This window comes from Paenibacillus sp. FSL H8-0079 (assembly GCF_037991315.1).
Classification (GTDB): Bacteria; Bacillota; Bacilli; order Paenibacillales; family Paenibacillaceae; genus Paenibacillus.
Window position 1 is genome coordinate 6,573,304 of sequence record NZ_CP150300.1, and the last position, 115,343, is coordinate 6,688,646.

General features: G+C 44.6%; 96 protein-coding genes and 3 pseudogenes (2 of these 99 only partly in view). 20 read left to right on the forward strand and 79 right to left on the reverse strand.

Translation table 11 applies throughout. The features are described 5' to 3' along the window. Positions 1–956, reverse strand: the 5' portion of a protein-coding gene (locus MHI06_RS29220; RefSeq protein ID WP_340399965.1) for a response regulator. Its footprint begins 181 nt before the window's first position; 956 of the gene's 1,137 nt are visible here — the first part of the coding sequence; it begins with the start codon at positions 954–956; its stop codon lies beyond the left edge, outside the window. A gap of 136 nt (positions 957–1,092) precedes the next feature. Between MHI06_RS29220 and MHI06_RS29225 the strand changes: the two genes are divergently transcribed. After that, positions 1,093–4,230: an ATP-binding protein gene (locus MHI06_RS29225; protein WP_340399966.1), complete on the forward strand. Its 3,138-nt coding sequence runs from the start codon at positions 1,093–1,095 to the stop codon at positions 4,228–4,230. Between the two features lie 231 nt (positions 4,231–4,461). Here the strand turns inward: MHI06_RS29225 and MHI06_RS29230 are convergent, their stop codons facing one another. The 14 genes from MHI06_RS29230 to MHI06_RS29295 form a co-directional block, all read right to left on the reverse strand. After that, positions 4,462–5,967, reverse strand: coding sequence for a malate:quinone oxidoreductase (locus MHI06_RS29230; protein WP_340399967.1), 1,506 nt, complete (start codon positions 5,965–5,967; stop codon positions 4,462–4,464). Between the two features lie 378 nt (positions 5,968–6,345). Continuing rightward, positions 6,346–7,314 carry a dipeptide/oligopeptide/nickel ABC transporter ATP-binding protein gene (locus MHI06_RS29235; RefSeq protein WP_340399968.1) on the reverse strand — a complete coding sequence of 323 codons (969 nt, stop codon included), beginning with the start codon at positions 7,312–7,314 and terminating at the stop codon, positions 6,346–6,348. Next, positions 7,311–8,111 (reverse strand): ABC transporter ATP-binding protein, encoded by an 801-nt coding sequence (locus MHI06_RS29240; RefSeq protein ID WP_340399969.1) that lies wholly within the window; start codon positions 8,109–8,111, stop codon positions 7,311–7,313. The genes MHI06_RS29235 and MHI06_RS29240 overlap by 4 nt, the downstream gene beginning before the upstream one ends. Continuing rightward, a complete protein-coding gene (gene nikC / locus MHI06_RS29245) occupies positions 8,108–8,962 on the reverse strand; it encodes a nickel transporter permease (protein WP_076217106.1) in 855 nt (284 codons plus the stop codon). Before nikC ends, MHI06_RS29240 begins: the two co-directional genes overlap by 4 nt. Then, a complete protein-coding gene (nikB, locus tag MHI06_RS29250) occupies positions 8,959–9,906 on the reverse strand; it encodes a nickel ABC transporter permease (protein WP_062836581.1) in 948 nt (315 codons plus the stop codon). The genes nikC and nikB overlap by 4 nt, the downstream gene beginning before the upstream one ends. Beyond that, the gene (gene nikA, locus MHI06_RS29255; protein ID WP_340399970.1) at positions 9,906–11,456 is read right to left on the reverse strand and encodes a nickel ABC transporter substrate-binding protein; all 1,551 of its coding nucleotides are present in this window, start codon (positions 11,454–11,456) and stop codon (positions 9,906–9,908) included. Before nikA ends, nikB begins: the two co-directional genes overlap by 1 nt. 236 nt (positions 11,457–11,692) lie before the next feature. Beyond that, complete coding sequence (locus MHI06_RS29260; protein WP_340399971.1) at positions 11,693–12,214, reverse strand: SUKH-4 family immunity protein; 522 nt, start codon at positions 12,212–12,214, stop codon at positions 11,693–11,695. Between the two features lie 60 nt (positions 12,215–12,274). Continuing rightward, positions 12,275–12,772 (reverse strand): hypothetical protein, encoded by a 498-nt coding sequence (locus MHI06_RS29265; RefSeq protein ID WP_340399972.1) that lies wholly within the window; start codon positions 12,770–12,772, stop codon positions 12,275–12,277. Between the two features lie 427 nt (positions 12,773–13,199). After that, on the reverse strand, positions 13,200–13,676 hold the full coding sequence (locus MHI06_RS29270) for a hypothetical protein (RefSeq protein ID WP_340399973.1): 477 nt from the start codon (positions 13,674–13,676) through the stop codon (positions 13,200–13,202). Positions 13,677–13,794: 118 nt separating this feature from the next. Continuing rightward, a complete protein-coding gene (locus tag MHI06_RS29275) occupies positions 13,795–14,199 on the reverse strand; it encodes a hypothetical protein (protein WP_282319817.1) in 405 nt (134 codons plus the stop codon). Between the two features lie 83 nt (positions 14,200–14,282). Then, on the reverse strand, positions 14,283–14,693 hold the full coding sequence (locus MHI06_RS29280) for a hypothetical protein (RefSeq protein WP_282319816.1): 411 nt from the start codon (positions 14,691–14,693) through the stop codon (positions 14,283–14,285). 65 nt (positions 14,694–14,758) lie between these two features. Continuing rightward, positions 14,759–15,058, reverse strand: a complete 300-nt coding sequence (locus MHI06_RS29285) for a hypothetical protein (protein WP_047840987.1) — start codon at positions 15,056–15,058, stop codon at positions 14,759–14,761. A gap of 16 nt (positions 15,059–15,074) precedes the next feature. Next, positions 15,075–16,292, reverse strand: a complete 1,218-nt coding sequence (locus tag MHI06_RS29290; RefSeq protein WP_340399974.1) for a WXG100 family type VII secretion target — start codon at positions 16,290–16,292, stop codon at positions 15,075–15,077. Positions 16,293–16,477: 185 nt separating this feature from the next. After that, positions 16,478–17,281 carry a DNA-binding protein gene (locus tag MHI06_RS29295; protein ID WP_340399975.1) on the reverse strand — a complete coding sequence of 268 codons (804 nt, stop codon included), beginning with the start codon at positions 17,279–17,281 and terminating at the stop codon, positions 16,478–16,480. 171 nt (positions 17,282–17,452) lie between these two features. Between MHI06_RS29295 and MHI06_RS29300 the strand changes: the two genes are divergently transcribed. Continuing rightward, positions 17,453–17,788: a helix-turn-helix transcriptional regulator gene (locus MHI06_RS29300; RefSeq protein ID WP_340399976.1), complete on the forward strand. Its 336-nt coding sequence runs from the start codon at positions 17,453–17,455 to the stop codon at positions 17,786–17,788. 40 nt (positions 17,789–17,828) lie between these two features. On the opposite strand, the gene MHI06_RS29305 is transcribed toward MHI06_RS29300, so the two are convergent. From MHI06_RS29305 to MHI06_RS29345, 9 genes and pseudogenes are all read right to left on the reverse strand, one after another. Further along, positions 17,829–18,623, reverse strand: a complete 795-nt coding sequence (locus tag MHI06_RS29305) for a toll/interleukin-1 receptor domain-containing protein (RefSeq protein ID WP_340399977.1) — start codon at positions 18,621–18,623, stop codon at positions 17,829–17,831. Between the two features lie 11 nt (positions 18,624–18,634). After that, positions 18,635–19,231: a hypothetical protein gene (locus MHI06_RS29310; protein WP_340399978.1), complete on the reverse strand. Its 597-nt coding sequence runs from the start codon at positions 19,229–19,231 to the stop codon at positions 18,635–18,637. A 13-nt stretch (positions 19,232–19,244) separates the two neighbouring features. Then, positions 19,245–20,411, reverse strand: coding sequence for a hypothetical protein (locus MHI06_RS29315; RefSeq protein ID WP_340399979.1), 1,167 nt, complete (start codon positions 20,409–20,411; stop codon positions 19,245–19,247). Between the two features lie 206 nt (positions 20,412–20,617). Next, on the reverse strand, positions 20,618–22,312 hold the full coding sequence (locus tag MHI06_RS29320; protein ID WP_340399980.1) for a diguanylate cyclase: 1,695 nt from the start codon (positions 22,310–22,312) through the stop codon (positions 20,618–20,620). A gap of 538 nt (positions 22,313–22,850) precedes the next feature. After that, positions 22,851–23,603: pseudogene (locus tag MHI06_RS29325) on the reverse strand (AAC(3) family N-acetyltransferase); the annotation flags it as partial. A gap of 182 nt (positions 23,604–23,785) precedes the next feature. Continuing rightward, the gene (gene ltrA, locus MHI06_RS29330; RefSeq protein ID WP_340399554.1) at positions 23,786–25,078 is read right to left on the reverse strand and encodes a group II intron reverse transcriptase/maturase; all 1,293 of its coding nucleotides are present in this window, start codon (positions 25,076–25,078) and stop codon (positions 23,786–23,788) included. A 614-nt stretch (positions 25,079–25,692) separates the two neighbouring features. Then, on the reverse strand, positions 25,693–27,117 hold the full coding sequence (gene araA / locus MHI06_RS29335; protein WP_340399981.1) for an L-arabinose isomerase: 1,425 nt from the start codon (positions 27,115–27,117) through the stop codon (positions 25,693–25,695). Positions 27,118–27,392: 275 nt separating this feature from the next. Further along, complete coding sequence (locus MHI06_RS29340) at positions 27,393–28,088, reverse strand: L-ribulose-5-phosphate 4-epimerase (RefSeq protein ID WP_340399982.1); 696 nt, start codon at positions 28,086–28,088, stop codon at positions 27,393–27,395. 213 nt (positions 28,089–28,301) lie between these two features. Beyond that, positions 28,302–29,927: an FGGY-family carbohydrate kinase gene (locus MHI06_RS29345; RefSeq protein WP_340399983.1), complete on the reverse strand. Its 1,626-nt coding sequence runs from the start codon at positions 29,925–29,927 to the stop codon at positions 28,302–28,304. A 434-nt stretch (positions 29,928–30,361) separates the two neighbouring features. Between MHI06_RS29345 and MHI06_RS29350 the strand changes: the two genes are divergently transcribed. Next, entirely contained in the window at positions 30,362–31,453 is a 1,092-nt protein-coding gene (locus MHI06_RS29350; RefSeq protein ID WP_340402203.1) for a GntR family transcriptional regulator, read from the forward strand. Between the two features lie 158 nt (positions 31,454–31,611). Here MHI06_RS29350 and MHI06_RS29355 read toward each other — a convergent pair whose 3' ends face one another. After that, the gene (locus MHI06_RS29355; RefSeq protein ID WP_340399984.1) at positions 31,612–32,373 is read right to left on the reverse strand and encodes a leucine-rich repeat domain-containing protein; all 762 of its coding nucleotides are present in this window, start codon (positions 32,371–32,373) and stop codon (positions 31,612–31,614) included. 358 nt (positions 32,374–32,731) lie between these two features. Between MHI06_RS29355 and MHI06_RS29360 the strand changes: the two genes are divergently transcribed. The 4 genes from MHI06_RS29360 to MHI06_RS29375 are packed head-to-tail and all read left to right on the forward strand — an operon-like array spanning position 32,732 to position 36,675. After that, positions 32,732–33,814, forward strand: coding sequence for an iron-siderophore ABC transporter substrate-binding protein (locus tag MHI06_RS29360; protein WP_340399985.1), 1,083 nt, complete (start codon positions 32,732–32,734; stop codon positions 33,812–33,814). Beyond that, positions 33,807–34,847 carry an iron chelate uptake ABC transporter family permease subunit gene (locus tag MHI06_RS29365; RefSeq protein ID WP_169482587.1) on the forward strand — a complete coding sequence of 347 codons (1,041 nt, stop codon included), beginning with the start codon at positions 33,807–33,809 and terminating at the stop codon, positions 34,845–34,847. The genes MHI06_RS29360 and MHI06_RS29365 overlap by 8 nt, the downstream gene beginning before the upstream one ends. Further along, positions 34,844–35,875 carry an iron chelate uptake ABC transporter family permease subunit gene (locus tag MHI06_RS29370; protein WP_169482588.1) on the forward strand — a complete coding sequence of 344 codons (1,032 nt, stop codon included), beginning with the start codon at positions 34,844–34,846 and terminating at the stop codon, positions 35,873–35,875. The genes MHI06_RS29365 and MHI06_RS29370 overlap by 4 nt, the downstream gene beginning before the upstream one ends. Further along, complete coding sequence (locus MHI06_RS29375; protein ID WP_062836569.1) at positions 35,875–36,675, forward strand: ABC transporter ATP-binding protein; 801 nt, start codon at positions 35,875–35,877, stop codon at positions 36,673–36,675. The genes MHI06_RS29370 and MHI06_RS29375 overlap by 1 nt, the downstream gene beginning before the upstream one ends. A 61-nt stretch (positions 36,676–36,736) precedes the next feature. On the opposite strand, the gene MHI06_RS29380 is transcribed toward MHI06_RS29375, so the two are convergent. The 5 genes from MHI06_RS29380 to MHI06_RS29400 all read right to left on the reverse strand — a co-directional run bounded on the left by MHI06_RS29380 (position 36,737) and on the right by MHI06_RS29400 (position 44,932). After that, entirely contained in the window at positions 36,737–37,951 is a 1,215-nt protein-coding gene (locus tag MHI06_RS29380) for a HAMP domain-containing sensor histidine kinase (protein WP_340399986.1), read from the reverse strand. Positions 37,952–38,219: 268 nt separating this feature from the next. Beyond that, positions 38,220–39,359 carry a 5-methyltetrahydropteroyltriglutamate--homocysteine S-methyltransferase gene (locus MHI06_RS29385; protein WP_340399987.1) on the reverse strand — a complete coding sequence of 380 codons (1,140 nt, stop codon included), beginning with the start codon at positions 39,357–39,359 and terminating at the stop codon, positions 38,220–38,222. Between the two features lie 322 nt (positions 39,360–39,681). Next, the gene (locus MHI06_RS29390; protein ID WP_340399988.1) at positions 39,682–41,535 is read right to left on the reverse strand and encodes a hypothetical protein; all 1,854 of its coding nucleotides are present in this window, start codon (positions 41,533–41,535) and stop codon (positions 39,682–39,684) included. Positions 41,536–41,546: 11 nt separating this feature from the next. Beyond that, positions 41,547–43,838: a glycosyltransferase family 2 protein gene (locus tag MHI06_RS29395; protein ID WP_340399989.1), complete on the reverse strand. Its 2,292-nt coding sequence runs from the start codon at positions 43,836–43,838 to the stop codon at positions 41,547–41,549. Further along, a complete protein-coding gene (locus MHI06_RS29400; RefSeq protein ID WP_340399990.1) occupies positions 43,838–44,932 on the reverse strand; it encodes a bifunctional glycosyltransferase family 2/GtrA family protein in 1,095 nt (364 codons plus the stop codon). Before MHI06_RS29400 ends, MHI06_RS29395 begins: the two co-directional genes overlap by 1 nt. Before the next feature lie 480 nt (positions 44,933–45,412). Between MHI06_RS29400 and MHI06_RS29405 the strand changes: the two genes are divergently transcribed. Next, on the forward strand, positions 45,413–46,135 hold the full coding sequence (locus MHI06_RS29405) for a YheC/YheD family protein (RefSeq protein ID WP_340399991.1): 723 nt from the start codon (positions 45,413–45,415) through the stop codon (positions 46,133–46,135). Positions 46,136–46,219: 84 nt separating this feature from the next. Here the strand turns inward: MHI06_RS29405 and MHI06_RS29410 are convergent, their stop codons facing one another. The 4 genes from MHI06_RS29410 to MHI06_RS29425 form a co-directional block, all read right to left on the reverse strand. Further along, positions 46,220–46,561 carry a hypothetical protein gene (locus MHI06_RS29410; RefSeq protein WP_169482598.1) on the reverse strand — a complete coding sequence of 114 codons (342 nt, stop codon included), beginning with the start codon at positions 46,559–46,561 and terminating at the stop codon, positions 46,220–46,222. Between the two features lie 279 nt (positions 46,562–46,840). Continuing rightward, a complete protein-coding gene (locus MHI06_RS29415; RefSeq protein WP_340399992.1) occupies positions 46,841–47,401 on the reverse strand; it encodes a DUF4303 domain-containing protein in 561 nt (186 codons plus the stop codon). Positions 47,402–47,429: 28 nt separating this feature from the next. After that, on the reverse strand, positions 47,430–47,708 hold the full coding sequence (locus MHI06_RS29420) for a hypothetical protein (RefSeq protein WP_340399993.1): 279 nt from the start codon (positions 47,706–47,708) through the stop codon (positions 47,430–47,432). Positions 47,709–47,720: 12 nt separating this feature from the next. Continuing rightward, entirely contained in the window at positions 47,721–48,170 is a 450-nt protein-coding gene (locus MHI06_RS29425) for a hypothetical protein (RefSeq protein ID WP_340399994.1), read from the reverse strand. Between the two features lie 669 nt (positions 48,171–48,839). Here MHI06_RS29425 and MHI06_RS29430 point away from each other — a divergent pair. Then, on the forward strand, positions 48,840–49,466 hold the full coding sequence (locus MHI06_RS29430) for a hypothetical protein (protein WP_169482604.1): 627 nt from the start codon (positions 48,840–48,842) through the stop codon (positions 49,464–49,466). 162 nt (positions 49,467–49,628) lie between these two features. Here the strand turns inward: MHI06_RS29430 and MHI06_RS29435 are convergent, their stop codons facing one another. The 6 genes from MHI06_RS29435 to MHI06_RS29460 form a co-directional block, all read right to left on the reverse strand. Continuing rightward, positions 49,629–50,744: a response regulator gene (locus MHI06_RS29435; protein ID WP_340399995.1), complete on the reverse strand. Its 1,116-nt coding sequence runs from the start codon at positions 50,742–50,744 to the stop codon at positions 49,629–49,631. Beyond that, a complete protein-coding gene (locus MHI06_RS29440; RefSeq protein ID WP_169482608.1) occupies positions 50,741–52,471 on the reverse strand; it encodes an ATP-binding protein in 1,731 nt (576 codons plus the stop codon). The genes MHI06_RS29435 and MHI06_RS29440 overlap by 4 nt, the downstream gene beginning before the upstream one ends. Positions 52,472–52,634: 163 nt before the next feature. Next, positions 52,635–55,010 (reverse strand): S-layer homology domain-containing protein, encoded by a 2,376-nt coding sequence (locus tag MHI06_RS29445; RefSeq protein WP_340402204.1) that lies wholly within the window; start codon positions 55,008–55,010, stop codon positions 52,635–52,637. 429 nt (positions 55,011–55,439) lie between these two features. Beyond that, positions 55,440–57,872: an S-layer homology domain-containing protein gene (locus MHI06_RS29450; protein ID WP_340402205.1), complete on the reverse strand. Its 2,433-nt coding sequence runs from the start codon at positions 57,870–57,872 to the stop codon at positions 55,440–55,442. 397 nt (positions 57,873–58,269) lie between these two features. Beyond that, positions 58,270–60,393, reverse strand: a complete 2,124-nt coding sequence (locus MHI06_RS29455; RefSeq protein WP_340399996.1) for a 5'-nucleotidase C-terminal domain-containing protein — start codon at positions 60,391–60,393, stop codon at positions 58,270–58,272. 539 nt (positions 60,394–60,932) lie between these two features. Further along, the gene (locus tag MHI06_RS29460) at positions 60,933–61,601 is read right to left on the reverse strand and encodes a DNA alkylation repair protein (protein WP_340399997.1); all 669 of its coding nucleotides are present in this window, start codon (positions 61,599–61,601) and stop codon (positions 60,933–60,935) included. A 217-nt stretch (positions 61,602–61,818) separates the two neighbouring features. Between MHI06_RS29460 and MHI06_RS29465 the strand changes: the two genes are divergently transcribed. Together MHI06_RS29465 and MHI06_RS29470 are read left to right on the forward strand one after the other, a co-directional pair. Further along, positions 61,819–62,793: a YndJ family transporter gene (locus tag MHI06_RS29465; RefSeq protein WP_340399998.1), complete on the forward strand. Its 975-nt coding sequence runs from the start codon at positions 61,819–61,821 to the stop codon at positions 62,791–62,793. Positions 62,794–62,884: 91 nt separating this feature from the next. Then, positions 62,885–63,337: a HEAT repeat domain-containing protein gene (locus tag MHI06_RS29470; protein WP_340399999.1), complete on the forward strand. Its 453-nt coding sequence runs from the start codon at positions 62,885–62,887 to the stop codon at positions 63,335–63,337. Between the two features lie 251 nt (positions 63,338–63,588). Here MHI06_RS29470 and MHI06_RS29475 read toward each other — a convergent pair whose 3' ends face one another. Next, positions 63,589–65,079: an aldehyde dehydrogenase family protein gene (locus tag MHI06_RS29475; RefSeq protein ID WP_340400000.1), complete on the reverse strand. Its 1,491-nt coding sequence runs from the start codon at positions 65,077–65,079 to the stop codon at positions 63,589–63,591. Between the two features lie 28 nt (positions 65,080–65,107). Further along, positions 65,108–66,193 carry a 5-methyltetrahydropteroyltriglutamate--homocysteine S-methyltransferase gene (locus MHI06_RS29480; protein WP_340400002.1) on the reverse strand — a complete coding sequence of 362 codons (1,086 nt, stop codon included), beginning with the start codon at positions 66,191–66,193 and terminating at the stop codon, positions 65,108–65,110. 419 nt (positions 66,194–66,612) lie between these two features. Between MHI06_RS29480 and MHI06_RS29485 the strand changes: the two genes are divergently transcribed. Both MHI06_RS29485 and MHI06_RS29490 read left to right on the forward strand, forming a co-directional pair. Next, entirely contained in the window at positions 66,613–67,647 is a 1,035-nt protein-coding gene (locus MHI06_RS29485; RefSeq protein WP_340400003.1) for a hypothetical protein, read from the forward strand. 21 nt (positions 67,648–67,668) lie between these two features. After that, positions 67,669–68,325 carry an NADAR family protein gene (locus MHI06_RS29490; RefSeq protein ID WP_340400004.1) on the forward strand — a complete coding sequence of 219 codons (657 nt, stop codon included), beginning with the start codon at positions 67,669–67,671 and terminating at the stop codon, positions 68,323–68,325. 174 nt (positions 68,326–68,499) lie between these two features. Here MHI06_RS29490 and MHI06_RS29495 read toward each other — a convergent pair whose 3' ends face one another. Together MHI06_RS29495 and MHI06_RS29500 are read right to left on the reverse strand one after the other, a co-directional pair. Further along, positions 68,500–69,684, reverse strand: coding sequence for an XRE family transcriptional regulator (locus MHI06_RS29495; protein WP_340400005.1), 1,185 nt, complete (start codon positions 69,682–69,684; stop codon positions 68,500–68,502). Positions 69,685–69,713: 29 nt separating this feature from the next. Further along, positions 69,714–70,475 (reverse strand): DUF5986 family protein, encoded by a 762-nt coding sequence (locus MHI06_RS29500; protein WP_340400006.1) that lies wholly within the window; start codon positions 70,473–70,475, stop codon positions 69,714–69,716. Between the two features lie 336 nt (positions 70,476–70,811). On the opposite strand from MHI06_RS29500, the gene MHI06_RS29505 reads away from it, so the two are divergent. The 4 genes from MHI06_RS29505 (at position 70,812) to MHI06_RS29520 (ending at position 72,852) form a co-directional block, all read left to right on the forward strand. Next, positions 70,812–71,006 carry a hypothetical protein gene (locus MHI06_RS29505; protein WP_340400007.1) on the forward strand — a complete coding sequence of 65 codons (195 nt, stop codon included), beginning with the start codon at positions 70,812–70,814 and terminating at the stop codon, positions 71,004–71,006. Further along, positions 71,003–71,281, forward strand: a complete 279-nt coding sequence (locus MHI06_RS29510) for a hypothetical protein (RefSeq protein ID WP_340400008.1) — start codon at positions 71,003–71,005, stop codon at positions 71,279–71,281. The genes MHI06_RS29505 and MHI06_RS29510 overlap by 4 nt, the downstream gene beginning before the upstream one ends. Positions 71,282–71,725: 444 nt before the next feature. Next, positions 71,726–72,211: a hypothetical protein gene (locus MHI06_RS29515; RefSeq protein ID WP_340400010.1), complete on the forward strand. Its 486-nt coding sequence runs from the start codon at positions 71,726–71,728 to the stop codon at positions 72,209–72,211. A gap of 92 nt (positions 72,212–72,303) precedes the next feature. Further along, positions 72,304–72,852: a hypothetical protein gene (locus MHI06_RS29520; protein WP_340400011.1), complete on the forward strand. Its 549-nt coding sequence runs from the start codon at positions 72,304–72,306 to the stop codon at positions 72,850–72,852. Positions 72,853–73,598: 746 nt separating this feature from the next. Here MHI06_RS29520 and MHI06_RS29525 read toward each other — a convergent pair. From MHI06_RS29525 to MHI06_RS29545, 5 genes are all read right to left on the reverse strand, one after another. After that, on the reverse strand, positions 73,599–74,063 hold the full coding sequence (locus MHI06_RS29525) for a hypothetical protein (protein WP_340400012.1): 465 nt from the start codon (positions 74,061–74,063) through the stop codon (positions 73,599–73,601). 1,309 nt (positions 74,064–75,372) lie between these two features. Next, positions 75,373–75,852, reverse strand: a complete 480-nt coding sequence (gene rlmH, locus MHI06_RS29530; RefSeq protein ID WP_339298685.1) for a 23S rRNA (pseudouridine(1915)-N(3))-methyltransferase RlmH — start codon at positions 75,850–75,852, stop codon at positions 75,373–75,375. 469 nt (positions 75,853–76,321) lie between these two features. Then, positions 76,322–76,489 carry a CxxH/CxxC protein gene (locus MHI06_RS29535; RefSeq protein ID WP_017691462.1) on the reverse strand — a complete coding sequence of 56 codons (168 nt, stop codon included), beginning with the start codon at positions 76,487–76,489 and terminating at the stop codon, positions 76,322–76,324. Between the two features lie 235 nt (positions 76,490–76,724). Further along, entirely contained in the window at positions 76,725–77,249 is a 525-nt protein-coding gene (locus MHI06_RS29540) for a hypothetical protein (RefSeq protein WP_340400013.1), read from the reverse strand. Positions 77,250–77,565: 316 nt separating this feature from the next. After that, positions 77,566–78,843, reverse strand: a complete 1,278-nt coding sequence (locus MHI06_RS29545; protein WP_340400014.1) for a trypsin-like peptidase domain-containing protein — start codon at positions 78,841–78,843, stop codon at positions 77,566–77,568. A gap of 718 nt (positions 78,844–79,561) precedes the next feature. On the opposite strand from MHI06_RS29545, the gene MHI06_RS29550 reads away from it, so the two are divergent. Further along, positions 79,562–79,774: a hypothetical protein gene (locus MHI06_RS29550; protein WP_017691458.1), complete on the forward strand. Its 213-nt coding sequence runs from the start codon at positions 79,562–79,564 to the stop codon at positions 79,772–79,774. Here MHI06_RS29550 and MHI06_RS29555 read toward each other — a convergent pair. From MHI06_RS29555 to MHI06_RS29640, 18 genes and pseudogenes are all read right to left on the reverse strand, one after another. Then, positions 79,743–80,549, reverse strand: a complete 807-nt coding sequence (locus tag MHI06_RS29555; RefSeq protein WP_169482647.1) for an MBL fold metallo-hydrolase — start codon at positions 80,547–80,549, stop codon at positions 79,743–79,745. The two genes, MHI06_RS29550 and MHI06_RS29555, sit on opposite strands and share 32 nt — an antisense overlap. Before the next feature lie 6 nt (positions 80,550–80,555). Beyond that, entirely contained in the window at positions 80,556–81,299 is a 744-nt protein-coding gene (gene yycI / locus MHI06_RS29560; protein WP_340400015.1) for a two-component system regulatory protein YycI, read from the reverse strand. 115 nt (positions 81,300–81,414) lie between these two features. Continuing rightward, positions 81,415–82,695, reverse strand: a complete 1,281-nt coding sequence (gene yycH / locus MHI06_RS29565) for a two-component system activity regulator YycH (protein WP_340400017.1) — start codon at positions 82,693–82,695, stop codon at positions 81,415–81,417. Then, the gene (gene walK, locus MHI06_RS29570) at positions 82,679–84,529 is read right to left on the reverse strand and encodes a cell wall metabolism sensor histidine kinase WalK (protein WP_340400018.1); all 1,851 of its coding nucleotides are present in this window, start codon (positions 84,527–84,529) and stop codon (positions 82,679–82,681) included. Before walK ends, yycH begins: the two co-directional genes overlap by 17 nt. Then, positions 84,529–85,251, reverse strand: a complete 723-nt coding sequence (yycF, locus tag MHI06_RS29575) for a response regulator YycF (RefSeq protein WP_017691453.1) — start codon at positions 85,249–85,251, stop codon at positions 84,529–84,531. The genes walK and yycF overlap by 1 nt, the downstream gene beginning before the upstream one ends. 247 nt (positions 85,252–85,498) lie before the next feature. Next, entirely contained in the window at positions 85,499–87,031 is a 1,533-nt protein-coding gene (locus MHI06_RS29580) for a peptidoglycan DD-metalloendopeptidase family protein (protein ID WP_340400019.1), read from the reverse strand. Positions 87,032–87,505: 474 nt separating this feature from the next. Further along, positions 87,506–88,273, reverse strand: a complete 768-nt coding sequence (locus tag MHI06_RS29585; RefSeq protein ID WP_340400020.1) for a hypothetical protein — start codon at positions 88,271–88,273, stop codon at positions 87,506–87,508. A gap of 222 nt (positions 88,274–88,495) precedes the next feature. Continuing rightward, on the reverse strand, positions 88,496–89,782 hold the full coding sequence (locus tag MHI06_RS29590; RefSeq protein ID WP_036671866.1) for an adenylosuccinate synthase: 1,287 nt from the start codon (positions 89,780–89,782) through the stop codon (positions 88,496–88,498). 444 nt (positions 89,783–90,226) lie between these two features. Then, on the reverse strand, positions 90,227–91,588 hold the full coding sequence (gene dnaB / locus MHI06_RS29595) for a replicative DNA helicase (protein WP_340400021.1): 1,362 nt from the start codon (positions 91,586–91,588) through the stop codon (positions 90,227–90,229). Position 91,589: 1 nt separating this feature from the next. After that, on the reverse strand, positions 91,590–92,033 hold the full coding sequence (rplI, locus tag MHI06_RS29600) for a 50S ribosomal protein L9 (protein ID WP_169482660.1): 444 nt from the start codon (positions 92,031–92,033) through the stop codon (positions 91,590–91,592). Next, positions 92,030–94,021 carry a DHH family phosphoesterase gene (locus MHI06_RS29605; RefSeq protein WP_340400022.1) on the reverse strand — a complete coding sequence of 664 codons (1,992 nt, stop codon included), beginning with the start codon at positions 94,019–94,021 and terminating at the stop codon, positions 92,030–92,032. Before MHI06_RS29605 ends, rplI begins: the two co-directional genes overlap by 4 nt. 11 nt (positions 94,022–94,032) lie before the next feature. Next, complete coding sequence (locus tag MHI06_RS29610) at positions 94,033–94,944, reverse strand: DUF2232 domain-containing protein (RefSeq protein ID WP_062837070.1); 912 nt, start codon at positions 94,942–94,944, stop codon at positions 94,033–94,035. Positions 94,945–94,949: 5 nt separating this feature from the next. Then, the gene (locus MHI06_RS29615) at positions 94,950–95,252 is read right to left on the reverse strand and encodes a MazG-like family protein (protein ID WP_017691445.1); all 303 of its coding nucleotides are present in this window, start codon (positions 95,250–95,252) and stop codon (positions 94,950–94,952) included. Between the two features lie 264 nt (positions 95,253–95,516). Further along, positions 95,517–95,942, reverse strand: coding sequence for a CBS domain-containing protein (locus MHI06_RS29620; RefSeq protein WP_062836539.1), 426 nt, complete (start codon positions 95,940–95,942; stop codon positions 95,517–95,519). Between the two features lie 183 nt (positions 95,943–96,125). After that, positions 96,126–97,160: an LCP family protein gene (locus MHI06_RS29625; protein WP_340400024.1), complete on the reverse strand. Its 1,035-nt coding sequence runs from the start codon at positions 97,158–97,160 to the stop codon at positions 96,126–96,128. Between the two features lie 167 nt (positions 97,161–97,327). Further along, a pseudogene (locus MHI06_RS29630) lies at positions 97,328–98,113 on the reverse strand (IS30 family transposase). A gap of 9 nt (positions 98,114–98,122) precedes the next feature. After that, a complete protein-coding gene (locus MHI06_RS29635) occupies positions 98,123–98,314 on the reverse strand; it encodes a hypothetical protein (RefSeq protein WP_340400026.1) in 192 nt (63 codons plus the stop codon). Between the two features lie 447 nt (positions 98,315–98,761). Next, complete coding sequence (locus tag MHI06_RS29640; RefSeq protein ID WP_340400027.1) at positions 98,762–99,196, reverse strand: hypothetical protein; 435 nt, start codon at positions 99,194–99,196, stop codon at positions 98,762–98,764. Between the two features lie 514 nt (positions 99,197–99,710). Between MHI06_RS29640 and MHI06_RS29645 the strand changes: the two are divergent. Further along, positions 99,711–101,062: pseudogene (locus tag MHI06_RS29645) on the forward strand (transposase). Between the two features lie 49 nt (positions 101,063–101,111). Here MHI06_RS29645 and MHI06_RS29650 read toward each other — a convergent pair. The 12 genes from MHI06_RS29650 to rpsF all read right to left on the reverse strand — a co-directional run bounded on the left by MHI06_RS29650 (position 101,112) and on the right by rpsF (position 114,993). Further along, on the reverse strand, positions 101,112–102,698 hold the full coding sequence (locus MHI06_RS29650; RefSeq protein ID WP_340400028.1) for an MFS transporter: 1,587 nt from the start codon (positions 102,696–102,698) through the stop codon (positions 101,112–101,114). A 229-nt stretch (positions 102,699–102,927) separates the two neighbouring features. Next, positions 102,928–105,345 (reverse strand): alpha/beta fold hydrolase, encoded by a 2,418-nt coding sequence (locus MHI06_RS29655; RefSeq protein ID WP_340400029.1) that lies wholly within the window; start codon positions 105,343–105,345, stop codon positions 102,928–102,930. Between the two features lie 121 nt (positions 105,346–105,466). After that, positions 105,467–106,357, reverse strand: coding sequence for a D-alanyl-D-alanine carboxypeptidase family protein (locus MHI06_RS29660; RefSeq protein ID WP_340400030.1), 891 nt, complete (start codon positions 106,355–106,357; stop codon positions 105,467–105,469). A gap of 252 nt (positions 106,358–106,609) precedes the next feature. Beyond that, positions 106,610–108,436: an oligopeptide ABC transporter substrate-binding protein gene (locus MHI06_RS29665; RefSeq protein ID WP_340400031.1), complete on the reverse strand. Its 1,827-nt coding sequence runs from the start codon at positions 108,434–108,436 to the stop codon at positions 106,610–106,612. A 19-nt stretch (positions 108,437–108,455) separates the two neighbouring features. Then, positions 108,456–109,361, reverse strand: a complete 906-nt coding sequence (locus tag MHI06_RS29670; RefSeq protein ID WP_169482675.1) for an ABC transporter permease — start codon at positions 109,359–109,361, stop codon at positions 108,456–108,458. Between the two features lie 29 nt (positions 109,362–109,390). Continuing rightward, positions 109,391–110,353 (reverse strand): oligopeptide ABC transporter permease, encoded by a 963-nt coding sequence (opp4B, locus tag MHI06_RS29675; RefSeq protein WP_169482677.1) that lies wholly within the window; start codon positions 110,351–110,353, stop codon positions 109,391–109,393. A gap of 7 nt (positions 110,354–110,360) precedes the next feature. Next, positions 110,361–111,293, reverse strand: coding sequence for an ATP-binding cassette domain-containing protein (locus MHI06_RS29680; protein ID WP_211175779.1), 933 nt, complete (start codon positions 111,291–111,293; stop codon positions 110,361–110,363). Between the two features lie 4 nt (positions 111,294–111,297). After that, a complete protein-coding gene (locus MHI06_RS29685) occupies positions 111,298–112,296 on the reverse strand; it encodes an ABC transporter ATP-binding protein (protein ID WP_169482679.1) in 999 nt (332 codons plus the stop codon). 727 nt (positions 112,297–113,023) lie between these two features. Continuing rightward, positions 113,024–113,617, reverse strand: a complete 594-nt coding sequence (locus tag MHI06_RS29690) for a M15 family metallopeptidase (RefSeq protein ID WP_169482681.1) — start codon at positions 113,615–113,617, stop codon at positions 113,024–113,026. Between the two features lie 217 nt (positions 113,618–113,834). Then, the gene (rpsR, locus tag MHI06_RS29695; protein ID WP_056697535.1) at positions 113,835–114,107 is read right to left on the reverse strand and encodes a 30S ribosomal protein S18; all 273 of its coding nucleotides are present in this window, start codon (positions 114,105–114,107) and stop codon (positions 113,835–113,837) included. A gap of 58 nt (positions 114,108–114,165) precedes the next feature. Next, the gene (ssb, locus tag MHI06_RS29700) at positions 114,166–114,651 is read right to left on the reverse strand and encodes a single-stranded DNA-binding protein (RefSeq protein WP_017691432.1); all 486 of its coding nucleotides are present in this window, start codon (positions 114,649–114,651) and stop codon (positions 114,166–114,168) included. Positions 114,652–114,699: 48 nt separating this feature from the next. After that, the gene (gene rpsF / locus MHI06_RS29705) at positions 114,700–114,993 is read right to left on the reverse strand and encodes a 30S ribosomal protein S6 (protein ID WP_036611944.1); all 294 of its coding nucleotides are present in this window, start codon (positions 114,991–114,993) and stop codon (positions 114,700–114,702) included. Between the two features lie 202 nt (positions 114,994–115,195). Between rpsF and MHI06_RS29710 the strand changes: the two genes are divergently transcribed. After that, on the forward strand, positions 115,196–115,343 hold the 5' portion of the coding sequence (locus MHI06_RS29710) for a YjzC family protein (protein ID WP_105406420.1). 47 nt of this gene lie beyond the right edge of the window; only the first 148 of its 195 coding nucleotides appear in the window; its start codon is at positions 115,196–115,198; the stop codon falls past the right edge of the window.

The window sequence follows — 115,343 nt, forward strand, 5'->3', positions numbered from 1 at the left end:
AATTGCTGTACCCGATGATATAATGTGAGTGCTTCCGTGTGCTGTCCCAGTTCAATATAGTATTGTGCAAGCTGCATGGCGTGGTTACGCCAAAGGGCATGCAAGCGCTGACGCTCCAGCTCAGCCCATACGTAATCATCCTCACCATAATATTTACCTTCATATTGATCTGAAGTCTGCCGATGTTCAACTATTGTAGACGAGGATAACAGAGACAATTGGTTAAGACGACTTTCCCATTCTTCCACATCAACCCTGAATTCTCCTGTTTCCAATAGATAACCAAACTGTTGATAACGAATGACCATCTTGTCCTCGCCCATGAATTCGTTCATCATGCTGCGTAAGCGATGGATCCCACTGTGCAGATTGGATATACCTCTCCGCTCATCCAACTCTGGCCACAACAGTTCAAGTAGCGTATCCCGCTTAATCGGTTTGTTCCGATGGTGGAGCAAATAGGCGAATAACTCTCTAATCTTGGTTGTTCTGAACTTCATATGTTTTGGCGGCTCATTTGGGTGCACTTGGACTTGGAGCATCCCCAGACAACGAATCAACATGGATGGCCCTTCTGCTATATTCAGACTTGCTGACACCGTTCGGCGTTGATACATCTTCATCGTTTTTTCCAAACGGTCACGTGTTACAGGCTTCATGATATAGTCGAGCACTTCAAGCCCATAGGCCGTCAGTGCATGTTCGTTATATGCGGTTGTGAAAATAACTTCTGTCCCAGGAGAAACCTCATGGATACGTTCGGTCGCCTCGATCCCGTTCATCCCCGGCATTTGAACGTCCATGAAGACGATTTCCGGCAGATGAATTTCGATCTGATCTATGGCTTCCTGTGCCGTCAGAAAAGAGCCGATAACTACGCAATCCTCTCTCTCTAGCAACAGTTTGTTCAACCTGCTCAGAGCGAGATATTCATCATCTACCAAAATCACTCTCATATGCACAACTCCTCTGGCTCACTGATCACTCTTTAATCTATAATTTTACCATAAATCCTGACGTGGGACCGCTATCATTTGAATATAGAATCTATGTTCCGGTATTCAAAAAAAATGTTCATCATTAGCGGAGGGCATGCAGGAATTAGGATTAAACTGTCGAAAACTAAAGTCTGCCATGAAACCAATAACCTATAAAAAGATACCCCGATATGTAGTGCTGTCGATTTTATTCCTGACTATTTTACTTGGCTTTCGCTGGATATGGTCCGAGTCCTTCACTATACCCGCACATCCTGAACCCGCTAAAGGCGTGTTGGACCTTCGAGGCTGGGACCTCGCCAACACTTCACCCATATCCCTGGATGGAGAATGGGAGTTTTATCCCCAGGCGTTAATCTCTAATCGTGACGCAAAAAAAGTGGGCAACCCCTCCACACGGATTCAAGTTCCCGGTGACTGGCGGAATGCGTTACCACAATCCTCATCGTCATTCGGATATGGAACGTATCATCTTCGCATACTTTTAGATCCATCCGTGAAGGAAGTCTCTCTCTGGGGTCAGAAAATTCAGACATCATCGATCATCGAGATGAACGGGACCATTGTTGCTGAGTTCGGCCAACCAGCCACCCATGCCGAAGCCTATCGACCAGAAAGGACTGCATTTACGACTTCCTATACACTTGGCGGCGCCAATGAACTTACACTTCTGGTGCAGACAGCCAATTTTGACGATCCATATAGCGGTGGGATCACGCGCTCTCTCTATTTTGGTTCTCCAGAAGCCATTGGAAGTGAACGAGGACTATCCATCGATTTGCAAAAGATTACGTTCGCCATACTGCTCCTGCACAGCCTATACGCTTTTGTCATGTTTCTGTTTATCCGGAAGGAACGAGCTCTGCTGACGTTCTCCATGTTGACGCTGGTAGCTGCCCTAACAGTCGCCTCCGACCATGACAGTCTGTTATTGAGTTGGATTCCACTCAACTTCACTTGGATCGTTAAGGCCAAAGCGTTGTCCTATCCGTTGTTCGCATTCTTTCTTTTACAGATGGCTAGAAGCTTCTCCCATAGTCTACAAGGACGTAAACTGTTCCGTATCTATGCCAGCGTGCTTGGCATCTACTGTGTCTTTTTGCTCGTCGCACCCGTGACCCTGATCTACCATGCACTTGAGATTGGGATTTCTGATTTCCTTTATCTGTTTGCCATCGGCTGGTCTGTGTACCTGTTCTTCCGAATGGCAGCCGAGAAACGAAGTGACGCAAGCTTTTTGCTCTTTGCGGCAACTAGCAGCTTGTCCAGCGTATTGTGGGGAATTGTGAACTCACTTAATGAAATCACTAACGTGTATTATCCGATCGATGTGATCGCGGCCATGTTCGGCTTCTCCGCCTATTGGTTCAGGAAATACTTCCGCAATTCAAGTGAAATCGAGAAGTTATACGAACAGCTCAAAGAGGAGGATCGCCAGAAGGATCAGTTTCTTGTGAATACAGCTCATGAATTGCGTACACCGCTGCACGGGATCATCAATATCGCCGAGAGCATCGCGGTCCGTGAACGGCGTAAATCAGGTGGGCAGCAGGCAGAAGACATGAAGCTGTTAGTTACCATCGGCAGGCGCATGTCTCAACTGGTTGACGACCTACTTGATGTGATTCGCCTGAAGGAGAAACGAATTAAGCTTCAGAAGAAACCTTTATCTCTTGCATCCGTTATTCCAGGGGTGATCGGTATGTTCCGATTCATGGCAGAGGGCAAGCCTATCCATATACAGGTGGATATTCCAGAATCACTGCCGTTGATTCAGGCCGATGAGAGAAGACTTGTTCAGGTACTCTACAACCTGTTGCATAATGCGCTCAAATTTACCGACGAGGGTACCATTACCGTGTCTGTTCGGGAACATGGAGAGCACGTCTTGATTCAAGTTTCAGATACAGGCGTTGGCATGAGTGAGGAGATACAACAGCGAATATTCGAAGCGTATGAACAGGGGACCCCAGAGGCTCGTTTAAGTGGAGGAATCGGCCTCGGTCTCAATATCAGCAGGCAACTCACCGAACTCCATGGCGGCCAACTCACCGTGCAATCTGTACCTGGGCAAGGATCTACCTTCCAGATCTCGCTTCCACGGGAAGATACCGCATCACTATCGGATCAGACGGAGCAGCGATGGGACGCTCACAGCTTTGATGAAATTGCGGTTGCAGAGCCGCAACAGCAGACCCTATCTCAATCTCATGATAAGACTGCCGCACGTATTCTTGCCGTCGATGATGATCCTGTAAACCTGCGAGTACTGATCTCCATGCTTGCAAATGAACCGTACCATATTCAACCTGCGACCTCGGCACTTGAAGCACTCGAATTGCTGGATAAGGAGCCTTGGGACTTACTGATTGCCGATGTCATGATGCCTCATATGTCCGGTTATGAACTGACTGAGAACGTACGCAAGCGTTATTCGGTATCAGAGCTTCCCATCCTGTTGTTGACGGCTCGTAACGAACCAGCTGATGTGTACGCCGGATTCATGGCCGGAGCTACGGACTATGTCACCAAACCCGTTGATGCCGTTGAGTTGAGGCATCGCATCGGATCATTAATTGTGCTGAAACAATCCATCGATGAGCGACTGCGCATGGAGGCTGCTTACTTACAAGCACAGATTCAGCCCCATTTTCTTTTTAATACGCTCAATTCAATCATGGTTCTTAGTGAGATGGACACAGAGCGAATGCAGAAATTGGGCGATGCTTTTATCGAGTATCTTCAGACCAGCTTTCATTTCGTCAATTCCGAGAAAATGGTGGAGGTCTCTCATGAGTTGGATCTCTCACGAGCCTATCTCTACATTGAGAAAGAACGATTCATGCATCGGTTGAACGTCATCTGGGATATCCCCGATGATCTGGATCTATCCTTGCCACCACTCACCATTCAACCGCTCATTGAGAATGCCGTTCGACATGGTATTCTCAGCAAAGTTGAGGGTGGAACCGTGCATATCCGGATCATTAACCAAACAATGAGTACCTTGATCGAGATCGAGGATAACGGTGTAGGAATGCAGCCTGAGCAGATTGAACGAGCGCTGGCATGGCCTAAGAAAGGACCAGAAGGAACTGGAGGTATTGGATTAACCAATACGCATCGCCGGTTGACTCAGATGTACGGACAGGGCTTACGCATCGTCAGTTCACCGGGCCAAGGTACGAAAGTATCCTTTATCATCCCTATGGACCGCAACACAGAAGTCTGAGCGATACGAACGTTCTATAACTCTACACCTGGCATTCCGTACAGTCCGTGTCCGTATGCTTTGTGTAAGGTCTAAGGTGAACGCGATGGTACAGGCCGGGCAGGTTCAATTCCAAGCTCAAGCTCAAGTTCTGACATACGAAATAAACCAAAAGAGAGCTAAGCACGGGTTTCATCCCGGCTTAGCTCTCTTTTGGGTCTTAATCATTATTAACACGGATTAGATTAATCGTTATACGTGCAGGACATGTTTTTCATCCGATAATCCCAGCGCCTTGGCTGTTGAAGAATGAACCTCTTTGAGAAGATCCAAGTTCTCCACAAGGGATATGCCGTAGGAAGGAATCATTTCCTTAATCTTCGGCTCCCATGCCTCCATATGCTGCGGGAAGCACCGCTGAAGAATCTCAAGCATGACCTGAACCGCGGTGGATGCACCCGGTGATGCACCAAGCAGAGCCGCAATCGTTCCATCTGCAGACGTAACCACTTCTGTACCAAATTGGAGCGTACCCTTGCCACCTTGAACGGTATCCTTGATTACCTGCACACGCTGCCCCGCCAGAACCATATCCCAATCCTCACTCTTCGCACCCGGAACAAAGTCACGCAATTCAGCCATGCGTTGTTCTTTGGATAACATCAGTTGTTGGATCAGATATTTGGTCAAAGAGATTTCTTTGACACCTGCTGCGAGCATCGTAAGCAGATTATGCATCTTAACTGACGTGATTAAGTCGGCATTGGAACCCGTCTTCAGGAACTTCGGCGAGAACCCGGCAAATGGTCCGAATAGCAGCGACTTCTTATTGTCGATAAATCGGGTATCCAGATGCGGAACGGACATCGGCGGAGCTCCTACAGAAGCTTTGCCATATACTTTGGCGTGATGCTGTTCCACGACTTTTTGATTTTTGCACACCATAAAGATCCCACTGACCGGGAATCCGCCGATATGTTTACCTTCCGGAATGCCCGTCTTCTGGAGCAAATGCAGGCTTCCGCCGCCCGCGCCGATGAAGACGAATTTCGCCTTATGGCGTTCGACTGCACCACTCTTCAGGTTTTTCACGGATAATTCCCATTGTCCATCGCTGGTACGTTTCATATTCTTCACGCTATGTTGGTAGTGGACGCCCACGTGTTGTTCCTTCAAATGTTTGATCAGCATACGCGTTAAAGCACCAAAGTTAACGTCCGTACCGGAGTCAATCTTGGTTGCTGCAACAGGTTCATTACTTGTACGATCTTTCATCATCAGCGGCATCCATTTCGCCAGCTCTTTCTTGTCATCCGAGAATTCCATGCCTGCAAACAGCGGGTGATTCGATAAGGAGTCATAACGTCTTTTCAAAAACTGGACATTGCTCTCACCGTGCACATAACTCAAATGAGGAATCGGCATAATGAAATCCCGCGGATTACGAATCAGACGACTATTGACGAGATAGGACCAAAATTGCTTTGAGATCTGAAATTGTTCATTCACTTTAATCGCTTTGCTAATATCTACGGTTCCGTCTGGTCGTTCAACGGTATAGTTAAGTTCGCACAATGCAGCATGCCCGGTTCCGGCATTATTCCATTCGTTGGAGCTTTCCTCTCCTGCAGTGGCTAGCTTTTCGAAAACCTTAATATTCCAGTCTGGTGCCAATTCTTTTAGCAAAGTTCCCAAAGTTGCACTCATAATTCCGGCACCAATCAAGATAACATCTGTACTCGTTTGTCCCTGGCTCATGTCTACCGTCCTTATATCCTATATTTGCCAAAAGGATGTAAGCGTTATCGATTTGGCATTTGCAGCAAGCCCATTCTTGAACGGGATCGCACCTTCTCTGAATGATTATAACCTTGATCTAGTGTATCAATAATATAGAGCAATTTAAATATGCAATTTCAAGATATTTGCTATTCCATCAGTATACGCTAGTTTACATCGGAACGTTAGCCCGGTTATAGGCCTGAAAGATATATTTGTTCAAAGCAAAGAAAGGAGCCCGGTTTTAGTGGGACTTGGGTAATCAAATGGATGCACTAAAAGCCGCTCTCGAATCTCTTCGTAAGGCGGCTTTTTATATAAAGTAACGATTACCACGCCCGGCCTCTCCGGGAGTACTCAGAAAATTGAAATCAGTTCCTTCGTGTACGGATGGCGTTCTTCAGCGAACAACGCATCTGCACCAAAACGGTCAACGATCTGACCTTCCCGCATAACGATGATACGCTGACTCATGCGATGTACCGCAGCCAGATCATGGGAGATGAACAAGTATGAAAGACCCAGCGATGTCCGCAGATCGGTGAGCAACTGCAAAACTGCTCCTTGCGAGATCACGTCCAGGCTGGCCGTCGGTTCATCCAGAACGACAACGTCCGGCTCAATGCCAATAGCACGCGCGATCGTGACCCGCTGGCGCTGTCCACCACTTAGCTCATGGGGGTATCGTCCAGCCAAATCGCTTGGAAGCTCGACTGCTTCAAGCAGCTTTTGGACGTACGCATCCTTCGATGTGTAGGTAAAGTGGGACAGCTCGGCGTTCCGTCCAAGTTGTTCGTACGGATCAATCAGCGAATCAGCAATCTTGAGCTTTGGATTCAGTGCTGCCATTGGATTCTGGAAAACAATCTGAATCTTCCGGCGATGAGGTCGCAAACGTCGGCCGCTCAGCCGCGCGATATCCTGTCCGCTTAATGTAATCGAGCCCTTATCCGCATCTTCGATCCGTAGCAGACAGCGGGCGAGCGTACTCTTGCCGCAGCCGCTCTCGCCAACCAGGCCAAGACACTCGCCACGGTTCAGGGCGAACGAAATATCGTTCACAGCCGGTCGGTCTGCACCTGCATACGTTCGGCTCAGATGTTCCACGTGAAGCACAGGGTCGCCGGAAATGCTGAACGATGAAGCATTGCCTGTACCCGTGGTATCAATATCTGCATCTGTATCCGCATGGTCTGTATCTGTAGTAGTTATGACTGTATTGTCTATGTCTGTTTGGTTTATGTCGTTAGCAAAGTCGTGACTTCGCACACCGGATTCTTCGGACTTCACGAGTCCAGAGCGTTCATCATTTTCGGTCATCTTCATTCCATTCCTGCCTCCTTCAACCCCGACTTCAGCGAGCGACTCAGGACGGGAGCCGCATCAATCAACTGGCGAGTATATTCATGCTGGGGATGGTCAAGAATGCGATGTTTCCCGCCAGATTCGACGATCTGTCCTTCCTTCATGACAGCCAAACGGTTGGCATAGCGACGAACATGGCGCCAGTCGTGTGTAATAAACAGAATCGCACAGCCTGTCTCCGCTTGCTTGCTTGCCAGCAACTCCAATACGCGATGTCCGGATACACTATCGAGTGCCGTCGTTGCCTCATCTGCAATCAGTAGACGAGGAGACAGCATCAGCGATGTGGCAATCGAGGCCCGCTGAAGCTGTCCACCGCTCAATTGGAACGGATAGCGGCGTAGCAATTCAGCGCCAAGGCCAACCGATTCCAGCGCTTCCTCCGCTCGTTTCTTGCGGATGGCAGAAGACTTTTCCCCGTGTACCTTCTGGTATTCATCAAAGTGCCCACCAATGCTGCGAAAGGGCGTAAACGCTCCCTGATAGTCTTGAAAAATATATGAGATGCGGCTTCCCCGCAGGGCGCGCATCTCCTTTGGCTTCCGTTCGAGCAGGTTGCTGCCCTCGAACATGACTCGCCCCGACGCATGCAGGTTGGGCGGCAGCAGACGACCAATGGCTTGCGAGAGCAAGCTTTTGCCACTACCGCTCTGTCCAACCAATGCCATGAACTCACCTTCACGAACAGCCAGCGAGACTTGATCTACAATCGTACGATCCCGACTGGAGATGCTCAATTCCTCAATGGAGAGAATCATGGCTGCACCTCCTTCTTCACGTCAAACCGGTCTCGCAGATAGTCGCCCAGCATGTTGGCAAGCAGCACTACAGAGACAATGGCGAGACCAGGGTAGATCATCAGCTCTGGCCGAGACTGGAAGTAAGGCCGTGAGTCATTCAGCATCGCACCCCATTCAGGTGTTGGCGGCTGTGCGCCAAGGCCGATGTAGGACAACGAAGAGATGAGCAGGATGATTTTGCCCAGATCAAGACTGGCCAGCACGAGCACATGGCCTGCGATATGTGGGAGCAGATGTTTTCTCATGATACGACCGTCCGAAAGTCCGTTGGTACGGGCAATCCGAATATAATCCTTTTGTGACTCCGATAAAACCGTACTCCGAACGAGACGAGCATAGCTGACCCACTTCACGATCACAATCGCCAATACCAAATTACCGATTCCCGCGCCGAGCAGGCCACTGAGCACAATCGCCACGATGGTATCAGGGAAAGCGAGAAAAGCATCAGCGATGCGCATGAACAGTTTATCGACCCAGCCACGTTTGTAACCCGCAATCAAGCCAAACGGAATACCAATCAGCAATGCAGCACCAAGTGCTAGCAAGCTATAACCCAGCGTTTGGCCGCCGCCAAGCAGCAAACGTGTCAATACATCGCGGCCCAGATGGTCGGTGCCGAACGGATGGAGAGCACTTGCACCCTGCAATCGTCCGCGCAGATCGGTTAAGGTATGATCATGTTTCAGAACTAAAAAGGCATATACGGAGGCCGCGATGACCAGCAGTGCAAATAGCAAACCAACGATCGCCTGCCAGTTATGTTTTTTAGATTTTGTAGGTGGAATGGGCAGGGGTATGGTTTTCATCGGTGGGCCTCCTTTTCCTTGAGTTTCATTTCGGGATTCAAATAACGGTACGACAGATCAACCGCCGTATTCACGAGGAATACCACGATAGCCATGATCAGGATGTAACCCTGGATCAGTGGATAATCACGCTGGCGGATGGCATCAACGACAAGCTTGCCAATACCCGGATACGCGAACAACACTTCAATCACGACAACTCCGCCAATCAGGCTGCCGAGGCTTACGCCAAATACCGTAATGACAGGCGGCAGACTGTGCCGAAACGCGTGAAGCATGAAAATCCGGCCTTCGGATAACCCTCTTGCCCGGGCGGATCGAACGAACTCCTGACTTAGTGAATCTAGCAAGCTGGAACGCAAAAGACGCACATAGACGCTGGAGATGGCAAGTCCCAGCGTCAGAGATGGCAGAATAAGTGATGTGAATCCATCCCGGCCCATGGTCGGCAGATTGCCGAAGCGTACGCCGAACATGTCGATTAGGATCAGACCCAGCCAGAAGCTCGGCACCGCCGCACCCACAATGGAGAGCATCCGGCTGCCCCGGTCAATCCAACTGCCACGATGGAGTGCTGACAGCGAGCCGAGCGGGATCGCTATGACGAGCATAACCAGCAGTGCGCCAATCGTCAGTTCAGCCGTAGCTGGCAGCGCACGCATCAAGGTCTGCATGACGGGCTGGCCTGTTGAATACGATACGCCGAAGTCGAGCCGAACAAAATCGAGCAACCAGTTGCCAAACTGGACAGGAAGAGAATCGTTGAAACCCATCTCCTCGCGTACAGCTTCGACCTGCTCCTGACTAACAGACAGTTCGTCCACATTCAGGATCGTCAGCACGGGATCACCGGGAGCCAGACGAATGAACAGAAAGCTCACAAACATAATGAACAACAGAAAGATAAATACCTCAAGGAACTTCCGAAGCAAAATGCGAAACATTACATCACATCCAGCTTATTGGTAATCATGTAATATTCACTGCGGGTGGTAACCCAGTTCTTGATCTTCTTGCCGTTATAGGCAACGATCGTACCTGGGTGCAGCACGAATGAATTCAGTACGTTGTCATGCACGTAGTTGGCTGCCTTCTCGGCAAGCTCTGCGCGCTTCTCCGGTTCAACCGTGAGATTCAGCTCGTCGATGATCTTGGTCAGCTCTGGATCTTCCGATCCACTGAAGTTAAGAGCACCTTTCGGATGGTATGTTGCATTCAAGTAATAACCAGCATCCCCACGAGGAGCCGTCAAATTACTGTACGTTGCAATATCCCAGTCGCGGTTGGATGCCATATAATCTTCTGGCGTGTCAATCTGGCGGATCTGCACGTCGATACCGATCTTCTTCGCATCAGATTGGAACACTTGAGCAATTAGTGGCAGATCAGCACGGGCTGAATATGTCAGCAGCGTCAGCTGCAATGGTTTGCCGTCCTTGGTAATCACGCCGTTTTGCTGCGTGTACCCTGCTTCGTTGAGATATTTTACAGCGACATCAGCTCCGGATTCCGTTGCTGTATCCGTATAGGTTGGTGCGAATGGTAGCGATGGCAGGAACGGTCCGATAGCAGCTTCACCGTAGCCGAGCAGGATCGTGTCCACGATACCCTGACGGTCAATCAGCGCGTCCAACGCACGACGGACATTGAGGTCCTTCATACTCTCCCGCTGCATGTTCATCGTTAGCTGATGCACGCGGAATGTCGATGTGGACTCAACCGTCATGCCGTCCATTGCTTTGAGCGATTCGAGGCTTTCAACTTCCGGACGGTATACGATATCTACCTGCCCAGATTTGAGCGCTAGTGTGCGGGCATTGGCATCTTCATTGAATGAGAACGTGATGGAATCCAGAGGCGATGCTCCGTCCCAATATTCATCATAGCGATCCAGTTGCAGCTTGCTGCCTGGGGTAAAAGAGGTCAGCTTGAACGGGCCCGTACCAATCGGCTTGTTCACAATGTCCGGCTCACTCACGTCGATAATCGCCGTGTTCGGATTCACCAGCTCTGAAGCAAATTCCGGGAAAGGCTGAGTTGTAGTGATCTCGAGCTTGTCGCCTTCGGCTTCGATGGTATCGATCTTCAGCGCGTTCTGAATCGCTACATTCTCTTCCAGTGCCCGCTCAAGGGATGCCTTAACGGATTCACCCGTCATTGGCTTGCCGTTCTGGAAGGTCACATCATCTCGCAGGTCGATCGTCCAATGCTGACCATCTTCGCTCTCCCAGCTCTCGGCGAGCCATGGAGCAACCGTCAGGTTCTCTTCATCGAGACGAACCAGCGTTTCCGTAATGCCCGCGCGCAGCGGCACATAGCTAGAATCCACATGCGGATCTAGCGAACTGGTGGAGAAGTTATATAGGAAGTGAACATTTTTATTATCGGTGGATGGTTGCGCAGCGGGACTGGACTCAGATGATCCGCAGGCGCTCAACAGTCCAGCGCTCAAGGCCAAGGAGACCAGCGCTAGCAGTGGCGTCTTTTTATTCAAGGTAATGCCCCTCTCTCTTAATCGTAATCATTATGATCTAAACAATGAGTATTATCATATCGTAATGATTACGTTTTGACAAGAGTTATATTGGTGTTAGAACGAGAAAAAATCCGACTCTCGGATGAGAGCGGATTCTTCATGTTTTTTGTTACATATGAGGGCTTTATTATGGTTTATTTCCTTTGCGATCCGGGATTGTTTACAGGTAGAACCATGCAAGATTCCTCGAAAAGTTACAATCCAGTTTCGTAGTCTTCCAGCATATGTGACCAGTAACCTTCGACATTCTTCATTGCTATCGGATCAATCTTCTCAAAATAACCACGAAGTGCTCTAGCATACTCATCTGAGGTATATGTACCTTCCAGTCTCATTTTAGTTGCCCGTTCACTTCTAATTAGATGAAACAAAAAGAAGGTTCCCAAATTCTTATTGAGCATATATACGTTGGACTTATCCAATGATGATGTTGTGAAAAACATATCGCTCCCTTGTTTTAGATAGAGACCATACGAGTCACGCATACCATAAATTGCAAAGTGACCAATCTGAACATATTCCTCTCCTTCAATAACTTTCACTTGGAAAGCTTCAGATTCATAAAAGGAAAAATCATCATACTGTTCTGGGACTCCTATGTCGATTAAAAAATGAGCATTCTCTTCAGTTACTCCCCAAGCTTTTAGTTTAGTATAGTCATGATTTATTATTTCCGATTCATAGTAGTCCTTTATCTCTACGATATCAAAATCCATGCTCTCACTCCTTTAACTTTTAAAATGCTTGAGCTAGAGCCATACGACTGATCTAAAAAATCACTGGTGCGTCCAGGCTTCCAGTCCCTCATCACTTATATCAATTGGTGCCTGCTTAGACATGTATTCCGCATGCGCTAGAGGAAAAGCATAGCCACCTGTAATAATCTCACCATGCTGTCTTCTAATGGTTCCTCCTCTTTCGATTAAAAGAATTAAAGGTTCATACAAATCATGAAACTCCGACGCAATTTCATTTCCGGAATCAAATAATAACAACCATTCCAAATATGCTTCACACGTTCCTTTTAGGAAACTGTTTTTCAATTCCTTTAATTGAGGACATTTTTCAGTTATATCCAGATCAACGTCATATCCGAACGCACGAGAAGCGTTGAAAAAGGGATACGATGTTTTCAAACTGTATGTAGTGGTCAATATTGCTGCTCTTCTAATATACTCCTGTAATAATGCCATGTTTGAGGGCTCATTTGTTCTACCGGAAGTACTCCAATTGATGCTGTTTATTCTTTCTATACCTTTACATAATTGATTCATTAATACCTCCTCCTCTAGAGTCAACTATTCAATTCTAATAACTTCCCACATAAAGCTACTAACTTCAGAATATATACAGAATTGTAGTTTCACTAATAAATGCACTAGGTAATATATCTTGTATATTTTCAATTCTACCCGTCATATAATCTAACTCACTCCCGTTTAAATGTTCCTTTGCCCACTCACTTAATCGTGCTAACTCAACTACAGCAGCTTCTAATTGGTGAGAATATATTTTAGATTCATCCCGAATCAGGACTATTCCTAATTCATGTATTGCTGCCTCCCAGTACTCATCTTAAAATTCCTGAGTAGCAATATTCTCACTGAGTGTAAGTTCACAATTCCGATCTTCTATATCCCCGTTATATCTATATAGACCTACGGACATTAGTATCCCCCCAGTTTGATCAACATGATCCTATTAGATGTCGCTAATATCTTGTACTGAAATATTTAAATGTCTCCAATAATTAAGAGGATAAGCTGAACTACCTACAACTATTTCGCCTTGTCTTATGGTAAAACTCTCGCCTCGTTCAAAGAGTTTTATCATTGGTTCGTAGAGGTCGATGTATTGAATTGCTTCACCCACTCCTTGATCTGCTAATTCGGAAACTTCTAAATAACCGTAGCAAATTACCTTCACATAAGGATTTCCTAGCGTGTCCAGTTTTGAACAAGCTCGATATACTTTTTCATCTATAGCTTTTCCAAGAATTTTAGCAAAACTAAATAGGGGATATTGATCTATTGAAGCATCAATCTCGTTTAATAATTGATTAACGCGTCTAAGATATTCTTTAATCAGAATATGAGAAGATTCTAGTGAACTATTTTCGGTACCCTCAAATGAAATAAACGATAAACGTTCAATAGCTTTGGTTAGTAGCTGCCCCATGTGTTGCTCTCCTCTCGATTAACTATTAAACCTATTTAGCGTTACGTACAAGGTAACGACTAAATAACGCAGCCCTGGCAACTGCGTTATCGTTTGAAATTATGTTCCTTGATCGCAATCAGTCGAATTCAATATACACGCTACAACCGTTCGTTTTGGCTAATTCTAAAAATGTTGATATCTGATGTGCTACTTCTGGGAGAGTAGGGACAATGTTCTTAACATTCTCTCTTTGCCCACCAGTTACTTTACTCACATTGAAGGACTTAAATAAATGAATAGCTGAATCAAGGTCCTGTACTTCCCATGGACTTTCCTCATACCAACCTTCATGGGCATAGTATTCTTGTAGAATACCATTGTCAGTAGACTCATACTGGCACATAAGATCCAATACTGTCTCAAAATATCCATTCCACATCTTTAGGATATTTTTCTCCGCAGAGTCTCCAAATACAATTAATATTTCCGGTTGCCCCTCGTAACCAACATAATAAACGTCATTAACTTTATCTTCTTTCATAGTTCATCAACTCTCCAACGTTCATAAAGAGCATTACCCTCGCTCTAATGAACTTAGGTACTCGCTTATTATACTCATTTCACCTATTTTAACCCCTTAAGAAATTCCTCTAATATTTTTCGGCTAGCAGTTCCTGCTCCTGAAATTGCATTATGCACACGATCTAATATTATAGGATGATTTATAATTCGTTGCTTATGTTCAGTAGATGTGTAACTTCTTAATGTATCTATACTTATTTCAAATAACTCGCTGTCTTCAACAGAAAGTAGCGAAAGTAGGATTTCAAATTCTTGTGTGTGCTGTGTACTATCTAGACAGTAAGCCAGCTTTTTCTTCCAGTACAGTGGCTTATTTAACACCTCAATGGTTAATTGATCCCAATCACTTTGTCCGAATTCCTCCAATGATTCTGCTGCTATAATACAACCGTCATCATACCAGGAATCAACTGTCGTCACAGCTGATAAAAGATTATCTAATTGTTTGTACATATTAAACATTAACCTCTATCTTAGTCATCTCCCAGTTTGATCCTACTTTCTGTATACCGGTAAGATTAATCCATGTAAGAAATGGCCGTCTTGATAATATTCGTTAATTTTAATTCAGGATATTTTTTATCACATTCCTTGAGGGTGTTGATATATTCTGTACTTTGGAGATTATAAGCTATTTCTTCAAACACCTCACTAACCCAAATAAGTTCGTCCTTACTACAGTTCTTGAGGAATTGAATCGTCTCATCTTCATTTTGGCTTAGTATATTAATTAGTTCATCTCTGTATTGCTCGATTACTGGATCGTTCATATGAAGAGCCGCTCTTTTTCGTATTACTTCTCTTGCCTCTTGAATCATTTATAATGACCTCCCATTATGGTTGTTGTGTAGCATCAGGAAAGATTGTTCCAATCTCTCCATTGGTTTTAATAACCCCAACTCTAACCCCATTGTATTCTCCATAGACAACTACACCATCAGGTTTAGAAGCATTTTGTGGTTTATTCACAACACTCTCTCCTGCTTTTGTGATATCTGAATCTGACCAGCTTTTAGGAAACCAAGCTTGATTACTTCCTTCTCGTTTTGCTGGGGTTTTATGCTCAGGGATATTACCTACTCTTACACCATTTGAATACGTTTTTTCAATATTATATTCAAATCCGTTGGCCTTAAGAAAATCAATATTGGACTGTCCATGTCCTCCGCCTTTCATCTTAGAAACCTTCCCATTCTTAGGGTTAATAGTGAAATCACCTTTGGAGGAATGTTCCAATGCTTTGGGGCTCAACGATAGACCTTTAACACTTCCATCTAGGAATTTACTATTTCCTTTCTCCTTCGCCTTAGCAGCCTCAATATGCTGCTTAATCTTCGCCACAGCAGGATTAGAAGCTGGCAATCGATGAGGCCCTTTACTACCCGGCATACTCCCACGAACCATCTGAATGGCCATGAATATCTGACTAAACTTCAGAGAGGTCACCATCATCTGAGCATACTTATCTGACACAGGTTCTCCTGTCGTAGGATGAATGCCCATCTCAAACGCCTTGATCTGTAACGCAAAAATATCTTCCCCAGGCGGTTCAACGTTCACAGCTTGCATGCGATTAAAGTCCAGATTTCCCTGATCCCTCTGATAAGCCTGAAGAGCAGCCTGATCCGCAACACCATTCTCGTTGACAGGCATCCATACCCACTTACCGAACATATTGATTTGTGCCATCCGATAGCCCTTGTCACCCAAACTTGAACCACCTGCTGATTTGGTCATCATGGCTGCGGCACCAACTGCTCCAAACGCACCACCCAGACTTCCCTTCTGAGCATCTGCATCTTGGAAACGCGTGGCGATATCCTTCAATTCCTTCGATGTGTTCACCATACTCTCTAGCGCTTTATCCAGTATAGGTCGTGACTGCTCGAACTCATAGTAAAATCGCTCCTGCGTCGCACCCATCCACATCATCTGAACAAACATGATCTGTCTCGTCAGATCACTTCGTATACTCTCCAACTGTTGTCTGGCTTGATCCACCTGATTCGATACGTGATGTAGTTGTTCAGGGGTAACTTTGATTGTACTCATACGTTTCTCCGCTCATTCGAAATAGGATTATCCTATGTTAGCAGAAGTGTAATATGTAAACTATCCGGCTAACATCCTGATTTCACCATGGTAAAAACACAAGCTGTGCTCCTCATCGGTGCTATGGTCCTATATGCATATACCCACTTCAAGGCATATCCTACCATTTTCAGTAAATACCTTTCCTACTTCATTTCCTCCAGCATCACCCGATACCGCCCAATCTGCTCTGCTGTTGCCTCTTCCCGCAATGATTCCAACAATGTCGTACACCTTATAAAATAACGATCCATCCCTAGCTTATCCCCTAACCTGATCGCCTGCAAAATGAACTCCACGGCCTCCTGCGGTCTTCCCATCCACTGTTCATACAAAGCCCGCTGATAACAGTAATGGTACATATAATCGTTGTTTGAAGAATCTTTTTCTCTGCCATCGCCCTGTATCTGATCCTCGAACACATGTATAACTCGATCGATCTGCCATCTATGCCGCACTGCTGCTTCCATAATCACTTTCAGACCTGCCAACCATTCCTCCGGATGCTCAAGCAAAAAGTTCACAAACTCCTCCAGCAGTTCCACCTGCCCGGCTTCAATCTCAAGAGCATACCGATTCACTTGTGCCTTATGCCTGAACTCCTGCACCACCTGCATACCTACCTCATCCAGATCCTCCATCCATCCCAGTTCTGCATATTGAACGATACATGCTCGCGCCTGATCTACCTGTCCCATCTTCTGGTGAGCCATACCCCGCATCAAATGACTGAACCCGTAATAGTAAACCAGTGGGCGCTCGGTATGTATATCTGGTGCAGGCACTCCCTTTGACCGATACTCCTGCCGCTCATCATGGATGGACTGCACACATTGATATAACATGTCCCCCCTCTCCATCACCTTGTTCCAATTTTCAAAAGCCACAGCCATGTCCAACATTTCAACAATGATGTCCGGTTTGAGTGATTTTAGGATAGATTTTCGCAAAGAAGCTCCTCCTTTAATAGTATAGGAGAATAAATTTTCTAATTACTCCTGTGAAGTAATGATATTAGCTTATTATACTACTTAAAATACGTAAATAACACCATTATTGCTATATATTTTAACCTGACTTTTATGTCTCATCTTATCTAAGCTTATTATGAGGTGATTCAAATGTCAGAGTTACGCCAATTAATAGGTACACGAATTAGAGCAATGCGAAATGCCAAAGGACTTACTCAACAAAAGCTGGCTGATATTGCTGGTTTAGATTATAGATATATCGGAGCATTAGAAAGAGGCGAAAGAAACTTTTCCATTGATACGTTGGAGAAGGTTCTGCTCGCCTTAGATGTTAGCATTAATGAATTAACCATAGTTACAGGTGACGATCAAGATAGTGTGAGACAAAGTGCTATTGATGAATTCATTTTAAATACCAGTAAGTTAAACAACGAACATATGAAAGTTATTCAAAAGATTAATAGTGAGATATTTCGATTAATTTAGATGTTTTTTTGATACATTACATTTTTTTGATGAGCAGTTTTCAGCTCTTCCTTATGGCATTGCCTAATTTTATTGGTAATGCTCTAATAATTTCTCGAAATGCTTCTAGATCATTAGATGGACTCTTCCATATCGCTCTTTTCAGCAATTCCGGTACTATGCCCATATTCCCATTCTCGTCTTGGAACTGTAGAGTTATAATAGAGAAATCATCGCCTTTTTCTTTTTTCTCGTGTCTCGCATTCTCTATCTCATCACTCAAAAATCTCTCATCAACAAATTCAGAAGTTATAAAAAAGACACAAGCGCATGAATCCTTGAACCCCTGGATTATACTTCTATCAGCGTTAACTCCCGCAACCATTGCGTCTTCATCCAACCAAGGTTCGAAACCAAGTTCTTTGAGGAGGTTGAAATAATTTCTAACCATAGGTTTATTACTGCTCTTGTGGCTCAAAAAGATCTTTTTAGGAGAATTTAATTCAATTTCTTCTTTAGATTTATAAAAACTCACAATTGGGTTTCCATTACTTATATCTGTATCAATTTCAGGCAAAATAATAATATTACCTTTCATCCAGTCACAGAAAGAAAACAATGATAAGTATGATTGCTTTAATCCATCTAAATTAAAGATAAAATTTACCCCTTCTAAAGAGATCCAAGGGATACTCGCTGTGATTTGTTTAACTATATATATGTACTCTTTTTCAGGTAAGTTATTTTTCGATAAAAAAAAGTCTATAGATATGCCCTCAACTTCCCCTACTTCATGATCAGTTGTACATATAGTATGTTCATTGGTTTCTGAAATTGTAATGGAAATTTTCTTCATAATGAATCCCCCTATATTCTATTAAAGATTAATGACAATTCAACAATATTCTTTCTAATCTCAGAGTAATCACTATAAAAACTGAATTCGATTAGATTTTCCTTATAAAAGGTAATTGTAGAGTTACTATGTTGAGGCTGTAATTTGTAACTGGTAATTTCAATGTCCTCTTTACGAATTATAGATTCAAACTCAGAAGAATAATTCAGTTGACTACCATAATAAATATCATTTGGTAGCACCTCGTAGAAATCATCTCTATCGATAGAAATTTCAAGCAAATTATCACTATAATTTTCCTCAAAAAGTTTACCTATTGTATCTTTACTTGTCACCAAATATTTTGTGATCTCAGTGTCAAATGTATGCTCAAAACAATTAATTACTTTGTTATCACAAAATACCCAAAGTAAACTTCTCCCAAAGATGAAGATATTCATATCGCTAATTTCAATATATGATTTTTCTCGTTGATTAAAATATCCGAAATTATCAATTATATCTACAGAACAGAATTTTTTTTTAACAATTTTTTCAATGAGAAAATTTAAGTTCTTCTCTTCTGTATTACTAATGTTGTACACAAAAGCAAACTTGGTGAAAATCAACTAAATCACCACACTATCTCAAACCTAATATTTTTTTAAGATTTTCCTCATTTCTTAATTCATGCGCAGAAAAGTGTTCGATGAAAACGTTATTTAGTTCCTGATATGCTTTATTTACTACACGTTTAAGCGCTAAGTCACTATTATTCATATAAATACGGAGATACTCCTTATTATGATTTTCTATTCCTGCCAAAATAGTATGTTTTTTAAATAGTCCATTTGATTGAGTCTCATTGTAAACTATTTTAAAATTTATTTTGTAGATTATCCTTCCCTCTAAAATTAATTTATTGACAGCAGGAGTCCCTAGTAGATCTCCTCCACCAAATGCTTGAGTGTCTATTTTAGCTTTTGTGTTATTTTTTTCTGAATCTTCATGATCCAAAGTAATGTCCACACATTCAAACTCACTAAATTTCGAAGCATGATTGTTAATCTCTAAGAATAAGTCCAATAGCTTAATAGTGTTTGAATTGATATCTCCGTAATTAGTAGCTGAAAGTCCATCTTTTGTAAGGGTGAAACTCAATTGTTGTGTCATCCTAGGAGGAAACAACTTTAATTTATCAATATTTGTTACCACACTCAAGAAATCCTGGACAACAGTTCTTATATTTCTAAACTTGGCCAGATTGGAGGTTTGAAAATAGACAATTTTTTTTGAAAAGTTAATTTCAACAAGAACTTTTTGCTCTTCAGAAAATTTTGTGCTAAACATACTTGATCTATCATATGCAAATTTCTCTTGTTTTCTAGTAAACAATAATTTACCAGATTGATTACTAAAATTCAGTAGCTTTATCTCCGCTTTATAATTATCCTGATTTTCATTTAAAGCTTCATTAGCTTCTAGTATAAGCCTCTCCAAATACTCTTGATTCAATTTACGTAGCTGATATGAAAAAGCTAGATAGAATCCATCAGAAACATTTAGCTCAGGATTAAAGGCTCGTTCCCTTAAAGCAATATACACCTGCTCAGGCAAAATTCTATTTTGAAACGCTTTACTTAATACTTTTTCTAAATCACGTTTCTTTCTGATACTTTCGCTGATGTTAAACTTATTTTGTTGAAGGACCTCTAGAATTTCTGAGTAATTTAACATTCTTAGTGAATGTTCTAGCGTTATTACTTCCTTCTCAGAAGGGTTGCTTGGAGTAATTAACTGTTTCGCCAAAAGAGTACCTCCTATAGTTGAATTACATCTTCATATAGACTCCTCCTTATAACCTATCATACGATTTCAATTATTCCAATATTTCCAAGAGCTACTATAACAAAAACACAAAAAGAGAACCTACGTTCTCTTTTTTAGTCTCAGAATATCACATTAATACATTCTTTTTCAAGTCAAGTTTTCCTTTGTTTTAATAATTACTTTTCTCAAACAATTCCCCGCTCAAACACCCCAAACTCCACTCTGTTACGCCCATTCTGCTTCGCTTGATACAAGGCCTTATCCACCGCAGCGAACAGTTGAGTCAAGTACCCCTCCGGATTCTCCGGCACATGCTCCACTTCAAAGTCCTCAAAGGAAAGAATGCCAATGCTAATCGTAATGGATACCTGCATAATCTCATGATCCACCATGATGTGGTTGGACTCCACAGCTGTTCTTACGCGCTCCGCGATCTGGTTCGCCAGATCATGCTCCGTATGCGGAAGGTATATCATGAACTCTTCCCCGCCATAACGCGTCAGGATATCCGTACTGCGAATCGATTGTTTGACCGCCTCCGCCGTGCGGACGAGCACTTCATCCCCGATGACATGTCCATAGCGATCATTGATTGCTTTGAAGTAGTCGATATCGAGCAGCAGGAGTGAGAATGGTGTTTTGTATTGAATATTGGTAATGACCTCATGATTCAGATGTTGGGTCAGATAACGACGGTTGTAACAGTTAGTTAAACTGTCCGTCAGGGCGAGTTCCTCCAGTTTGCGATTGGCCTCGGATAACTCCTGACGGATCAAGTCTAGCGCCTGATTTCGCTCCTGTAGAGTTACGTTCTGGCGATTCATCTCTTTCACGTAGAAACGCTCCTGCGAGACATCCTGGAACGTGAGGATATGACCGATCGGCACAAGAGCCGAATCCACAATCGGAGACGATTGCAGGATATAGTGCCGGATATTGTTGCCCCGCTCCACGATCACTTCAATGTGGGAGAGGGTATTTTCTTTTTTCTTATAGTGATTCACGAACTCACGGCAGCTGCCCACAACATGAACAGACTCCAGAAAGGCTTCCATATCAAAAGAATCCCCCACATGCAGATCCATAAAGGATCGAGAGGCTTTGTTCGCTTCAACAATAACTTCATTCTCATCCAGTACCAGGATGCCATATGGAATGGTATTGATTACATCCTCATGGGCGATGGAGACCAGATCGAACACATTGTATCTTTTGATCACATAGACGAAGAAGAGGTCCGACAGAAAGATCCCCAGCGAAGTCATTCCAGGAATGATCGGCAACCAGCGGGCTAGAACGACATTCAGAATCGCATCAATCGTTGCAAAAACAGCCAACACCAAGATGCCCCACAGGGTGATTCTCACCTGTTTTTTGATCATGGCAGACGTCTGCGAAGAATATACCGCCCGGAACAGAATGACGAGGGAAGCCAAGAAATAGCTCACCAGAATAATCATCACAACCCAGAACCAAGGGCCGTAAGCCCGCTCGATATACCCTCCCTCCAGCGGGATGACGAACTCATTCCATGGATTTGCGACCACACCTATAGCCCCGATCACCGCTGGGACAAATAGCAGGAACGTTCCTTTTGCACTCAAACGCTCTGAATAGCCGGTAATGAATATCGTCAATAGAAGCCACCCGCTCCCAAGCAGAGAGACCGCGACGAAAGATAACGTAACGTAGAACAGCTGCAAGCCGGAATCATCCGTGAGCGTACTCGCAAATTGACAGAAAGGCCAGAGCATCATCAATCCGTGAAATAAAAAGTACACCTTATGTAAGTTCGTAATTCTAACCGTAGCAAACACATATACACCTACACCAAACAATAGGACAAATAAAAAGAGATCATACCATACTAATGGGTTCACGAATCTTCTCCTTCTTAGATGCGACAATGACAACATGATCGTTCATATTTCTGAGTGACACTTATGTAAAACTTCAATAAACACTTATATTCAATACTGCTATGCCAATTTTATTGGTTAATTTAACCATATCTTATCACACCACCATAAGGGTGAGTAGCCCATACACTGGAAGTCCGACCAACCTCTGATCGAAATGCTGATCTATTTCTGATTATTTGTGAATGCTTTTGAAGGTTGCCATAAAGAAAAACCGCCCATATTCAACTGAGCGGCTAACCAGCAACCTGTTTTTTTCAAATGATTTAAACCATTCGCGGAGTTAATCTCTCCGGCAGTAGTACTTTACCTGCTGATCAGGCTGCATCTACTCTTCTCGTATTTTGGCAATGACTTGCTCATGATTAAGTAACCGTTCGCCGTCAGCGACCTGTTTCTCTGCGACCAATAGCTCCGATTGCAGCTTATAACGCGCCTCGTTTCTGAGATACGCTTCATGACTCACCCCGACCAGTTCTGCTTCACAATTAGGTATATGAAGTGGTTCATTGTCCGAGAACAAGTCCGGATTTTCCTTGAGCATCTCCGTGATTACCTCTGCTGTCTTAGCCGCATCACACACTCTTACGACCGCATCGCCGAGCTTTCCTTTACGCATCGCACCTTCGCGAACCAGTACCTCATCTACTTTCCAGAAATGCTCCGACCATGGTAACCCACAATGTCTGCGGGATGGTACTGAAATCTGGCTTCCATCTGGTAAAACCGTATAGAGCATCTCATGCTCGTCCGTCATTCTGCCAGGGATGTCCACCCACTCTTCGACCCCATGGATAAATGTATTCCGCTTCAAGTCCACGCCTACTAACAAAATCGTCGCTTTCCGATCTAACAGTTTCCCCCATGCTGAACCTCTCGCACACGGTGTGTCGAAGAGATGATCGTCCTTCGTAAATGCCTCTGCGTCCCGTCCCAATGCCGCTACCGAGTGCGTCGGGTGCCACGAACGAACTACGCCCGGACGTTTACGAAAAAGTTCAGGCAGAATGCCCACGCAACAGGTAGAATTTTCCACGTGGAACAATGGGTTATCGGCATTAATGGTAGACCATGTATGGGTGGGAAGCACCAGCAATCCGTCCTTCATATAGTCGCTAAAGGCATCCAACACCGTGTCTGCTCCACCTTCAACCTCGCCTAAACTCTTCATTGAAGAGTGAATAAGCAACGTGCCTTGCTTATCAACATTAAGCTGCTCTAGTTGCTGCATTAAGCTTTCTTTTGTATACATATCTATCCTCCTCCATTTCTTATCCCATCTCTATGAAAAAGCATACCTCTGTTCAACTCACATCATGCTTCTCAGCACTAGAGTAAAGGGCTGGATTCAAACCAGCCCCTCCTCATCAAACCGTACGTGAGGTTTTCCCTCATACGGCTTTCCGATGTTCGTCATTCATGGGCATGCAGAGATTACAATAGCGTTTTTAATCCATACATATTGGCAATATACTTGACTTCCGATCGTGAACTCATCCAACTCCTACGTTGTCTCTTCTTCGCGTACCACCGTGTTAATCGTTGCAGAATATACCAGTCCAACTTAGCTAATCTCTTTTGGCTGTAGCTCGTGTAGTAATAATTTCTCCATCCTTGAATCTTCGGATTGAGCCATTTCACATGCTCCGCGAACGATTTCGACCGCATACTCGGTGGAGCCAGTCTTTCTTTGACTACCCCTTGAATACGTTCCTCCGCCTTTTTCGTTAGCCACTGTTGCGTGGTGTGATATACCTTCCCTTGCGACGTTTCTGCTTTCGTTTTTCGGTGGTGCATTCCTAGGAAGTCGAATCCCTCGTCTCCTGTCCATAGACCTACAATGCGAGTTTTGATCGGGTGCAGGGTTAGCTCCAGACGTTCCATAATTTTGCCTATGAGTTCATACGCATGCTCGGCATCCTTTTTGGTTTTACAGATTACTACAAAGTCGTCTGCATACCTTGTCAGTTCTCCCAGACCTCTTCCATGTTTCTCCCATAGTCGGTCAAAATAGTTCAGATAGATATTCGCCAGAAGCGGTGATATCACACCACCTTGCGGTGTTCCTAAATCGGAGCGCCTTTCGTTTCCTTCTTCCATCACTCCCGCCTGAAGCCACTTCCGTATTAATTTCAGTATCCGCCTGTCGTTGATGCGCATCTGCACCAATTTCATAAGCTTCTCTTGATTAATGTTATCGAAGTAACCTTGGATATCGACGTCGATTACCCAATTCCCTTTGCGGTTGCAGGCTTTCCGAATTCGTTCCAGCGCTCCTTTTGCACTTCGTTTCGGGCGAAATCCGAAGGATACGTCCTCAAAATCCGCTTCAAAGATAGGTTCAATCACCAGTTTCGTTGCCATCTGTATGACACGGTCGCGCACGGTGGGTATGCCCAGCGGTCTTTGCTTCCCATCTTTCTTGGGAATATAGTGCCGCCGTACAGGCTGCGGATGGTAGGTGCCTTCTTTCAATGCTCGTTCACAGTCCTCGAGGAAGTTCATTTCTCCTTGTTCCTCCACATCCGCAAGCGTCATGGCATCTACACCTGCCGCTCCCTTGTTCGCTTTCACTCGTCTCCAGGCTTCGCACAAGACATCCCACCGGTAGACTTTGTCGTACAAGGCATGGAATTTACGCTTGCTGTTCTCCTTGGCCACATGGCCTAGCTTTTCTTGGAGTTTTTGAACTTTTTCCTTTGGTGTTGTTAGCCGGTTGGCATTCACTCACTCGTACCTCCTCCAAAAGCATAAACAAAGCAGGGCTCCTTCCCTCCCCAAGGTTATGTTGTCCTTGGGTTCTTCGGTACTATGAGCCCCTCGGACTCCCTTCCCACAGACGTTTCACTTCGTCTTTTGGACTTATAGAGCATCTCTTTACGGAATTCCTAAAAAAAAAAATCCGTGTGGGGGAGGGTCTCCCCAGTTCACTGCATCATCTTTCAAGCCATGCCGTTCCCTTTACGCCGGAGGGTTCTTCACTGTTGTCCCAAGTTCTGCACAGCTTCCTTGGCCTTCGTCCATTGTCACAAGACTCGGCTCCCTCTTTTCCCCTTCGCAGGGCCCTTTTGACGACGCGGCAGGATTCACTTGATGTTGCGGCCTGGATTGTCGCTCGCCCGGTCTCTGACCGGTACTTTTGTCGATGCGCTTTTACACACAGATCTCGCCATGTGCAAGCATCCTAGCTACAAAGGTGGCTTGGCCCCTCCTTTGATTGGACTTTCACCAACTAGATAATGCGTGCCTCTGGGCACGCTAACAAACAAAGGGCCGAGGGTTAGCCCCCGGCCGCAGAGAAAGAATTTGTATGAGTTCAGGCAGTTGCTGCCACTCAACTTTTACTTAATAATAACATATTCCAGATTCACCAGCTTCGCATACGTCACGATCTGATCTGTCGTTAGGTTCAAGGATACAACCGTATGGTGACCACCACCATTTTCGATCCATGCTTTTACCCCATCCTGGAAGTTCGGCTTCACGCTCCACAGAACACGTGCTACTGGCAGGTTAGGTGCTGGAACAGTTGGTTCAAATGCAGATACTTCATTGATCAGCAGTTTGTAATGTGTACCGAAGTCTGCCATGGATACCACGACACCTTCGCCTGCTTTGCCGTCGAATACGAGACGTGCCGGATCTTCACGATCGCCAATACCCAGTGGGGACACGATGATTCTCGGTTTCGTGCTGGCAAGTGTCGGATCTACTTCAAGCATGTGAGATTGAAGGATCGCTTCCTGTCCAGCTGCCATCTCGTATGTGTAATCTTCCATGAAGCCCGTGTTCTCGTTATGAGCCATGATTTTCAGCAAACGATCCAGTGCAGCCGTTTTCCAGTCACCCTCACCGGCAAATCCGTACCCTTGAGCCATCAGGCGTTGTACAGCCAGACCCGGAAGTTGTTTCATGCCATGCAGATCTTCGAAGTTTGTAGTGAAGGCACTGTAACCACCTTCGTCCAGGAAACGTTTAATGGCAATTTCATAGCTCGCTTGCACACGTACGCTGGCTTCCCAAGCTTCCTTGCTGTTCGTGCCATAATCGAATTCGTAGAGGTCTCCATACTGAGCGATCAGATCATCGATTTCCTGCTCCGTTACGGCGTTCACGTATTGCACGAGGTCGCCAATGCCGAAGTAATCAACCGTCCATCCGAATTGAATCTGTGCCTCTACTTTATCGCCTTCAGTTACGCCCACGTTGCGCATGTTATCACCGAAGCGAGCGACTTTAAGGTTGAAACCTTCATTAAAGGCAACCGCTACGTCCATCCAATCTGCAACCTGTTGCTGTACGTCTGGGCGCTCCCAGTAGCCAACAACGATTTTATTTTGTTTTCTCAGACGGGCATTAATGAAGCCATATTCGCGGTCACCATGTGCCGCTTGGTTCAGGTTCATGAAGTCCATATCGATGGTTGCCCAAGGAATGCTTTCGTTGAATTGGGTTGCCAAGTGCAGCAAAGGTTTTTGCAGCAATTTCGTACCACGAATCCACATTTTCGCCGGGGAGAATGTATGCATCCATGTGATCACACCCGCTACTTCGTCGCGATAGTTCACTTCTTTCATCGTACTCGTGATTTTATCTGCGCTTACCGCCAGATCCTGCAATACGAGCGGGTACGGCAGTACGCCACTTGCGTTAAGAGCATCCGTAATTTTCTGTGCGTTGGCTTTTACTTCGCCCAGGGCTTCTTCTCCGTACAAGTGCTGTGAACCGACCACAAACCAGAATTCTTTTGCTGCTGTTGCTGACATATAATCATCCTCATTTCATTATTTTATAGTTGAACATTTGGGTTTACACTAGCACACTGCGATTGCAGTACCATCTTCCGATCGCTGGTTATCCCCGGATTTCTTTGATCAATTTTAATAAGGATGATATCCGGTTATAAAGGCGAGCGCTTCGCTTCTACAGATTGGTTCTGCACTCTCCGTTATCGTGTAAAAGTTTGATACAACTTCATTGGTAGTAGTAACAAACAACTGATTCGCTTGAATTATTATCAACCGATCGCTACATAACCTAATTACTTCTGTCCGTAATACGCGTCTTTTCCGTGTTTTCGCAGATAGTGTTTATCCAAAATGCCTTGTGGCAGTTCCTTCGCGAAGTTATTCAATTGCCGCGCGTACAGGTTCATTTTGCATACCTCTTCCAGCACGACACTGTTTACCACCGCAGACTTGGCATCTTTCCCCCACGTAAACGGTGCATGACCATGGAGCAGTACAGCCGGAACTGCCATAACATCAATTCCACGCTGTTCAAACGTTTCAATAATGACGCGTCCCGTCTCCGCTTCGTATCCACGATCAACCTCGTCCTGATTCAGGAAACGTGCACAAGGCACCGCTCCATAGAACGTGTCCGCATGTGTGGTTCCCATTACAGGTACGTCCAGTCCGGCTTGCGCCCAGATCGTCGCCCACGTGGAGTGTGTGTGCACGATGCCGCCAATCTCCGAGTAATGCTTATATAGTACGGCATGTGTTGCGGTGTCCGAGGAAGGTCGCATCTCACCCTCAACTACGTTACCGTCCAGATCAACTACAACCATGTCGCTTGCTTTCATCACATCGTAGCTAACGCCACTTGGTTTGATGACGAACAGACCGCTTTCCCGATCGATTGCACTGACGTTACCCCAAGTGAATTTTACAAGTCCGTGCTTTGGCAGTTCCAGATTCGCCTGAAATACCTCTTCCTTCAGTTGATCTAACATGTTATTCCCTCCCGTTCTCTAATAGTGCGTGTTCAAAAAGTCGGTTTTCAGTACCGAGAAGATGGGATGAAGCTAGAAATGGAGTAGCGGAGCGTAGATAGAGCTACGTGAGCAACCGCAATGTTTCCGAAGGAAACATACTTCGTAAGCCCCTACTTATTTCGGCTGAATTCCATATTCGATGTTGATGATGCCACTAGGCATCCTCCGTAATCAAAAGCGGTCTTTTTGAACATTCTCTACCAGATGATCTACGGCTGATTGCTCAATTGTGAGCCCATTCCGGTAGCGTTCGATAAATGCTTCAAACCCTTTCACATCCGATGCATCCGGTGCCACTTCAACTCCCTCAACATCGCTAAAGACCTTCTGCTCCAGGAACACATCCAGGCTCTCCTCTTGATCCTTGTTGATCATGTACGAAGCCAGAAGCGCCATGCCCCATGCGCCACCTTCACCAGCGGTAGACATTACCGATACCGGTACGTTCATCGCAGCAGCTACAATCCGTTGTCCGACGACAGGAGTCTTGAACAGGCCACCGTGAGCCAAAATGCTGTCAATCGCCACATCCTCTTCTTCCGTCAAAATGTCCATACCTAGCTTGAGTGCACCGAAGGCACTGAACAGATGTGTCCGCATGAAGTTTGCCAGATTGAAGTTGCTTTCCGGGGAGCGGACGAACAATGGACGGCCTTTCTCAAGTCCCGTAATGTTCTCACCTGAGTAGTAACCATAGCTGAGCAAGCCGCCACCATCAGGGTCTGCCTCCAAAGCCTTGTTAAACAACACGCTAAACAACTTGCCGTTATCCACTTCATATCCCATCGCTTGAGAGAATTCGCGGAACAATCCAACCCATGCGTTGATATCACTGGAACAGTTGTTTGCATGCACCATCCCTACTGGACTGCCATCCGGCGTGGTGACCATATCAATCTCGGGATACACTTTGGATAATTCCTTCTCCAGTACGATCATCGCAAATACGGATGTGCCGACGGAGATGTTCCCCGTACGTTTTCTCACGCTATTCGTTGCCACCATACCCGTTCCGGCATCGCCCTCTGGCGGGCAGAGCGGAATGCCTGCTTGCAGATCTTGCGAAGGGTCGAGCAACTTGGCTCCCGCTTCCGTCAACTCACCTGCATTCTCACCCGCGAGATATACCTTGGGCAGAAGGTCCTCAACTTTCCACGGATAACCTTTGCCTGCGATCTGTTCGTCGAACTGTTGGATCATGGATGGGTGATAGTTATGTGTAGACTCGTCAATTGGGAAAATCCCTGAAGCATCGCCGATCCCAATCGCCTTATTGCCTGTCAGCAACCAGTGGATGTATCCAGCCAAGGTTGTCAGGTGATCAATCTGTGGCACATGCACCTCTTCGTTCAAAATCGCTTGATACAAGTGGGCGATACTCCAACGTTCAGGAATATTGAATTGCAGAAGATCCGTTAGCTCTCTTGCAGCTGCTCCCGTCGTAGCGTTACGCCAGGTGCGGAAAGGTACCAGCAGTTCGCCAGCGCTATCCAACGCAATGTATCCGTGCATCATGGCCGAGAAACCGATAGAACCGACCGTGCGCAGCGTAATTCCGTATTTCTGTTCCACATCTTGCTTCATCTCACGATAAGCCGTCTGCAGACCTGTGATGATATCCTCCTGGTTGTACGTCCAATATCCGTCTTTCAGGAGGTTCTCCCATTCATAACTGCCTGAAGCGATGGTTTCAAAACGCTCGTCAATCAACACCGCTTTAATCCGCGTTGATCCAAATTCAATTCCAAGTGAAGTAGCGCCCTTGGTAATGGCTTCTTTCAAATCCAATTGACTCATAATCACGTGTATCCCCTCTCCGGTCGCGATTTCACATCCCAAAGGATGTATATATAAATTGATGCTTCTACTCATGGCAGTGACTGATCACGAATTTTGTATAAAAGCTTCCTGTTGTGTTTTCAAAGAATGCGCTTTCCTTTTCTGACAGCCTTAGTATATTTTTTGTACGTACATTTGTCAATAATATATAATAGTTATACTTACAAAGAGCACATATCGTGCTCTATATGATCAATAAAAGGACTTAAATGGCTATAAATCGGCTATGCTGTAAGGTACACCTCTTTCTAAAAAGACCTGATATGTACGGTTTATTTCAAAAATTGTGCTGTTTTATATGCATTCAAACTGAATCATGCTAAAATATGTACGTACAACTATTTGAACAACAACGTTGATATAGATGAGTAACGATGAAAGAAGTGGACTACGTGAAGCCAAAATACCAGGTCATCATTGATGATATAAAGAGTCATATCCTCTCGGGGACATATAGCATAGGTGAACAGATCCCTACGGAGTCGGCATTACAGGACAGCTACAACGTGAGTCGCCAGACGGTGCGGAAGGCTATTTTGGAGTTATCGAACGAAGGGTTTTTACGAAGCGAAAAAGGCTCAGGAACCTACGTTAGCAATCAGTACCGATCACGCTCAGGCGGCCATACGTCGAAGAAAACGATCGGTGTGATCACGACATACATCTCCGATTACATCTTTCCGTCCATTATCCGTGGCATTGAGAGTCGTCTGAATGAGGACAACTACTCGTTACTGCTGGCCAGTACCAATAATGATGTAGCACAGGAGAAAAAAGCACTCGAAATGATGCTCTCCTACGGCGTGGATGGCCTGATCGTCGAACCGACCAAAAGTAATCTCTACAATCCCAACATTGCGTACTACCTGTCGTTCAAAGAGCAGGATGTGCCGTTTACGATGATTAATGCGTTCTATGAGGAGTTGGAGGTTCCGTTCTTCTGTCTGGATGACGTGCAATCCAGCTATCTTGCCACTCGGGAATTGATTTCCAAAGGCCATACCCAGATCGGCATTATTGCCAAAATGGATGATTTGCAGGGCAAGTACCGAATGAAGGGGTACATCAAGGCGCTCGGTGAAGCGAAGTTACGGTTCCATCCCGAGCAGGTGCTTTCCTTTGATACCGCATCGAAACCAGAGTTATCCTCTAATGTAGCAACGTATCTGGACGAAAACAGGGATGCGCTCACCGCGATCGTTTGTTATAACGACGAAGTGGGACTGGAGGTCGTGCACGCCTGTAGGCGACTAGGCATCTCGATCCCGGATGAGTTATCCATCATTGGACAGGACAATTCGTACATCGCCAAGAACGCCAACATAAGGCTAACAACACTAACCCATCCCCAAGAGCAAATGGGCCGTGATGCTGCCGACTGGGTGATCAAGAATCTGCAAGGCAAAAAGGATCTGCCGACAAACACCTACTATCAACCCGTGCTGGTTGAGGGAGAGACGGTGAAGGAGATCGAAGTGGAATAATATTGGTGCAGGATTGGACGATAAGGTATTACCGAGCGTTTCTGTCCAACATACTTAAAGAAGGCCGTCAGAATATCTGCGGCCTTCTTTGTTCTTGTTCACTATTAACGAGGGATTACTTCTTCTTACATATACATATACATCTTCTCTAATCAAAACTACTTCGCCTGATCCGCTTCTTCGCTTACCAGACTTACAAGGACGCCTTTCTTCTCCAAGTTTTTCACAACCTGCTCTGCTCGATCATTCAACGGATTATTAGCCAAATATACCTCTGTTAGATGTGGGATGGTTTCGAGCACTGCAATATCCTTAATGAGGTTATTTTCTACATATAGATACTCCAATGTCGGATGGTTTTTTAAAGGTGTCAGATCTTGAATTTTATTATCATTCATAATGACCCATTCCAACTTTAATTTCTGAAGAGGACTTAGATCGGTCACCTGATTCCCACTAGCGAGTAGACTGGTCAGCTTACGCATATTTTTTAATGCAGCCAGGCTTTTTATTTTGTTACTGTCCATAGATAAAGTTTGCAGATTGGTCAGACCTGAAAGTGGTGAGATATCTGCAATCTGATTGCCTTCAACAGCTAAGAACGTCAATTTCTTCAACTTGTTGAGTGGCTTAATATTTTTTATATTTTGGCCAGGCAAGAATAAATCCGTCATATTAACGGCATGTTCAAGACCTTGCAGGTTGGAAATCTTACTTTTCGTTTCCATAGCATATATGGATTTTAATTTCTTCAAATCGGCAGCTTTTATTTCCTTCTTAGCCGACAGCTTCAAATCTGTCCGAATAACTTTGGCCAAGACCGGGTCTTTGATAAGCGACGCAGCCAAAACGCTCGTTGTTGGTAATAGTACAAATACCAAACATAAAACGATCAACCTTTTTATGAATTGATTACGCATATAGAATCTCCCTACATTATTTAATACTAGAAATATACCATGATCTGGAATGTAATACATTGATAATATGTTCATCCCTATTGAATAGAAGCCCTACCGCTCTCTCCCTGCCTGTTTTCCGTTAAGAACGGATATAAGAATACCTCCCTAACAAATGTGGCCCTAAAATGATATTACCCTTTACAATTTTTTCATTGACACTGCCTTTGATAAAAAGATATATTTATTGATGTTGATAATCATTATCAGATATATAAAACGTTTTATATATCTACTTTTTACATCCCAATGGATGTAATTGTTCAACCAGGATGTTCAGCACTATCAAATACATTTTAAGATTCAGGAAGGGGAACACATGAATACAAAGAGAAAGTTTCCATTAACAGCGTTACTGATATCACTAGTCTTTATCCTGGCATTAGTTGGTTGTGGAAGTACGACTACAGAGCCAGCAGCAACTCCTGCTGCAAGTGATTCGGCCGCTCCAGCTACAGAAACACCAGCAGCTACAGATGAGAATGCCGAATATCCAATTACAATTAAACATGCTTTGGGCGAAACGGTTATTGAGAAAAATCCTGAACGTGTAGCTACAGTACAATGGGCGAACCAAGATGTCGTTCTCGCGCTTGGACAAGTTCCTGTAGGCTTCTCGGCAGCTAACTTTGGTGTTCAGGATGACAGCGGACTGCTGCCTTGGACTGCGAAGAAACTCGATGAACTCGGTGTAACCGACCCGAACGTTTTCCAAGATACAGACGGACTTGATTTTGAAGCGATTTCTGATTCCAATCCGGATGTTATTCTTGCAGCATACTCCGGTATCACTCAGGAAGACTACGATCTTCTTAGTGAAATTGCTCCGGTTGTAGCTTACCCAACGGCTCCATGGGCAACTACATGGCGTGAGCAGGTTAATTTCAATGCGAAGGGTATGGGCATGGAAGCAGAAGGCGAGCAACTGATCAAAGAGACTGAGGCCATGGTCAACGAGAAATTAGCCGCATATCCTCAGATCAAAGACAAAAAAGTAGTTTGGGTTAACTTCTCCGCTGAAGACATGTCCAAACTTCATATCTATACACCTGTAGATTCTCGTGTATCTTTCCTGGGTGAGCTGGGATTGGTTATTCCAGAAAGCATCACTAGCCAAATTACAGACCCTAACAGCTACTCCCTGAGCTTAAGTGCAGAGAATGCTGAAGCCCTTAATGATGCAGATATTATTGTTGGATACGGAAATGCCGAGTTGCTGAAAGCCATTCAGGCTGATCCGTTGCTGGGTAAAATTCCTGCGGTTAAACGTGGTTCTGTAGCGTTCATTGAAGCAGATACACCTTTGGTTGCTGCTGGAACGCCAAACCCACTTTCCATCTCTTATACTATTGATGATTACCTGAAATTGATTAGTGGAGCAATCGACAAGATCAATGAATAGTACATCGCTTTCGAACGATAATCGAATACGAGCACATGTCCCCAAGAACTTCATCTTGGTGTTAGTCATTTGTTTTATTCTGCTCGGTGCAACTATGATTGCCTCACTGGTCTTTGGCTCTAGACCCGTGAGGTTTCATGAGTTAATCGACGGATTATTTCACCCGGAAGTAGACTCTTATGGGGCAAACATCGTGCGCAAACGGATCTCCCGAACAGTCTTCAGCTTGTTATGCGGGGTAGCACTCGGCGTATCAGGAGCACTTATGCAAGCCGTTACCCGGAACCCACTTGCCGACCCAAGTATATTGGGTGTCAATACAGGGGCATCCCTATTTGTGGTGATCGGTATTGCATTCCTGAACATCAGCAGTGCCAATCAATATATCTGGCTGGCACTGGCCGGGGCTGCAATAACAGCTGTGTTCGTATTCGGAATCGGCTCAATGGGGCGTGGCGGAGCCACGCCCATTAAGCTTGTTTTGGCCGGAGCGGCCATCAGTGCCGCGCTCTCCTCACTCGTCACCGCCATTATGATCCCTCGCTCTTATGTCATGGACCAGTTCAGGTTCTGGCAAGTGGGCAGCGTAGGATCGGCAACCTGGAGTGGAATCAGTACATTCATCCCGTTCCTGCTCATCGGTATACTCATTGCATTTCTTACGGCCCCAGCACTAAATGCCTTAGCTCTGGGTGACGATGTTGCAACAGGACTCGGTGTGCGAACTGGAACCCTTCGATTCATTGCGGCTCTTGCAGGGGTTCTATTGTGCGGTGCAGCTACTGCACTGGCTGGACCTATTGGTTTCATCGGATTGTTATCTACCCACGTCATACGCCTTATACTGGGCCCCGACTTACGTTTTGTCATACCCATGTCAGCCATAGCTGGAGCGATCATTCTAACGATATCCGATGTCGGTGGCAGACTCATCAGCAACCCTGGAGAGCTTGAAGTCGGCGTCGTTACCGCCTTTATAGGTGCTCCAATATTAATCATCCTCGCGATGCGATCGAAAGTGCGTTCATTATGAGAGATCAATCGATTGAATTTATTATGGCGGGCAGACGTCATCGACGTCGCCGCTGGATACTTGTCACCAGTCTCCTTGCCATACTTGCATGTGCTCTTTGCTGCGCCATGCTTTTGCTCGGCAACACAATCTATCCGGTCAAAGATGTGATTAGCTCCCTTTCGGGAGAGAAGATCAAAGGTGTATCTTTTGCCGTGAATACGATACGTTTACCGAGAATGCTCACAGGTCTCTTTGCCGGATTTGCCTTCGGTATTGCAGGTTATACCTTCCAGACTATGTTGCGGAATCCGCTGGCGAATCCTAATGTTATCGGGATCACGTCAGGTTCAAGCGCTGCGGCTGTGTTTTGTATCGTCGTACTTCATGCAAGCGGAGCCATTGTTTCCCTGGCTTCAGTGATTGCAGGTCTGGCTACAGTGTTGTTCATATATGTACTCTCCAGAGGAAAAGTGTTCTCCATCGGAAGGTTAATACTTATCGGGATCGGTATTCAAGCTATGCTTGATGCGGTCATCTCCTATCTCTTACTGGTTAGTTCTGAAAAGGATATTCCTGCCGCAATCCGCTGGCTCACAGGTAGTCTGAACGGTTCTCAGATGAGTGCACTACCGCCTCTCGTGATTACCGTGCTAATCTGCTCACCCATCATCATGATGCTGGGCAAACATCTCAGTATATTGGAACTCGGAGAACAATCGGCGTTTTCACTAGGTGTAGACACGGACAAGACCAGAATTGCGCTTATTGTGAGTTCGGTCTGCATGGTCGCGATTGCTACGGCGACTACAGGTCCGATTGCCTTTGTCTCCTTCCTTGCGGGACCTATTGCGAAGAGACTCGTAGGTGTTGGCTCTTCGAACATTCTCCCGGCAGGTCTGGTTGGCGTTAATCTGGTTCTTGCCTCCGATCTCATCGGACAGTTTGCTTTTGAGTACAGATTCCCCGTAGGCGTCATTACCGGATTACTCGGAGCACCGTATCTGATCTTCCTGTTAATCCGAATGAATCGTAAGGGGGAGTTATAATGAAACCGACACATGTATTTGAAGCGAAACAACTCGTTGCCGGATATGAAAATAAAACCATTATCCACGGTGTGGATATCGTTATACCGAGCAACCAAATAAGCGTCATTATTGGCTCTAATGGCTGCGGTAAGTCTACCCTTTTGAAAACGATGGCTAGGCTCATTAAGCCTACATCTGGCAGCATTACGTTGGACGGCAAAGCCATTAGCAAGATCCCACCCAAGCAATTGGCTCGCGTGATCGGGTTACTGCCGCAGTCTCCCATTGTCCCGGAAGGCATTTCGGTAGCGGATCTGGTGGGCCGTGGAAGATTTCCACACCAATCCTTGTTCAGTGGCTGGACCAAAAAGGATTACGAGGCCGTGGCCGAAGCCATGACCATTATGAACATCACCGAGTTTGCCAATCACAATATAGATGAGCTTTCAGGCGGACAACGTCAGCGTGTGTGGATTGCCATGGCGCTAGCGCAACAGACAGATATCCTTTTTCTCGATGAGCCGACGACTTTCTTGGATATTACGTATCAAGTTGAGATCCTGGACCTGCTTACCGAGCTGAATCGCAAACATGGAACGACCATTGTGATGGTACTGCACGATATCAATTTATCGGCGCGATATGCAGATCATATCTTTGCGCTTCATACCGGAAAACTTGTGGCTGAGGGTAAACCTGCAGAGGTCATAACCGCACCACAAGTCAAAGACATTTTCGGATTGGAATGTACGGTTATTGAAGATCCCGTTTCAGGATCACCGATGGTGGTGCCCAAAGGGCGATATCATGCGAAATAGACAAATAGCGGCAGTTGCGACAAAGATCCTTTGTCCCGACTGTCGCTATCTTATTTTTGACCTAATCCGTTTTAGCTAAAAAACGAATAGTCACCGAGGTCCCCTGACCTTTGGCGCTGTGATATTCGATCGTTCCTTCATACTTTTCCACGATGTTATAACAGATCATTAATCCCAGTCCCGTCCCATTCGTTTTCAATGAATAAAATGGAGTCCCTAGTGACTTTACCTCTTCCTCTGTCATGCCGCTTCCCTGATCCGTTATTCTCATCTCCACCCACTGCTTCACTCGCTTCGCTGTTACTATAACGGTTGTGCCCGCATCCGAAGCTTCCAGTGCATTTTTGATGAGATTGATCAGCAACTGCTTGAACTCAATCGTATTAATAAGAATTGTACAGCCCTCTTCCACCTGCATATCCATATGTTTGTCCGACAACATCGCATAGGAGCTGAGCAGACCTGTCACACCCTCTAGAACTTCCTTAACATCCACCTTCTCTGGTCTCAGTTCTCTATTAGGTTTGGCAAGGGTCAGAAATTGAGAGGTCACCTGTTCGACGGTATTCAGCTCATCAATCATTAAAGCAAACTTATTTCTCACCGGTTGCTCAAAAGAGGTGTCTTCTCGATACAGCTGCAAAAAACCTCGCACAACCGTCACTGGATTACGAATTTCATGTGCAACGGCAGCCGTTAAATGGGCGATCATTTTCAAACGCTCTGATTGCTGCAGTTGTTCAAAATACAGTTGTTGCTTCCTCATTCGAGAAAAGGTCAGGTGAAAAATAAGAAATAAAATGATTTGGCTCGCCATAATATTGATAAAATTGCCGACCACATCCGTATGTATATATGCATACTCGTTCCCTTGGTTATACAGAAGATTGTAACCAAACGTAATGAGGATCAAAATTCCGTTTAGAATCAACGAACAATAAAATAATTTCAGATCATAGAACAGGATCGCGAGGGCTGGAAGAAGACAAATGAGAATATAAGTTGTCCACGACTGGGGATATAGAAAAGCAAGCGTATAGAAGTATGCAAACCCAATCAGAATGATGCTTAATCTAAAGGAAAACGTCTCCACCTTAGGATACAGCAATAAACATACGGCCAGAACGGTTACGCATAGGCAATGGATCACATACCCCACCGTAATCCCGTTCAATTCAGTCGTGGACAGGATTAATCCCGATAACATCAGAGCAATGATCGTAAGCATTGAGATGTAATACGTTTTCCGATTGATCTGATTGTGCAATTCTTTCATGAATTCACCACTTTTAGATGGATTTAGACGCAGGTAGGCGACTTTGTTCTAAAATGTTGGAAATTCCTCTGGTATGCCGCTGTCCGCTTTCTACATTATTATTGTATCTTATTTAACAACCTGCATACTACGGGCTCTGATTAAACATCCACTCATAAAAGCGGACTACACTAAAAAGCCATACGGATGATTGTCCGTACGGCTGAATTAGCACTTTGTTTTTACTTATGCATAACACATGTGTGATTGATGAATGACGGTACGAAGATTACTTCCAGAGCTCTTCGGCAATTTCCTTAATGAACGCAAGCTTGCGCCATTGCTGTTCCTCGGTCAGATGGTTACCTTCTTCCGTGGAAGCAAAGCCGCATTGCGGGCTCAGGCAGATTCGATCCAGATCAACATATTGTTTGGCTTCCTCGATCCGTTTCAGAATATCTTCCTTGTTCTCCAGCTCTCCAAATTTGGAAGAGAAGAGGCCCAGTACGACCTGCTGATTGTCCTTCAGGAAACGAAGTGGCTTGAAGTCACCAGCCCGTTCTGTATCGAACTCCAGGTAAAAGCCAGAGTAGTTATCGATGCTCAGAAGTGTCTGCGCAATCGGCTCGTAACCGCCACCGACTCCTGCAAACGTTGAAACATAATTACCGCGGCAGACATGAGTGGTTACCACGAGGTCTTCCGGCAGGCCGGATACCACTTCTTCGTTCAGTTTTGCAAGTTCGTTTGCATACTCTTCCACATTGACGCCAATCTGCTCCATCACTGTGATGAACTGTTGGTCACATAGTGCGCCCCATGTGCAATCATCAATCTGAATGCTGCGGCAGCCGGCTTCATAGAAAGCCAAGATGGATGCTTTGTATGCCTTAGCAATGTCCGAAAGAAGCTCTTGGCGGTTCGGATAGACGGCCTGTGTGCTTTCCTTATTATCTGCCCGATCCAATTCGAATAGGAACTGTGCAGCTGCTGGGATGGATTGACGAGCAACAATGTCTTCGCCAGCCGTAGCTTTCAAGAAGGCATAATGCGCTACAAATGGATGACTGCTGTAACTAATTTTGCCGGTCAGACGAGCTGTTTCCGGTCTGGATGTCGCACCATTGAATCGATAACCCTCATCAATGATTGTCCGCTCAACACCATCCAGTCCCCAGAAGAAGTCCAGATGCCACCATGAGCGGCGGAATTCGCCGTCGGTTACAGCTTGAAGGCCAACCTCTTTTTGTTTTTGTACGAGTTTCACAATCTCGGCGTTCTCTACTTCATTCAACTGTTCCGTGGTGATTTCGCCGTTCTGGTATTTTAATCTGGCATCTTTCAACGCACTCGGGCGCAGGAAACTACCAACAATATCATATCGAAATGGAGTGACGGTTCGCTGTTTAGGTTCTGTTTGTGTGCTCATATAGGTTAATCTCCCCGTTTATCATTATAGAATTAAATATAACATATCCGATCGGAATAACTGTTCTACGAAAGAGTTATAGCCCGTTATAGTTATTAGCTATAACGGGCTATATTTTAGGAGAGTCTATATAATAATCAAGTGAATCAATTTCATAATACCTTTAGCTGCTTCAATGAAGGCTAGATATAGATCAAAACGGTTCATTTTGTCTATATCTAGTTACAAAAATCCATTTTTAGTGAGTTATGAAATTGATTCAAGTATTCAATCTAATCTTACCTGACTCGATGTCCAGAACAGGATCTCAACACCTATGATCTCACGTCAACGTAAGAACGATCTGATCCCCGGAACGGGTGATTTTGTAGATACCCTCCTGCATGTCGATGCCATAATGCTTTTTCAGCAACCACTTGGCGTTGAGATCCGTCTCCACGACCACCAGATAATCATAGCCGCTCAACAGGTTGTCCATATTGTCTTCATAGAACAACACAATCCCGTCTACATGTGGAGCATACAAGAAATACTTCCCGACATATTGCATGTAATAGTTCGTGACCTGCTGGTCCCTGTCTGAGGCGTAGAAGAGATATCTGTTAGTATCCTCCTGCCCATTTGGGTACCACCGATCACCAGTAACCGCATGAATCTTGGAAGGGAGCGTTGTATCATAGCTTTGGGCGATAGAGACGATACCATTGTATTCAGACAAAAGAATGGTGGCCGCAACCGCCATACAGCCGATAATGCCTTTTTGATAATGCCCCTTCGTCTTGACCGTCTTAAAAGATTGATAATCAGGCACTTCACCAATCCGATAGTGGAATGAACGCTCCAGGTCGATCGCAGCACACAACACTAGCCCCCCGGCAAACAGCACCACGATACTCGATGCATACCGCTCAAATCCAGCCAGGACAATCGCTTCATCCAGTGGCATGGAGAAGAGATACAACGCCAGAATACCCGCATAGTACAGTAACAGTACAACGTCCAGCGCAATCAATGCTTTCCACAGGTTCCACTTCTTCTTGAGCACCACAACGGCAAATACCGAAGCTCCGATCGCGATAAGCTGGAAAATTACAATGCCGAGCACAGGCCTGGACGTGATATCTATGCTTGATTTCAGGAACAGCATCAGAATCTCCCATTTCTGTTCTCCCGTCTTGCCCGCTTTGATCACCGAGGCTGCTCCCTCGAACTTGTTATCAATCCCTTGGAATACTGTCGCCATTCGCCAGCTCCAGCCGAAATACGGAAGTAATGAACCACCCATGGTACCAAGCACAGCCAGTCCGACTTTCCAGTTCGAGCGCTGCCCATTTCTCAGCCAAGTGTACAACAGGAAGATCAGGCCGATCGCTGCGAAAATAATACCTGTGCTTTTGATGATCATCAGCAATCCTGCCAGTGGAAGAACAACAATACATGCGTTTTTTATGTCATTACGATACTGGTAGATGACTGCCAAGATCGCAAGCGCATAAATTGGAAGCATGAAGTCCACGAGCAGATTGGTAATCCGAATCGTAAGGTTGAAGAACGATAGCGTAGATAACCCGAGTCCGAGAAAAGCATATAGCAGAAAGCGTTTCTTCTCCGATACGATGCCAAACATAGCATAGAAACAGGAAAAGATCAGCAGACCTTGTGCCAGGAGCATCACGGATTGGGAATGCCCCATAAAACGACAGACATAATAAATGAAAGACGAAGTTCCCAACGGGTAATTTTTAAAATCAATCAGGGTGGAGTCTGGTGTCGGAAAGGCATTCGTACTCAGCATCTGCTTCAACACAATGGCCCAGTGCGAGAAGTTATCGTAGTGTGTCAATTCATTTTGGAACAGAATCAGCAAAAAGATGAATGTTCCGCCCAGAAAAGAAAACTGAAATAACGAGAACAATAACTGCGGCTTTGTCCCTCGTCGGACAGCTTGAACCAGCGTACTCCTAAACAGCACCAAGCCTACGATCAACACAACAATACTTCCTATAAAGAGCTGACCTGCCAAGCCGGCGAAATATACGATACAGGCTATCGCAGAAAACACAAATACGGGGATGAACTCCCACCGTAGTGCAAGTGTTTTCCGAACAAACTGCATATAACCAACAAAGGAGAATATCAATAAAACTCCCATCACAAATTGAAGCACAATGAGCATCTTTATCTCTCCTAACCCTCTCTGGTGGAACGATCGGAATGTGGCTGAATCAAATCAGTCAGCAATTGCTCGATCAGGCCCTTCTCCACAATATCATCGATATTCTCCACCGAGAGAAGCACTTCGCGCTCACGGGCTGTCGTTTTTCCCGTATGTTTCAAAATAACTTCAATATTACTCTTCGTATAAAAAGTAACGACCGCTCCTGCCTCAATATCACCATGGAAACCCGTCGCGGAAAAGAAACGATAATTGAAGCTGCGCAGCGTACATCCAGCATCATTGGTGAAATGCACTGGAAGCTTAAGGGAAAGCCGTGGCATTTTCCGCTGATCGGATTTCGGTTGAACAATACGTTTTTTCACATTGCGAAGCATATCGTCATAAGCCGTATCCCACAGATTCATCTGCTCTGGCAACGAGTGTTTACGATCGTAGATGATTTGCATGTATTGGCGGTTATCATTCTCATCAATGGGTTGAACCGTTGCGGAGTAACGCCAGCCCTCTCCATCCTGTTTCACATAAACGATGACTGCATCGAGGTTGGCCTCATACCGGTCGGTTTTGACGACCAGAGAGATGATTTTCTGTTCAGCCAAATAAATGGGATAAGGGACATAGAAGGCAATACCTTGTTCGGATACATCAACCGTTTTGGCCTGATATCGCAGATTATTGGCTTGGTCGTAGATCGTGACATCCTCTTGCGCTCGAATCCGTTCTGTCTCCCGATACGCACGGCGACCGACCATGAAGAACAGGGCGTAACATAGCGCAATCATATTATGAATGAGCCAGAAAATAATGATACTGCTGAAAAATAGCGCAATGCCATACTTGCCATTTACATACCGAATCACGGCTGCGATGGAAAGCAACAGCAGGAAGATATGCGGTAGTGCATATAACAGAGCAGACATCCATTGTCGACCACTCGCTCTGCTTTTGTTGGTAACCTTGAATTTTTTCTCACGAATGCCCAGCGTCTCTAGGAGAACCGGCCAGATCAGATAAGGCATAAATATGGTATCGATAACCTGACTCCAGCGCTGATTCCGAATATTGCTGGACAGATATCGCATGGATACACTGTAGAAGAAATAGGATGGAAGCCAGAATATTAAAATTTGCCAGAAGGTTGTGTTCACAATCTGGAAGTCGAATAACGCAAATAAAATAGGCGCCAAAATGAAAATCAAACGGTTAAAGAAGGACCACCAGTATAAGAAACTACTCAAGTAGGTCACTCTCGTCCAGAAAGGGAGCTTTCCAGATATGGGTGCACGCGTATTCTGCAGGCTCTGAATAATCCCCCTTGCCCAGCGAATCCGCTGCTTAATCATGCTCTTCACTGTTGTTGTCGTCTGCCCGGCAGCTTGAACCTCTTGAGTCGCATAGGTAATATAACCTTCCTGCTGCAAGCGGATGCTTGTCTCAAAGTCCTCGGTGATTGTATTGAGCGGAAAACCTCCGATGTCTTCCATACCTTGGCGGGAAATAATCGTGTTGCTTCCTGTATAGGCTACCGCATTGGAGGCATTACGCAGGATGTTCACTTCTCTGGAGAAGAAATCCTGTTCATTCGGAATGCCTTGCTCTGCATACAGGTTAAACTGGAATAGATCCGGGTTGTAGAAGCTCTGCGGGGTCTGTACCAGACCAAGCTTGAACTTAGGGTCCATTTCATCCTGCCTACGAGGACGCCATTCTTCATTCTCCTTAATGAACGTGGAGAGCAGGAAATAAGGGACCGTTTTCATCAAAAAGGTATGCTGTGGGATCATATCTGCATCAAACGTTGCAATGAGCGGAGAAGAGCTTTTGCTCAGTGCATTGTTCAGATTACCAGACTTGGCATCTTTATTCCCCGGAAACCCCAGATATCCGATACCAAACTGTCTGGCAAGTTCCTCCACCTCCGGCCTTGCTCCATCATCACAGATATAGATATGAACCTTCTGCTTGTCCGGATAATCCATGAACGTACAAGCATTGACGGTTTTATATAACAGGTCGACGGGCTCATTATGGGTAGCGATAAATACATCCACATCCGGATAATACTCCGGCGGAACGGTTGGAAAGTCGAGCTGTGTACGTTCTTTTTGCATCTTTTGAAAGAATAATTCAAAGGTTGTCAGTACGGTGACCGTTTCAGCAACAATCAGCAGCATACCGAAAATGACGTTTAGAACGCCTTCCCCCCATGGCAACGTAAAGAACGTACGCCAGACCAAATAAATCGACATCAGAATCATCGTGATGACAAAAAAGATATTCTGCCTTTTTTCGTTTTGCACTACAGCTGCTTCCTCCTTGCTGCAAATACCCATCTTCGCTGCAATTGGAAACTGAGCAGGAACAGCAAGGCATCACAGACGAATTTCGCCAATTTCTCATCTACGAAGAGAACGGTATGGAATATATATACTCCGGTACTGGAAAGTAAGATTACCACTCCGCATAATGTCAGATAGCGCCATAGACTGCCCTGGCTATCCTCCTTGCGGAATACAAAATGTCTGTTCAGTACATAGTTGACTACAATAGAAATAATTCTCGCAATCACGGTTGCGAGCAGAATTCTTAAATAGTGCTGTTCACCCAACACGGGCCGCAACGCGTCGATCAAAAACCAGGCGATACCCAAATCGACAACCGAACTGGCCACCGACGATGAAATGAACCGCAGGAAATTGGAGAACAACACCCCCATGACCCGAGCACTATCCTGAATTGCTTTAAAATGAGTTCCCGCATTGCCATTTTCATAAATGACTTGAATCGGCATCGTATGAATCGGTATGCCAGACTGAATGCACGAGATGAGCATTTGCAGTTCATATTCAAATCGAGTGCCGCGAACATCCTGCATAAACGCAAGTAACCCCGGACCGAAGGCACGAAGCCCAGTCTGGGTATCCGACAGCTTTTTACCATACAGCATGGCAAAAATAAAGGAGGTCATCCGATTGCCTAACAGGGACTTTGGAGGTATGTTCCCCTCGCTGAAATTCCTTACGCCGAGAACCAATGAGTCCGGATGAAGCCTGGCTTCTTGAGCAATCCGGTATACATCTTCCGCTGCGTGCTGTCCATCTGAATCAGCGGTTACGACGAAGGAAGATACATCGAATTGCTTTCCAATATACTCAAATCCAGTCTTGAGTGCTGCACCCTTCCCCTGATTTTCCGTATGCGTCAACAGAGCACAGCCGTTCTCACGGAGCTCCTCGAAAATCGACTGGTAAACCTCACCAGATCCGTCGTCCACAATAACAATATTCGTCAAGCCATACTCTCGCAATTGCCGTACATAGGCTGGAAGTCTCTCATCCGGTTCAAGCGATGGAATGAGGATGATCGTTTCGCCGTTTTGTTTACCCTTAATCATCCTAATGAGCCTCAATTCGACATATTTTCACAAATTCTTTTGGAATATTGTGAGTATAACATCGAAAGAGGGGTCAGTAAACGAGCAAATTTGTAACCTACTGGTAAAAAAGTTGTATTATTATATGTACTCATATATAGGTGAAAAATACTAGTCAAACGTTAGTCTAGCACTACTCAAATAACTGCATATTCGGCTCTCGTTTCAGCACATGTACCAGTATGGCATGCAGTTGTCCACGGTGGTGATAGAAGTGTGCCTGTGTGTCTAGGAGCCACTCGAAGCGTGAATGGACGCCTCCCCAGAATGCAGTCGTTTCTCGCTCGGTCTGATGCTCAGGTCTTCGTCACTCAGTGTATTCATCAGGTTGATAACCGATTCTACGGCTTGGACATACAAATCTAGACGAATGGTAGGTTATGCGGATCACGAATTTGAATTAGAATTACCGTAGACGATTGAAAAAAGGCTGTGATTCTGATGTTATTCGAAAGAGACAAATGGTTGCAGTATGGCATTCTGCGCGATGAGCCCTCTCTCGCAGAACGGTTGCCAGAAACACAGTTGCTTGAGAAAGATACGCTAACGAAGATGCTTCTTCAATATCCCAGCGTTGTACTGAAGCCTCGCAATGGCAGTTACGGAAGGGATATCCTGTTCATTAGACGAGACGGTGCGAGCGCCTATCGTATTCAAAATGAAAATAACACAGTCACCATGAGAGACAATGATCAGTTACTCGAATGGCTCGAACAAACCAACAAAAGTGATGAATATATTGTCCAAAAACGTCTGCAGCTTGCTCAAATTAAACACAGGCCGTTCGACATTCGGATCATGGTTCAGCGCAAAAAGGGCTCCTCGTCCACTTGGAACGTGACAGGTTCCTATGCTAAAGTTGCGGCACAAGGATATCAAGTCACCAATGTGAATAACCGACCCATTCCAGTGCTTAAGGCACTGAGACTAGCTCGTATTGGAGGTCGGCGCTTACTTGTCAGAGCGGAACAAGTTGCACAATTAGCTGCCAAACGATTGGGAGAGCATTACCCCATGCTTAGACAAGTCGGCTTCGATATAGCCGTCGACAAGAAACGACGAATTTGGATCATCGAAGGCAATTATCAACCGGATGTGCGCCCTTTCCGGCTTATGAAAGACCCCTCGATGCACCGCAGAATATTATGGTACAAAGAACATTAAAGCAAAAAAAGACGACCTGCCTTCTATCCCTGGCAAGTCGTCTCTTCATGTTTGATAGCTAATCACGATATTGACCCACTTGGGTTATTTCCGACAGTTTCTAGTCGCGCTTGTAACACGCGTCACTCGGAACTGATTTACCCCTACCTGTATAATGGCGAACTGGCTGTACGACGTACCTGAAGAGGTATACGGCTCGGCTTCAATATTTCCACTCGGTGTTCTAACCGTCGCGGTGATTCTAGTTACCAGGCACACACCACGGTCGGAAGATCTCCAAGTCTCGTCACGCTGAACACTATATCTATCGTTGCTACAAAAGATGGATGCATACTCCACTACTCCACTCGCATTAAACGAAGTAGAGTTATAGATCTGAACAGGGTCATAACCACCTCTAGGTGCTCCAGGTCTTCTATTTCCCATTCTTAAAACCTCCTTATTATTGATAGTCTATTAAATGCAAATTAATCGTTTTGGTAAGGTATAAATGTGGACAAGGCAGAAAAAGTGTGTTTGTACAGTGGTAGAGGGGCGAACTGGTAGCTTCTGATGTCGTAGCTCAAACACGAAAAAGAACCACCCCTTAATGTACAAAGGTGGTTCGGGAAATTGGATCGTCTTCTATATCTCTGATTCAGTAAGATTGTCGAGATTAAGTCGTATGTACACCTTGCGAGCATCGTAGTAACGCTCCTGATGCCCTTATTCTGCCGCCTCCGCCAACCATGCTTGCATAGCAGGAGATTCCGCCTGATTCAAACGTAAAGCAATCTCGGTGTTGATCTTATCCGGCGGCATGACTTCAACAAGGACACATATGGACTCTCGCATTTGATTTAAGGCAAATATGCCTTCATCATCAAGCATTTTCATCGCCAGCTCCATGGCTTTCAGCCTCACATCCAACTCTCGATTCCAATCATCATGCTCCAGATCCGCAATGAAAGGGCGCTCGTTATATCGTTGTTTGACACCTTCAAAGTTATCATCCCCAAAACAACAATAGGGCGAATCCGCATACGACCACTTGATGAGTTCCGCAATCGTTGATACCGACGTGTCACTTTCCTCTGCTTGCCTAGCCGATTCCAACGCCAAAGCTTCCCACGACCAGGCAGAGATGCTTGGCGCATGTCCTTCTCCAGTAGTGTATAGCGTACAATAATAGTACCGTTCACCATTTTCAAAAAGAGTACAAAAAGACGTTCTGGCAGCAGCGGCGATCTCTATAGCCAGTGTCTCTATATCTTGTATTGGCTTCATGATTAGAGTTCTCCTTTCCATTCGTCGATCATCGGCCACTTCGATATGAATTGGCTATTTGGACTAGGTACCAGACACCCGCACCCACCAGGGTAGCCAACACTAGATTGATGCAACCGAACACGATGAGTGACTTCGCTTGGCTTGGACCGATCCGGAAAGCGGTCGCGAGCTGGAAGACAGCGGGTAGTAGAAACGCCAGCCATGAGATCGTTATAAGCTTTTCTGTTCTGAAGCTCCACCATACTGCAGAACATGAAGCAGCCAGCAGTACCCAAGTACAGATAATCTTTAGGGCGAACATCATTTCGCCCCCCTCCTATTTGCCATGAATCACAAGTCCATATTTACTGAATATCCACGACTTGCTCAAGTCGTGCATTGCATCCTGGCTTATACGCACAGAGGGCTTCTGTTCCTTCATCGCATCTGCATCATGGGCTGAGAAGCGAAGTGGCTTTGTTACTTTTTTGATAGAGTCTCTTATCTCATTGAAAAATGCATAGGTCAGCGGCTTATGGTCCCGGATATCCTCATATATATAGTACTTCCCTTTTTCGTCTTCCAAATCAACTTGAAAGCCTTTCGGAAATGAAAGCATGATACAGGGCAGTTCATCCTCTGCCCATTGTCCGTGATATGGAAAAGAAATATCTTCATTTCTCACAAAAAATCCTGAACTTTCTTGGTCTGACGCAACAGAAATAGAGTATACAAAGAAGGGATGAACGTCATTTTTCTTTTCTTCTGCCACATAGTACTGATACAACGACTGATACGCCTCGTACACCTGATTATAATCATGCTCTGTCCGGGCAGAATTGGTACGATAGAATTGCACTTGCCTCTGCTCCAAAAGCTGCAAAAGGCTTTTAAACTCTTCAGGAGTTATGAAGAATCTCAGTTTATAGAATCTGCTGTTCTTTAATTTGTCCATTTCTTTTCGCTCACCACACCTCATAGATTTCTGATATTCATCTTGATCTGAGAGTTTCGTGCAATATCCGTTCTATATATGTATCTTATTTCCATTATAGTGTTTACTTTAGATGAGTCTACCTACTTTACACCTGAATTTCGAAAATGAAATTTACGCTATCAGCAAAATTGCTATAGGCTTTCGCCCTATGTGACCATGAAAAAACACATCCTAAATCAGGATATGGCATTCTCCTGATTTAAGAGATACGCTCATTCACCCAATAGAGATTAAGAAGTTTTTGTATAGAAAATTATGGATTTTAAATTTTATAGTTGCTATAATGGAAAATAAAGTATGTTAACATCTGAGTTCCTTTTCCTACATGCATAAATCAAACTACATAATCTGTACCACGAGCATTTACATCATCTAACAAAGGAGGTCGCCTGAGAGGATTTTAACTCTACACTCCCGTTTTTAGCCTCAACCATTATAAGGAACATAGGAGCGTGTCCAATGATCAAACAACTTTTCCCCAGATCTATTCGTATTTTTATGGCTTGCTTGTTGATTCTTGCATTTGCCGTACCGGCAACGGCTTCCGCCGGCTATCTTGGAGATAAGCTCACAATCGGCCAAAGCATGGCGAAGGGTGACTATCTCACCTCCCAAGACGGTAGATTCTCAGCCATTTGGCAGAATGACGGGAATTTTGTCATCTATCAGAATGGTTCTTCTCTTTGGAGTAGCGGTACCAGTAACAGTGGGGCTCTTTCGTTCAAATTTGAACCACAATACGGGAGACCTGTCATCTATAAATATGGCATGAAATATCAAGATGTTTACCAATATGGTTATCGCTTTGGATTCAACCATGCCACAGGTAAATTCGAATATTACACCGGTTGGGGATGGGATAAAGTTTTGATGATTGATACTTCTGTACAAACTGAGGCTTGGTCTGCCAATACCGCCGCTTGGATTCCAGGTCATCACGGGAGCAGCTTACCGGCTAGCACAACGGGTGACACACTGGTCATGCAAAGTGATGGTAATCTAGTTCTCTATAACACAACCCTGACCAATAGCAATTATCCGAATAGTTGGATTCCTGTCTGGGCTTCCAATACGGGCGGGCGCTAAAAATGGAGAGCCGCATGATGCGCGGCTCTTTTTTTGTTTTCCGAGGAAGTTGATAGCTTCACCACTTATCCAAAAGAGGTCAGCCGGTAAAAATCGGCTGACCTCTTAAATATGACGGATATGTTAGTGTTGTATGACAATTCCCAATGGTTGAGAAAGAGATCATCGATATCTTTCATATAGCTGGTGAATAGACGATGAAGGCTGTAGTCCGAGTTCTTGAAGCAGAAATTGCGTATATTGCTCATAGTAATTATGTAGTGATTGTCGATCTCCCATGGCTCCCAATATATTCAACAACAGCAGTGTCGACTCTTCATCAAACTCATTACGCAGTATAATTCTTCTGGAAATGCGCGCGGCTTCATTGAATTGCTTCTGATCGAGCAACCATCTTGCAAGACGCTTGGCGTAAGAAACATATACCATCGACAATCTCTCACGTTCCGCTGTCGCCCACTCAAAAGGTTTACCCTCAAACAACTCGCCTGCAAATTGTGTCTCCAATGCTATGGCTTCCGCTTCATTGGATGTATTGATTTCGTTCAACTCCGACATAGCCTGTTCGAATCCAATAAAATCAACATCGACTTGATCCAAATCTACCCGATATTGCTCTTGCGCTGATAGGATCATCTCTTTGAACCCATGCTCCGATAACACCTTCCTAAGCTGATAGACTATCGTATTCAAGTACGCTTCCGCTTGCTTAAGAGGCCTACCTGGGAAAATATCCTCCATAATTCGGGATTTGGTTACACTTCGCCCCCGATGAACAAGCAGATAGGCAAATAGCTCCATGCTTTTCTTGGATCTCCATTTCACTGTACCCGCTTGCTTGCTGCTCGCCTCAAAGCAACTCAATCCATGAACCGTCAGCCGATCAGGTACAAGGTCATCAGCACGATTAGAAGAAGATCTGCGTCTGCTAGCTGCCTTGGTGAGCGTCTGAGCCAGTCGTATTCTGGAAATGGGTTTAACCATATAGTCCAATGGATAAACATCGTAAGCGTGAATCGCATATTCTGCATGCGAAGTTGTAAACACAATGTCAAGATCATTACATACTGAGATCAAGCTGCGGGCAAGCTCTAATCCATTGTCCGCAGCGATCTGGATGTCCAGGAATGCGAGATCCACTTCCCTGTTCTTAACGAAATCGAGTGCCTCTGCCGTATTCTGAAAGCTTCCAACAATCTCCACGTCTTGCATATTCGACAGCATTCGCTTCATTGCCAACAGCATGGCAGGCTCATCATCCACGATGAGAACTTTCATCTCTCTGTTCCGCCTCTCAAAGTGAAGTGAAATACGCTTCCTTGTCGCACTGTGCTTTCCGCCCACAAATTCCCACCACTTCGTTGTACGAACTGCCGACTTACGAGTAATCCAAGCCCTGCCCCTTTTTCCCCTAATGTGCCCGCCATGGAGTTGAGTTGCTTCTCGCCAAATAACTGACCAACTCGCTCCTCTTCCATGCCTACTCCGTTATCACGAACAGATACGATCACCATGTCTCCCGACAACTGAGCATACACTTCGATTAAACCACCCAATTCGGTGAATTTAATGGCGTTGGTTAACAAGTTACGAATAATTAAACCAACTGTTTCCCTGTCCGCATATACTTGGGTGCCTACAGCAATCTTATTTATCACACTAATATGTTTGCTCTCACTTTTGATGTGTAACATATGACAACATTCCTCAACCACGTCAGACAGCTCCAGTAATTCTGGACGAAGTGCCATGTCTTCAACTTGGCTACGAAACCACTCCAACAAGTTATTAGCCATTCCAAGTGTATTACGAATCTGGTCACCCAGTTGCTCAATGATCTCCTGATGATCAGCAGCGAACGACTGTCTGTCCGCCTCCAGTAACTCCACGAGTTGAAACTGCAGTGCCAGCGGACTGCGAATATCATGCGATATGATTGTAAACAGCTGATCCTTCATCTGGTTCAACTGAGCCATCTGCTCCAGATGCCGTTGTTTCTCCGTAATATCGAAAATAAGAGAAATATTGCCCTGCGCTTTGCCCAGCGTATATAACGGATATACGTTTACACTATAGATTCTTCTTTCTCCATTCAGCCATTTATCAATCTCTACACTCCCTGCTTGCATAGACTTGCTCAGCTTATACCATTCTGGCCAAAACGCTAGAATTTCCGATATATTTCGACCCGAAATAGCCCCATAACCCAATTCTGAGAACCACTGTGAAGCCCGGTTATTACTGTCGATGACCTTTCCTGAACTATTCACAATCACAATACTCTCCTGTAGCGTATCGAGCACAATATTCCTGGCAATCGGAACAGTAGAGAAGAACTTAATCCGCAGTATAATCACAAGCATGATGGTCCCTGTAGATCCGCAGTAAACCGTTAATGGCAGTAACCAGGATGACCACTCGGGATTCACAAATTTGATAACCTCAAGGATAAAAGGTAACGTTGCCAGAAGGAGAACCCACATCCCGGGCTTCCGATAATCACTCCTGATGTTCCTTATATACTGAAACAAAAAATAAAGGCAAATAACGACCGCACTATAGCAAATGAGGCTGAATGCTCTGGAATAGAGGGTTTTCGTTGTGACTAGGTGCCCATTATAAAGCTCAATCGTCAGATATATAATATGAAGGTTTGGGTCAAGCCACATAAGCAACGACCACGATGCGAATACGGCAAACAATAGGGCCTTCCATCGGGTCTTCAGCAGCTTGTCTCGACCGACTAAGTGATAAACGAATAAGATCAAGAAAGGGACCATTACATTTTGCGTCGTATTCTGAATATTGCGAAAAATGAATTTAGTCATTAATACATCGCTATGTCTCTCTAAAAGGATACTACTTGAGTACATCATTCGGCATATGATCAAACCGACGAGGTAAATGACTCCGCGCTCTCGTCTAAACCCGTATACCGTGAATAAAATGATACCCGTCATGATCAATGAAACAATCATAAGGATGAGTTCTACCGTGGAGTTCATACATCAGGTCCCTTTACATTTGGCTTAAAAATAGGCATCTTGTGCCTTTTCTATCCATCATAGTAGAGGAAATTATGGATTACAAGCATATCTCCTATCAGACTTCAATAAAAAAATGCCCCTGATATCATTCTAATGACATCGGGGCATTCCTTGGTGTTGCTTATTGTATAGATTTCCAAAGTCGCAAGAGTACAACCGCTGCTTCAGCTCTTGTTGTTCGTCCATCCGGGACAAATCGCTTACCTTCTTGTCCTTCCAAAAGTCCGTGCTCTCGAGCAGCTTCGATATAAGCTTTGGCCCATGTTGGAATGTGTGCATCATCAGAGAAGTAGGGGCTATCCGTACTGCCAGCCTTCCATTCCATGACCTTGGATACCATTGTAGCCATCTCTGCACGGCTTACCGTTTGCTTCGGTCTTAATGTTCCGTCGGGATATCCTTGCAGAACGCCCTCGGCCACGGCTGTCTGGATCGCCAGCCGCGCCCATGCCGGAATGCTCTCTGCATCGCTGAAAGATACCTCAATTGATTCGGTGCCTATCGGGATCTGAAGTGTCCGCATCAGCATAACGGCGAACTCCGTTCGTGTTACGTTGCCTCTTGGTACAAAGGTCTGGGCATCCATTCCCTCCACAATACCCAATTCGGCTGCTTCGCATATATCTGATGTTGCCCAGTGATTCTCGATATCCGTGAACCGACATACCAGAGCTGAAGGAACATGATGTTCATCATGGGTCATACGGTTAATGTTGACGATATACGTCTTGATTGTTCCATCCTCAGCTTGAACCGTAAGGGTTAGCACATTAGCGCCCATCACCAAAGGAACGGTCGTCATCTCACTTATCCGTTCTCCCAACAGCTTCACAACCGCCTTGGGATGGGCTGAAGCTACTTCCAGTTCAACCTGCGCAGCGTCTGTTTCTACTGTATAATCCGTAGTTAAGGATGTGAACTTAGGAGATAATTCCAATGTCTTTCCGGAATGATAAACATTTATTTTAGCTAAAGCTGCCTGGTTAGATCGGGATGGGGTTACCGAAGGCCCAACAGGTGAACTACCGCCTTGATCTATTGGGCTCGGTGCTGTTACCGGCGTTGTGTTATCCAGTAGAAACGGATTCGAAACAGCCTCCTTCACATTCCCCACTTTGTCTACTGCGCGAATGTGTAAGTACCAGTTGCCATTCCCGCTAGTCTGACTCAACGTATCGCCGTCACTAAATGGCAACCAGCCCATTGTCTGAACGGCGGTACTTTGCGTCCACATATATTGCAGTGAATGATCATCTATTCCGCTTTGTAGGTCGCTGACCGTTACGATACTCGCTGCAGTTTTCGCTGCCACTACACCACCATTCGTACCAAACTGTACTTCTGGAGGCGTTGAATCGATCACCAGCGTAATGGTATACTTTTTACCGGGTAACAAGTAGGGCTCCACGCGAACAGGAATAATCGTATCCGTGGTTGCTCCCGCAAAGTTTATCGTCTTCGTGCTACCTGACGGCAGCAGCTCACCGTTCACATACATAACTGTCTGGTCAGTGCTCTCGAGTGTCGGTGTTACATCTACATTAGACAACGATTGACCGTCGTAATAATACGTGTAGTCCATGACTGAAGGATCAAAAGATTCTGTGAAATCCCCTTCCTGTAGCTTAAGATCGCTCAGATTGGCATTCCCAGGTACATTCATTTGTCCATCCTGATTATATCCCCAGGTAATTACGGTACCATCTGACTTTAAGGCAAGCGAATGAAAATGACCTGCAGCGACCGCTACTACTCCTTCTAAGTCGGCTGGTACATTGGTTTGACCACCATTATTGTATCCCCAGGCAACCACTGTGCCATCTGACTTTAGCGCTAATGAATGATATTCTCCTGCAACAATCGCCACTACTCCGTCTAAGCCCGATGGCACATTGGTTTGACCGTCCTGATTAGATCCCCAGGCAACCACTGTACCATCTGACTTTAGCGCTAGTGAATGAGTTTCTCCTGCAGCGATCGCCACTACTCCGCTTAAGCCTACGGGCACATTGATTGCACCACTATTATTGCCTCCCAAGGCGACCACCGTGCCATCTGACTTCAGTGCAAGCGAATGGATGTTTCTAGCAGCGATCGCCACTACTCCGTCTACAACCACTGGTTCATTGGTTTGACCGTTGGAATTGTTACCCCAGCCGACAACCGTGTTGTCTGACTTCAGTGCAAGCGAATGGTTGCTTCCTGTAGCGATAGCCACCACATCATTCAAGCCCGCTGGCACGTTTAGTTGACCAGCGCTATTGTCACCCCAGCCGACAACAGTACCGTCCGATTTCAATGCAAGTGTATGGAAATACCCAACATCGATTGCTACAACTTCACTTAAACCTAAGGGAACGTTTAGTTGACCAAAGTCGTTTCTCCCCCAGCCGACCACCGTGCCATCTGACCTTATCGCCATTGAAGCAAGACCTCCTGCGTCTATTTTTTCCGCTTTAACAGGTGAAGAAGGATCTGCAGCATAAACTGATCGCACCTCGAATGGAACGATTATGCTGAACAACAATACGAAGCTTATAACAAGATAAACCGTCTTTCTCCAATTAAACGATAACAATATGTATCCTCTCCTTCATCCCTTTGATTAGGTAACTAATCCTTGATTATTTTCTATCGGCATACGTCAGAATGATAGCCTTGCTAGAGCAAGCTTTAACCCAGATCCGAGATCCATCATCCTCTATGGATATTAACAGAGGGCTATGAAAGAATAATGAAAGAACATAGCGATGATGGAACCACGATCCATCCCTACTCCTACCATATAGGCTTGGTCTGAACCAAACTGATCCCCCAGGAAGCAGAAAAAACCGATTAGAGACAACTTTACTTGCAGCTGTATCTAATCGGCTTCAACATTTCGCCGTTACTTGTGTTACGGTTCAGGGTTCAGCCTGTTGTGTGCTTATTGTATAGATTTCCAAAGTCGCAAGAGTACAACCGCTGCTTCAGCTCTTGTTGTTCGTCCATCCGGGATAAATCGATTACCTTCTTGTCCTTCCAGAAGTCCGTGCTCGCGTGCAGCTTCGACATCAGCTTTGGCCCACGTTGGAATGCTTGCATCATCAGAGAAGTAGGGGCTATCCGTACTGCCAGCCTTCCATTCCATGACCTTGGACACCATTGTAGCCATCTCTGCACGGCTTACCGTTTGCTTCGGTCTTAATGTTCCGTCGGGATATCCTTGCAGAACGCCCTCGGCCACGGCTGTCTGGATCGCCAGCCGCGCCCATGCCGGAATGCTCTCTGCATCGCTGAAAGATACCTCAATTGATTCGGTGCCTATCGGGATCTGAAGTGTCCGCATCAGCATAACGGCGAACTCCGTTCGTGTTACGTTGCCTCTTGGTACAAAGGTCTGGGCATCCATTCCCTCCACAATACCCAATTCGGCTGCTTCGCATATATCTGATGTTGCCCAGTGATTCTCGATATCCGTGAACCGACATACCAGAGCTGAAGGAACATGATGTTCATCATGGGTCATACGGTTAATGTTGACGATATACGTCTTGATTGTTCCATCCTCAGCTTGAACCGTAAGGGTTAGCACATTAGCGCCCATCACCAAAGGAACGGTCGTCATCTCACTTATCCGTTCTCCCAACAGCTTCACAACCGCCTTGGGATGGGCTGAAGCTACTTCCAGTTCAACCTGCGCAGCGTCTGTTTCTACTGTATAATCCGTAGTTAAGGATGTGAACTTAGGAGATAATTCCAATGTCTTTCCGGAATGATAAACATTTATTTTAGCTAAAGCTGCCTGGTTAGATCGGGATGGGGTTACCGAAGGCCCAACAGGTGAACTACCGCCTTGATCTATTGGGCTCGGTGCTGTTACCGGCGTTGTGTTATCCAGTAGAAACGGATTCGAAACAGCCTCCTTCACATTCCCCACTTTGTCTACTGCGCGAATGTGTAAGTACCAGTTGCCATTCCCGCTAGTCTGACTCAACGTATCGCCGTCACTAAATGGCAACCAGCCCATTGTCTGAACGGCGGTACTTTGCGTCCACATATATTGCAGTGAATGATCATCTATTCCGCTTTGTAGGTCGCTGACCGTTACGATACTCGCTGCAGTTTTCGCTGCCACTACACCACCATTCGTACCAAACTGTACTTCTGGAGGCGTTGAATCGATCACCAGCGTAATGGTATACTTTTTACCGGGTAACAAGTAGGGCTCCACGCGAACAGGAATAATCGTATCCGTGGTTGCTCCCGCAAAGTTTATCGTCTTCGTGCTACCTGACGGCAGCAGCTCACCGTTCACATACATAACTGTCTGGTCAGTGCTCTCGAGTGTCGGTGTTACATCTACATTAGACAACGATTGACCGTCGTAATAATACGTGTAGTCCATGACTGAAGGATCAAAAGATTCTGTGAAATCCCCTTCCTGTAGCTTAAGCTCGCTCAAATTGGCATTCCCAGGTACATTCATTTGCCCATTCTGATTGTATCCCCAGGTAACTACGGTACCATCTGACTTTAAGGCAAGCGTATGAAGAAATCCTACAGCGATCGCCACGACATCGTCTAAATCCGCTGGCACGTTTGTTTGACCCTCGTCATTATCACCCCAGGCAACTATGGTGCCATCTGACTTTAGCGCCAGTGAATGATATAATCCTGCAGCGATGGTCACTACTCCATCTAAGCCCGTCGGCACATTGGTTTGACCGCTATAATTGCCCCCCCAGGCAACTATACTGCCGTCTGACTTTAGCGCTAGTGAATGAAGTGCTCCTGCAGCGATCGCCACGACTCCGTCTAAGTCGGCTGGTACATCGGTTTCACCACTACTATTGTACCCCCAGGCGACCACCGTGCCGTCTGACCTCAGTGCAAGCGAATGGTGAGGTCCAGTAGCAATCTTCACGACTCCGTCTAAGCCCACTGGTACATTTGTTTCTCCGCTACCATTGTACCCCCAGGCAACTACGGTGCCATCTGACTTCAGTGCAAGCGAATGGATGTCTGCTGTGGCGATTGCCACCACACCATTCAAGCCCAATGGCACGTTTGTTTGACCATCATCATTGTGCCCCCAGGCAACTACGGTACCATCTGATTTCAATGCAAGTGTATGAGTATTTCCAACATCGATTGCCATAATATCGTTTAAGCCTACAGGCAGGTTAAGTTGACCGTAAGCATTGTTCCCCCAGCTGACCACGGTACCATCTGACATTAACGCCATTGAAGAAAAACCTCCCGCTTCTATTCTCTCCCCTTTAACAGGTGAAGCAGGATCTGCAGCATAAACCGATCGCCCCTCGAATGGAGCGATTGTGCTGAACAACAATATGAAGCATATAACAAGATAAACCATCTTTCTCCAATTAAACGATAACAATATGTCCTCTCCTTCATCCCTTTGATTAGGTAATTAATCCTTGATTATTTTCCATCGGTGCTTGTCAGAATGGCAGCCTTGCTAGAGCATGCTTTTAACCCAGATCCGAGAACCATCACTCCTATGGATAATAACAGAGCGCTATGAAAGAATAATGAAAGAAAGCACGATGATGGAACCAACTCGCTATTTTTGTGGTAAGGTTCAACTTCAATTTTCTATTCATAAAATGGTTTGCGCTTTCGCCATATGTAAGCATGAAAAAAACACACCCTAATTGGGATATGGCTTTCTCCTAGATTAAGAGGAACGCTCATTCACCCGATAGGATGTGTTTTCGTTTTAATATTATAAGATTTAAATAAGTTCTACATTATGAAGCTTTTGCTGCAACAGCTTTTTCAATTAATGCTTTTGCATCGTTAGTAGTAAGACCTTGTTTAGGTTGAAGCAATCTTTTATCTGTTCCACCAAGAATACCTTTGTCAATCAGTTTCGCCATAGGCTTAATTGCATAGACAGATACGGATTTACCATCTTCGAAACTAGCAATAATCGTAGCAGCGTCTTTATCAGTCGCTTGATCTTTTACCAATTTAGCAAGAATGGTAGCAGCTTCTTCACGTGTGATATCCCGATCAGGATAGAAGTTACCACCGTAGCCCTGAATGAATCCAGCATGCGTAGCTTCAGCAATCGCATCTGCGTATGCAGCATTAGCCGCAACATCCTTGAATGTAGCTGCTGTTGTTACATCGTTTAGTTTCAACATGTCAACCAGAGCACTTACAAATTCAGCACGAGAAATAATTTCTGTAGTTTCAGGTGTTTCTGTTGGTTCGATAGATGCAGCCATGTTTGTGATACGTCCTTCATTTGTAGCTTCGATGCTACCGCCTTTATATGTTTCGACAATGTACTCGTAGAATACATCCAGATCAATAGGACCTGCCAAGGATGATTTAGCATCCAGCAGCACTTTGTAGCTGTCCCCACCTGCGGCCATGAAGTTGTTAACTACAGCCGTATATGTTTTTGCAGGATCCATTGGTGTTCCATCTTCCAGACTAAGACCAGTAATACGTTCTGCAACTGGCTTACTGAAATCTGTAGTATATTTCAAACCAGCAATTTGGAGTGTTTTGGTGTTTGGTGTACCGTCAGCGTTGGTACCCCACTGTTGCTGCAACAAGGTTTTAACCTGTTCGCCAGTCAGCTCCAATTTCACAAGAGTATTTCCGAACGGTTGGATTTTGGCAAGATCAGCAAAAGTCACATCGCCTTGTGGCAGATCTGCACGAATACCACCTGGATTCATAAATGCAAAATCAGCAGCGTTTGCTTTATCACCAAAGTCTGCTTGACGCATTGCATCTGCAATCAGGTTACCTAGAGGGGCTTCGTTATTGTAGGCATCTGTACGAGTAACAGAACCATCCGTTGTACCTACTGGTTTTGTTAACTCAGGATGCTTGTCCAATGATTTTTTGATAATAGCCAACGTCTCAGGGTCTTCTTTTACACCCTCTTGGAAAGTCGTTGTAACGGTAGCTGATTTTTCAGTTACATCCCCAGTTACAGGGTCAATCATCAGTTTGATATCTTCAAATGCCGTACCATAGGAATAAGCTTGAACGATCAACTTTCCATTCACTTCACCGTTGGCCAAAGCATGATTGTCACCTGCAACGATAACGTCAACAGGGGAATCCGCCGGCAAAGCTTTTGCCAAGTCAGCCGCTTCTCCAGTAGTTACGCCTTCTTTGGTGGTTGCCGGATCATGAGCCAACACGATGATCGTTTCTACACCCTTATCTTGCAATTCTTTTGCATATTTATTAACGGCTTCCACTTCTTCTTCTACGCTTAAGAAGCGTACGCCAGCTGTACCCGATGGGGATACTTTAGCGGGTGTAGACTTCGTCACTAGTCCGATGAATCCGATTTTGACTCCGCCCACTTCTTTGATCACATAGGGCTGAATCAATGTTTTTCCCGTAGCCGTTTCAATGACGTTTGCATTGACGTAATCAAATTTCGCACCTGCATGCGTTACCTTACCTTCCTTTGGATCAAGGCCACCAAAGATCTGTGCCTTCAAAGCAGCCACACCTTGGTCAAATTCATGATTACCCAAGGACCCTACATCAAATCCCATCATATTCATCCATTCCATGGTAGGCTCGTCACGATCAAGAGATGATACTGGTGCCGAAGCACCAACAGAGTCTCCATTATGGAAGAGTAGGGAATGTTCATATTTTGCTTGAGCTTCTTTCAGATAGGTTGCTAGAATTGGAGCCGTTCCTGCCTTTTTATCACCCACGATGGATGTGGTATCTAACTGACCGTGGAAATCATTAATTCCAATCAAGTGTACTTCTACATCGTTGCCTGCGGCAGAGGCAGAACCTGCTGCACCAAATAGTTGCGTGAGTAATAGTGCAGTAGTAGCGATACGTATCGTGCTTTTGCCCAGAACTTTTTTCCAAGACATAAAATATAAAACCCCTCTCCAATTTTAGATCCTGAGATATTTTACCATAGTTCAATTCATAAAAATCGTAAAATATATAAAATAGATGTAAAAAAGTTGGGAGATTGATAGAGAAGATGCAGACGAGAGGGTATGACGCATGTCTGCTACTAAAGAGCAAGCACATACGTGGCTCCCATATCCTAAAAACACACATCCCATTACATAATATGTATCAAAACTTTTCACACTTTCTATTAAAAGAAGGTGACCGGTAGGAGTATTTAAATCTTAGTTCCCGTCTTTTCTACTTTTGGAGTAGCGGGACCAGTAACAGTGGGGCAATTTCATTAAAGTTTGAACCACAATACGGGAAACCTATCATCTATAAATATGCTACTAAGTGGACGTTAAGATCAAGATCAGATAGAGAGCCGCGTGATGTGCAGCTCTTTTTGTTCTCCAAGTAATCTGATAGTTTAATCATTAACAGGGAGAGGTCCATTAGCATTAAATGACACTTTCGAATTTCTAATTGCTCTCCAATATTTCAGGGGTAACTAATTCTTATTTCGTTTGTTAACTTCAATCGCAATGAATTCCGGCAAATAATTGGGAGTACAGCCCTTTGATACCATTTCACCTTTATAAAGGCCCGTTATCTCACCTAGTTTAATACAACGTGCACGATACTTTTCATCAAAAATGCCTATCCAGGCTGCGGTGAAATTCATAGCCCATTGAACTTCCGGTTCCTCCTTCGTAATGTTAGCTTCTATTGTAGATAGTAAGTCTTCTTTGTTATCAGGCGGCGTTTGCCCAGTCCATCTCAATCGCGCTTGATAATACCAGAAAACTCGCCTTTGAAGAACAGAAGGGCTATTTTCCCATGACTCTATCAATGCAATTGTCTTCTTGTCTTTGGTGAGCTGATTAGCCATTAACCAATCCATCAAGTTATTTCGCTCATCAAAAGTGTGCGTCTGCATATCCTCATCCAGCCTATTTAGCACTTCTTGTGAAAGAAGTTTTTTATCCATAATTAAGATTGCTAATAGTCTGGGTAAAAACGCTTCGGTTGACCAAAGTTCCATCGCTAGTTTGTGATCTTTTTTTATGTCCTTGGCGATTTTTCGTAAGTCGCCTAGCTTAGTTTTACTATTGATCTGTTGTAGAATGTTTTCTGCGTTTGAAGAGAATTTCATTTCTGTACTTTTATTATTATTCATTTGATACAACTCCTTTATTAAAGCGCTATTTCATAATTGTCCTGGGTGCAATATATCAATAACTTAATTTCGTTATAAGTATTATTGCATCTATTCTCCCATACCAATCCTTCTCGCAGCAAGATAAGCTTATTTTCATATATTGACAATTAAATGTGTTAGACTACTAAAAGAAGAATTGCCGATCTATACTAAACGTCGTTAGAAAGGAAACCACATGAATAGTTCCTTGAAGCAACGAATGAAATCATTATTAGCACCAGCGTTCCCCGGTGGAATCATAACCATTCTTATATTTTATCTTGATTACTTCCAATTCGAACTTGTTGAAAAGTTTCTACTTTTTGCGGCTTTCGTCATTGTACCTCTTGTGATTCTACTTTTGAACCATGACGCAAAGAATAAACATCAACGACTGATTTATGCCGCTATGAAATGGCTTCAATTTCCCGCCGCGCTTCTTACCCTGGCCTCGGTAATGAGTAGTAAGATGTGGGGGTTAGAAAGTACGGAAATTCCAGGGATTCTTTCTCTTGGATGGCTACTGTTCACACTGTTGCTCGGCATCTATGGCTTGACCACGATTGTGATTTCTAAAGGAAAAGCAGCGGAAATAGCGATTGGCGCTGGGCTCATTTACTTTTTTATCGGGGGCATTTGGTTTACCTTATATCAATCTCAATTGAACCTTTTCCAAGCTAATCCTGCAACGCACGCATTAAGCTCGGTTCACTTTCATTTTTCATCTGCGATCGTGCCGATTTTTATTGGTGCACTGGGACGCATCATGACGAAGAAAAGCTGGTATCCCTGGGTTGTTGCCATTGATATCATCGGACCAATCTTGATTGCTATTGGTATGATTTTCTCCAAGCCAATTGAATATATTGGTGTCACTCTGTTCGCCTGCAATATTGTGGTTTACACCGCTTATCTCCTGGCTTATTTGAGGAAAAACGCTTTGGATATAAAGGCAGCCTTCTTCTTGGGCCTTTCTTGCCTAGCCTTTTACACGGTTGTTATCATTTCCATCTTCTATCCGTTACTGAAAAATATGTACTCCTTAACCATACTCAATTTTATTCCCATTTATGGATCGTTGCATGCGTTTGGTTTTGTCTTATGTGGACTAATTGGTTGGGTGTTTATGGTCGACTTCATTAAGGAAAAGACTAGCCAATCGGCTTCATAGGAGTAGTTTAGTCAGGTTCGTGCTATAATAGTGATCACATAAATAACATTCATCATTCTGCCGAGATGGCGATGATTAAGGAGATTGAATTTTGACGAACAACCATGATACTGGAGCAGTGAACGAACTACCGGAAAACTTTGAAGAGCTCAAACGAGCGGCTAATCGGACGTCAAGCTGGAAAGACAGACTAAATGCGGTGAATGAATTGGGGAACTGGGATACAGCCACTACCATTAAGTTGCTACAGCATGTTTTGAAAAATGATCAAGTGTTCCAGGTGCGTGAAGCCGCATATTCCAAGCTGAAGCAGTTGGATGAAGATGTTCAAATGCCTGCCAAAAACAAAGGCGAGCTGTTTAAAGGTACTAACAAAATTTTGCTGCGAATCAAAAAAAGCCTTCCTGAAGGTCACACATTTGAGGAATTCAAGGAAAAACTGCAAAAGACACGTCTGGATCTCTATGATACTTACGAGGGCGACAAAGATGCTGAATTCGACTCCTGGCTCCATGGAATTTGGGAGACACTAGGCAGAAGATAACCGCCGTTCACCGTATAATAGTTGAATACCAAGCCACTCCATCAATGGAGTGGCTTCTTTATTTCTTCAGCGTCACCTCCATCAGATGTGGGGTTATTTTTTCTCTAAAAAAGTCACCACTGCAAACTGATCTGACAAAAAAACGCCCTGTCTACTGATTCTTAAAAATCAGTAAACAAAGCGCAAGTTAGAGCCTAAATTCAATTTCACATGTACATTCCTGTACGATGCAAAGTTGTGTACTATAAGATTTACTCTGGTATATAAGGAAGATCCAATGTCTTCGGAACGTTGATGACATGTTTTTCTGTATATGTGCGGATACCTTCCGCGCCATATTCACGGCCAATACCAGATTGCTTGAAGCCACCGAAAGGAAAGCGAACGTCGAGCCCCTGCACAGCAGCGGTATTGATCATTGTCGTTCCAGCTTCGAGTTGACGTGCGACGGAGATGGCATCCTCTTCTTTCCCCCACACAGAACTCGTCAATCCATATATGCTTTCATTGTGTAGATGAATAACCTGCTCTTCATCGTCAAATGGCAGAATCGGAACCGTAGGACCAAACTGTTCCTCCACCACAATCGGATCATGAACATCGCAACCCAAAACAAGTGTAGGTTGTAAGAAGTAACCTTGCTCAAACAGCTTCTGATCCAGAATTTTCCCAAGAGGAATGACTTTAGCCCCGCGCTTTTGCGCATCTTCCACCAAACCAAGCACATAATCCTTCTGCTTCAGGTTATTAACCGGGCCTACCGTCGTATTTGAATCAAAGGGATCACCAATTCGAATCCAGCGATTTGCCGCCTCTATATATTTTTCCACAAACTCATCATAAATAGAACGGTGTACATACACACGTTTGGCGATCATACAGATCTGTCCTGTTGTCAGAAAATTAGAAATGACAATCCGGCGCATTGCTCGCTCATCATGAACATCAAAGCTTTCCAAGAAAATCGCCGCATCATTGCCACCAAGCTCAAGCGTCATATCCTTAATCGTTTCCGAAGCCGCTTTGATAATATGCTTAGCGGTCGCGGTTCCACCTGTGAAAGCGATCTTTGTCACATGAGGATTCGTGGTCAGTTCAACGCCAACATCCGCATCACCATGAACGACATTGATCACACCAGCCGGGAACTCACTCGCAATTATCTCTGCAACCTTCGCTGCCGCCAGTGGCGCATATGGACTTGGTTTAAGCACAATCGTGTTGCCCGCAAGTAAGGCAGGAGCAATCTTAATCGTAGATAAAGCAATGGGATAGTTCCATGGACTAATCGCTGCCACCACACCAATTGGATCATAGGAAAGAATGGTTTTACCATTCTCATGCTCTTTGATCTCTTCCTGTAGAGCCGATTTGGCTTCATTACAAGCAAACTCCATCCACATTAACGAAACATAAATTTCACCGTGTGCATCATACAGGGGCTTGCCATGCTCTCTGGACAGCAAATGTACAATTTCATTCTCAGAAGCTCTAATCTTCTCGATCGCCTTGCGCATCATCATAATGCGTTCATCAATGGAGGTCTGCTTCCATGTTTTAAAAGCTCCCGCCGCCGCTTCAATCGCTTCAACCGCTTGTTCTTTCGTAGTGACAGGGAAATAGCCTACGATCTCAGTTGGGTTTGTCGGATTCTCTTTTGCTACCTGCGAAAGGGATTTTACATTCTGACCATTAATGAACGCTTCAACTATAATTGTCTCTTGGTCTGCTTGGATCGTCATTTTGAATCCCCTCCGTTATTTAGATGGATTAATTCCAAACTTCTTCTGCAATTTCCTTCACATAACGAAGTTTACGCCATTGTTGTTCTTCCGTTAAAATATTGCCTTCTTCTGTAGACGAAAAGCCACATTGTGGGCTCAAACAAAGTTGCTCAAGTGGTACATAGGTTGCCGCCTCCGCAATCCGAGCTTTAATGTTTTCTTTATCCTCTAACTCGCCTGTTTTCGATGTGAGTAAACCAAGCACGATTTTCAAATCTTTTCGATTCACATATTTTAATGGCTCGAAACCACCTGAACGCTCATCATCAAATTCTAAAAATAATCCATCTACCTTTAAACCTCCAAAGATAATTTCAGAAGCGTACTCGTAACCACCCGTTGAGAAATAGTTCGATTTATAGTTACCACGACAAATATGCATCGTCACAACTAAATCTGCCGGTTTATGAGCCAAAGATTCATTAATCATTCGCTGCATCGTTTTCAACTCTTCCGCCGGTTTCAGACCTTTAGCACGTAGCTTATCGTGACCAGCGTCTGAGAATAGGTCTGCCCAAGCTGTATCATCTAATTGCAGATATCGACATCCCGCATCATAGAACGCTTGAATTGCTTTTTGATACGCCGCAATCGTATCCTGAAGGAATTGCTCTCGGTCCGTATAGATATTAGCGTCATTTTCCAATCGATATAGAAGCATGTTGGGACTTGGAATGGTCTGTTTCGCCACAGCGTCACCTGCATGCTTTTTCAAAAACTCAAAATCCTCAACAAAGGGATGACTCGAGAAATCGACTTTACCAACAACACGAATCCCACCCTTGCGCGTTTGCATATTGTGGAATTTTGGTCCATCTATTTGCTCATACAACTCTACGCCATCCAAGCCGCCCAGAAAATCAAAATGCCACCAGCTTCTACGGAATTCACCATCCGTAACTGCCAATACGCCATTTTCCTTTTGCTTTTCAATAATTCGAATAATCTCTTTATCTTCCACAGCTCTTAATTCTTCATATGTGATGTTACCTGATTTATATTGTTCACGTGCCTGACTTAAATCTGCAGGACGTAGAAAGCTACCTACATGATCATTACGAAATGGTATCATAACTATTTCTCCTTCTAACTTTTTAGTCTAATGAGTATAGCATGATGAAAAGGAATGCTTGTTATATGAAAAAAGCATGGCTAGTCATAGCTTTTAACAATAGCTAAAAGACGTTAATATGCAAAAATCCACAACCTCATATGGTAGTGGATTTAGGGTGGAGCAAAGTGCAGTGGTCATGATGATAATCTCATTATGTTTAATATTACTACTATTTATGATAGGGTTCACCGTATCGGTTGAAGAGCGAAAGTTGAAATTAAAATTAAAACATTAGGTATCTTTTAATTTTATATGAAAAAATACACTTTTAGTCAATTTGGTACTTTTTTAATTTAAATAGTTAAAAAATCCTAGGGAGGATTTTCTATATTTATGTCGAAAATAATCCATATTACCTAAATATGGAGGTCTGCCAGATGTTAAGCGTTGAAACTGAGTTCGAAGAACTAATTAATGACATTGTAAGTACAACTAAAGACTATAAGAATGGAAAAGTTATGAATGCAAAACATGTAACAAAATGGATTGAGCAATTCCATCCAGATATTCGTTTGACAATTTTACAAGAAATGAGCCACATTCTGAAGAAACACTACGTTTCTAAGAAAGCTACAGCTGATTTCATGGAAAAACTCCTAAATAAACATGAAATTGTTGGTGACTTTATTACCAACCACTCTACTGTACATTTTTTAGATATCCAAAGAAATGGACAAAGTCAGAAAGACTTATTGGAACTACTTGCTGAAGTAATGGAAGATAAATTTGATATCAAACTTTCAGTTTGTGGCCTACAGCCAAAAACATACGTATATTTTGATGATTGTATTTTTTCTGGAAATACACTGCTTCGTGATATGGAAATATGGGTTAATCAAAATCAAATCAAAAATGTCACTGTACATTTTGTTTCTCTAGCAATGTATAATGGTAGTCGTAAGTATCTAGACGATAAACTTAAAGAATTATTTAAAGACAAAAATGTGAAATTTGAAATTTGGAGAATACATGAGTTTGGTAATAAGGCTTGGGAGAAAGTAAACTATCAGTGCTTATGGCCTACCGAACCCACAGTTAAAGATGAGCATGTACAAAATTTTCAAACATATATTGAGGAGCTGCGCAAAGAAAATGGACGTCAAAATAAATTTCCTCTTTTTCGTCCAGCAGACCAGTTTACGGCAGAAGCCCTATTTACAACTAAAGAAGCACGTGAAGTGGTAGAACAAGCTTTCCTTAAGCATGGTTCACACATTTTCTCATTCAGAAATAACGATAGTTTCAAACCTATGGGATACTCATATTTTTTAAGCACAGGATTTGGCTCCTTATTTGTAACCTATCGTAACGTTGCAAATAATAGTCCTCTTGTACTATGGTGGGGAGATCCTACGCAGGGTTATCCTCTTAACCAATGGTATCCTCTTTTCCCTAGGAGTGTTAATCAGTAAGGAATTGGAGGACTGATTCTCTTGTCCACGCATGAAATAAAAATATACTCTAGAGAGACTTCAATTGTTTTCAAAAAAACTAAGGAACCATTTGGCACTATGTCCAACATGGCTCCTGGTTTTCCACTACTAATCAATGGAGTTAAGATTTTAACATCTGAGGCATTATATCAAGCTTGCCGATTCCCCCACAAACCCGACGTTCAAAGGGAAATCATAAAACAAATTAGCCCTATGACTGCAAAAATGAAGAGCAAACCACATCGGAATGAGTCAAGGCAAGATTGGTTTGAAGCAAGAATTTCTATAATGCGATGGTGTTTGAGATTGAAGTTGTACCAAAATTGGTTTAAATTTTCAGAGGAATTAAAAAATACAAAAGGACTACCCATAGTAGAGGAGTCGCATAAAGATTCTTTTTGGGGAGCAATCCCTGATGAAGATAATAATAATTTATTTGGTACGAATGCTTTAGGCAGATTACTCATGGAATTAAGAGAAGAAGCAATACATGCAGATTACGAAATTGCATTGGTTAATCCGCCTAATATAGATAATTTCCTTTTGTATGGAAAACCAATAGGAACAATAAAATGTATCTTGAACAAAAATATAATGACGCATGAATATAAAAAGCCTAAGTTTGAGGTTGAGCAAACATTTTTATTTGATGATTGAATACCAGTTAATTGTTATTGCTAAAATAGACTTACTACATTGTTTTTAATTCCTCTAAACAAAAACAAATTAACTATTCCCTTTAACTTTAGGGAATAGTTAATTTGTCCGAACATTATATTGATAAATCATACGACTATGCCTTGGCCAAAAACGCTCTTTTTTTATTTCTTATCAGTTGGCAGATTCTCTAGTTTTCGAGTCCAACTTATCTTTTATACTCACAATATTCCCAGAATAAGATACTTCTGTTTTTAAATATCCTTCTTCTAATCCAAGTAGTTCCTCTACTTCTTCACGAAGTAAGCTCAATCCATATTGTTGCGATAGTTTCTGCATAAATGTATCCCCGGATATATAATCATTCTCAATTAATAGCTCTACAGCTTGCTTCATAGAAACTGGATCTCTTAAGTCTTTGACATCATCTAAGGGTTCTTTAGTTCTCCAACCTTTGTTACTTATAGAACGTTGCATATACTGATAAGTACCTTCATTTATAGCACCAAGTTTATAAGCACGCATAACCATTGCACCGATAGAGACAGACCACTTTTTCTTAAGCAACTTATAATACATAAGATCATTTGGATGAATGGACACATCTCTTAGAAAACTTTCCTTAGGTAGAAGAAACGCTGCTGCAAAATCATTTGCTTCTTGCTCTATCTGTTTAAACTCTTCCTTACTCAAATCATCAATATTTAAATACGGGTCATGAAGGACTTTATGACCTAATTCATGAGCTACATCGAATTGGCGTCTGTAAAAAGACTTCTTATCATTCCCCAAAACAATTGAATAATATTGTTTCCCATTTACAACATGTTGTGAACCGAAAGCATCAATTGACTTTTTACCTAACATTAATGATGAAATCACAAACCCTTTGGTCTCAAGCAAGTAAATAATATCCTTTATTGGCTTATCTTCAAGAGACCACGCTTCTCTGACCTTTTCAGCAATTTCTTCAACTCTTTCAGTATCCTGATCTGAGAAATCAGGTACATCGAGTTCAGGAAAATCTACGTATTCTTCAAGCAAAGCACGGATAATTGTTAGATATTTGACACGATCATAATGCATTTCTCTTTCTTTTTTTCCTGTACTCAGTAACGATCGAAAATATGTGCTGCCTGTTTTAACTTCAACAGAGGTCTCATAGAAATACTCTTTAGGAAACTTCAATATCCTAGTCAGGGTCAGCAAGGCATCTAGATTAGGAACTGCCTTGTCATTTTCATATTTTGAAATCATCTGCTTACTAACACCTAATTCGGCCGCTAAATCTGTAATTGTTAAGCCACGGTAAATTCTACCCTCCCTTAACCTTGAACCATTAAACTGTCTTTGAATCATTGAAAAATTCCTCCTTATATTGAGGAATGTTAGCTGTTATTTTCCTCTTTTTTATTCGCTTTATCCAGTTTTTTTGTCGGAATTTGTTGATCGAACTGTTCCTTGAGTTTCTTTACCGACTGTTTGACTTTTGGTATAACCTCCATGTCACCCTTATTCTCCTCTGGAGTAATAGTCAAATCACTATAATCATCCATAGTCACATACATAGACCAATTCACTTTATCAATTAGCTCAAAATAACGATTGAATAAACGTGCTTCTACTCCAACCATTTTTTTCTCAACTTCTTGAGCTACTACAAATATTACTTGATTCACTAAAGGATATTTCTCGCCAAGTATCTTCTGTACTTCCATAAGTCTCTTAGTTTCGTAATCCTCAGTTAAAGTAGTACCAAACAAAGATAACTGTTTCTCCTCAAATTCCAAAGGTCCGCTGTTTATAGAAACAAAAGCATGAAAATAATGAATCTTATCCTTACCAAAGTTTTTTATCACTTTTTCCAAATTTTTTTCTTTTGAAAAGATGTATAGACTTCCTGTATCAGTATCTAAAACACAAATGAAAGTCCAGATGCCTCTTCTTTTTGTAACAACAGCCATATTATTACTTAGAGCCGCTTGTTTTATACGATTAAACCGTATATCCCATGCTCCCCCATTCTTAAAATTCCCAGTTTCCATGTCGTACTCTTGCTTTATTTCACTGATAACACCTTCTGTACTTTCAGTAAAAGATTTAACTAATAATTCAGCTTGCTCACCTTGCAATCCTACTTGATTTAGCATTATCACTCCACCTCCAAAGCACATACAGATTTATTTAATCTTAATGATACTACAAAATTTAATAAAAAGTAAACCATAAAGTACATATTATATAAAAATACATTATCCATACTTGTTATTCGAACATACATACAACGAATATATAGCTTCAGCAATCACTGTAAACGAATTAACGGTTTAACAATAATAGATGATGAAATACAAGTCCACAAAAAAGAGCGACCCATACATCAAGTGCGGGTCGCCCTAACATTTGAGGAAGGAGAAACAGTAAACCCTTTTTACGACGGTACAGATTTATTCGTAACCATAGGTGAGGACAACATCCAATTTACGTTGGAAAAAGACTGGGCTGATTGGCCTCCAGCTATTGAAGGAAGTCCTAATGAGTTCGCGCTGGGCTGGGTTTCGGAACTGGCTGTATCATTCTATGTTTCAGCAGAAGCTCTTTCAGTAGCCGAAGCTAACAACCATCCACGCTATAGTAATAACCCACAAAGTAACAGCCATCAGGAGGAATCAGAAAAATGATCGACCTGACATCTGATATGCAGTTCACTACCTTAATCCAAACCAATGCACTTCCTACAGACTGTATTACTTTCATCCACGATTACATGCATCAACTTCGCAATGCACATGAAGAAGAAGCCTTCCCTTCACCCGGTCAATGGTACTTCATCCTGGAAACTACCGATCGCTCACTCCCATCCAACTCGACGGAGCTGCCTTCTCCTGTTCGGCGGGTACGTATTACCCCGAATACATCGAACAATACACTTGTAACAATCAATACACTTTCATAGGTGAATTATCCCTTTTTATATAAATAAATTGCGCTTGCAAACATGCATCATCTTTACCAAACAAGCCACAGAGCCACGTTTCTTATTTTGTACGTACCCGCACTTTTCTCATATACTAGGCTAAAGATTTATAAACTCTTTGCCTATTGAGAACGGTATCGGCAAACAGAAGAAGTTAGCGCCATTGCCATCAATTCACCAAAACCACAACGTCTAGGATTGAATCTAGCGTACTAATAAATGACTTTAATGAGTATGTAATAAGATATGCCGACACTTTTTATTCCTATCATATCGAATTATGTAAATAAAAAGGATTATTTGTATTGTTTTGTAGAATGTATATACAATATACCACAAAGTATTGTATAAAATAAGAAGCGCTTAAATAACTGGGTTATAATCCAAAATTTAATAAAATAAGTTATTTGGAGGAACTCTTCTGTGAAATTTAAGAAAATCATTGCATCTACTTTAGCTGCGGGAATTTTAATGGGGGCTTTATCTGTTCCAGTAACAGTTATGGCTAGCCCAGCTCCTTTGAAAACCGTTTCTGTATCAAGTTCTACACTAAATGGAAGTAGTGTTTCAACAATACCTTACAACAAAGTTTCAAACACAGGTATTGTAGTTCCAACTGCACAGAATAATGGAGATGTAAGTACTCAAAATCTCATTTCTAACGTTATAAAAAAGGCTATAACTGGTGCACTCCGCTACGGTGGGGACTATTTAGGTAAGCTTCTTTCAAAGCTGAGCCCTTCAGCTGGCAACTATGTAATAAAATATTCCGGAAAAATCGCTGACTTCTTGGATTCTATTACAAATTGGCAAGAAAATATTATTGCATCCGGACTTGTAGGTATCGGAGTACCACCAGCAGAAGCATATGAAATTGCAAAATACATCGTTTGGCTAGCAGGACTCTAAAATTACTTAAAATTGAATCAAAATATACTTCATTAGAGGTATATTTTGATTCAAAAAAATACCGCAACTAAGAAATGGAATAAGGAGAAAACATGAACTCAACACATTGGCTTGTCATACTTGTAATATTTATCATTATGTTACTCGCTCTAAATCTAATAATTAATTACACTAGCCGTAAAGATAAGGAAAATCCACCTTCTTTGAAGGTAAAGATATGGCTAGTTCCAGTGCTGGCTTCTTTAATCATCTTGCCTGTAGCCATTTTCACTACACTGTATAGTATGTTTTTCTATAATTTCGGAAAAGCTAGTGGCTTTATATATTTTAATCAATTTGGAGATATCATTGTTTTTTCCGTACTTATTATTATTGGCTTTCTTATTTTTGAAACTCTAATTCATCCAATTATCGTTACTGTCTTAAATTACGGATTGAAGAGACAGGTATCTGTATATACTCGTAACTCTATTACACTTATTATGGACAGCTTAATTATTTACATTTTAGCTTCTAGCTTTAATGGTATTTATATCTTAGATTACTGGTCTGCTCTCTCAATATCAGTTTTCTATCATATTATAGATTGGGGATTAACGCTGATTTTCAAATTTGGTAAAAAGTTAAACAGAAAGAAATAATTTAAGTATTTAATAAATTCAAAACATTCTTAGAATAATCTGATGATGGTCCTCTTTTAAAAGCAGGAGAATACATTTCAGTTTATTGCTAAAACCAAAATTTAGCCATACTGATTATTAACCTAAATTTCATACAATTCTCATTCTGAGTTTGGACGTGCCTGATATAGCTTTGCGGCTCTCTTTATCGCATCAAACTTTTCTCACATTGTATAAATCTATAAGCATCGAATCATGCACTTTCCCCCTATAACCTCCCCTATCAGAAAATCAAATCACTATATCAGGTATTCAGTTATCTCCTATCGCATAGCCGAATGCGAAAAATAACTATATTATCTTTTCTGACCACACCTGCAGTCATGCCCTCGTATCCAGCTGTAAAAACTTCTCTTACCCCCACAGTGATCTTTTCATTTAACATGCTCTCGTCTGCCGAATTTACCTTTATATAATCGATAATGATCTCAGAGTATAGTTGGCTTCCGTTGCTAATTCCAGTTAAATCATACTATTACTTGCAGTTCACGAAGATATGTGATACCTGAGCCGAGCATTGAACCCAATACCAATATGCATGGTATCATTCACACGCACATATTAGATCTATTTGAAAACATCCATATTATAATTAGAATATAGTGTAAATTTGTAATAAACAAAGTTTCATTTTTATATCATACCTTTGAATAATAATGATGGAGGTATAAATAGATGAAAAAATCGCACAGAAAACTCTAATCACTCTAAGCAGTAGTCTGAAGGGATTCAGCGAGACTTTTGGTCTCTGCGTTATTAAATGTAATCGCAACTCCCCACCAATAAGGATTACTAAACACAAACGGTGTAACAATTTGAATACCACTACTATTAACTTGCCCATTGATGGCAGCATTTAAGTTTTTTACTCCAATGGAGAATTGATTGTAAATTTCTTCATCTATAACTTCTTTTGCAGCTGGATCAAGGTGATATAAGTTATCCGAACCTTTGTTTATGTAAGGCGCCATTGCTTCCGCAGAATCAAAAATCTTCTTAGAAAACTCTTCTTCGCCTAATACCATTGTCTTCTTAGTAACATTGAAATCACTATTTGGAAGTTCAATCGAAGGTGAAGGAGTAGCTGCCGAAGCAGATACGACTGGCGCCAAAGATGAAATAGCCAAAATAATACAAAGAGCAGCGGATATTATTCTTACCTTTTTATTCAAATTTATTCCTCCTAAAGTATATTTATGTTACATTTTGTGTTCTAAATCAAAATACACAGAATATAAACCACATTTTGTTAAAAATCTATTTTATGTAATTTATAACATGTAAATGTAATAATAATAGAGTCACCATTACACTCAATTCAGAAGACATCCATTCCTATAGTTCGGGAATAGGATGATACTCGGGAGTTACTGCACTACTCAAATTAACGCTCTAAGCCAAAAGGGAAAGCGTTTATCCCATATTAGGACGGCACAGAATTTGTTGTAACAAGGGGTGAAGACAACATCCAATTTACGCTGGAAAAAGATTGGGTAGATGGACCTCCAACTATCGAAGGAAGTCCCATTGAGTTCGCGCTGGGTTGGGTATCAGAGCTAGCTGAACCATTCTATGTTTCACCCGAAGCACTTGCAGCAGCCGAGGCTAACAACCATCCAAGTTATAGTAATAACCAACCGTCCGCAGGAGTAGTACATCCGAGTAATCTTCTCGCCATCCTTCCACCGATTGACTGTGCGGCTGGCGGTCTTAATGTATTAACTCATTCCTCATACTTCGAAAGCTTATAGCCATTTCTTTAACAGTACTTAAGCGATCTTCAATATTTGCATCTAAACCTTTAAAATTAATACTCAGTTCTCAAATATGAAAGAAGCATCAGCTTTATTCGATGACTATTACGAGGGTATTGATAATGTAAGGTGGGATTTGCGAACTATGAAGTGCGACATGAAATTTACGCACTCACTCAGATGGTGATTTTTTTACTTTGTGGAAAGAAACATGGAAATGGAATCTATAGTAAGAGTCAAGCGGTTAATGAATTTTTGCATAGCTTGTACACTCAAGTACTCACTAATTTCATCTACTGCAATACCCATAATATCGACCCCCAATGTTTACTTTGAAGACAGAAAAGACTCCCCCTTTGCATGGAAAAGCTCCTAATTATGTGCCGAGCACTATAAAAAACTTGTAATATTAGGACAGCCCGGTACAACCAGACGCCACATCACTAACCATTGTTGCCCATACAGTTTCACACGTAACAATCAGAATATGAAACAATTTAAATCTTGTATTTATCACGGGCACTTCCCCCTTAATTTGGCTTTTGCAATTTACTTTATCAATGAGGTAGCGCATAGCAACAAGCAAGACAACAGAAACAATGGTTATCGGTGGTAGGGATTCGAACCCTAACAGTACTGCCACTCTCCTAATATTACGAGTATTTTTCATAATATCGGCAATAAAGTATATCGTCAAGATATATCCTTGTCAATCCGAAATTTCGCCCTATTTGTGGTACGGTTCCCCCCGATTTATCTTCACCGCGCGATAAATCTGCTCCACCAGGACCAGCCGCATAAGCTGATGCGGCAGGGTCATGCGCCCGAAGCTCAAGCGCTGCTTCGCGCGGCGCAATACCTCATCGGAGAGCCCATGGCTTCCTCCGATGACAAACACGACATGGCTCGTCCCATACGTGCCGAGCTTGTCGATCTCCATTGCCAGCTCTTCGGAACTCCAGAGTTGGCCATCCAAAGCGAGCGCGACGACATGCGCCTCGCTCTTCACATGCGCGAGGATGCGTTCGCCCTCGCGCTCTTTCACCGCCCGAACCTCAGCTTCGCTCAGGGTATCGGGCGCCTTTTCGTCTGCGACCTCGATCATCTGAAACTTGATGTACGGGGCGAGCCGCTTGGCATATTCCTGAATGCCCAGCGTGAGATACTTTTCCTTCAATTTGCCTACGCCAATAATCTGAATAAACATAACAATCCATTCCTCCTAAATTATCTTACTTGCGCAATATTCTATAAGTAAGATGCTTCATCGCATCGTTCGTTCCAACTGTAGTATACCTATACTACACATTTCTCCAAATTCTAACGAACCACACACACCTTATTCAGCCTCATTTCGGCTCCTTTAAAATCTAACGAATCTGAAACACGCTATCCCAGTCAAAATGAACACTTCCCACCTCTCTTGAGGCCATTTCAGTAATATAACGTGTCTACGATTCGTTAGATTTCAACCAGGCGGTATTTGCCACGAATAAGCCCCGTCAGGTTCGTTAGAGTTACTCGGCCGGTCCCTACCCACATCGCTGCCCACAAACACAAAAAGAGCGCTCATCACGCTCTCCTTGGCTTCTTGCTGTGATGTTCATACCGGATGGAAAGTCAGCCTGAAGCACCACCTTAAGTCACGCCTCCAGCCATCTAAGTCCTACAGTACGCTAAACGACGAGGAATTCCGCGTGCTGTTCGCACTCAGCGCACTTCGCAGGCGGGTCCCAGTCGGCAAATTCCGTCTCCTTCAGATCAACGATATCTGGAGCGTCCTCATACTCATCAACAAACATGTCGATGGCAATGTCCACGTGTTCTTTGCATACAACGTACATCCGTTATGCATCCTTTCTGTAACCAGCTATGTTCCCGATTCACAACCGCGTATCCCATTACAGGATAGCCACTTCTCAGTTCTATCACACCTGCCACCGAAAAGAAACCCCCAGCCCTAATTTATCGTGCCCAACCTACACCAAACCTCTCCATTCGCCGTAAAAGAACACAAAAAGCATCCCTTCCAGATACCTCCACGGTACCCTGAAAAGAATGCTCCTTAATCCATGCTCTTTACTTCAATCCCGACTGCGCCTTCGTCAACAGCTTCCCGCCTTGAAAAGCAATAACGGCATTGGCACCATTGCCGGCTGTGCCTTTATAGTTGTAAACAACCATGTTCTCCGCTTCACTCAGCGCTTCACCTTCGCCGCCAAGGATCTCAATGACATCTTCTACCGACATGCCAACCTCAAGCTTCTCATACTGGGCAAATGTAATCAGCACCCCATCGCCTTTCCCGGCCGATCCGTTGTTTCCCGATACTACAGGTGTTTGACCACCTGCTTCACCTACCGCAATCACATTTGTACTCAGCTCACTCAACTTGGCCTCAAGCTCTGCGATCTTTTGCTCCTGCTCACTGCTCTTGGCTCCCTGCTCCACCAGTTTCTTCTCAAGTCCTGCAATCTTCTCTTGCAGAGCACTTGTATCTACAGCAGCTCCTGTTGTAACTACCTCAGATCCACAGGCAGATAGCATAAACAGGGACAGCGCCAAGCTCGTTCCCCCAAGCATCTTTTTCCTCAACCGTTTCATTGTAAATACCCCTTCCAATGTGAAATAAAATCAGATCGACAAACAGATGTTATTTGCATCAGCGACCGTCTCCAACATATTGACAACAGTTTACCACAGCCCGAGTCTGATGTATCTGCTCCTTTGGCTCCGGGTCTAACTGATCATAGGAACATTAAAATGGTTAATCTACTCATTTACTGTCGAACGAACTCGTCCACCCATAGCATAATACTGAACCAACAACTAAAAAAGAGTGGTCAGTTGATCTGATCACTCTTCTAGCATTCCCTATTTCAATCCACGCAACAGTAAAGGCTCGCTTGTTGAACTTCCCTTACTCCGGTTTATCCGTCAGCTTCACCGATACCTTCTCAGCTTTGCCATCCCGGTAGAAAGTCACTTCAATTGTATCCCCAATCTTCTTCTGATCGTACAGATACTTCCGCAGATCCAGCGTCGAGGTAATTTTTTGTCCGTCAAATTCCGTAATGACATCATTCAGCTTCATGCCCGCTTCGGATGCCGGACCGGACGCTTCCAGCACAACCACACCGCTATCCACGTGAGATGGCAACTTCAGATCCTTACGCTGCTCGTCATCCAGTGGTGCATAAGGGTTACTCAGATCCACCGTGTACACGCCCAGATATGGACGAGATACTTTGCCGTTTAGTAGCAGGGAATCGACCGTTCTCATCACTTCATTCATCGGAATGGCGAAGCCGAGACCTTCGACGCCCGTATCCGAGATCTTCATCGTATTGATGCCGACCACTTTACCGTTCAGATCGACCAAAGCACCACCGCTATTACCTTCATTAATCGCCGCATCCGTCTGGATCACGTTTTGCTCCCAGTCGTACACCCCGTCCTGATTAATCGATACAGGCAGGATACGATCCGTGTAACTGACAATACCGGATGTCAGCGTACCACCCAGACCGAGCGGGTTACCGATCGCTAGCACCGTTTGACCGCGTTGAAGTTTGCTGGAATCGCCGATCTCCGCCACTGCACCCAGCCCTTTGTCTTCTGCAGATAGTACAGCTATGTCACTCACACGGTCTTTACCGACCAGCTTCGCTTTATGAGTCTCCCCGTCCACGGTCACAATCTCCAGATCACTCGCACCCTCCACCACATGGTGGTTAGTCATGATGTAGGCCTTGCCATCTTCCTTCTTGAAAATGACCCCTGAGCCCAGCGCCGAATCTTCCATCGACAGACTGCTACCCGTTTTATGGTTCACAATGCTCACCACCGAAGGACGAACATGGGCTGCCGCTTGAATAATCCGGTCGTATGGATCAGCTGCCTGTGCTGTCTGTGCACCGCCTCCACCACCGTTGCCTGTAGCATTCGCCAGCGGTAATGAAGCGGGCTGTGTAATGAAGCTAAACAGCGTGACGGTCACGATGGAACTGATCACCGAGCTGATCACGGCTACCTTGACTGTGGAACTGATTCCCGTACGCGATCTGCGCGGATTGCTCCAGCGGTCGCGTCCACGTGCCCTGCCTCCAGGGCGGATGATCTGAAGTTTGCCTTTCTGTTCAGGTTCGGCGCGTCTTGATACTTTGGTTGAATAAAAATCGTCTCCAAACAATCCCATCGTGATCCTCTCCCCTTCGTTGTCACGCATCAAGACCCTGACTGCCGCCTAAGTTGTCGCATGGATCAACGATGGAGTTCTCACATACACCACTCCGCCAACAGATGAACCTTCCGATCGCTGTTACTCACAAATTTTTTTGATCCCCTCTTCCAAGGTGAAAATTTGTTCCTAAAGGCGAACACTCTGTTTCTTCAGGTTTCTTCTGTCGTCTTCGTTACGTGAAGACTCCAACGCTTTCCCATGCTTTTTTGCATTTTTATAAAATGGTCTTGCATATCGCCGCATCCCGGCATCAACTCAGGATACAGCGTCTATGTACAACAGAACGGACACGCCATTCTGTAAGTGACTCTATCAATCATGCTCTCGCATTCTATGACATGCCATTTCACACGCAAAACAGCCAAAATCACAATGCTCCTCATATACTAAACACGCCAAATCACAAAAAGTTGCATAATTACGAAAATTAACGCAAATTTCCGCTATAACGCGTTTAACAATAAAGGTCCATACTATCTATCACCACAAAAACCGGTTCGCTAAGCGTCGTTTTGGCCATTTTGAAGAAACTTTTTCACCCTTACATGGTCACAGGTTCAGCATACACGCCTTATCACACAAATGTTAGCGGCAAAAAGAGGAATGTTTTCCACTCATCCTGACTACAATAATAGTAAAAGACAATTCGAAGCTTCATAGAGGAGGATGTAACATGGATCGCACACGTACACTCACAGCCATGGATGAAGTTCATATGGCGGCCAAGCTGGCCGATCTCAAGGATGAACACTATCGCAATACCCTTGCACTCAGTACCATCATCGAACTGCTTATTGATAAAGGCATCCTAACCCGTGAGGAAGTCGAGCGCAAAGCCGCCGAACTGGACAGCTTTATGGCTCACCCACCCTATCCCATGGCGTAGGACGGTCGTAATACGTATCACAGAGTTTGAACTCATGATCCTGATAAAAGCAACCACGGCTCTCCATCGCGTCGCGCACGGTCATTTTCGCCAAGTCCATCATATTATGATCCCGGCTAAGATGTGCCAGATACGTGCGCTTGATGCGTCCATTCATCAGTTCACTAAGCGCTGCACCTGCTGCTTCGTTCGACAAATGCCCAATGTCGCTCAAAATCCGGCGCTTGGTGTTCCACGGATAACGCCCCATACGCAGCAATTCGACATCATGGTTCGCCTCCAGCACCAGCACGTCAGAATCGGAGATGGCATCGCGAACCTTGTCGCTCATGTACCCTAGATCCGTTGCAACAGACAGCTTCTCACTGCCGTCATCGAACGTATACCCTACAGGCTCAGCCGCATCATGCGAGATCCCGAAGGACTCCACGCGCAGTGACCCAAAATCATGCTTTTCACCTGTTTCAAATACCCTCCGGTTTTCCTCTGGAATCGCCCCAACTGACTTCTCCAGGGCCGCCCACGTATTCAGATTCGCATAGATTGGTAAATTATATTTCCGAGACATCGCGCCTAGTCCTTTAATGTGATCGGAATGTTCATGTGTAACCAGAATCCCGTCCAGTTCTGCCCCAGAAATCTCCCTTTCCTGAAACAGTGCATCCAATCGCTTCGCACTCAGACCCGCGTCTATCATGAGAGAGGTACCCCCATGTTGTATGACCGTGGCATTGCCTGTCGAACCGCTGGATAACACGGTAAAATATATCCCCATAACGCATTACTCCCCTGGTTTGTCTGTCTTGGGACTGAATACATCCCCACTGATGCCCTGCACGTACAACACTTCGCCACTTTCCAGCACGAACCGCCATGCCGGCATCGCTACCTGTATATCTGAATTGAACAACTGGCCGTAATAGCCCAGCTGAATATCTTTGACAATTGCATCATTTGGCAAAAAGTTCTCGATCAGCGTTCCCAGCGCCTTCGACGCCGGAAGCACCTGCTGATCGCTCTCCTCTGCAGTCGTAATCCGCACCGGAGTCTGACGGTAACCCGTTATTTTCTGGTCGCTGTAGAATAGCTCCAGACTCACATTAAAGAGCGGCCATTTGCCATCCACCAGTGGGTGAAGCACAAAAGCCCCATCCTCGGCCATCAGCTGATCCAGCCGGAATGTCCCGATCTGTGGAATCTCACCCTGCAACGCATCCTCCAGCTCACTCTGCGAGAAGATCAACTTGCTATCTACAGGCTGTTCCAGTTCCATATCCACGCCAGCCTTGTCCTCTTCAATGAACTCATAGGACAACTTCGGCAACTTCGGCGTTTCGTTCGGAATCGGAGCTAACACCTGGATACCCTTCTCTTCCATCGCCTGCTGTGTATTATCTGCCAGTGAGGTGAAGTCCAGATTGGCTCCGGCCGTCTCCCGCGCATCCATCCAGATCTGGTATCCCAGCACCAGATTGAGCAGCAGAAAGGCATAGATCAACACATTTTTCGCCCGTCCCCAATCCAAAACATTCACCTCCGCCCATTTAATAAAAGCAACTAAGGTCACGCTGGCCCACTCCGTTATCGCGTGACCCTACATCTCGCTCGGATATCGAGTGACTCCGCTACCCTACAACCCATCAAGAAACGGTAGTTTCCTCCCCGTTTCCGAATCGAATAACCCATACCGGGATTAGCTTCAACCCATCCTCAATCGTAGAAGGACGATATGCCGGGTACACGTCCACCACCTGGCGATTCTCACCTGCTACCTTTTTAATCAGAGCCTGAAGCTTCTCCCCACCAGGTAATTTGACCGATTTCTTTGTCTCTGTGCCTTCGTTCAGGTATTGCAGCGATCGTTCGTAGCTGGATACCGTCTCCTGCTGCATCTCCATACTGATCGTGCCGAAGCGGAACTGCATGGAATCCATAATCGGATAACTGCCGTAGTACTGCTGGAATTCAAGCTGTGTCTTGCTGTCGGCGGTCTCCAGCATCATGCGCGACCTGCCTTTCCAGCCGCCATGCTGATTCACAAAATCAACCGCAGACAGCGCATCCTTCGCGGGGTCAATCTGCCCCGCAGGCGGTGCCGCCGGATCGGTGTAGCTGATCCAGCGCTGTTCCTGTTTCACCTGCAGGCTACGTTTACTATCCGTGTAGATCTCCGATCCATCTTTTTCCCGAATATTCCGGGTCATACTTGGATCGAAGAACAGACTACGCTGCATCTGCTCAACAGTGAATTGACCTGTTGGCACATCCGCCTCAATCGTCTCCAGAGCTTCCGCCGGGATATAATACCCGCCATCCATCAACGTATATGGCGTCCAGTTCGTACCAAAGTCTACATGCTGCTGCACGTCTTGTACTGTCAGGTCCGCCTGCGTTGCTTCGTATACCACGTCTCCCTTGGCGCTGAAGAACAGCGCATGGGCCTTCGTTTCATTTTTGGCCGTATAGATCGAGATTCGGTTAATCGTCTCCCCTTGGAATAAGGAATCCGTCCCGAGCCTCATCACCCGCTGTAACAATGCGACGGGAATACCTTCTTTGAACGATAGCTCAAACCCAGGGTTCTCCTTGCGAATCTGATCCCAGTTCACCGATTGCACACTACGGCGCTGAAAATCATCGAACGCTCGCCCCTGTAACCGTGAATAGATCAACTGATAGAACGTATTGCCGGGGTAAAACACCGTATGTTTATCCTCGCCCAAATGAATAATCATCTGATCAGGAAAGATTAATTCTTCAATATTACGTTCCTGACCCATATTTTCCGTCTTCACATAGTTCGTCTCTGACGTCACAATAGAATCCCCGCCTCCGGGCAAACGGTAGATCAGGAAATAACTCTGCACCAGACTAGCTACGACAAGGGTAGCGAGCACCAGGGATTTAATCCGTTCCTTCACGGTGCTCACCCCCTTCCTCGCGCATCGGCAGTGTGAACGTTACTGTCGTGCCCACGTCCACCTCAGACTCCAGCGAGATGCTCCCATCATGCGCCTTCACAATTTCCCGGGCAATGGAGAGTCCCAGCCCTGTGCCTCCCATACTGCGGGAACGAGCCTTGTCCACCCGATAAAACCGCTCAAAAATACGATCCAGATCGCGCTGTGGAATACCCATTCCGGTATCCGATACCGAGATGGCAAGTGCATGCTCATCACTGCGTCTAGCGGCAATTGTAATGGTGCCGCCTTCCAATGTATATTTCAACGCATTGGACACGACATTATCCAGCACCTGATCAATCTGGTCGCGATCCAGCGGAACAGCCGGAATATCATTTTCCACAGACAGCACAGGTTGAATATCCTTCTGATGCATCTGGAACGAGAATCGATCCGTCACTTCCTCCAGCATTTCCAGAATGTCGGTTGGCTGCTTGCGCAGTAAAGCTTCTTTGGAATCCAGCCGAGATAGATGCAGTAGATCCGTAACCAGCCTGATCATTCGCTCCGTCTCGTTCTGAATAACACCAACGAAACGACCAGCAAGCTGTGTATCTTCCAATGCACCGTCATCCAGCGCTTCCGCGTAACTCTTGATCGTGGTCAGAGGTGTCCGCAGCTCATGGGATACATTGGCCACGAATTCACGTCGGGATGCTTCAAGTTCTTCCTGCTCAGTGACATCCTGAAGTACGGCAATGGTTCCCGTGATACCCAACTCGCGCCGATGAACCGGAGTGAACGTCATGCGAATGACCACAGGCTCTTCTTGTCCCGCAGGTGCGATCTGCAGCAGCGTTGAACCAGTAAACCCACTCGCGAGAGCTTCCGCATCCTCCGGATCAATGCCGAGCAATATGGCAAAATGCCTTCCTTCAATATCTGCAGGGCGCATGCCCAGAATACTGCTGGCACGGCGGTTCACCAGAATGACTTTACCATACTCATCCGTGGCTACCACACCATCACTCATATTGGTCAGAATGGAGGTCAGCTTCTCCTTCTCCTCTTCATTCTGCGAGAGTGCATCACGGAGCCTACTAGTCATATAGTTAAAAGCCCGACTGAGCTGACCAATCTCATCCGTGCCGAATACAGGTGTCTGCTGATCAAAGTTACCTTCTGCGACCGCTGTCGCTCTCCGGGTCACTTCCTTAATCGGCTGCGTGATCGTATGGGACAGGATCACGCCAAGCACCGCCGTTAACACCAAGGCAATCAGAATGCCGGAGATAAAGATTTTGTTGATTCCCTCCATCGTGGAATACAGCTCGTTCATGGATGCCGCGATGTAGACCGCGCCAATGATCTTGCCGCCGGACAGCACCGGCTTGGCGACGACCTTTTTGCGAACATTATCCTCGTCCACGATATATTCCTCATTGTCCCGAATGCCTTGCAGCGCACGGCTGACGACGGTCTGGGTGTTTTTGCGCCCGACATAGTCCGAATGTGAACTTAGCGAGGTCGTCAGTACTTTGCCGCTGGCATCCAGCACCTGAATCTCGGCACCGTTAATGTTGAACAGATTGTTCACCAGCACACGCAGATTTTCCGTTTTGTCCTCGCCAGCCTCTGCTTCTCCACCCGCCATCGTCTCCCCCACGAGAACCGATAGCATCTCCGCACGGGCCTGCAGATCTTCCGTAAAGTTGCTCGTCAGTGAGTTCTTCATCGCGCTCACAAAATAAACGCCGATCAATTGCATCGCAATCAGAATCAGCAGTACATAGATAATTATCAATTTCGCCTGAATCGTTCGGAAGAACGAGAATCGCGCGAATCGGCCCATTATATCCCCACGCTTTTGGCACTGCGCACGAGATAACCGAGCCCGCGGCGAGTCAGAATCGTTTCCGGTTTGCTCGGATTCTCCTCAATCTTCTCACGCAGACGACGGATCGTGACATCCACGGTACGTACATCGCCGAAATATTCATATCCCCATACTGCTTGCAGCAGATGTTCCCGTGTCATAACCTTGCCGGAATGCTTCGCCATATAATAGAGAAGTTCATATTCACGGTGGGTCAGATCGAGAGGTTCTCCGCCTTTGTAAGCCGTATACATGTCCATATCAAAAGCCAGATCAAAAAGTCTCATGACCTGCTTCTCTTCGTCTTCATGCGCTTCTGCCGTAATCGCAAGCTTTTGCCGTCTGCGCATCTGTGCCTTCACCCTTGCAAGCAGCTCACGCGTACTGAATGGCTTCGTCACGTAATCATCCGCACCCAATTCGAGCCCGAGCACCTTGTCGATCTCGCCATCTTTGGCGGTAAGCATGATGATCGGCATCTCCAGATGAGCGCGCACCTCACGGCAGACATCCATACCGTCCTTGCCCGGGAGCATCAGATCCAGCAGCATCAGATCCGGTTTCTCGGATAACGCCAGTTCAACCGCACGAATACCATCGAATGCACAGATGACCTCGTACCCCTCTTTTTCCAAATTAAACTTCAGAATGTCCGCGATGGGCTGTTCATCGTCCACCACCAAAATCTTCCCCTGCATCGGCTAAGTTCACCCCTATATCCTACTTAATCCGCGTTAGCGTCTATATCTCTCTTCTATGTTTAGCTTGTACCAAGCCTGCTTGATTTGGTTCTCTAGTTTGTTGTTTATACTCTCTAGTTTAACATACCTGAAGCACCGTCACATCCCGATCGGAGGGTTGGAAGGTCTTTCATCTGAAAATATTTTACAGCAGCAAAAAACAAGGCCAGCATCATAGCCAACCTTGCTCTCACTTTAGCTTATATTAGTTCAAATACGTCATTGGATTCTCCGCTGTGCCGTTCTTCAGGATCTCGAAGTGCAGATGGGTTCCAGTCGAGCGTCCTGTGTTGCCCATAACGCCGATGCTTTCCCCTTTTTCAACCACTTGTCCAACCTTCACACCGATGCTATCCAGATGACCATACAATGTTTCATATCCGTTACGATGGTTAATAATGATGACATTACCATAGCCACTCTTCTGTCCTGCAAAAGTAACCACGCCTTCGTCAGATGATTTCACATCCCGGTTACCTACCAGATCGACCCCTTTATGTTGACGACCCCAACGCTGTCCAAAGCTGCTGCTCATCGTTGCATTCGATACCGGCCAAGCAAATTCACCTGAGCCCTCACCAACGACTTTTGTTCCACTAAGAACCACTTCGGTTACGGCGACTTTGATCACTTCCTGGCCAAGCCACTCTTCCTGAACGACTTCACCATTTTCTTTCGTTATACGATACTGCATATTTTTCAGACCGCTTTGACCTGGACGCACGACTTTGGTTGTGCCTGCTTTCAGATCAGGACTTTTTCGAACTTCCACTTGCGGTTTAATCTCAATCTGTTCAACCACCTGCTCCACCGATTTAACCGTTACTGCTGGTTTAGGCACGGTCAGGGTCAGTTCGTCTCCAATTTGAAGCGATGTTTCCTTGATGCCCGGATTATGCTGGCGAATCTCACTTTGTGTAATTTCATACTTGGAAGCGATCGAAGAGATCGTATCTCCTTCACGAACCACATAAGTTACAGGCGCGTCTTTACCAACGGTTAACGCTTTAACCGCCTCGGACACATCCCATATTTTGTTTGGATCAGCCTTCACCACATCCGTCGCTACTTCTTCCTTGATACCTACCGACTTCAGGGTTGTACTCGGTCCCTCGTCTTTCTTCGAGGAGTTAGCCGATACCGACTTCGTCTTTAGCGAACTTCGCACTGCCGATGCCGATATGTACTTATTCTGCACTTGTTCCAGGATCGCATCAGCTGTTGCCTGATCCTTCACAATGCCAATGACTTCACCGTCTACCTTAAGCTCCACACCTTTGGCATAAGCTGTCAGCATGTCGCCTAGTTTATCTAGCGTTTCGTCACTGTTCACTTCAGGTTTGTACGCTTTTACCGTTTCGGTTGTGATGCCATCCGTGTTCAGCACCATTTCTGCATCCGGATATTTATGTTGATATTCCTCAGTTTTGTCTGTAAAGAGTTGTTGTAGCTGTGCTTCATCTGTAATGGTACCAATCTCGCTACCTTTAACCATCACTTTATAGTAAGGTACCGTATTTGCAGTAACATATTGTTTGCCTGCGAATCCGATCGATGCCGCGATGAACACACCGCATGCTGCTGTAATGATCCATTTGCGCGAGGCCAGAACGCGCTTCTTATTCACACTGAAGGTGGACATGCTCATGTTGTTTTTGTCTTCGGCCGTCCGGTTTTCCCCGGATTGTTCGTGTACCCGGTCTTTGCCCGGTTGGCGTATGCCTCTGAAACCTTTCATGATTCTCTCCTTTTCAGCACTTCTCAGTTCGCATTTCTGTCAAGACATCACCCATCGTGTCTATCCCATGCTAGTTGAATAATATATTTGGGTGTCCGCAAAATCAGGACTTTAGCTGCGCTCTTAAAAGTGTCAAAATTTTAACCTTTTATCACACCCGTATACTTTAACACAGGTTTTACACTCATTTCAACTTTACGTGTCACACCGCAAAACCACGCCCCGCTTGGTTTCCCTGAATTATCCATAAGATAGCACGACTGGTCCATCACCCATTATGCCTCAACATCGGCTGTACTATGTACTTTTATTCGCAATTTAAGACTAGGTTCTAAGACCCACTGAAATATGCTTTCTTTTTCATAAAAATACAAATAAAATCCCCCATCAGATCAGCTCTGATAGAGGATTACGTAAACGAAATCAGGAACCATTAGATCATCTCCAATAGTCTAATAGCTTGCTTTGCCTATCTTATTCTGTCTGCAGTACTTCCATCAGGTTGTCGTACTCTTCACTGGTCAGGTACTTCGAGATCACCTGTTCAATCTCGCGCAGTTCCTGTTCTGTTAGGCCGCCTTCCATGGCGCCTGAGATCTGCTGCATTTCTTTCTGCGGTAGCTTGTTCATAAGTAAGCTGAAGATCCGTTCTTTCTCCTCTACAGGCAGCTTATCCTTCGCTCCTGTGATATCATCCGGCGATACGACAATGGCATCATTACCTGAAGGAGCACTACCGCTGGTCGCTCCGGTTCCGTTCCCCGAAGCTGAGCCACTCCCCTGTGCTGTTCCAGATTCATTACCTGTGCCGCTATCCGACCCATTGCCTGCATTCACGCCTGAGTTCGAACCTGCGGTCGAATCTGTACCTGAGCCTTCTCCTGCTCCCTCGCCTGAGCTGGCCCCCTGGGACCCACTGTTGCCTTTATCTACGCCAGATTCACCGCCTTCCGACCCGTTTCCCATAACTGAAACAGCATCTTCCGGAACCTGCTCTTCGTCCGCTCCTGTCGGCTGATCTGTTGTGCCATTTCCTGATTTGTTCCCCTCACTGGTTTTACCACCCAATGCACCCTGGAACATGGCGGTTAATCCCATGGGTTGACCTTCCCACTGAATATTGAAACTCGCGAGTAGCGATTTCGCATAGGACTGTACAATTAATCCGGTCGTGAGCAGTGTCAGTGAACTGACCAGCAACACGGTTAGCACGATTTTGACAAACCACACAAGCAACTTCATTCCGTTCTCTCCCTCCGATTATCCCACCCGTCTAGCATGCGCATGCTGGGGTCTGTGACTCTACTGTTAACCAGTATTGACGGAAATCTCGGGATTATATCCAAAAAACATACAAAAAAACCTCCAGTCATCGCTATAAAAGCAACAACTGGAGGTTTTACTGCCTGAGTCGGCAGAGTATCCTATTTTATAATTCAAGAAACAATCTATCTATTTCTTTGATTATTCGTAGATTGGCAGAACTTGATTCGTTTGCTCACGGTTACGACCAACGGAGAAGATGGCAATTGGAATGCCTGTCAGTTCGGAAACACGTTTTACATAATTCTGTGTGTTCACTGGCAGGTCTTCAAGTTTCTTAGCTCCAGTGATATCTTCGCTCCAGCCTGGCATCTCTTCGTATACTGCTTCACATTCTGCCAGCATTTTGAGGCTTGCCGGATAGTGTGTGATAACCTCGCCGCGGAATTTGTATCCTGTGCAGATTTTCACCGTTTCCAGACCTGTCATTACGTCCAGAGAGTTCAGGGACAGACCTGTGATTCCGCTGACACGACGTGCGTGGCGAACAACAACACTATCGAACCAACCCACACGACGTGGACGTCCAGTTACAGTACCGTACTCATGTCCAGTCTCACGGATTTGGTCGCCGATTGCATCGTGCAATTCCGTAGGGAATGGGCCATCTCCTACACGAGTTGTGTAGGCTTTTGCTACCCCAATGACTTGCTGGATACGAGCCGGGCCTACGCCAGAACCGATACATACGCCGCCTGCGGACGGATTGGATGATGTAACAAATGGATAAGTTCCTTGATCAAGGTCCAACATAACGCCTTGTGCGCCTTCGAACAATACTTTTTTGTCCTCATCAATATATTCGTTCAGAACAACGGATGTATCACGTACGTAAGGACGCAGAATTTCAGCATATCCGAGGTAATCTTGCAGAATCTCTTCCACATCAACAGGCTGGCCGCCGTAGACTTGCTCGATGACGCGGTTCTTTTCTTTGACCAGATGACGCAGTTTCAGTTCAAAATCTTCAGCATCCAGCAGGTCAACCATCCGAATACCAATACGAGCTGATTTGTCCATGTAACATGGGCCAATTCCTTTACCAGTCGTACCGATTTTGTTCGGCCCTTTGCTCTCTTCTTCGAGTGCATCCAATACCATGTGATATGGCAGGATGATATGTGCGCGCTCACTGATGGACAGGTTCTTCGTTGTGAAATCATTGTCATGAATATAGTTAATTTCTTCGATGAGTGCCTTCGGGTTGATAACCATTCCGTTACCAATAACACACGCTTTATCCGTGTAGAAAATCCCTGAAGGAATCATCGTCAGTTTATATTTTTTGTTATCAATTAGAATTGTATGACCCGCATTGTTACCACCTTGATAACGAGCCACCACATCAGCGCTCTCCGCCAAATAATCAGTGATCTTACCTTTACCTTCGTCTCCCCATTGCGTTCCCACTACAACTACCGTTGACATAGTTAACATTCCTCCGTGGGTGCCTTGCGCACCTTTGTATTGGTCTGTCCGTCCTCTATCCCGGCAGGCATGTTACGCAATAAACCGACTGAGAAGCGTGCTAACGGACAGTAAAAATCTCCTTCCGTTACATTCAAGGGAAGGTTTGCGCTGCTTTAACGCAGCAGTATTAGTGTACCAGTACCCTTTTTCAAAGTCAAATCAAATGGCGAACAATTAGATATAGTACAACTGTAATGTTCGGGATTTACCCACTATTTCGACACAAAAAACCGGAGACTACAGTCCAAGCTTGCTTGACTGCTATCACCGGTTCAAGGATTCCCATTTCCATACGAATCTATATCTGGTATTTATATCACATGTTTAAATCCAGTTACGCTAATGGTTGATCTTCGGGACAGACGATTTTTCTTCCTGATCGAAGCCGTCAGCACCTGTCCGTTACATCGCGAAGGCGTCATTGTGCGCCCTCTCGTAATTGACGAATTTATTAAAGTTTTTCAGGAAGACCAGTTCCACCGTACCTACCGGACCATTACGCTGTTTCGCGATAATGATCTCGATAATATTTTTCTTCTCGGTCTCCTGGTTGTAGTAGTCATCCCGGTACAGGAACGCTACGATGTCCGCATCTTGCTCGATCGAACCCGATTCCCGCAAGTCACTCATCATCGGACGTTTATCCTGACGTTGCTCTACACCCCGGCTCAGCTGGGACAAGGCAATAACCGGAACTTCCAGTTCCCGGCCAATCTGTTTCAGTGTACGTGAAATCTCGGATACCTCTTGTTGACGGTTCTCCCCTGCTTTACCCCGTCCACTAATCAGTTGAAGATAGTCGATCAGGATCATGCCAAGGCCTTTCTCTTTCTTCAGACGACGGCATTTGGCACGAATATCTGCTACGGTAATGCCTGGCGTATCATCTATAAAGATGTTGGCTTCTGACAATGCTGCAATACCCATCGTCAGCTTCTGCCAGTCTTCATCACCTTTAAAGTCACCCATACGCATAACGCTTGCATCCAGGTTGGCTTCCGCACAGATCATACGTTGCACCAGCTGGGCGGCTGACATCTCCAGACTGAAGATGGCTACCGTCTCCTGGGCACGAATAGCCACGTTCTGAGCGATATTCAGGGCGAACGCCGTCTTACCTACGGAAGGACGGGCCGCTACAATAATCAAGTCACTGCGCTGGAATCCGGCAGTCATTTTGTCCAGATCGATAAATCCGGACGGAATGCCCGTCGTTGTTCCCTTGTTCTGATGTAGGGTTTCTACACGATCAAATACTTCCATCAGTACGTCCTGAATGGCTATAAAACCACTACTAGAGCGACGGTTGGAAATCTCCAGAATGCGACGCTCAGCTTCTCCGAGCATGGCAACAACATCTTCGCCGCCTGTATATCCTTCGCTCACGATCTGTGTTGCCGTACGAATCAGGCGACGCAGCATCGATTTCTCTTCAATAATCTGAGCGTAATAGTCTACGTTCGCGGCTGTAGGTACACCATGAGCCAGCTTTGCCAGATAACTAACGCCGCCGATGTCCTCCAACTCACCTTTATCCTTCAGAAGCGAAGTCAGTGTCACGAGGTCAATCGGTTGATTTCCCTCACCAAGCTGGATCATCGCTTCAAAGATTAATTGATGGGGCTTATCATAGAAATCCTCGGTTTGCACCCGTTCCATCGCTGTAATCAGGGCTTCGCCCTGCAACAGGATTGCACCCAGCACGGCCTGTTCGGCTTCCAGGTTCTGCGGGGGAATCCGGTCGAATAACATTTCGCCGCCCATCTTACTCTTCCGTTACCTGTACCTTCAAGGTTGCCTTCACTTCAGGGTGAATCTTGACAGTTACTTGTGTTACGCCGAGTGTACGAATAGGCTCGTCCAGCTCAATTTTGCGTTTGTCTACTTTCAGACCCTTTTTAGACAAAGCTTCTGCGATTTGTTTGCTGGTAATGGCGCCGAACAGACGACCACCTTCGCCGGACTTGGCTTTCAGTTCAGTCACTTCTGCTTCCAGCTTCTTCGCGAGTGCTTCCGCTTCTGCTTTCTCTTCCTGCTTGATTCTTTCTTCAGCAGCTTTCTGGTTGTCCAGTGTCTTCATGTTGCCATCCGTTGCTGGACGTGCGATTCCCCGTGGCAACAGGAAGTTCTGTGCGTAGCCCTCAGATACTTCTTTCACTTGCCCTTTCTTACCTTGACCCTTCATATCTTTTATAAAAATGACTTTCATTCGAACAGCCCCTCTTCCTTTTCGATTTCAGCCAGTACATTCGTCAGCCGTTTTTCTGCCTCTCCAAGCGTTCCTTCAAGCTGCACGGCAGCATTCGTCAAATGTCCGCCACCGCCCAGTCGTTCCATGACAACCTGAACATTCATGCGCCCCAGCGATCTCGCGCTGATGCCAATCAGTCCATCCGGACGCTCACTAATCACAAATGAAGCGACCACATCAGTCATGTTCAGCAATGTGTCCGCCACTTGGGCGATCATCATCTGTGGAATCTTGCTGCCAGGGTCCGTGACCGCCAGCGCAATGTTCCCGTATACCATTTTAGCATGCTTTATGATTTCTGCCTTAGCAATATATTCTGACAGATCCTCTTTCATCAACCGCTGGACCATAATGGTATCCGCACCGCTACGACGCAAGAAGCCTGCTGCTTCGAACGTTCTGGACCCGGTGTGCAATGCAAAATGCTTCGTATCCATCGTAATTCCGGCTAGTAGAGCCGTAGCTTCGAGCGGAGTGAATTGTACCTTGTCATGAATATATTGCAAGAGCTCCGTTACCAGCTCCGCAGCTGAGGACGCGTAAGGCTCCAGATAGATCAACACAGCATCATTGATGAACTCTTCACCCCGACGATGGTGATCCACAACTACAACACGGGTTGCAGACTGTACCAGTTTCGGCTCCATTGTCATGGAGGCCTTATGCGTATCCACCACAACCAACAGCGTGTGCTCGGTCATCATCTGGGTTGCCTGTTCCGGTGAAACAAATGCTTTGGACAACTTCTCGTCCTTGTTCACCTGCTCCATCATGCGTTCAATGGATGGATTAATTCCATCCAGAACAATTCGCGCTTCCACATTGTATAGACTGGCCGCTTTCCAAACCCCGATGGATGCGCCGATCGCATCCATATCCGGAATTTTGTGGCCCATGATGAGCACCCGATCGCTCTCCTGCATCAGATCACGCAGCGCATGAGCAATAACCCGGGCTCTGACCCGTGTACGTTTCTCCACGGCGTTGGACTTGCCGCCATAGAAAGACAGGCGTTGCCCAGACTTCACAGCAGCCTGATCGCCACCACGTCCAAGTGCCATATCCAGACTTGACTGTGCCAGTTCGCCCATCTCGCTGATGCTATCCGATCCAAACGCCAGTCCTACACTGAGTGTCATTGGCACCTTGAGGTCAGCAGTCATCTCCCGAACTTCATCCAAAATGACAAATCGGCTCTGCTCCAGCTCCTGCAAAGACTTATGATTCAGCATCAACAGATACCGATCAGAAGACAGACGGCGCAGGTACACTTCGTACCGCTTCGCCCATGACGTAATCTCGCTGGTCACACGGGCAATCAGCGCTGTACGCTGCTGGTCGTCCATGCCCTGGGCAGCCTCGTCCAGATTATCCAGAACGAGAATACCCAATGCAAGGCGTTCATTTTCATATTTATCACGAAGAATGGCCAGCTCCGTAATCTCGTATACATATACATACCGCTCCTGCGGGTTATGAATAACTCCATAATGCCGATCATCCAACTGGAATTCGTCATGGAACTCCTTGGATGAATGTTCCTTGGTCCCATCCTTCTTCTCTTTAGGTTGAGGAAGTTTGGGAAACAAATTAGGTAGCGGATTGCCTACCAATGTCTTCTCCTGGAACATCTCCGCGACAAAGCGGTTATGCCACTCTACCGTACGATCTTCGCTGTACAGCACAATTCCGAATGGAAGCATGCTGACCGCTTCCCCTTCCATTCGTTTGATCCGAATGGACAGGCCATTAATGTAGTCATTAAGCTCACGGCGGAACGCGAGCTCCGCCTTAATCATGACGATTCCCAACGCCGAAGCCAGTATCAGACTAATCAAACCAAGCGTCCAGTTATAGATGGTAACGAACATCACGAGCAACAGCAGCAGTATGAACGCCCATACGGTATAGTAGCCGTGCCAGCGTTTCTTCAGAAATTTAGGCATGACTCATCACCCTATCGTTTTGATTTCGATATTGCCTCACGAAGCGGGAACGCCAGATCGATAATTCCGATAATCCGAAGCGGACCAATGAAGAAGACCGCAACCGCCAGGAAATACGGTATAACCGGATTCCATTTCTTTGTATGTGAGAGAAAGAAGAAGAAGCCGATCGCTTGAATCATGAAGCCCAGATTAATTAACGGCGACAGATTCATGGCAATCATGGTCCAGTACGTTCCATCACTTTGTCTAGATATTACTTCGATCAACAAGGCGAGGAAATAATACCAGATCAATGCACGCGGCATACGCCACTCTCTCGCTGGTGGAAGCTTCGACACCGTCACACCCATCACGTTCAGGATCGGACGAGCAATAACGTGTGTGATGAAGGCCATTACCATCGATGTAACAACGAGGGCAAAAGGAATCATAAGCTGCGTTTGTTTGGCAACATCCTCGGTCATCTCAGGCGTCCATGCAAACCCGTTGATCATCTGATTAGATGTATTCGTTAACGGTTCAATGGTCAGTCTGACCACATCTTCAATGTAGCTGGACAAGTCGAATTGGAAAATGACACTGCCGACCAAGAGCAACAATAAGTATTCTGCCAGCATCGTGCCACTTCCCGCCATAAGCGTGAACAGGGCCGATTTACGTGTTTTATACGCGTGACCCATAACGAGCGCAGGCAGGGTAAAGATAAGCAATAGCAGCAGATAGATCGGATGGAATATCACCAAAATAACGGCCACTGGCACGAGATGCCATATAAATGATTTTAAAGATAATGAAGCATACAAAATAACTCCCGGAATCATCATAAAAAATATGGCAAGTACCGATAAAGGAGTTAACAGCGAAAGTAGCAGGAGCAGATAGACTGCACTCCAAACAGCTGATTTAAAGCTAAATTTCAACAAATTCACCTCTTACGCATATGATCTTCTAGCGCGGAAATATCCTGGTACCAGTCTTCAAGCTGGTGACCTTCCTGTTTATGCTTTTTCAACTTCTCAACAAGCAGTGCATCCAGATCCTTGAAAGGAATACCGAGCCTGCGGCCCAATATGTAACTACTCATAATCAAACTGGCAAGACTGTCCCCGATTCGAGTTGTACTGCCTTCCCATAACGCCTTGAATAATCGGGATACCTGATCAAGTACTTCGGTTTTAAGCCATTCAATCACTTTAGCGCGTTTGGCTACATCCAGTTCTTTAGGCATTTGGCGAAAGTCACTCTCCCCCGAAAAAGCTTTATTCTCGATTATAGCATAAAAAGAGGGCCCGCAAAATTACCCCAAAAAGCGGAGAAGTTCTCCGAAACTGATGTCAGGTACTTATGCGGAGTCCTCCGTACATCCAATCGACATATATACTTGTAAAAAAACTTCGAATGCGCCCTTGGTTCAGGACTTCTTAAGTTTAACATGATACCGGACGGCTGTGATTATCCCTGCTGTCACAATAATGTTTATATTCGTTACGGCTTACTTGGCCTTAATCGATTCTTTGGCTACAATGCCTTCGCAGTACTCAATAATCTGACTCCGTCTGACAATACCAATGAACCGTTCCATATCATCCACCACAGGAACAAAGTTCTGAACTTTGGCCAGATTAATCAGGTCTTCCATATTGGCGTCAATGGACACGGGCTTAATATCCAGGCGAAGCGGAACGTCTTTGAGCAAGAACTTTGAAGCGTTTTCAAATGAAATCTTTCCCTCGGCATTCTTCATATACCACAGTAAGTCGCCTTCGGTAACCGTACCAATGTATTTGCCTTCCTTATTCAAAATGGGCACCGCCGTAAACCGATGATACTCCATCCGTTCCAACGTTTGCCGCAGCGTAGAATCCGACGTCACGCACGTAACCTCTTGTTTGGGCAGCAAAAAAAATGCGATGTTCATACCCTTACGTATCCTCCTTGTGAATTTCTTCGTTCAACTTATCTCGCTCAACTTATATTATACGGATCAGAACGCAGGATGTTCCAAAAGGATCATGGATCTCACTACAAAGAAAAAAACAGCAGCCCGCGAATAAACGTACTGCTGATTGTGGTCTACAACAAACCATCGGTATGGAATTGATTATTCAATCATTTGCCGGTCAGGGATCATTACTTCACCGGCTGGGGTCGATTGATCCATCCAGTTGTTAATCAGCTCTTTGGCATATTGGACATCTTTCTCGTCAGCCTGACCATAATAGATACCGTCTTTTTTCATCCCTTCACCCAGAATGGTGAAGCTTGAAATCTGTGGTTTCTCCTGAGTAAGTACTTGTTTAGCCAGATCAATAATGAAAGAAGCTCGCATATCCGTCTGGAAGCTGTCTCCCATGATCTGAATCAATTCCGGAATTTTGGCGATTTGATTCAAATTCAGCATCTCATTCGCCATCGCGTTCAGGAAAATCTGCTGCCTCTTGGTACGATTAAAATCGCTATCCTCACGGTATCTTACATAATACAGTGCTTCCTGCCCGTCATAGATCGGCTTACCACCTTCAATCGTGAATTTCACGTGATCCGGATTCTTGTTCACAATGTCCTCATCAATTGGCAGTTTTACACCACCAAGCGCATCAACCACTTTTTTGATTCCGTCGAAGTTGATCGTTGCATAATAACCCACATCAGCATCAAGGAATTTCTCCACCGTATTGATGGACATATTCTCCCCACCAAAAGCATAGGCATGCGCCAACTTATCATAATCATCTTCGCCATCCTTGTTGGCATCCCGTCCTACAATCTGCACATACGTATCACGTGGAATCGATACCAGAAGCACACGGGATTCCTTCGGACGTACTACAGCATAGATGACGGTATCGGAACGTCCACGCGTTTTCTCATAGGCGCGTTTGTCCGAACCGAGCAGTAACACGGAGAATGGTTCCTTACGGTATACCGTTGGATCAGGCGTGTTGTTGCCTTCTTGCGGTACATAAGAACGGGATAACTGATCTTCTACCGAACCGGCGAGAAACAGATCAAATGCCGCTACAGCCAGCTGCTGACGGAACAAATAACCTCCGATTAACAAAACAACAAGTGAAACGAGCGTTATATATAGGCCTTTTCTTCTTTTCTTCTTCTTATCCTTAGTTCTGCTTTTCATCCATTGATTCCTTCTTCACTGTCAAAATGATAATCCATAATACCAATTAAACGTCTGGGATGCCTTGTGACTCGGTGTTCTATGAAGTTTTCTCTCTCTGGCATCAAGACACCGCTTACGCTCGTTCTATTGTAATCATTGCGGGAAGATGAAAAGTTACAATCCGGTTAAATTGAAAAGAACAGCGACTCCTTTTTGGGATGACAGATTGTCAAACAAAGTGCGAGTTCCTCTGCAAAAGATTCGTCAGCGGTTCCCCAACCCAAGCATTTTCGTGGTCTGTGGTTAAATAGATCTAGTGAACCAGCAAAATAAACGTGCAGGTCATGGCTTGTTTCCAGATTGGCATAACATGCAAACTCTTTTCCCCGATCAGCCCTGACTGTGAAAAAAGTACCTGTAGGATACTGTGAGATGGCTACACCAAGTGCAATTTCCATAGACAAAGCCGTGCGATCAGACATGAGAATCGCGGTATCCAGTTCCCTGTGCCCAAACGTTTCAAGGGAACGAACCTCTTTGGGGCGATCCGAAATTGATCTGCCGATCGCGAATTTACCGCGAGTTTCTATGGGCTTCTTAGGCTTCCCTTTGTGTCGAAGGACCTGTTCGTGCCTCGAACCAGACGCCCAGTGTAGAGTCAGCGAAAGAAGGTTTTAAAGGAGACCAACGGCAAGCCTTCAATGCGGAAACGTTCCGTAATTTGTTCCGGAGACCACGTCGCCTGAAGTTTTTCCTCCAAGGTAATAGCGGTGACTTCGGACCATTTACCGGGTGAGATCGAAGCTTTACGACGCTCCTAAGCGCTCTGAGCCTGTTCTGCATGATAGGGTTGCGATGAAGTAGCCTGTCCAATTCACGACAAATCGTTGAAGGATACCTTACTAATTCTTTTGCGTGGCTCCTAAACTTTGACCTTACCGATGGAGAATTTCTAGCTTGCTGCGCTCAATTAGCTGTCCTCACATAGTTTCTCTTTTCCAGACGACGAAAGTGTCCTGTAATAAGTGCAGCAGCACAACCCGAATGCCCGGATCAAGGATTTGAGACAGACCTTCAGTCAAACTGAAGATATCATTTGGGAAACGGAAACCACCGCCACTAGATACATATTGTCGGAGCACTTCTGGTAGCGCTCTCATGACCGTTGCCAAGAGGCCGCTCTTAATGTTTGGTATCCAGGTTGGAGAAGGGGTGAGTCAGAAAGTCGATAGCTGACAGCAACTTTCAAGTTACAGATAGTAAGTATTCAAAAAAATATACGACTAACCCCTAGAATTTTCAAGGAATTAGTCGTAGTTAATAATTCATTTCTACATGTCTTAATTTGATTAAGGCGTTTTTAATTGTTTGGAGTAACATTATGATTGCCCCACTTACTAATAAACACAATGATATTAGGATACAGAGAATCACAACTAACAGAGAAACGGATTGAATAAAACTTAGAATATCAGTCAACCTTATTAAAGGAGTGTTTAATAGAATAGTAACTTCTGCATTTGTAGGAAAAAATATAATAGCAATGATGTTTAAAATAAAATAAATTAGTGTGTATATAAATGCACCAATCATCCCATAGCGCATAAACTTATCATAATTTATGCTTGAAAAAACATGCTACTCCCTAATATTATTAATAAACCCCCGATTAGCATACAAAAAGATTGCCATTGATCCTCAAGCACCAGACGATTAGTCATAATAATAAGAAGCGGCATAACCATACTTAATGATAAAAAAAGTTTTAGCTTCGTGTTTTCTTGTAAATAAATAATACGGTGCATAAAAGAATTGTTATTACTATCCCCAGTCCCACTGCTAGAGGAGCGACTTGGATTCCTTTTCTGTCCAGATGCCTTGCGTAAAAAACTCCAAAAACCGTTAGTATTGGTATAAACATCGATAGAATCAGTATTATCGCATTTTTGTTCATCTTTATTTTCCTCCTTATTATTACCACATATATCACAAGAATCATTTCTATAAATAATTTGAGTTTTCCATCTCGAAAACTCCGAATCATAAAATGCCATTGATCCCGCTGATGTTACTGGTCCCCAATCAATAAGAATTTTCAAACATTCTAAAGCTTTTTACGAAGCTATTATTCCAGTTAATGGGGCAATAGTGCCTCCTTTACCTGCTCTTCTCTTAAAAGGAATTTCAGTGGAGTTACAAGCAGCGCATGGGGTTTTTATTAGGTATGTAGGTTGGGCCGTATACTCCTATATAGTCAATAAATCCGCCACTTATATAAGGTATTTTTTTATCCACACACACCTTATTAACCCATGAATAAGATTCAACTGGGGTATCTATTGCTTTTACAACGATATCACATTCTTGAATAACCTCATCTACATCATCAATGTATTTATTTTCATGTTTATAGTATTAACTCAACTTTCGCACCTGAGATATTGACTTAAACCTTTGCGGGCGTAAGAGAATTCAAATGAATCTCCTTCTATTGACAAAAAAACACCTCGCTTGTTTGGTAATATGGAAGTGTCGAGCAACCATACCAACAAGAAAGGTGTGTAACTTATGTTACAACAACATTCCCTATCTGAACAGTCCCGTTTCTCCAAACTTTTTGCGACGCTTCGCATTGGGAAATCTCTACGAAACGCTGGTATTTCTAAATCTTTTGGTCTTTCCAGTTTAGCCATTTTTCGAATCGTGTTTTCGTTGGTTTTGAAGGAAAGAATTGGTTTCGCATTCTGGAAAGTGACCGCGGAGCTGACCTGCCAGGAAAAGATGTTGTCTATCGATTCTTAAATCAATCTTCTTTTGCCTGGCGGCGATTTTTGCAGACGTTAAGTCTTCAGATTGTTCGCTATTTTGAATCGCTCATTTCCTCCCAACGCGTGCGTGTATTTATCGTTGACGATTCGGTACTTAGCCGAAACCGGAGTAAAAAAGTAGAGCTGCTCGCACGTGTGTTTGACCACTCTACAGGCAAATTCACGAAGGGATATACCATGCTCACGCTTGGCTGGTCTGACGGTTTTAGCTTTGCTCCGCTAGATTTTGTCATGCTGTCCTCAGCCAAAATAGCGAATCGTCTATGCGAAATGGCTTCCCACCTTTCCAGACGTAGCCACGGGTACAAACGCCGAATAGAGGCTTTTTCCCGCAAGCCAGATGCGGTTGTGAGCTTGCTGGACCAAGCTTTGCATGCAGGATTCACAGCTGACTATGTGCTGATGGATAGCTGGTTTACGCAAGCGCCACTGCTTCGGGAGCTCACGGACAGAGGTCTTCCTGTCATTGGAATGATCAAGGAATTAAAGCAGCGATATGTCTTACAAGGAAAGCAAATGACCCTACGTGAAGTGTTTCAAACCCTGCCCAAATCGGATTCGAAAGAAGTCAAAGGTGCCGTAATTGTACACACTGCATGCGGTCTGCAAGTGAAGCTTGTTTTTGTCCGCAATCGGAATAAAAAGCGGGAATGGCTCGCCATTTTAAGTAAGGATATGACGTTGGATTCAGTAGAAGTCGTACGAATCTACGGCATGCGTTGGAGTATTGAAACCTTTTTTAAAGTTACCAAAAGCTACTAGAAATTGGGAACCGAATTTCAAGGTCGTTCCTTTGACCAATTGATTAGCCATACAACGATTGTATTCAGTCGTTATTTAGCCATGGAATACGAACGGCGTAAATCCAGTGATGATCGGACTCTCGGTGGACTCTTCTTCCTTTTTGCTGATGAAGTTCGAGATCTGGACTTTCAAACCGCGCTTCAACAACTGATGACTTTATTTCTTGAAATGGCAGAGGCAAAAACGAAAAAGAAAAAAACATCTGTTTTTTGTCAACTACACGACTGGATCGCTGGTTTACCCAACTATATCAAGGGTTTGTTTGGAGATTTGAGCTGCGAAAGTTGAGTTAGTTACAAAAGGTACACTGTTCTCTTCATTTTCACACGCTATCGCATCAGTTTGTAGATGTACTTTCCACATGATGGCTTTTCTCTTTTTGGCGCAGACGTCCTGTTATAAGCGCAGCCACCAGCGTAAGCACACTGAATACGACCGCAGACCAGAATAGACCATTGTAACCCTGACCTGTCGTTTGATGCACTGCCTGGAGCAACACATCACGGATACCTTCATCAGGAATTTGGGACAGGCCCTCTGTCAGACTGGAGACATCACTTCCCGATGCTCCACCCGAGGCATATTGCTCAAGCATCTCCGGCGGCACCTGAATTCCTTTATCAGCGAACCCTGTCTGAATGTTGGAGCCCAGATTAATAAAAGAACGTGCCAGGAATCCGGCGAAAATCGTAGGCGCAATAGCCATAGCCATCTGGCGAAATAACGAACTGGTCGCTACCGCGATGCCTTTGTTGTTCTCCCCCGCCTGTTCCGTGACAAGTACGTTAACTGGCGCACCGAGCATCATGCCGAAGCCGATACCTACGAGCGTACTCGCGATGACAAATTGCCAGATATGCTCTACCCATAGCGGGAACAGCAGGAATCCAATGGCGGATAGTAGCCCCGCAACCGATAACGTCCAGATTGGCCCTTTGCGGTCAACGAGGTATCCACCTCCGCCTGCCCCAATGCCGGATGCCAGCGCGAGCGGAGTAAACCAGTACCCGGAGGCCGTATTGGATACGCCAAGATATTGCTCAACAAATCCGGGAATAAAGATCACTGAGGCCAGAATGGCTCCAGAGAAAAAGGCAATCAGCAACGTCCACCGAAAGGAAGCGATGCCTAGAAGCTGTGTCGATACAACAGGTTCACGTTCAGATCCTTCCAGTCTTTTTTCCATGAAGTAAAAGAGCACCAGAATGATCACACCTGCCAAGAAGAAACCGTAGAACATCGGTGATCCCAGGCTTTGAAGCATGTTCACACCGTCCAGATTGCTGAAGCTATACATTAAACTGAGTACACCCAACGTTAGAACAGCAATGCCGCTCCAGTCCACTGCTGCACGATTCAGTTCCTGCTCTTCCTGAATAAATCGAATACCTGCTATGAATAGCAGAATGGCGATAGGCACGTTAATCAGGAATAACCAATGCCAGTTGCCAGTCAGATCCAGTATAAAAGCACCGACATTGGGTCCCAAGATAGCGGCAACACCATTCATCCCTCCAAGCAGACCCAAGGCTGTACCTTGTCGCTCCGCCGGGAACTTGCTTAATACGTATGAGCTGGCAATGATAAAAATCCCACCACCGCCCAAAGCTTGAATGACGCGAGCGATCAGGAAGAAGGTAAACGATGTGCTTAGCGCGACCAGCAGCGAACCAATTCCGAACAACGCCACTTCAATCAAAAATAGTTTCTTGCGACCATAACGGTCCGACAGCTTGCCCGCAATAGGAACACTCACCGCAAGTCCAAGCGTGTAGAGCGTAATCGTCCACGCTCCCCACGTTGGTGACACACCAAACGATGCATTTAAGGTGGTCAGTGACGAGGTGATGATCCCATTATCCAGCGCAGCCATAAATACCCCTATGGCAAACAGGATCAGCGGCCATTTCATTTGTTTTTGCATCACATGTTACCTCCCGATCAGATCTTAAATTCAGTATCGTACAGTTGGTTTGGTACATATATATTAAACCGAATTGAATAATAATGACTCACTGGTCATTTTAAAACAAAAGAAATCCATATGTCAATTTAATAATATGGTTATCTGACTCATTTTACCTCTGATCCAATAAAATAAAGCTGCCCACAGATTCGGTTGAACCTGCGGGACAGCCCTCATATCTAACGAACTATGGCTGCATCAGATGACGATTCAGGAATTTCTCAATCGCACGGTACAGATCAAGCTGATTCTCCACGTTTGCGAAGCCATGACCTTCATTGGTCTTTAACATATATGGCACATCGACTCCACGCTTGCGTAATGCTTCAACGATCTGGTCTGACTCGGCTTGTTTGACACGTGGATCATTAGCGCCCTGAACCACAAATAATGGAGCCTTCATCTGATCGATGTGGAAGAGTGGTGAAATGGCTGTTAACAGTTCCTTGTCCTTCTCAGGATCTCCTACACGTTCATAGAACATGCTGCGCTCCGATTCCCAGTAAGGTGGCAGTGAATCCAGAAGCGTGAAAATGTTGGAAGGTCCGACATAGCTAATACCAGCAGCATAGACGTCCGGTGTGAATGCTAGTCCTGCCAGAGCCGCGTATCCGCCGTAAGATCCACCATAGATCGCTACGCGCTTCGGATCAACCGTTCCCTCTGCAACCAGCCAGTTCACGCCGTCTGTGAGATCATTCTGCATGGCTTTACCCCACTCTTTATTACCTGCATCCAAGAATTCCTTACCGTACCCCGTAGAGCCACGGAAGTTCACCTGTAGAACGGCATAGCCGCGACTTGCCAGGAATTGAATCTCAGGATTGAAGCCCCATGAATCACGAGCCCAAGGACCACCATGTGGAACAACAACCAGTGGCAAGTCGGAAGCCTTCGCTCCTTGAGGCAGTGTCAGATAACCATGAAGGGTTAGACCGTCACGTGACTTATACGTAATGGGCTTCATGTCCGACATTTGGCTCTCATCAATCCAAGGTGCAGCGTCAGCCAGCTTATCGAGTTTGCCTGTTTTGGAATCATAGAAATAATACGTACCCATCGTTTTGTCGTTATAGGCTACAAACAGTACCTGGCCTTCCTCGCTTGCATTGCTAATGCTAACTTCCTTGCCTGGTACTTTCGCTTTGATATCCTGCATTAACGTTTTGAACTCTTGATCAAAGAATTCATAGTTCACTTTGTCTGTCTCATACACAGCAGCGAGAATGGTTCCCTTTTCTTTGGAAGGGATGAAGCTGCTTACATCCACATCTTTATTTTCATAAACGGTTTTGGTTACCTTCTTGCTGCTTGGACTGTACTCTACAATTGCCGTTTTATCTCGCTCCAAGTTGGATACAGCATAAATGTTTTTATTATCGTACGTGAACATGACTGGAGCAAAAGTCTCTCCCAGCTTCGTAGTCAGTAGCGGCTCAAACGGCTGATTCTCTGATTCACGATACAGTAACGAAGACACATTTCCATCGCTGGATACAGCCACACGAATTTTACCTTCGTGATCCGTCAGCCAGCCCGTAATATTGCCTGGATTCTCTGCCGCAAGCACAGCCTCTCCTGTCTTGATATTAATACGGTATACGTCGAAGATGCGTGGATCACGCTTGTTCATACCTACCAGAATCTCATCCGGGATATTCTCAAGCGGATCTACCAGGATGGCTCTTGTGTTAGGATACGGCGTCAGATCCTTGCTGTTTTTACCATCGATATCCGTAACATACAAGTGATAATTCTCATCCCCTGCCTTATCTTGCACGTAGAGCAGCTTGTCATTGGTTGCCCATGCAAATCCTGCGATGTTACGTTCTGTTTCGCTCGTAATGCGTACAGGCTTATCCTGACCGTTTGCGGTAACTACGATATTCATGCGATTGTTCCATGGCTCCAGGTAAGCGAGATGATTACCATCCGGCGACATCTGGAACCCTGCCTGAGCCGGCTGTTTGAAGAAGTCCTCCAGCGGTGTAAGTCCCTCTGACTTCACATCGAGTCCGAGCGCAAGATACAGCGCATCTGCGAATTCGCCATGAGTCACCGATTGTTTGGCGTTAAATGCGCTACCTTCGATAATAAAATGCTGCTTAACCCGTGCGGCGTCATTCGCATGCACAGCTGGAATCTGATCGGAATCGCTGTATACTACCTGGATTCCGTTATCCTTCAGTTCGAATGCACGCGTGAACAACGATGCCATTTGTGCACGTGTAAGTGGTGCATCCGGTGCATAGCCTTTGGCCTTCCCTTGAATGAGCCCACCTTGCTTCAGAGCGTAGATGGCAGGCGCAGCTTCATTCTCCGGCAATACATCTGCGAAACCTGTAAGTGATGCAGGCTCATCCAGTTTAAGTACACGTTGCAGAATGACTGCCGCTTCGGCACGAGTGATCGGAGTCGTTAATTCTGTGATTTCATCTATGTATCCCAGTTGCTGTAGTGTCTGCGTAGCCTTGGATGCGATGGCTTCCGAGACTGCCGCTGTTGGTTTTACGGCTTCTGCCGCCTGTACAGCTGGTTGAATCAGTGCAATGGACATGGCCATGGTAAGCGTGAGAGCGTATACCTTTTTGCTAATCGCGTTCAAACGATTTCCCCCTTTAAAGTGAATTACATAATAATATGGAATTATACGTAAGTCATTTTACCATGATTAACCACGAGATAACAGCGAGAAGAGTCTCCTTGATGATATCCATGTTCGCACATTATTTTGAACCCGAAAATCCATAGTTGAACAACTTACGTGTCTCCACAAAACGCCCTTCACGAGTATCTGTTCCAAATACAACGGAGATCAGTCTTTTGCCATCACGTTCAGCTGTCCCAACAAAATGATATCCGGAATCCTCATCATACCCGGTCTTCAATCCGTCATTCCCATCGTAAGCATACGGCCCACCAATGGAGGACAACATCCAGTTCGTGTTACTCATGTACATTCCTTTTTGATGCATCGATACTTGCATTTGACTGGAGACTCTTAAGATCTCGGGATGGTTATTCAACAGATGTCGCGCAAGCTTGCACGCATCTATAGCCGTCATTAAGGTCTGCCCTTGTATTTCCGTCGGTCGGTTAGGACCAAGCAGCTTTTCACTGAGACCCGTAGAATTTGTGAATTGTGTATCCTCAGACAGTCCAATCTGAGTTGCTTTTTGGTTCATTTGTTGCACAAACTTATGCTCTGTACCACTGATATGTTCAGCCAGAGCAACCGCTGCATCATTTGCTGAATAGACAGCTACAATCTGGAATAAATCCTTTACTGTTAATTGCTCACCCTGTTTCAGGGTCAGTTGACTGCCCCCAACCGAACTGGCGTACAGACTCACATTCACAAGATCATCCCAGCTTATATCTCCATTAATCACAGCTTCCATCACAAGCAGTTCTGTCATCAACTTACTGACGCCTGCCGGAGCAATCTCTTCTGAGCCGTTAAAATCCATTAAGATCTGTTCAGAGTTCATATCCATCAATACAGCAGATTCAGCTTTAATTCCCGGTTTGCCTACCAGCATGTCCGGTTTCACACCCAAATATATAATGAGCAGCAGAGCCAGCAGCATACCTGCCCGTTTCCACCATTTTTTCATAAGATAATCACCTCTTACCTATATAGACGAAGTGAAGAGGCATTTTGTCTGCACTTTTTTGAAAAAAAGTTAAATTTTTTTTATTTTTTGGTTACAAAAAAAACATGAACCCCATACACCCATGCCAGAGTGTACAGAATCCATGTTTTGAAAGACACTTTTGTTCATTCTCCCAAGAGAATTCTTCATGATAATCTAGCAACCGACTTCTTAAAGGACCCCAATCCTTACAGTTGCTAATTTAAGAATGTATTACTCAGCTACAACTGCTTTGTCTGCATTGACTTGCAGGTCGCTTAGATAAACGCCTGTTCCATCTCCGATTGCATAGTTCAGCACACGTTTGTTAACCGGTGCTACAACTGCACGATACAGTGTTGGGAATACAGGAACTTCATCTACCATGTATTGCTGCCATTGATTGTAGATCTCTTTACGCTTGTCTACATCGAACGCTTCAGCAGATACACCTTGTGCCAGCAATTTGTCGTTTTCTTCGCTAGAGAATCTAGAGAAGTTATACAGTGCATCACGGCCGTACAGACCAGATGGATCTACATCAATACCAACGCCCCATGCTGCTTGATACACATCAACGTTCGGATCATCTTTACCTGAGTTACCTACACGGTCATAGAAGCTGTTGAACTCAACCATTTCCAGGTTTACTTTCAAACCAATAGCAGCCCATGATTGAACATAATATTGAGCCAGTGGTTGTGCAATATCTCCACCCGTCATAGATACAAAGTTGATTTCGAGTGGTGTTCCATCCGGATTGGTACGGAATTCACCATCCAGTTTGTAACCAGCTTCTTCAAGCAATGCTTTCGCTGCTTCTGGATCATACGTTACACCCGGATTGTTGGAATCATGGAACTCTGGGTGAGACGGCGGAATCAGAGTTGTAGCATTCCAACGCAAACCGTTGTAGAAACGTTTACCTACTTGATCGTTATCTACAGCCATCCACATTGCTTTACGCAGGTTTTTGTCACCCATTTTTGCTTCAGCATTACTTTCAACTTTTCCGTTTTCTTCATCCCACGTACCCAGTTTGAAACCGATGTACGTATAAGCACGATCGATTGCGCCCAGGAATTCTACGTTGGACAGGTTAGCATTGTCTTTGTATTGATCTGTCGGGAATGCATCTACAAGGTCTACCCCGCCAGATTTCAGTTCTTGAACAACCGTTGTCGGGTTGATAACTTTCAGAGTCACTTTGTCCAGTTTTGGAGCTCCACGCCAGTAGTCTTCGTTCTTAACATAAGTTACAGACTCACCCGGAGTGATGACATCCACTTTAAATGGACCAAAACCAATTGGTTTTTCACGTACTTCTTTGGAAGAAGACATTTTCGCTACATCCATATCTCCGAAGATATGTTTAGCAAGTGGATACGTCCATACGCCACCTGTCAGCAGGGACGGAGTGGATTCTTTATACGTAATGCTGATTTGTTTGTCGCTCAGCACTTCAATACCCGAGATTGTTTTTGCTGTTCCCGCATGGAATTCTTCCATACCTACTATGCTAGTAAAGTTGGAGTCATAACGTGGACCATCATACGCTTTGTTACCAATAACCTCATAAGCAAATTGCAGATCTTCAGCCGTTACCGGCTTGCCATCATGCCAGTTTACATTGTCACGAATGGTCAGTGTAAATGTTTTTCCATCTTCAGACGTCTCATATGTTGCTGCACCATCATTGGTGTACACATAGTCTTTGTCCCATGTAAGTAATGGCTCATCGAACCATTGCAGTACCTGAACATCCGGGTTACCGGAATAGAAGTTGTAGTTCAGTGTACCTTCAAAAGCAGTATCCGATACAAGTCCGAATGTAATCGATCCACCTTCGATCGCAGTACCTTCATTCGTTTTGACATTGTTGAAGTCTTCAATGGAGTAAACGCCCTCTTCATTAGCAGGTTTTTCCTCTGTTTTTCCCTCTTCTGTGTTTGTAGTTGGAGCTGGAGTAGCTGCTTCTTTCTCCGAGCATGCTGCGAGCACCAATACAAAGACCAGCATCATCGTGAAAAATAGTCCCCGTGAAAATAATCCCTTTTTCATGAACCTTTCCTCCCTTTTTTTAACCTCTTCTTTGTCTTGCATCAGTCGCACGCTTTAGGGCTTGACCGACATTATTTATACTCAACATCAATACCAGGATCAGCACCGATGCGGGTAGCCATATCCACCATCTGGATTCCAGGGTTTGCGGATTACGTGCATAACTTACGAGTGTTCCAAGACTGGGTGTGCTTTCGGGAAAACCAAACCCGAGGAAAGATAACCCTGATTCGAGGCCAATGTTGGCAGCGAGATTCAATGTCATCGTTACGATGATAATGGAGCTCAGATTCGGAAGAACCTGTGAGAGCATAATCTTCAGATGAGAAGAGCCCAATGTTTTTGAAGCTTTTACATAGTCCAGCTCCCGTTCCTGTAATGCTTTGGAGCGGATTAGTCTGGCAATACCCATCCAGAGAAATGCCGTCATGATTAGAGAGAACGAGATGATATTGTATTTCGGTACTGCTGTAACAAACGCAATAACAATCATCAGCATTGGAAGGATCATGAAGAAGTCAACAACACGCATAAACAGGTTGTCAATCATTCCACCGAAATAACCGGATAAAAGGCCAATTAAGATACCTATGAAGCCAGTCATTAACGTTACGATAATTCCAATGCTCAGCGAGTTACGTGTACCGATGACCAGTTGGCCGAATACATCACGACCTCCATAGTCTGTTCCAAGCCAATATTTCGCGGATGGCGGTTCATATAAGGCAAACAGATCCACGCGTACGATATCATCCTGATTCAGAATGAGAGACGTGCCATATACCAGCAACATGACCAAGCCCAAGAAAATGAGCGAGATTAGTGCCACCTTATCTCTGACAAGCTCCCTCCATAAAATATTTAAGCTAGAGGGGCTTTTATCAACCTTTTGTGAAGTTACAACTACCTCGTTGGCCTTGCTCATCTTGTTTTCACCCCGAAATCTTCAAGTTCTTACTTGATCCGTATACGTGGATCTACAATTCCTAGAATTATGTCAGACAGCAATGCCCCGAGAATGGAGGCTACGCCATATAACAATACGAGTGCAGTCACAACGCTGAAGTCACGCAATGAGATGGAACTCAGGAACAACTGCCCCATACCTGGATAACTGAATATGCTTTCGATAAATACCGTACCTCCGATAAGTCCTGTGATCTCATATCCGAAGAATGCAGCGATAGGTAATAGCGAGTTCCTCAAGATATGTCTGTTGTAGATCCGGGATTCCGAGGCACCTTTGGCTCTCGCAGTAATAACGAATTCCTTATGCTTGATATCAATGATCTCACTACGCAAATATTGAACGGTAGATACCGTTGTAATCAGTGCCATGGATAGTGCTGGTAATAACAGATGGTAGAACTTGCTCATGACGTAGCTGAATGTGCCTGGTGTAAGTCCAGGTGCAACACTTCCTCCTGTCGGGAACCAGCCGAAGTGGAATCCGAAGATCCATACCATCACCAGTGCGAAGATAAACAACGGTGCAGCAAAGCCCAGGTAGGTGTAACCCGTGATCAACCGGTCAGACCAGGTATCGTTGTAACGACCACTGATGATACCCAGTGGAATCGCGATCAGGTAAGTCAGCACAAGTGTCGCCAGTGCAAGCCAGAATGTGTTTGCTACACGCTGACCAATCAGGTCAGTAACCGGCATTTTGAAGCGGAAGGATTGTCCAAAATCACCTTGTACGGCGTTTTTGATCCAGTCCCAATATTGCACGTACCAGGGATTATTCAATCCCAATCTCTCTCGCTGGGCTTCCAATGCTTTGGGATCAACGCTTGGATCAAGCAATCCGGTTAACGCGTCGCCCGGCATGGCCTTGGCCATCAGAAAGACCAAAAGACTTAGTAAAAAAATCTGAGGGATCATTATGATAATTCTGCGTACTATCGTTTTCCACATATGGCCTTCAACCTTTCTGAGGTAGAGCTACTCGGTGAGTATCGGAAATGGATTTGAGCGAGTATGCAAGCCCTTCCTCATCAAAGAAATTTCGGTATGAATGTTCATACTCCGTTTTGACCTGTTGACGGAAGGCTACCATTTCCTCTCGTTTGGTTGGGTCCATATCCGGAATGGCTGCAATAAGACGTTTGGTGTAGATGTGCTGCGGATTCTCAAAAATATCATTCGTTGTTCCCTGTTCCACATATCGACCTTTATACATAATCCCAATCTCATCACACATATGGCGGATGATGCCGAGATCATGACTGATGAACAGGTACGTCAGATTCAGTTCTTTTTGAATTTCCTGCATAAAATTGAGTACTTGGGCCTGTACCGATACATCCAGTGCAGATACAGGTTCATCAGCAATGATCAGCTTCGGTTTTAGTGCAATAGCACGTGCAATGCCGATCCGTTGACGCTGCCCGCCTGAGAATTCATGGGGATATTTGTAGATTGATTCCGGACTCAGACCAACCTTTTCAAGTAATTCTCTTACTTGTCTTTTCTCCTCGGTAGCTGTCAGACGCTCATAGTTACGAAACGGCTCAGCGATGATATCGATAACCCGCTTCTTGGGATTCAGTGATGAATATGGATCTTGAAAGATCATTTGTACATCCCGTTGAAGCTGCCTGTTCTTCCGTCGCTCGGTAGCCAGATTCTTACCGTTAAACAGGATCTTTCCATCAGTGACATGATTCAGCCCAATAATGGCTCTTCCTGTGGTTGTCTTGCCTGAACCGGATTCACCAACCAAACCGTAGGTCTGTCCTTGTTCAATGGAGAAGCTAACACCATCAACAGCCTTTACACTGCCAATTTCCCGTTTGAGCAATCCACCGCGAATCGGAAAATGTATCTTGAGTCCTTCTACTTCGAGTAATGCCATTATGTTATTCCTCCTCAGCTTGGTCAGGGAAATGAAAGTGCTGGTAACAGGTACACCGTACATAGTGGCCTGGCGCAATTTCATGCATCTGTGGGTTCTCTTCATGAGCCGAATCACTAATCCATGGAATTCGGGCTTTGAATCTGCACCCTTTGCGAGGAAGATTTTTGAGTGAAGGCACGATGCCTTGGATGACATGCAATTTGGATCCTTCTTCAGATAGGGTGGGAATCGAGTTCAACAGTGAACGTGTATACGGATGCTTCGCATCATTCATCAGTGTGAAGATATCTGCGATTTCAACAATTTCTCCTGCATACATAACTGCAACGCGATCAGCCATCTCGGCTACGACACCCAGGTCATGTGTAATCAGAATAATGCCTGCGTTAATTTCGTTCTTCAGATCACGGATCAGCTCCAGAATCTGTAGTTGAATCGTAACGTCAAGCGCCGTCGTAGGTTCATCGGCTATGAGTAGTTCTGGTTTGTTGGCAATCGCGATGGCAATGACAATTCTCTGTCTCATACCACCAGATAATTCGTGGGGATACTGCTTGTATATTTGTTCGGGACGTGGAATCCCTACCTGATTCAATAAGTGAATAACCTTTTCTCTCTTCTCTCTGGAAGACAGCTTGGACTGATGAAGTGTAAGAATCTCTTCAATCTGTTCACCAATAATCATTAGAGGATTTAGTGCGGACAATGGGTCTTGAAAAATCATGCCCATTTCTTTGCCGCGTAGCTTGTTCAACTTGCTTGGGGAGATGTTGGCAATATCTTGTCCTTTATAGAGAATCTGGCCTTCAATTTTTGCTTTGTTATGCAAACCCATAAGAGAGAATGCAAAAGCACTTTTGCCTGACCCGGATTCGCCTACAATCGCCAACACTTCATTTTTCTTCACCTTAAGGTTAACGTGATCCACTGCTGCGTAATAGTCATCTTCAATTCTGAATGATGTTGTTAGATTTCTGACTTCCAATAGCTCTGTATTCAAATCAATCACCCTAACCCCATAATTTCCGTAGATTGTATTCGTGTGTAGAAGAATGCATCCACTGTATATTTCCAAGTTCTTGAAGATAACGAACAATAGCTTATACAAAATACCAAATCTTTAGGAGAAACAAGTTTAAGAGACTTTTATTTAGACCATTGGTCAATTAATGTTGATAAATCCTAGCGGAATTATATTACAAAATAATTAATGTAATCATACGTGTAATTTTATCTGACGTCAATGCTTATTTTGAGATTTTTGGTATAAATGTTTTTTATACCACAGATTTGGATATTAGTAATATTATAAAGGTATATGGCAAGGGGTTTGAGAGATTTTGTCCTACTTTTAACTATGAGGTGTATATGATCAAATAATCATTTCAATATATACATTACATAATAGTTACATAAGATGTATATGTATATGTTGTAGTCAGTAGGAAAATTAAAATTAATGCGAGGTAAATGTTATATATTTTAGTTTTAACTATTCTCAATCGATAGCTTAACTCTATTTAATCGGAGCCATTATTCTTACATTTGATATAATAAGTTCGACCAAAGTAAAAAATCTAGTTATTATAGTATAGTTTCATTTATTTGCTGATGTAAAGACCAAATTGTCATCTTTTATCATTTATTTTACAAAAGAAAGAAAAAAGCCCTGCAAAATGCAGAGCTTTTCTAATATTTATTCATATAAGTGTATATTAAGTACATTTTTATTGAGAGTCTGGAGGTCTTTTACCTCGTTTTAACTCATTGATACTCAAACCAAAATCCATCTGCAAGTGAGGATAGTCCGGAAAGTTAGCCCAGTCACCACCCCAAGTGAAACCCAACTCTTTCGCGAGATCCACGACTTCCATCCAGTCTGCCTTGCCATTCCCGTTATCATCCCGTTCCATATCCCACACCACATCACCCTCAGGCGTTCTCAGTGCAAAATCAATAGCTAATCCATAGTTATGATATGATTCACCACCACGCGCATTCGTAACGATACTGCCTGTACTTGAGCGTCCTTGGTTAAATAGTGCATCTTGCTCCTCGGAACTTCGGTAGCCGTGGGTTATAACAATCTCTATTCCACGTCTGGCTGCCTTACGTACCAATAATTCCTCATTCTCTGCTACCACAGGATGAAGGCCGGTGATCGGCACAGCATCTTGAAGCGTTGTTCCTGGCCACATATTATCTATATCACCTTTTTGCTGTAACCATACATATATAATGGAAAGTAAAAGAGTAGCTACAATCCAGGTTTTTAGACTTTTCCTTTTTCTCTGCTTGCCTTTACGTTGTGATGTATTCATATCCACTCCTGATGTTTATTCTGAAATAAACAGCTATTCATGCTGCCTGACCTTTTCAGTAGATTAGACTCTATTATAATTCATTTGAGCCTTGAATGCCTCTATCACCACAGTATTGGATTCTCTGATTTATCAGATTGTATACATTATTTCCAATTATACATACAAAAAAGCAGCCGGCTATAAGCCGGCTGCTTCGTATGCAAGCTGAGTAAAACTACTCAGTTGTGTATGGCAATAATGCGATTTGACGGGAGCGTTTAATTGCAATCGTCAGAGCACGTTGATATTTAGCGCTAGTACCTGTTACACGGCGTGGCAAAATTTTTCCACGTTCGCTGATAAATTTACGAAGCAAGTCCGTATCTTTATAATCGATGTGAGTAATTTTGTTAGCTGTGAAGAAGCACACTTTACGACGTTTATTACGGCCGCCACGACGTGCCGGTCTTTTATCGTTGTCTCCGCCTTCTCTTTGCTTGAAGCCCATGCTTTTCAGTCCTTTCCTATCATGTAACCCATATCTCCTAAGAGAATATCAGCTCATGTTAAAATGGCAAATCATCATCCGATATATCAATCGGTTTTCCGTCATCGGAAAAAGGATCCTGATTGTTGCTACGCGAATTATTGTTATTGTTCGCGCGTCCGCCGCCTCCATAAGAAGGCTCTTCACGCATTGGTTGCCCACCGCCGCCACCGCTATTATCACGGTTAGCTGACTCCAAGAAACGGACATTATCGGCAATGACTTCGGTCACGTATACACGTTTTCCTTCGTTATTCTCGTAGTTCCGTACTTGAATGCGTCCTTCGACTGCAGCCAGGCGTCCTTTGCGCAAGTAGTTCGCACAGGTCTCGGCAAGCTGTCTCCAGGTTACGACCGGAATGAAATCGGCTTCCTTTTCTCCCCCTTGGCTTGTAAACGGTCTGTCCACTGCCAAAGTAAATTGCGTAACTGCTACTCCTGCTGGAGTGTAACGCAACTCAGGATCCCGGGTTAACCGTCCGATCAGAATGACACGGTTCAACAATGTAATCCCCTCCTTCAGAGCGTATTGGTGCGTTAATCACGAGTAGTCTTAAGCAGACTTAACGTCGTTGGTAATGAGATAACGAATTACTTCGTCAGAAATCTTCATGAGACGCTCAAGTTCAGTTACAACTGCTGGTTCAGCAGTGAAATGTACCAGAACATAAAAACCATCACGGAATTTCTTGATCTCATACGCAAGACGGCGTTTACCCATAACGTCGTGAGCTGTAACTTCACCACCGCCGTTGGAGATGATGCCTTGGAATTTATCGACTGTAGCTTGAACAACTTCTTGCTCAATGTCAGGACGAATAATGTACATCACTTCATATTTGCGCATAATTTTCACCTCCTTATGGACTCTGGCCCTCAATCTAGGTTGAGAGCAAGGAACGAGCACAAACTCGAACTATATTAATATAACAAATACCGAGTCAAAGTGCAAGCAAACGTTCCCTGTACATATTGGCACATGATCACCCCGGCAATGGAGCACACTACAGATGCAACAATGTAACATATTCTGCAGAGGAGGTTTTATCATGGGTGAAAAAACCGAGTTTGAGCCCGGAGACAAAGCACCAAATGATGGAGAGTACACGGAAGTCGGGGAAAAAAGCTTTGTCTCGGAAATTCAGAACCCGAAGCGGGTAACGCTGCAAAAAGGCGAAGCTTTTCCCGAGACAAGCA

Excerpts from the sequence above, each read along its gene's own strand:
- MHI06_RS29225 (WP_340399966.1), top strand. The coding sequence starts at position 1,093 with ATGCAGGAATTAGGATTAAACTGTCGAAAACTAAAGTCTGCCATGAAA.
- MHI06_RS29230 (WP_340399967.1), bottom strand. The coding sequence starts at position 5,967 with ATGAGCCAGGGACAAACGAGTACAGATGTTATCTTGATTGGTGCCGGA.
- MHI06_RS29235 (WP_340399968.1), bottom strand. The coding sequence starts at position 7,314 with ATGAAGATGACCGAAAATGATGAACGCTCTGGACTCGTGAAGTCCGAA.
- MHI06_RS29240 (WP_340399969.1), bottom strand. The coding sequence starts at position 8,111 with ATGATTCTCTCCATTGAGGAATTGAGCATCTCCAGTCGGGATCGTACG.
- nikC (WP_076217106.1), bottom strand. The coding sequence starts at position 8,962 with ATGAAAACCATACCCCTGCCCATTCCACCTACAAAATCTAAAAAACAT.
- nikB (WP_062836581.1), bottom strand. The coding sequence starts at position 9,906 with ATGTTTCGCATTTTGCTTCGGAAGTTCCTTGAGGTATTTATCTTTCTG.
- MHI06_RS29260 (WP_340399971.1), bottom strand. The coding sequence starts at position 12,214 with ATGGATTTTGATATCGTAGAGATAAAGGACTACTATGAATCGGAAATA.
- MHI06_RS29265 (WP_340399972.1), bottom strand. The coding sequence starts at position 12,772 with ATGAATCAATTATGTAAAGGTATAGAAAGAATAAACAGCATCAATTGG.
- MHI06_RS29270 (WP_340399973.1), bottom strand. The coding sequence starts at position 13,676 with ATGGGGCAGCTACTAACCAAAGCTATTGAACGTTTATCGTTTATTTCA.
- MHI06_RS29275 (WP_282319817.1), bottom strand. The coding sequence starts at position 14,199 with ATGAAAGAAGATAAAGTTAATGACGTTTATTATGTTGGTTACGAGGGG.
- MHI06_RS29280 (WP_282319816.1), bottom strand. The coding sequence starts at position 14,693 with ATGTACAAACAATTAGATAATCTTTTATCAGCTGTGACGACAGTTGAT.
- MHI06_RS29285 (WP_047840987.1), bottom strand. The coding sequence starts at position 15,058 with ATGATTCAAGAGGCAAGAGAAGTAATACGAAAAAGAGCGGCTCTTCAT.
- MHI06_RS29290 (WP_340399974.1), bottom strand. The coding sequence starts at position 16,292 with ATGAGTACAATCAAAGTTACCCCTGAACAACTACATCACGTATCGAAT.
- MHI06_RS29300 (WP_340399976.1), top strand. The coding sequence starts at position 17,453 with ATGTCAGAGTTACGCCAATTAATAGGTACACGAATTAGAGCAATGCGA.
- MHI06_RS29305 (WP_340399977.1), bottom strand. The coding sequence starts at position 18,623 with ATGAAGAAAATTTCCATTACAATTTCAGAAACCAATGAACATACTATA.
- araA (WP_340399981.1), bottom strand. The coding sequence starts at position 27,117 with ATGTCAGCAACAGCAGCAAAAGAATTCTGGTTTGTGGTCGGTTCACAG.
- MHI06_RS29340 (WP_340399982.1), bottom strand. The coding sequence starts at position 28,088 with ATGTTAGATCAACTGAAGGAAGAGGTATTTCAGGCGAATCTGGAACTG.
- MHI06_RS29345 (WP_340399983.1), bottom strand. The coding sequence starts at position 29,927 with ATGAGTCAATTGGATTTGAAAGAAGCCATTACCAAGGGCGCTACTTCA.
- MHI06_RS29355 (WP_340399984.1), bottom strand. The coding sequence starts at position 32,373 with ATGCGTAATCAATTCATAAAAAGGTTGATCGTTTTATGTTTGGTATTT.
- MHI06_RS29360 (WP_340399985.1), top strand. The coding sequence starts at position 32,732 with ATGAATACAAAGAGAAAGTTTCCATTAACAGCGTTACTGATATCACTA.
- MHI06_RS29365 (WP_169482587.1), top strand. The coding sequence starts at position 33,807 with ATGAATAGTACATCGCTTTCGAACGATAATCGAATACGAGCACATGTC.
- MHI06_RS29370 (WP_169482588.1), top strand. The coding sequence starts at position 34,844 with ATGAGAGATCAATCGATTGAATTTATTATGGCGGGCAGACGTCATCGA.
- MHI06_RS29375 (WP_062836569.1), top strand. The coding sequence starts at position 35,875 with ATGAAACCGACACATGTATTTGAAGCGAAACAACTCGTTGCCGGATAT.
- MHI06_RS29380 (WP_340399986.1), bottom strand. The coding sequence starts at position 37,951 with ATGAAAGAATTGCACAATCAGATCAATCGGAAAACGTATTACATCTCA.
- MHI06_RS29385 (WP_340399987.1), bottom strand. The coding sequence starts at position 39,359 with ATGAGCACACAAACAGAACCTAAACAGCGAACCGTCACTCCATTTCGA.
- MHI06_RS29390 (WP_340399988.1), bottom strand. The coding sequence starts at position 41,535 with ATGCTCATTGTGCTTCAATTTGTGATGGGAGTTTTATTGATATTCTCC.
- MHI06_RS29400 (WP_340399990.1), bottom strand. The coding sequence starts at position 44,932 with ATGATTAAGGGTAAACAAAACGGCGAAACGATCATCCTCATTCCATCG.
- MHI06_RS29405 (WP_340399991.1), top strand. The coding sequence starts at position 45,413 with ATGTTATTCGAAAGAGACAAATGGTTGCAGTATGGCATTCTGCGCGAT.
- MHI06_RS29410 (WP_169482598.1), bottom strand. The coding sequence starts at position 46,561 with ATGGGAAATAGAAGACCTGGAGCACCTAGAGGTGGTTATGACCCTGTT.
- MHI06_RS29415 (WP_340399992.1), bottom strand. The coding sequence starts at position 47,401 with ATGAAGCCAATACAAGATATAGAGACACTGGCTATAGAGATCGCCGCT.
- MHI06_RS29420 (WP_340399993.1), bottom strand. The coding sequence starts at position 47,708 with ATGATGTTCGCCCTAAAGATTATCTGTACTTGGGTACTGCTGGCTGCT.
- MHI06_RS29430 (WP_169482604.1), top strand. The coding sequence starts at position 48,840 with ATGATCAAACAACTTTTCCCCAGATCTATTCGTATTTTTATGGCTTGC.
- MHI06_RS29435 (WP_340399995.1), bottom strand. The coding sequence starts at position 50,744 with ATGAAAGTTCTCATCGTGGATGATGAGCCTGCCATGCTGTTGGCAATG.
- MHI06_RS29440 (WP_169482608.1), bottom strand. The coding sequence starts at position 52,471 with ATGAACTCCACGGTAGAACTCATCCTTATGATTGTTTCATTGATCATG.
- MHI06_RS29450 (WP_340402205.1), bottom strand. The coding sequence starts at position 57,872 with ATGGTTTATCTTGTTATATGCTTCATATTGTTGTTCAGCACAATCGCT.
- MHI06_RS29455 (WP_340399996.1), bottom strand. The coding sequence starts at position 60,393 with ATGTCTTGGAAAAAAGTTCTGGGCAAAAGCACGATACGTATCGCTACT.
- MHI06_RS29460 (WP_340399997.1), bottom strand. The coding sequence starts at position 61,601 with ATGAATAATAATAAAAGTACAGAAATGAAATTCTCTTCAAACGCAGAA.
- MHI06_RS29465 (WP_340399998.1), top strand. The coding sequence starts at position 61,819 with ATGAATAGTTCCTTGAAGCAACGAATGAAATCATTATTAGCACCAGCG.
- MHI06_RS29475 (WP_340400000.1), bottom strand. The coding sequence starts at position 65,079 with ATGACGATCCAAGCAGACCAAGAGACAATTATAGTTGAAGCGTTCATT.
- MHI06_RS29480 (WP_340400002.1), bottom strand. The coding sequence starts at position 66,193 with ATGATACCATTTCGTAATGATCATGTAGGTAGCTTTCTACGTCCTGCA.
- MHI06_RS29485 (WP_340400003.1), top strand. The coding sequence starts at position 66,613 with ATGTTAAGCGTTGAAACTGAGTTCGAAGAACTAATTAATGACATTGTA.
- MHI06_RS29495 (WP_340400005.1), bottom strand. The coding sequence starts at position 69,684 with ATGATTCAAAGACAGTTTAATGGTTCAAGGTTAAGGGAGGGTAGAATT.
- MHI06_RS29500 (WP_340400006.1), bottom strand. The coding sequence starts at position 70,475 with ATGCTAAATCAAGTAGGATTGCAAGGTGAGCAAGCTGAATTATTAGTT.
- MHI06_RS29510 (WP_340400008.1), top strand. The coding sequence starts at position 71,003 with ATGATCGACCTGACATCTGATATGCAGTTCACTACCTTAATCCAAACC.
- MHI06_RS29520 (WP_340400011.1), top strand. The coding sequence starts at position 72,304 with ATGAACTCAACACATTGGCTTGTCATACTTGTAATATTTATCATTATG.
- rlmH (WP_339298685.1), bottom strand. The coding sequence starts at position 75,852 with ATGTTTATTCAGATTATTGGCGTAGGCAAATTGAAGGAAAAGTATCTC.
- MHI06_RS29535 (WP_017691462.1), bottom strand. The coding sequence starts at position 76,489 with ATGTACGTTGTATGCAAAGAACACGTGGACATTGCCATCGACATGTTT.
- MHI06_RS29540 (WP_340400013.1), bottom strand. The coding sequence starts at position 77,249 with ATGAAACGGTTGAGGAAAAAGATGCTTGGGGGAACGAGCTTGGCGCTG.
- MHI06_RS29545 (WP_340400014.1), bottom strand. The coding sequence starts at position 78,843 with ATGGGATTGTTTGGAGACGATTTTTATTCAACCAAAGTATCAAGACGC.
- MHI06_RS29550 (WP_017691458.1), top strand. The coding sequence starts at position 79,562 with ATGGATCGCACACGTACACTCACAGCCATGGATGAAGTTCATATGGCG.
- MHI06_RS29555 (WP_169482647.1), bottom strand. The coding sequence starts at position 80,549 with ATGGGGATATATTTTACCGTGTTATCCAGCGGTTCGACAGGCAATGCC.
- walK (WP_340400018.1), bottom strand. The coding sequence starts at position 84,529 with ATGGGCCGATTCGCGCGATTCTCGTTCTTCCGAACGATTCAGGCGAAA.
- yycF (WP_017691453.1), bottom strand. The coding sequence starts at position 85,251 with ATGCAGGGGAAGATTTTGGTGGTGGACGATGAACAGCCCATCGCGGAC.
- MHI06_RS29580 (WP_340400019.1), bottom strand. The coding sequence starts at position 87,031 with ATGAAAGGTTTCAGAGGCATACGCCAACCGGGCAAAGACCGGGTACAC.
- MHI06_RS29585 (WP_340400020.1), bottom strand. The coding sequence starts at position 88,273 with ATGAAGTTGCTTGTGTGGTTTGTCAAAATCGTGCTAACCGTGTTGCTG.
- MHI06_RS29590 (WP_036671866.1), bottom strand. The coding sequence starts at position 89,782 with ATGTCAACGGTAGTTGTAGTGGGAACGCAATGGGGAGACGAAGGTAAA.
- dnaB (WP_340400021.1), bottom strand. The coding sequence starts at position 91,588 with ATGGGCGGCGAAATGTTATTCGACCGGATTCCCCCGCAGAACCTGGAA.
- rplI (WP_169482660.1), bottom strand. The coding sequence starts at position 92,033 with ATGAAAGTCATTTTTATAAAAGATATGAAGGGTCAAGGTAAGAAAGGG.
- MHI06_RS29605 (WP_340400022.1), bottom strand. The coding sequence starts at position 94,021 with ATGCCTAAATTTCTGAAGAAACGCTGGCACGGCTACTATACCGTATGG.
- MHI06_RS29615 (WP_017691445.1), bottom strand. The coding sequence starts at position 95,252 with ATGCCTAAAGAACTGGATGTAGCCAAACGCGCTAAAGTGATTGAATGG.
- MHI06_RS29620 (WP_062836539.1), bottom strand. The coding sequence starts at position 95,942 with ATGAACATCGCATTTTTTTTGCTGCCCAAACAAGAGGTTACGTGCGTG.
- MHI06_RS29625 (WP_340400024.1), bottom strand. The coding sequence starts at position 97,160 with ATGAAAAGCAGAACTAAGGATAAGAAGAAGAAAAGAAGAAAAGGCCTA.
- MHI06_RS29640 (WP_340400027.1), bottom strand. The coding sequence starts at position 99,196 with ATGGCATTTTATGATTCGGAGTTTTCGAGATGGAAAACTCAAATTATT.
- MHI06_RS29650 (WP_340400028.1), bottom strand. The coding sequence starts at position 102,698 with ATGCAAAAACAAATGAAATGGCCGCTGATCCTGTTTGCCATAGGGGTA.
- MHI06_RS29660 (WP_340400030.1), bottom strand. The coding sequence starts at position 106,357 with ATGAAAAAATGGTGGAAACGGGCAGGTATGCTGCTGGCTCTGCTGCTC.
- MHI06_RS29665 (WP_340400031.1), bottom strand. The coding sequence starts at position 108,436 with ATGAAAAAGGGATTATTTTCACGGGGACTATTTTTCACGATGATGCTG.
- MHI06_RS29670 (WP_169482675.1), bottom strand. The coding sequence starts at position 109,361 with ATGAGCAAGGCCAACGAGGTAGTTGTAACTTCACAAAAGGTTGATAAA.
- opp4B (WP_169482677.1), bottom strand. The coding sequence starts at position 110,353 with ATGTGGAAAACGATAGTACGCAGAATTATCATAATGATCCCTCAGATT.
- MHI06_RS29680 (WP_211175779.1), bottom strand. The coding sequence starts at position 111,293 with ATGGCATTACTCGAAGTAGAAGGACTCAAGATACATTTTCCGATTCGC.
- MHI06_RS29690 (WP_169482681.1), bottom strand. The coding sequence starts at position 113,617 with ATGAATACATCACAACGTAAAGGCAAGCAGAGAAAAAGGAAAAGTCTA.
- rpsR (WP_056697535.1), bottom strand. The coding sequence starts at position 114,107 with ATGGGCTTCAAGCAAAGAGAAGGCGGAGACAACGATAAAAGACCGGCA.
- rpsF (WP_036611944.1), bottom strand. The coding sequence starts at position 114,993 with ATGCGCAAATATGAAGTGATGTACATTATTCGTCCTGACATTGAGCAA.